Origin of the sequence: Ahrensia marina (assembly GCF_042140245.1) — a bacterium.
Classification (GTDB): Bacteria; Pseudomonadota; Alphaproteobacteria; order Rhizobiales; family MH13; genus MH13.
The window spans coordinates 851,846-967,188 of record NZ_CP159483.1 but is presented as its reverse complement, the minus strand read 5'-3'; the positions used below and the strand labels follow the sequence as shown (position 1 = coordinate 967,188).

The window sequence follows — 115,343 nt, the reverse complement described above, 5'->3', positions numbered from 1 at the left end:
GCACCGGCAAGCGCAGCAATCAGCCCTTTGCAGGCCAAAGATGAGTTTCAGGGGCATTGTTTAGCGCTCGAGAACATAGCGTTTGGACGGCTTCTTGGCCGTATCGCGCGCAGGGGTGATGCATTCGCCGTCACCAACGTAAACGAAACCGTTCTTGATCAGCACGCGCTGGGACGCCTCATTGCCGGCCACTGTTTGCGCATTGATGGAACCGGTCACCCCCAGATCATCAAGCAACGCGACAAACGCGCCAACGGCGGCGCTCGCAATGCCCTTGCCCCAATGGGGTTTGCCAACCCAATAGCCAATCTCTTCCGCTCCGCCAGGGCGCGGGCCAAGCCCAACGCCGCCGACAAGCACGTCATCCAGCGTAATGGCACGGCTGACTTTGCGGCCAGATTCATTGCGCACATCGGACAGAAAGGCTTCAGCGTCCGAGCGCGCATAGGGGAAGGGAACCGACGACGTCATCGCGGTCACATCCGGGTCGTTCAAAAGCAAGGCCAGCCGATCAGCATCATCCAGCTGATAGCGCCGCAGTTGAACATCAGGGTTGGAGCGAGCAGACATGGTGAAGACCTATAACGGAAGATCACGTGTTTGGCGCGCTTCGCTCTAAGCGGTTATCGCTTGCGACGGAGACTGAGCGCAAAGAAAAAGGGAGGCTTGCGCCTCCCTTTGAACCTGCTTGCGGCATCCTCAAGGGGAGGCCGCACCCGTTTCGAGGCAGCCTATTCGGCAGCTTCAGCCAACGGGAGCACGGAAACATAGGTGTTGCCGTCACGCTTCTTGGCGAACGACACCGTGCCATCGGTCAATGCAAACAAGGTATGGTCCTTGCCCATACCCATGTTTTCACCTGGATGCCATTTGGTACCGCGCTGACGGATGACGATGTTGCCAGCAACAACAACTTCGCCACCGAACTTTTTCACGCCAAGACGGCGACCAGCTGTATCGCGACCGTTGCGGGATGAACCGCCTGCTTTCTTATGTGCCATGGATCAAATCTCCTCTTATTCGCCTTTGGCGAATTCAGCGGCCTGTTCCAGCCAATTATCACGTTCAATGCGGCCTTTGAAGGACAGCGCATCATCAACCTTGGCGATGTCTTCCGGTGTGAAAGCTGCAACCTGCGCAAAGGTGGTGATGCCCAGCGCGTTCAGTTTTTTCTCAAGCACGGGACCAACGCCGGAGATCTTTTTCAGATCATCCGCTGGACCTTCAGGAGCGGCGAACAGCGCACCCTCTGGCAAATCACCGGTCGAAGCGGCAGGTGCTTCTTTCTTCGGTGCAGCTTTTTTCGCGGCAGGCTTCTTCTCAGCAGCCGGTTTGGTCTCTGCTGCCTTGGTAGGCGCCTCATCAGCTTTTTTGGCTTCAGCCTTTTTCGGCGCCGCTTTTTTGGCCGCCTTCGGCTTCGCGCCACCGGTCAGAATGTCGGTGATCTTCACCACCGAATACTCTTGGCGATGGCCGTTTTTGCGGCGGGAGTTCTGGCGGCGGCGTTTCTTGAAGATGATGATCTTCTTACCGCGCTTGTTCTCTACCAACTCACCAACGACGCTTGCGCCCTCAACCAGCGGCGCACCGACGGTCACATCGGCATCATTGCCGACCATCAGCACCTTGTTGAAAACCACTTGGCTATCAGCATCCTGGCCAAGTTTCTCAATTTGAATAACGTCATCAGCGGCAACTTTGTACTGTTTGCCGCCCGTTTTGATGACTGCGAACATCGTCTTTTCCTTCGTGTTCAGTGCTGTTGAGTCCCGTTCGCAAAGTCATGCGAACCAGCCCAAAGCTTCTTGTCAGTCTTGGGTGGAATCTTAAGACCAGCCAAATGGGGGGAGGCCTGTCTCAAGACGAAAAAAGGCGCGGGAACTGGCCCACGCTTTGATTTCGAGGGCTATAAGCGCAAATCGGAGCGCATTGTCAAGCATATCAGGCTATTGCGTGCTTGCCTTTTGCGCTGGCTTTTGTCTATGGGTAGCGCCGCTTTGGCGAGACCACCCGTCAGAGCAATGCGGAGAGATGCCGGAGTGGTCGAACGGGGCGGTCTCGAAAACCGTTGTGCGCTTTGCGTACCCAGGGTTCGAATCCCTGTCTCTCCGCCATAGCCAATCGCTTGGTGAAACCGCGAAACAAGCACCAGGCCCCTTGCTCAATCACAAGAAAAATGCCCTGACAGCTCTTTGGGTTGGCACGGGTTGCGGCGTTCAGCACAAAATGACCTACCGACGTTCCCGGCACACACTTTCAAAAACGACCCATGCCAAAACCCAAGACAATCGCCATCGCCGGATTTGGTTTGGTTGGTCGCCGTCATGCCGAAGCGATCAACCAAAGCAGCGACGGCACCCTTTCTGCCATCATTGACCCCAATCCAGCATCCCGAGCGGACGCCGCCGCACTCGGTGTTCCTGTCTATTGCGATCTGGCTACGCTCTTTGATGAAGGCGCCGCAGATGGTGTTATTTTGGCAACGCCCAACAATCTGCATGTCGAGCAAGGCCTTCTTTGCCTGGAGAAAGGCGTACCGGTCCTTGTCGAAAAACCGATCGCAGCCCGTGCGATAGATGCGATACAATTGGTCCAGCGTTCTGAGCAAACAGGTGTGCCAGTGTTGGTGGGCCACCATCGGCGGCACAACCCGTTGATCCACGCTGCTAAGGCGACGCTCGGCGCAGGGCATATCGGAACAGTACGCGCGGTTCATGCGCAGTGCTGGCTCTACAAACCTGACAGCTACTTCGATGAGGCGGAATGGCGAAAGAAGCCCGGTGCTGGTCCGATAGCCGTCAATCTGGTCCACGATATCGACCTGCTGCGCTACTTATGCGGAGAGATTCGCACAGTCCGTGCGGTCGCAAGCCCAGCGCTGCGCGGCTACGAGAACGAAGACCTTGCCAGCGCTCTTCTCGAATTCGAGAACGGTGCCATCGGCACGCTGTCGGTGTCTGATAGCATCGTCGCTCCCTGGAGCTGGGAGCTTACGGCGAAGGAAAACCCCGCCTACCCGGTGACGTCCCAGAGTTGCTACACCATTGGCGGGTCGCACGGATCGCTATCGCTACCCGATCTGCGGGTGTGGACAAATGGCAAAGCAGAGCGACACTGGTGGTCGCCGATGGAAGTCCAGCAGCTGTCGCACGCGCCAACCGATCCGCTGGTCAATCAAATCGATCATTTTGCCAGCGTCATAGCCGGTGAGGCTGCACCTCTCGTCTCCGCTCGCGAGGGCCTGCGAAGCCTGCAGGTGGTCGAGGCTATTCAGATGGCGGTTTCGACCAAGGACGTCGTAGAGCTTGAGAGCATCTGAAAAGACAACAGAAATTTGTCTGATCCTTGCCCAAGCCTGTTGCGTCAAAGCGAAAGTCGCGCAAAGTTCGACAGGTAAACAAACAAAAAATACCTCTGGGAGGAAAATATGAGCTTCATGATCACACGCCGCGCGGCTTTGTCCGTCGCGGTGGCAGCATCTGTTGTGGCCGGTGGCGCGGTTTCGGCCTTCGCCCAAGATCGCATGACTTTCACATTGGCAACGGCCGGTTCTGAGACAGATCAACGCTCTGTCGCCATGGCGGAGGTCTTTGCTCCCATGGTAGCCGAGTTCGCCGACTATCAGCCCGGTTACAACGCGACCCTCTTCGCTCAAGGCACTGAGCTTGAAGCCATCAGCCGTGGCAATCTGACAATGTCTATCGCCTCGGCCCAAGAGCTGGCCCAGTTCTTCCCCGAGTTCTCCATTTTCGCCACTGGCTATGTGCACCAAGATGCTGCGCACCAAGTCCGGGTGTTCAACGACGCTCTGATGGACCCGTTCAAGCAAACCGTCGAGGAAGAGCTCGGCGTCAAGCTCCTGTCGGTTATGTATCTGGGTCGCCGTCACGTGAACCTGCGTCAAACGCGTGATGAACTGGATGTGCAAACACCGGCTGATCTGGCCGGTGTGAACTTGCGCATGCCTGGTACGGATGCGTGGCAATTCCTCGGCTCGGCCCTTGGGGCATCACCAACGCCAATGGCCTTCACCGAAGTTTACACCGCTCTCTCGACCGGTGCCGTGGACGGCCAGGACAACCCGTTGCCAACGGTTGTCGACGCAAAGTTCTATGAAGTAACCAACCAGATCGCGCTGACATCACACTTGGTGGACCTCAACTACATCGCATTCTCGCTGGAGACGTGGAACAGCCTCACACCCGAACAGCAGATCACCGTCCAGCGCGCCGCAGATGCCGCAGCCTCTGTCGGTCGTTTGCGTCAGCTTGATCTTGAAAACAGCTTGGCTGATCGCATTCGCAGTGAAGGCGTAGAGATTTACACCCCAGACCTGGAAGCGTTCCGCACGCACGTGCAGGCGCAGTATGTCGGTAGCGAGTTCGCCGAGAGCTGGCCCGAAGGCGTTCTGGAGCGCATCAACGCACTGGGCAACTAGAGCTTCTCCAGGGCCAGTTTGCCCATGTTGAAGCGGGCCTCACGCTGGGCCATTCATGTCACAGAGTTCATCGCCGCCGGTCTTCTGGCGGCGATGTTTGTCACATTCCTATTGCAGATCTTTTCTCGTTACGTTTTGCAAACCCCGTTCGGCTGGACCCTTGAGTTTTGCCTGATCCTATGGGTTTGGATCGTTTTCTTTGGCTGTGCCTTTTTGGTTCGGGAAAAAGATCACGTCACCTTTGATATCTTCTACCTGGCTGCCCCGGCACGTGTCCGTCAGGTGCTCGCCTTGGTGGCGGCAGCCTCAATCACAGTGGGCATGCTGTGGGCGTTCCTGCCGACGTGGGACTACATCGATTTCCTGAAAATTCGGCGCACATCAACGGTCCGCGAGCCGTTCTCGGGCGACAAGATCCCGCTGCGCACCATCTTCTCCATCTACGCGGTCTTCATGCTTGTCGTTGCCGCGCGCTACGCATGGCGTTTCATTGATGTCCTGCGCAACGGACCACCTGAACGATGACGTCGACCTGTGTTTGCCTTCTGCCCGCAAAGGCTGAAGCGCAATGAGCCTTGAACTTGCTCTTTGCCTGATCGTGTTGTTTGGCCTGGCTGGTATCGGCACGCCGATCGGTTACGCGATCATGCTTGCCTCGCTGGTCTATTTGGCAAGTGGTGGCATGGACCTGGCGTTGACGGGCGAGAAGATCCTGCAAGGCCTTTATGGCAGCTTCGTCTTGCTTGCCGTGCCGCTGTTCATCGTCGCGGCGAACATCATGAACGCCGGCACGATCTCAGAACGCTTGCTCAATTTTTGTATCGCCATTGTTGGACGGTTTCGCGGCGGGCTTGGGCACGTCAATGTGGTTGCGTCCCTGATCTTCTCCGGCATGTCCGGCTCGGCCGTCGCCGATGCAGCGGGCATTGGCAAGATCATCATCCAGATGATGACCAAGGAGGGCCGCTATTCCGGCGGATACGCTGCCGCCATCACGGCCGCGTCGGCCACCATAGGGCCGATCATTCCGCCATCCATTCCGATGGTTCTTTATGCTTTGGTGTCCAACGCATCCATCGGCTCCCTGTTCCTTGCAGGCATTGTGCCCGGGTTCCTAATGGGCGGGCTTTTGATGATGATGAATGCGATCATAGCGCGCCGACGCAATTTCGCGCTCGAAGAGCCTGTTCCCGTGCGCGAGCTTCCTGCGATAACCGGCAAAGCGTTTCCGGCGCTGCTGATGCCCGTCATTTTGCTCTACGGTATCTATGGGGGCGTCACGACACCCACAGAGGCAGCCGCGGTTGCAGCTCTTTATGCGCTGATCCTGGCTGGCTTCTTTTACCGCGCTTTGAGCGTGAAGAGCCTCTACCAAATCTTTGTCGAAAGCGCCCGCTCGTCCGCTGCTGTCGGTGTGGTGATCGGTGGGGCCCTCATCCTCAACTTCATCGTGGTTTCAGAGAACATCCCCGGCATGATGTCGGACTTTCTGACCGGCATCGACATGCATCCCCTGCTGTTTCTTTTGCTGGTCAACATCCTGGTCCTGCTGCTCGGCTGCGTCTTGGATGCGACAACGATCATCCTGGTGATCGTTCCGCTTTTTATTCCGGCCTGCAATGCGCTGGGCATCGACCTTGTCCATTTCGGCGTTCTCGTGGTGGTCAACTCCATGATCGGGCTGATCACACCACCTTATGGAATCCTCCTTTTCGTCATCAACGCGGTAACTGGAATCCCATTGCGCGATATCATCCGCGAGGTTTGGCTGTTCCTCGGCGTACTGCTCATTGGCCTCTTGGTGATGATACTCTTCCCAGACCTGGTCCTATTCCTGCCACGTGTTTTTGGATACGGCGGGTAAGCACCCACAATTACGCGCAGATTGATAGGTTTTTGCAGCCCGTTATCCGGCGTCGAATTCGCTACGCAGGCCAGCCACTGCATTTGCCAAGAGGACAAGGTCAACGCCTACCGCTGTGAAGAGCGAACCCATGGTCATGTAGCTCTTTGCCGTGGCTGGCTCCAAGGCCATGACCCCGCCAGGCTTTCCGACAGCCGCCAACCGAGCAAAGCCCGCTTTGATGGTCTCAACCACCTCTGGATGGTCGAACTGCCCCGGGTTGCCCATGCTTGCGCTCAAATCCGCTGGCCCAAAGAAGACCGCATCGACGCCATCGACAGCAGCAATCTCCTCAAGGGCCTCAAACCCGGCAACTGACTCCACCTGCACAATCAGACAGAGTTCTTCTTCAGCCTTGGTGAAATAGTCGTCTACCCTACCGTAACGCGTCGCGCGGGTCATACCGGCCATACCGCGAACGCCACGGGGGCCGTAACGCATAGCATGAACCGCCGCTTCCGCTTCAGCGGCGGACTCCACAAAGGGTAGCATGAGCGTTTGCGCACCCATATCGAGCAAACGCTTGATAAGAACAGAATCATGTCCAGCAGCTCTCACCGCAGCAGAAACCCCTGGCGTCCCAGCAATCGCTTGAAGACAGGTTTGCACCTCCACTGTTTCGATGGCTGAGTGTTCGCAGTCCACAAGCACCCAATCAAAGCCGGCGCCACCCAAGAGTTCAGAAACGGTGTTGCCGCCGACTGTGTTCCAGATACCAAGTTGGTGCTGACCTGCGCTGATCGCGGACTTAAACAGGTTCTTTGGATTCTTCATGCGCGGGTCATTCCCTAAGTTCAGAATTGGATTCAATCGCAGGACCATGACCTTTTTCAGTGGTCTTGGCCACTGATGGTCACCACCGCATTGAAGACGCTGGACAAGATCCAACGGTCAGCATCTAAGTCGGAGCAATGAAACAGATCGATATCCTTGCAATCGGCGAGCCATTGATCGAGATGATCCGCCGCGATGGTGTCACTCACGGTCCCGCAACCTATACCAGTGATGTGGGTGGTGATGTGCTCAACGCTCTCGTTGCGGCTGCGCGGCAAGGAGCCAGCACCGGGCTGATCTCAGCGGTCGGTGACGACCCCTTTGGCCAACACATCAAGGCGTTCTGCGCAACCGAAGGCATTGATACATCGATGCTGAGAGTGTCACCGGAACACAGCACTGGCTTGTGTTTCATCGATCCCGATCCATCGGATAGAAACTTCACCTATGTGCGCCGGGGATCGGCCGCCAGCAGCTACGGCGCTGACGCTTTGCAACACGACATGATTGCCAAGGCTCAAGCCCTGCATGTCACAGGGGTCAGCCAAGCCATTGGTTGCACAATGCGGCGCGCCGTTCGCGTCGCAGCAGAGATAGCGAAGGCCAATGGAACGCTCGTGTCCTACGACCTGAATCTGAGGCTAAAGCTTTGGCCTCTTGAAGAAGCCCGAGGGTGCATTGACGATTTTCTGCCGTTTGCCGATATCGTCCTGCCATCCGAAGACGAGGCCAAGCTCCTCCTCGGCAGCGACACTATTGATGCGATCCTCGATTATTTTGCGCAGCACGACGCGGAGATCATCGTGCTCAAACGCGCTGAACGAGGCGTGATCGTGAGGACGGCGAGCAAACAGGTCTCAATAGAAGCGCCGACGGTCAAAGCTGTCGACAGTTCAGGGGCGGGCGACAGCTTTGCCGGTGCGTTTCTGGCTTATCTGCTTGAAACCAATGACCCCATCGAAGCCGCCCGACGAGCTGTCCGCGTCGCTGCCATCACTGTGACAGGACACGGCGCCACCCCCGCCATTCCGAGGCGTGAGAGCATTGTGAGTGCTTAGGTCTCCCTGAAGGCGCGTTGCATGGAGTCGGTAATCGGTTTGAACAGATACTCTAGCAAAGTGCGGCTCTCGACCGGGATGACAACTTCGGTGGGCATGCCGGGATAGATCCGGCTGACATCAATTTCGGAAGGCAGCGCACCTGCAATGGCCATACGGGCAGCAAAATACTCCTGCCCGGTGACATCGTCACGCAATCGATCAGCAGAAACATAGTCAATCCGAGCTGTGATGTGCGGCGTTGCGCGCATATTGAGTGCGACCAGCCGCAATTGCGCCTCCTGTCCTTCGCGGACAACGTCGATATCGCCCGGATTCAGCCGCGTCTCGACTACAAGGTCTGATCCCGTCGGCAGCAGCTCGGCCACGATGGCTTCGGCACCGATGACATTCCCTTCCATGGCGTGAGGAAGATGCAAAACAACACCATCGACCGGCGCGGTGACAATCAAACGCTCGATCCGATGTTGCTCGGCGATGATATGCTCTTCCAGACGCGCTTGCTCGATGCTCAGATCGCTAAGTTCGGCTGTAACCTGGGTCAGGCGATCTATTTCCGGACGGACAAGTTCTTCTTGCGCCTCGACAATGCCCAGGCGGGCTCGTTCGATCGACGCGTTGAGCGAGCCGATCTCCCCCACCAACTCAGCCAATGTGCGCATCAGTGCCGTGTATTCACCGCGAGTCGCCAGACCCTGGGTTAATAGGCCATGCTTACGTTCTGCCTCGTCGGCAATCAGGTCTCTTTGAGCCGATAGCGCCTCCAACTGGCTTTCATAGCCAACCAAGCTTTGTTGGATAGCAGCAACCCGTTGCTCCAAAATGGCCCTGTCGGTTTCATGGATTGACAGTTCAGCGTCAAACTCGTCGCGCTGCTCCTCCAACAGATGGACCAAACCATGGTTTTCCGCCTGGGTTTGAAGCTCATCATCAAAGACAACATCGCTGCGGCGATCACGGTGTGCCATCAGGCGCGCCCGACGGGCCAAAAGCCCAACCCACTGATTGATATGGGAGTTCAGTCTTGCACGAGCGGCAGTACCGTCCAGCGTCAGCAGCGGCGTTCCAGCAAGAACAGCATCTCCCTCGGCCACATGCATGACGTCAATAAGACCGCCTTCAAGATGCTGGATCTCAACGTTGCTGCCTGCGGCCTGCACCACGCCAGGCGCGATGACGGCACTTGCAAGAGGCACAGTCACGGACCAGACGCCAAACCCGCCAAGAAACAGGGCGATCATGCCATAACCAAGCAGAGAGATCGTGCGCGTTCCGGTGTGCAGTCCCTCACTCCAAGGGTGCGATTGTGGAGAAGTTTTCTTGCTCATCAGATCTTGCCCGGTGCTGCCACCGCTCCTCTTGTTGTGGCTGTCTGCGTTGTCACGCCGCTTTTCGAGGCGCGCAGATCTTGCCGTACTGATCTTTGATGTGAGCGTTCTCCGGGCTTGATTTGCCGTAGTGGAACAGCAACGCCATCGGGCAAAGATCGTTGCGCCTGGCGACTGAGGACTTGGTCGCGTGGCCCAAAGTCGTCAATGCATCCATCTTTGAGCACAAGCAGGTGCTCAACCTGTCGGACGATCGACTTGCGTTGTGTCACGATAAGAACAGTCGTTCCTGAACGGCGAGCCTCATCCAGTGCGCGAGCCAACGCCTCATCGCCGGAATCATCCAGATGCGCATTCGGTTCGTCGAGAACCAACAGGCATGGATTGCCAAAGAAGGCACGAGCCAGTCCGATACGTTGACGGTGCCCCCCAGACAGCAGACGCGAACCCGGTCCGATCACCGTGTTGTATCCATCCGGCAAGTTCTGAATCAGAGCGTGAACCTGCGCCCGCTGAGCTGCCTCTACGATGGAAGCATCTGAGGCATCCGGGCAGAAGCGGGCTATGTTTTGGGCAACTGTCCCAGGCAGCAACTCCAAGTCTTGGGGAAGATAGCCCAAGTGACGCCCCAGCGTGTCCGAAGGCCAGTGAGCTAGGTCGGCTCCGTCAAGGCGAACGCTGCCCATGGTGGGCGCCATCGCTCCAACAATCAATCGAGCCAAAGTCGACTTGCCCGCTCCGCTTGCTCCAATGACCGCAACGCTTCCGCCTTCGGCAACATCGAATGTGATCCGCTTGAGAACAGCAGCGGCAGCCCCTTTGGTGGGGTCTGGTGCATAGCTGACATTCTCAAGGCGCAAACATCCGCTTGGTTCAGGCAGCTCGACCATGTGTTGCGATGTCGGGATTTTGGAGCTCGCTTGACGGAACCTTCGCCATGCGTTGTAGGCGTCGGCATATTGGCGCCAGCCACCAATCAATTGATCGACCGGTTGCAGTGCGCGCGCTGAGATGATCGACGAGGCAAAGATCATTCCCGCAGTCATTTCACCGCGCAACACAAGGTGTGCACCCAAACCGAGGATCGCAATCTGAAGCGAGACACGAAGGAACCGTGACACGCCTGAGAACATCGCGTTCAACTGTGAAACGCGATCGGCGTGAGCCAGGGACACAACATGTTTCTGACCGAAGGCCTCCATCGCATTCTTGATCATGCCCATCGAGCGCACGGTCTCAGCGTTGCGAACAAAAGACTGTACGGCCGCCAGGGCAGTAAGATCCCCTTCCGTGCTGCGCTGAATTCGCTTGGCCGCAACAAGTTGGTTGGTGAGCGCTAGGCCGGCGAGCAACAACGCGCCAGTGGCCGTGAGCGCAAAAAGCACCGGGTGAACAAACCACAGTAGAAGGATGAACAAGGGCACGTAAGGCAGATCAAACAGCGCAAATGCGGCCCGAGAACTTAGAAAACCGCGCACGGCAGAAAGGTCACGCAGTGCTTGGATATCCCCCAGTGGCGCTCGGGGCGATGCTATAACGGATTGAAAAGCAGTGTGCGTGTTGGAGATGTCGAGCCGATTTGCAAATCGAACAGCATAGATGCTTCGCACGACATCAAGACAGGCCATCAAGGCAAGACCAGTGATTGCCATGACAGACAGAAAAATCAGAGTCTCACGGCTGGAAGACGGCAGAACACGGTCATAGACCTGCAGCATGTAGATCGGCAGGACCAACATCAGAGCGTTGATAAACAGAGAAAAGAAGCCGATCTCGCAGATGGCGGGCAAGAGCCTGCCAGACCCGTCAGCCGACGCTAACACGGAGTTTGCGGAACCGTTGTCGGTTTTCTCCGGCAAACGTGATGAGCGTGTTGAACCAAATGAAGCTGCCATTTCAATACCTCCGACCAGCCTTTCACTGTCTGGTACACGTCTCATCTCGTGTTTTGGGGAGTGCATCGGGATGGCCGACTACGCCATAGGTTACCGGCCCTGCGGAATGATCAGACGCCCACAACCGAGCGAGGCTCGGAACAACCAAATGCTAGTCGTTTGAATAGAGGTTCAAAGAGTGGAAACGCCCAGTTTGTCGGACTGCACATTTCATTCACCTGGGCCCGACTATACTTTCAGGTAGTCAGCTATTCCAATGCGTTCACACCGCCAACCCTTTAGCCGGTATGCGCAATTTGGACGATGATGGAGGTGGTGTTGAAGGTTTGGGTGAAGAGCGCAAAATCCGCAGAAGACCTAGCTGGAGTGTTGGAGCCCGGCTCCTACGATTTTGCTTCCGTTCACAACAACTGTTTGGTTGATCCAGCTGCCCTTCAAGACCTGAACCATCTTTCCACACTGCATGGATCCACCTCATGCCTTGGTGCCATGACGCAGGATGGCATGACCTCGGGCATTTCTGTCTTTGCGATATCGGACCCAGCAGGGGCCTATGGAACGGCACTGGCACATTTTGACACTGATCCGCGGACAGCGGCCAAGGAGGCAACCAATCAGGCCCTTGTGAATGCGAGCCGGATTGGGGAACGCCCCGAGCTTGTCTGGGTATCAGCAACGCCAGGTGCGGAAGAGGACGTTCTCCAAGGTATTGAAGATGTCACTGGATCGGATGTTCCCATTATCGGTGGAAGCGCTGCCGATAACAGTGTGAATGGGGATTGGTACGTTTTCGATCAAACGCTCAGAAGCAACCAAGGTGTGGTGGTTTCTGTTCTTTTTCCGTCCAGCCCAATCTCCTTTGCCTACCAGAATGGCTATTCGCCTTCGCCCCATTTTGGCGTTGTCACCAGCGCGACTGGCCGTACCATCCATAAAATCGACGGCAAGCCTGCGCTGACAGTCTACAGTGGCTGGACAGGCGGTGAAGTTGCCCTTGATGAAGCAGCCGATGATGGACAAACCATTCTTTCAGCCAGCACACTTTGGCCACTCGGTCGTGAACTCAGTTGGTCAGGTCAGGTGCCGTCGTACCTTCTTGCACATCCCGCTTACGCTCATAAAAATGGTGACATTGAACTGTTTGCGAAAGTGAATGAGGGCGAACAGGTGACACTGATGAACGGGACTGTTCCAAGTTTGGTGGACCGTGCAGGACGCGTTGCCAAACTTGCCCGAGCGAGCGGACAGGCCACAGATCGAGCCATACAGGGAGCCCTTATGATCTATTGCGGTGGGTGCATGTTGAGCGTTCAAGATCACATGCCCCAAGTCGTTTCCGGAGTGAATGAGGCACTCGATGGCGCTCCGTATCTCGGCGCCTTCACCTTTGGTGAACAAGGAAGCTTGCTGCAGGCCGGCAACCGACATGGCAACCTGATGATTTCTTGCATAGTTTTCGGATAGCGAGGGCAAGTCCAGGCTATGGGAGAAGACGAACGACTACGTGAAGCGCTTCTCGAGCTGCAAATCCTGGGTGATCGAGAAGCGCGTGCACTCGAAGAAACCCAGACACTGTTGGCATGTTTGGAGGCCTACACAAGCGCGACCAGTCCCTCAGCAGCGCTAGCATCCATTTTTGTCTCTCTGGAAAACGCCATCGATGCGTCAGTTTCCATGGTGGTTCGCGCAACGCCTGAAGGCCAGCTGACGATACAAGCCAGCAACGATCCAGAGTTGGTTGGCGGTGAACTTCAGGCACCGATCGATATCTTCTCACGTTCTCGCAATATCATGGACCTCAACCTGGTTGGCAGCTGGGCCGGTCGGTTGCGATGCAATGCCTATTCTGGCCTTCTGGTGGCACCAGCCGCAGACCAAACAGCTCTCCTATGCTTTCGCAAAGCGCCAAAGGGTTTTGGCAAGGAAAGTCTCAAACTGGTCACCCGGTTGAGCGGGCTGGCAAGCCAAGCCCTGCGCAACAGCGAAATTGCGTCCGAAAACAACCTTTTGGCCGCAACGATTGCCGGATCATCCTCCGGCTTCGCGATCGCAGACGCAACGAATGACGATCTACCGCTCATTTATGTGAACGCGGCTTTTGAGCAGCTATCGGGCTACAAGGCGGAGGATGTGCTTGGACAGAACTGCCGATTTTTGACGGCTGAGGCACCAGATGCACCGGAACGCACGCGACTACGCGAAGCGGTCAACCGCCGGGCTGGTGGTACCTTTCTATTGCGCAACAGGCGACGGACCGGCGAGCTGTTTTGGAATGAGCTCACGCTCTTTCCCGTGTACGGCAGCGATGGTGATGTGTGCCATCTGGTCGCCACTCAAACCGATGTCAGCGAACGCGTGGACGCTGCAAATGAGAGGGATCAAGCACGGGCGCGCATGGAGCGGGCCTTAGCTGCGACCGACGATGCTTTTCTTGTCGTCGAGCCCGACGGACAGATATCGTTCGCCAATGACGCGATCAATGACTTGCTGTCAGCACCAGGAGTGAGCTGGACAAAAGGATCGCGGTTTTCGGACAATTGGGCTGCATACTTGGAAAGCGTTCCGTTTCCACCGTTTCATATGTCCGGTGATCTGGACGAAGCCTATTTTTCCGAGCTTGCCGCCCTCCAACAACCGCAAGAAGTTGAGCTTCCAAACGGTCGCAACATTTTGCTGCGTGTGGCAGGCCTCGACGATGGGGGGCTGGTCATATCGGCCACCGACATTACGCCGATGAAATCGGCGCAACGATTGCTCGCGCAGCGTTTGGCGGCCATTGAGGCCGCCTCCGATGGCATTGCCATTACCAATGACGATGGGCGCTTGACCTATCTGAACTCCGCAGCCAGTCGATTGCTTGGTTTTGGACGTCCAGAAGATGGATTGGGTCGCCGTTGGTATCGGCAATACACAGAGGCGACCCCCGTCCCAAGTGACAAGCCCTTTGAGACAACCCTCCTAAGAACCGAAGAGTCCCAGACCGTTACCCATGAGATCACAGGATCGCCGCTCGAGAATGGCGGTTCAGTGATCGTGGTGCGAGACATCACAGAAAGTCTAGAGACCGAGGCCCGCGAAGAGGAGTTGATGCAGGACCTTATTCGGCTCCAGAGACAAGAGGCTATCGCTCAGTTGACAGCCGGTGTTGCCCACGACTTCAACAACCTACTCTCAGCGATCAATGGATCTGCAGCCCTGATAGGTATGTTGGAGGATTTGCCCGATGCAGTTCAGCCCCATCTTGATCGTATAACATCGGCAGGTTCCCAGTCCGCCAAGCTTCTCAACCGCCTTTTGGACATTGGCTCCGGTTCTGAAGTTGACGGCGCATTCGATCTCTCATCGATATTGGCAGACCTAAGCCAGATCATGCAGCCCAGCCTACCAACAGGCATCACGTTCGATGTCATTGCCCCCAAGTCGGGAGTTGCGTTGCGCGGCAATGCCGGTGCGCTGAGTCAGGTTCTCATCAATTTGTGCATGAACGCGCGTGACGCGATCCAAACGGATCACGGAGAAATCAAACTGAGCGTTTCTTTGGTCAAAGGAGCTGACGTTCTTTCCACGACCGTGGGTCATCTCAACGAAGCCGGGCGATACACTTCACTGACAGTTAGCGATACCGGTGCGGGTATGGATGCTGAAACGTCCGCCAGCATGTTTCAGCCCTATTTTTCGACCAAAGGGCGAATGGGAACAGGCCTTGGATTGGCGATTGTCGCCATGCACACGAAAAGTGTCGGCGGAGCCATCAAGGTGGCCTCTAAGCCTGGAGAGGGGACAGAGGTTTCGATCTACTGGCCCATGGCCTCCCTTGGAACCAATTCTGACGGTGTGCTGGAAGCCAAAACATCTGACCTATCGGACATGACGGTCATTGTGGTCGACGACGATCCCAATGTTGGCCATGTGATTTCCAAATATCTCGAAGCTGTCGGTGCCGAAGTCGCGACATGTGAGGACCCACGTGATGCATTGGATGCCATTGCTGACGATCCTGAAAGCTGGTCGGCATTAATCACTGATTACGACATGCCACATATGAATGGTGGTGAGTTATCGGCGCGCGCGCGTCAGATCGCACCTGATTTGCCAGTTATTGTCGTTACGGCACTTGCCAGACGACTAACGGATCCACGCCTTACAGACGGGCAAGTTGCTGCGATCTTGTCCAAGCCAGTCGACTTAGATCAATTGTGTTCTACACTAGAGCAACACCGGAAGTGACCGACCATCGAGGCGACTATGCGACTGTTGTTAGCTGACGATCATGCGCTCGTTCTTGAAACGCTGAGTGCTTTTCTAACCGTCCAGGGCGAGTTTGAAGTTGAAACCTGTGAAACACTTGATGCTGCTTTGGACAAAATGGCCAATGACATCGTCTACGACTTGGTCCTGCTCGACTACTCAATGCCGGGTATGAATGGGCTGAACGGCTTGGCCAGAGCGTTGGAAACGTCTTTCGGTCGGCCTGTCGCTATCATGTCAGGAACAGCAAACAAGTCGATCGCTCAGGAAGCCATCGATGCTGGGGCGATTGGCTTCTTGCCCAAGACCATGGCGGCGAAGTCCCTGGTGAACGCCGTCAGGTTTATGGCGATGGGCGAAACATATGTGCCACTTGAGTTCCTGAATGCAGAAGATGCTGGACCATCTGCACCGCTCGCAAAGCAGCTTTCTGAGCGCGAGATGCAGGTGCTCAAAGGGCTGTGTCGTGGGCTTTCAAACAAAGAGATCGCCCGCGAACTCGATCTGCAGGAAGTCACGATCAAGCTGCACGTCAAAACGCTCAGCCGCAAACTGGAAGCTAAGAACCGCACGCATGCAGCCATGATAGCCAAAGAGGCCGCAATCGTTTGATTGCAACCTCCTTTGCCTGGTTGACCCAAGTATCCCTGCTTGGCGGCAATCACCAACCGATGCCGCGATACTCTTGAAAGTCTGGCAGGTCTTCAAACAGCCGGACCACATCAATAACCGGCTTCTGGCCATGTTCCATCGCCCAACTGGCGAGTGTCGCATAAAGCGGATTGCGTTGTGTGACGATGATGGCTTCGGCCTGTTCGGCCACATCACCAGCATTCTCAACCAACAAACGCGGTAACTCCTCGGCGAGTGTTGCACTGGTATGTTTCAGATAGGCCAGCTGCCCCTCAAGGCATGTGTCAGCCGTAATGGCAGGGTCATGTGCGATGATCTCAATGCCATCCGCCCGCAGTGCAGCCATGACCTCTAGGATCGGGCTCTCGCGTATATCGTCGGTTCCAGGTTTGAATGCCACGCCAAGAACGCCAACACGTTTGGCACCAGTGGCGCGCACCATCTGAATGGCTTCCTCAATCTGCGTTCTGTTGGACACACCAAGGCTGTCAATCATAGGGATATCAACGCCAGCCATCTTCGCAATATGTGTGACAGCGCGCACCTCCTTAGGAAGGCAAGAACCGCCATACGCGAAGCCCGGTTTGAGATAGTATGGGGACGAGATTCAGTTTGTGATCCTGGCAGAAGACATCCATCACATCATGACTGTCGATGCCCAATGATTTGGCCAGTCGGCCTACCTCGTTGGCAAAGCAGACCTTGGTCGCGTGCCAGACATTGTCAACATATTTGACCATCTCTGCCGTTTCGATTGACGTTACAAAAGGCGTCTCATCAATGGGCGCGTAGATTTGCTTCAGCACATAAGCGGTCCGATCACACGTTGCGCCGATCACGGTTTTTGGTGGTGCGTAGAAGTCATCGACAGCAACACCCTCACGCAAGAATTCCGGGTTGAAGGCAACACCAAAGTCCTCGCCAAGCTTCCGACCGGAGACAGCTTCAATAATCGGAGTCATGACGCTCATGGTCGTGCCGGGGGGAATCGAGCAGCGCATGACAAAGTAATGAAAACTGGACTTGCGCGCCAAACCTTCCGCCATAGCCTGGGCAGCGGCCTGGATGTAGCGATAGTCACAGCTTCCATCTGATGCTGTTGGCGTTCCAACGGAAACGAAGGTCACATCGGTGTCTTCGACCGCTGCGGCTAGATCATCTGTTGTGGTGATAAGCCCACCTTCGACACCTTTGGAAAGAAGGCGCTCCAAGCCTGCCTCATGAATGGGTGATCGGCCAGCAGCAATATCGGCAGTCTTCAAAGGGTCGACATCAACACCGACAACATGATGACCAAGGCTGGACAGGCAAGCCGTAGAGACAGCGCCGACATAACCCAAGCCAACCACTGAGATTGCAGGCTTGGCGATAACACTGTGCAGAGGAATCGGCAGGGCATTGGCAGTTGAGATGGGGGCAAGGTGGGTCATAGTGTGTCCTTCAGAGCAAGTTCCCGTCGTGGACAGATGTCTAACACCCTGAAAATCATAATATTTTTTCTGAACGGCTATGACGGAGGAGCAAATGGCGTCCTCGCCTGATCAAAAGGATAGGCTGTGATCCGAACGCGTGGATCTGGAAACGAAAGTGCCCGCGCAAAGGCTAGCCTTTGCGCGGGCGGCGTATGTGCTCACAGGCAGCGGCGGGCTGGTTGATCCCGGTTGCCTACTCAGACAACCAGATCATGCGGCGATCTGCGGCACACGCGCATAGTCATCTTCGTATCGAACAATATCGTCCTCACCGAGATAGGAACCGGACTGCACTTCGATCAGCGTCAGCGGCACATCCTCCTTGTTTTCAAGGCGGTGAACTGCACCGAGTGGAATGTAGGTCGATTGGTTCTCGACCAGCGTCATGACGGTATCATCCCGGGTTACGGTCGCGATGCCCTCAACAACCACCCAGTGCTCTGCACGATATTTGTGGCTCTGCAGGCTTAGTCGACCGCCTGGTTTGACGGTGATCCGCTTGACTTGGAAACGAGACCCGAGCGTGAGTTGCTCGTAATGGCCCCATGGCCGCTGACATTTGCGGAACTCCTCAGCTTGTGGCGCCTTTTGCAGCTTAAGCTCGCCGACGGCCTCTTTAACCCGCTCACTGTCGTCCATGTTGGCAATCAAGATACCGTCATCGGTGGCAATGGCAGCGATATTCTCCAAACCCACTCCAACGATCTTTGTGTCCGGGTTTTCCGAGCGCAACAGACTGTTTGAACAGTCGATCTGCATGGCAGCGCCCCACATGGCGTTGCCTTTGCCATCTTGGAAACAGTTCTCGTGAACAGACCGCCAAGACCCCAGGTCTGACCAACCACAGTTAACTGGCACAACATGAAGGTCATCTGCGGCCTCCATGATCGCATAATCCACTGAGATGTTTTCGCACCGTGAATAGGCGGCGGCATTCAGGCTCATAAAGCCCGTTTCGTAGCTGGCCGTCTTAACAGCCGCCCGAGTCGCCATGGCAAGATGCGGCACCAACTGCTCAAACAGTTTGATGATGGTGTCGACACGGAACATGAAGATGCCCGCATTCCACAAATATCGTCCATCGGCGATCATCGCCTCAGCCATCTCAAGCTCTGGTTTCTCAACGAAACGGCGGAGCGATTGTGATTGGCCGATGACAGGTGGTTCCGTCAGCTCCAGATACCCATACCCGGTCTCAGGCCCTGATGGTGAAATACCAAACGTGACGATTTTACCCGCAGTTGCTGCGGCTGCCCCGGTGTCAATGGCTTCAGCAAACGCATGTTGGTCCAAAATCTTGTGATCGGATGGGGTGACCAGCAAGATCGCGTCAGGCTTTGCCTCATGACGCAAGGCAGCGGCCAAGATCGCTGGCGCTGTGTTGCGCGCCTCTGGTTCAAGAAGGACATCGTGCGTCTCCGCACTGATGGCCTCCAACTGCTCAGCGACAACAAAGCGGAAGTCAGTTCCCGTTACAATTGAGGGTGCGGAGAACCGAGGACCGGTAAGCCGCATAACGCTCTCTTGAAACAAGCTCAGATTGCTGGACAGTTTCGTGAATTGCTTAGGGTAGCTCTTGCGTGAAACCGGCCATAGGCGCGTACCTGAACCACCAGCCAAGATAACAGGTATAATCATCGAAAGTACTCCATTTGATAGACAGGAATACTTTCTACCGTTCGCAGGCTCCGACTTCTTCTACCTGACAGAGGGAGAAAAGCGCGCTTCCGGATGGACATCTATCCCAACGGATAGGTGTTGCATGATCCTCAGAAGGGGCTCGGCAACAGGCCGATATAGATCGCAAGGATTGTCACAAAACCAGATACCGACACGACCAATTGTGTCTTGGCCATCGCATTCTGCAAAGTGGCGACCCAACCCTGATCATTGCCAGCAGTTTGGTTGCCGCGGTTGGACCATTTCTGCTTGGACAGATGGAACACCATGAAAATCTTCACCGACGCGTTGATGACCTGATTGAGATACAAAATAAAGGGCCACGACAGATCGACCTGGCGACTGTAACGGAAAAGAAAAAGACAAAGAACCAGACGGCTGAAGGCCACCCAGATTAGACAAGACCAAAGGTAAGCGGGCTCTTGAAATGTCGCCAGGAGAGCCAGCGTGGGGGACACCATCATGGTCCACATGGCGATGCGTTGATCAACCAAGCACCACCAAATGAAAGGCTTCACAGTTTTCGGGCCAAGGGCAATGGCGCGACTGCCGTTGCGGAGCATGTTGCCGGACCATCGCCGGAAGTTTTGAACCATACGTCCAAGGCCATTTTCCTTAATAACCTCAATCGTATAGACGGTAGCATCAGGTACATAGGTCATTTTGGCGCCGCGGGTGAGCAGGTGGTACCAGGATGACTTGTCATCGCCGGACAGAAACCGGAAGCGGCCCCATAACCAATGATCCAGATGGTCGGCCTCGATGGTTCGAATGAACCGCTCTGCAAGAATGTGGTTGGCGCGGAAAACCGACATACGGCCCGTCAAGGTCAAGACCTTGTCTGAGAGTGCATGGCTTTGCATTGCAAGGCGACGCTGCGCAAACCGCATCGAAAGCCAGGCGCTGATCCACTCAGGCCCGTAGCATATGACTTCCTCGTCAGTCGTCAGTGCTTGCAGTTCAGGGTCGGCACCAAACATCGACAATGTCTTTTCCAAGACATTGGTCCCAAACAATGCGTCGCCATCCATGAAAATGATCAGATCATTAGGATCAACATCGCTTCGGCTGATCGACCGAAGGATCATGCCGATCGCCATCCGCTTGCCTGGTTGATTTTGACGAAGAAACACAAGCTCCGCCAAGTCGCTGGGGATGTCCTGAGCGTGTTTCTCGACAAAAGAACGAATGATCATCTCATCATAGGCCGAGCCGGTGCCTATATAGAGCGTTGTTGGAATGCGCTCCCGACGGATCTGGCCAAGTATGGAGCCTATGACACGCTCGGTGATGGATGGCTCTTCAAAGTATGTGGTCATCTGAATGTGCAAACGGCGCGGTCGCCAACCGCTGTTCCACACTTGGTCAGCACGTTGGCGCATGTCTGGCCAATGAACGCGTCGATAGATCTCCGCCCGAACAGCATGGGTGAACCACCACCCAAATCGCCAAAGCCCCAACACCCCAAGAATGATCGTGATTTGCAGCGTATCAGGCTGAAAGAAGCGGTTGTGTGTGTTCACCAGAAGCCAGCCAATCGCTGTGACCAGCAAAAGGAAAACCGCCAACTGAAGAGGCCGCCATTTTGCCAGGCCACGCTTTGCGGGCGTCGTGAGATGATGCAATCGTGCCGTTAGGCTCTTGCGAAAGGCATAGTCCGATTCAGGCAGGGACATCGTACCAGTCCTCTACCCATAGTCTGACTCGAACTTGGTAGTGCCGTACACGCTGAGCCCATGGGCGTGATGCCTCAATATGGACAGGCATAAGATGTGGTAGCTCCGTCCGTGACTGCTCCGGTGTTAGGTCGGTGAACACCACGGAAATCAGCATACCGAAGTCTGGCGACAGATCGGGGTCGATACCAGCTTCAAGCTCGACAATTTCCCCGGAAAGGTGCTGCAAACCAAGTTGAGTGTTGGCCGTCACCGTGATCGCCATGCCGGTATAAAGCGCAGCACTCATTGACTGGTCCACCCACCCGCGGGCCACGCGAGATGACACATTCTCCATCAGCAGCACGGCACCGCCGCGCGCAACAAACTGACCGTCAAGCACGTGGATATCCGTTACCGTACCATCGTGCGGTGCCATGACATGGAGCGCATCAGCTGCGCTGCGCAATCGACCGCGCTCGCGCCGTAGCCTGCGAAGCTCGTCGTCGGTGTCCTCTATCTCTTTTTCAACGTTGGTCAGAACATCGAAAAGCGCTTGATGGTCGGCAGCATAACGCCCGTCAAACGCGTTGAGGGCCATAAGGTTCGCCGCCCGGTCTTGCGGTCTACTGGTGTTTAGAGCGTCGACCAGTGACAATCGAACGGCGGCAAGCGTGTTCGCATAACCCTCTGCGCGTTGTCGCAGGCGTTCGATCCGGTCTTCTAGCAATGAAATACGACTGCGAACCTCTGCCAGATTCGCTTCACCTTCGGGCGTTTCGACACGCACCAAAACCTGACCCGCACGCACGTCATCGCCAGGTTCAACAAGGATTTCATCGACATAGCCGCCTTGCGCCGCCAGCAGTGGAGTAAGGGGCGCTTCGATACGCGCGTTTTCAACCGAGATGGTGGCAACGCGCGCATATATACCCTTTCCAAGGGTAGAAAACACGATCACTGCAACGACAAAGTAGATCAGTGACATCGCTAGAATGCGCGCTGGACGTGGGACAGTGTTGGCCGTCGCCGCTGCCTTTTCTTCCTCGGTTTCTTCCATCGGGACGAGGTCGACCGGCGTGTCCAGACTGGTGATCACATCGTTGGTAGACGCCATCCGGCCTGACAATATGGAATGGTAAAAAACCGCAAGCGTCTCTCGCTGCCGACCGGACAAGCCGTCAAAACATAAGAAGCGAGAGCCTTTTTCGGCAACAAGACGCACAGGAAAACGGATATCCACGCCCTGAAATGGGATAGATAGGATGGCCTCTTTCGGCATGATGTCGCTGTCGCCAGGAAACTCGAACCCGCGTAACGACCAGTTTTTGATATCGATCCTTTCACCCCGGGCCAGTTCAAGACCCAAAGGGGCGCAGACTTGAAACGACAAGTCGGACAAAGGCCGTTCGTGACGTATCTTCAAAACTCGCTCTCCTCTCGGTTCCCATAGTCTTTAGGCCCAAGCGGGACGGAAAGGGTGGGAGGATAGGAGTAGCAGTTGTCGCAAACGTATAGTCACACCCCCAGAAGGCAGGTTTGGACTTGGGCGCCGGGTTCTATTCCAAAAGGTACGAGCCTGTACTTTTGAGGCTCTCGCTAGCCGGATGTGATCCTAGTGCCGCGGAGAGCGCCGTATCATGAATACGAGCAACCGGGCTGTGAACCCGACCAGATGAGCAACCCGGCCTAGCTGGGGTGGGGCGTTCGCCTCTGAAGCTTGTACCCATGCACTCTGTTAGCGGGAGAACCGACAATGGCCCACCAACCACGCTTCTTTCTTATAGTTCTGGCGGCCTTAGCAATTTGCTCTGTGGGTGCACCGTCCGTTCGCAGTGCGAACGCCGACAGCGCCTTGGTCCCCGTGGTTGAAGAAAACACCTGCACCCCTCAGGCGGCCGAAAACACAACGGACTCACCAAATGCCTCTCCTCAGCAAGCCGACATTGGCGCGCTTGTCGAACAAGCCGAGGCCGGCGATGTCCGTTCTCAAGTCCGGATAGCGCGTCTCTACGAAAAAGGCATTGGTATCGAGAGTGATATGACCTTGGCCGTCCGCTATTGGAGAATGGCTGAAAGCGCAGGTCACGCAGGGGCTCGTTACAAACTGGCGCGTGCGCTTTTGAGCGGCACGGGTATCGCCTCCGACCCAGTGGAAGCGCGGCGCCTGCTTCGCTTGGGTGTGGATCAAGGTCACACATCCTCAATAGCAACTCTGGCACGAGCGCTGGAAAGCGATGCCGTCAGTCCTGCTGATTTTGCAGAAGTCATGGACTTGTATGAGACTGCAGTGGAGGCCGGACATGCTTATGCGCGGTATCGGCTTGCCCTACTGCTGGCGGATCCAGAAAGCGTAGCGCCTGATATTGTCCGAGCAGTTGCTCTTTTGCGTCAGTCCGAGGCAGAGGGACACACCAGCGCACGATATAGGCTTGCAAGAATGCTGCTGGACGGGACGGTCGTTGACGCTGATCCAGCCGAAGCTCTTCAGCTTCTTTGCCTTGGCGTTGAATCCGGTCACATCTCATCGGCAATAGCTCTAGCGCGGGCTATCGACACCGGTCGGATTGTGTCCGCTGATACGGGGGTCACCTTGGAGCTTCTTGAGTTTGCGGCGGCATCAGGCCATCAGTCAGCGCGCTATCGCCTGGCTCGATTGCTGGCCGACAGCGATAGTGTTGCCCCTAACCGACCGCGCGCTCGCCTGTTGTTGGAAGACCTTATTCAGGAAGGCTACAGCCGGGCTTCATTCACCCTGGCAGACCATCTGATGGCCGTTCGTCCATCCCCGCAGGATCGGGCTCAAGCCCTTACAATTTGGACGTCTGAAGCAGAACAAGGGAACGGCCGCGCCTTGGCTCGTCTGGCTCGTCACTTCCCCAATGATTATGTGCGCTTGCTTCAATCCGAGTTGGCTCATCGCGGCTATTATCGTCAAAGGCAGTCCGGATACCTTACTCTGGCAACGATAGAGGCGATAACAGCCTTTTGTCTGGACACAGACATTTCAGACACATGTCGTCTCGGCCCTATGCGGTCTGCGACGGCCAGGGCTTTGGCTGGCGCAATGGGGCCTCTTGGTATCTAAAGCCGCCGCGGGCATGAACGTAACAATGCCCGCATCAGTGCGATCGAGGCCGTCTCCCAGACGCGGAACTGTTTGCTCAATGATGATCAAGCAGTCGGTTTAAACCAGTACCCAGTGCAAGGGGCTAATGTTCAATCACAGGTCCTTGCCGGTGCGAGACGGCAAATCTGGCTGCGATACACCTACCCTCCCCATTGAAAGCGGGCGTTCCGCGCCACTGCCTATCTGTCAAACCAACAGGATCAGCAGCACCGGACTCTCTTGGTAGGGGGTCCGGTGACTCGTGTCGGGTCACCATGGCAAAGGAAGTAGTTACAAGGCCCACCACAGTTGTGCGCCTTGGCCGCGAACAGCGGCAAACCGACATCAGCATCACATGCATGGATGACATCATCTCGGGGTCATCAGGATCAGGCAATCTTGCAGGCAGGCATGCGAGGTTCGCCCGTTGCTCGCTCCTGGTTCAGGGCTAAGCTGCAGACCCGCTGTGGCAAAGCATCGCTTTGACCAACGGGTCTGTTGCACCTTCGGTCAAGGCAAGGAAGCCACTGCCACATCAGCGCGCTGTTCCTTGCTCGAGCTTAGATCCTCTTTGAGCCTGCTCTGCCAGAGAAACAGCGTGAGGTTTTAGAGATGGAGCGTGACGCAGGAGATCTACTGAGCACGCAAAGAGCTTCAGCCCGCCAAGCCGATACGCAAGATCTGCTGATCGGACGGTCAGCAAAAGCAAAGCAAGAAAAAGGGCACCCGGAAACCCCGGGTGCCCTTAACAATTGGCGTTGAAAGGCCGCGGTTTCCAAGAACCACGGCCTTATTGATGGGGAACCTTAGATCAGAAGACCATCAAGAATCTCGTCCCGGAAATCATCTTGATAACCAGAGCTTCCCTGGTGGGCAGCAAACCGAATGGACGTGCCATCATCGAGATTGAGCACAATGTCACCATTGTCTTCATTGGAAAGCTGTTGCGCAATCCAATCGAAGGCATCGTCGTGACTGTCTTGCAGCTTCAAATCGCGCAAGTCCAATTGATCAGACTCCTGGGCGTTTCGGGCAAAGTCTGAAATCCGGTTCTCAGAGCCATCCATGTCATTGGTTTTCAGGATGAAGGTATCGTTGCCCGAACCACCGAAGGCAGTATCTGTGCCCTTGCCGAAGAGAATCTTGTCGTTCCCTTGGCCGCCATAGAGCACGTCGTTGCCATTGTACCCGTGAAGGTAGTCATGATCGTCGTCGCCGTACAAAACATCGTTGTCCGACCCGCCGTTCAGCTTGTCCTTACCGGCACCACCATGGAGCACATCGTCACCATGGCCACCCTTGAGATGATCGCGACCGTCGTCACCTTTGAGGGTATCAGCTCCTGATCCACCAGAAAGGAGGTCGTTGTCACTTCCGCCTGAAAGCGTGTCATCACCAGAGCCACCGGTCAGCGTGTCGGCACCTGCATCGCCAAACAGCATGTCGTCCTGCGACCCACCGTTCAATGAATCAGCGCCCTTGCCTCCATGGAGGTGATCTTCGCCCGAACCACCCAAAAGGGTGTCTGCGCCCGAGTCGCCCCGCAGAGTGTCCGCGCCAGAACCGCCTTCCAGTCGGTCGTCACCGTCACCGCCGGACAGGATATCATTCTCTCGGCCGCCGTTGAGCTGGTCATTGCCTTCATCGCCGAACAGAGTGTCATGCCCAGTTCCGCCTTGAAGGGTGTCATCTCCCAGGCCTCCACGGAGGGTGTCGTGCCCCGCAGAACCGTCTAGAAGATCGTTGCCGACGCCACCGAAAAGCACGTCATCATCTTCCGGCAGAAGATTGCCGAACTGATCGTAGCGAAGCCCTTGGTCGTCATAGAAGGAGATCAGGCTGGTTTCGTAGCCTGGCCCTGCGCCGCCATACAGCTCATCGTCGCCCACGTCACCGTGAAGTTCGTCGCCCAATGAACTGCCGACAACCTTATCATCACCATAGCCGCCGTAGGTCAGATCCTTGTCGGCTCCAGCATGAATGTCATCGTTATAGCTTTCAGATGGATCCTCTGCCTCATAGAGCTCCGGGCCACGGATCAGCACGACCGCTGAGGGATCAAACTCAGTGAAGGGGTCCATTGATCGCGGATCAACAGCACCGTCATTGCTGTAGGCGCGTGGCGCGTCGCTGACGAGTTCAAGATAGGCGTTTCCATCGTCCGTCTTGTTGATGCGATAGATCCCGCCACTGATGCCAGTGCTGTCGTTCATGTCATGATCGCCACCATTGCCACCGGCATAGAGGTTACCATCGCCGTCAATGATAAACGCACCGAACGTGATATCAGGGACGCCATCAAGCATCTCGCCATCAACCTTGGTGCTGACCACGGGGATGCTCGTCATTGCAGGCTGGCCGCCCGCTTCAACATCTGAGATATCGATCTGAATCAGTTTGGTCGCCTTGCCCTCAGCAGAGGGGCGTACAAGGCCGAAGAAGCTTTTTGCTTCGGCATCATAGGCAACATCCCAGAGCTTGTCCGTCACCAGATCGCTGGGGAACTTAAAGGTCGTCGAGACAGGATTGCCGTCCGCGTCCTTCTGGTCCACGTCAATCATCGTGATACGATCAAGATCAGACTCGAAGGCCCAAAGATTGCCGTTCTCATCGAAATCGCCCGTCCAAGAGCGATAAGGCGTTTCACCCACGCGGTAGGCATGACCCTCGGCATCGTACATCACCAGGTCAGTTTGCGACACGGCGTTGCCGAGCGCGTCAGTCCCGTTTCTCACAGCGATGCCATAGATCAGATCATCTTGCTGATTGAAGCCAATAGCATTGACAACGACCGTCGCCGCAGCGCCAGCAGGTGTGTAGGTCGCTGTCTCAGGGTTAAAGATGTTCAGCTCACCATCGAGAACCTGGTATATGTTGGTCTGCCCTTCGGCAAAGGCTTTAACCTCGACCTGCTGGCCCTGAACGTCGACGCTTTTTTCGTACCAGAAAACCGGACCGTCGGTGTTGACCTCAGGACCACCGGTTTCATCACTGGGGAGGGCGCGGAAGGTCAATTCACCTTCTCCACCTGTGCCAGTGAAATTCAAAACAGCATCGGCGAATACGCCGCTTGAAGTGTCAAACGTTCCAACAACATCGTTGTTCCACAGCACTTCGACGCGGCCCGAAACCATCCCGGCCGCGTGGTTGGCGGCAACCTCAAAAGCGATTTCATATTCAGCGCCTTCGATGGTTGTCACCGTTTGTGACATCTGCGCGTTGCCAGCTTCGTCCTGACTGAGTGCCCATTGGCCGCTCGCGCCATACTGGTCAAAGCTGATGGCGTTATCGGTCGCCTGCAGCAGGTTCTCGCCGATGAAATCGCCATAGATGGTATCGGCGCCTTTTCCGGCTTCTACAGTATCATCACCAGCGAGCCCGATGATCAGATCAGGCTGGTTGGAGCCATCAATGATGTCGTTTTGGCCAGTGCCGGCCAACGGGGCCGGATCGTTGTTGTTAGACATGGTGTTTCCTTTTCAAAGTCTGAAAAAGTGCATTGGCCAATCGGTTGAGGCCTGCACCAAGGTCGGACGCTGCACGTCTGTGAGGTGCTGAGCGATGGCGACCGTCGGCATGTATTACGTCAAACCTTGAGGGGCGCGGCGGCGGATGGGGATAGGTGCTGTCTCGAAAGGATAGTTGCTTCGATTTCAGTCTTTTACGGCAGGACAGCTCGACCTTAGAGGCGTCGCCTATACCCCTGCATAGCGCCGCTGTGCCATTGCCGTGCCCACGCCGTCGATCCGCTGGTTTAGATCCTTCGCAAACCGAAAGGATCACCCGATGACGCGGACATGCGGCCTACTTTTATGTGCAATGCTTGTTGCTTTTGTCTCGCCTGCACGGGCGGAGATTGAAGATGGGCTCTATGGCGCAGCCGTACCCAACGACGCATTGTTTGTGCGCCGGATCGGGATTGTTGATGCCTCTGTAGACCTCTTTGGGCGGTCCTTCTCAGCCGGTGAACTGCCTGAGGAGACCTATGTGGCAATCTCTGCCGCACAGCTGGATGGCGCACAAGCAGGTGGTCACTACACGATTTTGAGTGATGGTGCTGACCCCTTCATTCTTCAGGAGCCCGTCCGAACTGAACCATCCAAAGTCCACCTCTTCCTTCTAAATGCAGACTCCGCCTCAGCACGTCTGGTGGTGGCAGATGGTGGTCCGGTCGTGATTGACACCACGACAGATGGCCAAATCTCTCAAAGAGCAGTGAACCCCGTCTCAGTCACGTTGACCGTTGAAGCAAACGGGCTGTCTGAGAACTTCGATCTGGTTTTGCGTCGGGGCGTCAACCTGACTTTCCTCGTAGCCGACGGCGATGTGCGCCTGATCGAGAACCGCTATGGCCCAGTGATCGAGGCCCGTTAAGCCATGATCTTTGCGTCCCACATCTTCATCTTTGGGTTTCTGCCGCTGTTTCTGGCAGCCTATTACCTGGTGCCCGCGCGTTTTCGCTCGCTGCTCATTCTGCTGGCGAGCTACGCCTTCTACGGCTGGTGGCGGGTGGACTATTTGGCACTCGTTATCGCTATCTCGCTGATCAGCTACGTAAGCGCCACTATTGCAGCCACGGCCGTTGACCAAAAGCGCAAGGCGCTTGCTGTGAGGAGCGGAATAACGCTCATCCTCTGTGCTCTGGGCTACTTCAAGTATGCGCACTTCATTGTTGGGATGACCAACGGCCTCACTGAAAGCTTCGGTGCCGCGGCTTTCACGATGAACACCATCATTCTGCCCATTGGCATTTCATTTCTCAGCTTCCAGTCGATCAGCTACATCATTGACGTTGCTCGTAAGGATGCGCCACCTGCGAGGAGTCTTGTCGACTTCCTTGCCTTTGTGGCGCTCTTCCCGCAGCTCATCGCCGGTCCCGTCCTGCGCTACAAGGATCTTGCAGCTCAGTTCCTTGAACGTACCCATAGCGTTGAGAAGTTCACTTTTGGGGTCCAGCGCTTTGTCACAGGGCTCGCGATGAAGCTTCTGGTCGCAGATACCGTTGCCCCTTTGTCAGATCGTGTTTTTGCCCTGGCTGAACCGTCATTGGCCGAGGCGTGGCTCGGGGCAACTGCTTATGCTGTCCAACTCTTTTTCGATTTTGCCGGCTACTCAGCGATGGCGATCGGACTGGGACTTATGATTGGGTTCAAGTTCGTTGAGAACTTTGACCAGCCTTACGCGAGCCAATCGGTCACCGAGTTTTGGAGGCGTTGGCATATCAGTCTCTCGAACTGGTTGCGAGACTATCTCTATGTACCCTTGGGCGGCAATCGCAACGGCACACTCAAGACCTATCGCAACCTTATTCTGACGATGGTTCTTGGTGGGCTATGGCACGGTGCAAACTGGACCTTCATCCTATGGGGCGGTTGGCACGGGACTGCACTTGCACTGGAGCGCCTTGCGGGGATGAAGCCGGGAGGCCGCCAACTGCCCTTTCGCCTTGGCTGGCCCGTCACAATGATGATCGTGCTGATTGGTTGGGTGATGTTTCGCGCACCGAACGTCGGTCAGGCCTTCGACATCTACGGCGGAATGATCGGCCTCAATGGCTGGGCCCTGTCCTCGCAGTTTCAATACGCAACACAGTCTGTCGAACTTCTCGCGCTCTGCGTTGGTGGATGTCTTTCGACGCTCGACCTAAAGAACCGAGTTCTTTTTGACCGACTGACACCGCCGCGATCAGCGACAACGGTGGCCCTCTTTCTGGTGTCGAGCCTCGCGCTGAGTGCTCGGACACACACTCCATTTCTCTATTTTCAGTTCTGAGGGTTGAACGATGCCGACCAACAAACGTTCGTTTCCTGTTGCCATGATGTTTCTGCTGGGGGTCAGTCTGCCCGGCGCCATTGGCCTGTCGACGACAGAATCACCAAGGCTTGATAGCGGTGTTCTTTCAGGCAGTTATCAGCGCATTTATGAGTCCGAGTTCACGCAGAATATGCCGCTGCGAAACTGGGCCGGAGCAACTTACAGGGCGTTGACATTCGCACTCTTCAACGAAGCCGGTCCTGAGATTGTGATCGGCGATAGTGACTGGCTTTTTACAATCGAAGAGTTTGGGAACCCAGCTGAAGAAGTCGCTTTTGCCTCATTGGTTACAGCGGTTCGCAATGAGCTTGATAGCCATGGCATCACGCTGATCCCGGTCGTCCTCCCAGACAAAACACGCATCTATGCTGATCGCCTACCGCGGCCACGAAGTGTGGCCATCGAAACGCGCTATGCAGATGTCCTGAACACTCTGCGGGCTTTAGGGTTCCAAGCAGCCGACCTGAGCGATGCGCTGGCAATTGAGCAAGCCGGTGGCGACACATTCATGCGCACCGATACGCATTGGAGTCCGCTTGGTGCCCGACTAGCGGCAGAAGCCATCGCTGACGAGGCGGGCATTGCAGGCACCGGATTTGTTCAGTTTGAGACAACATATGACACAGAGACCACCTTCAATGGTGACCTGTTGCCATTTGTTGAAACTGGTCTTTGGAGCGACTGGGTTGGTGTTGACCGCGAGACGCTATCGCGACCGGTCACCGTCACAAACTCTTCCGACTCCGACCTGTTTGGCGATCAAGAGATTGGGATTGCACTTGTTGGAACAAGTTTCTCTGCCCGATCGGAATTCAACTTTGCTGGCTACCTACAAGAGGCGACCGGCCTTGATCTGATCAACCTTGCCGTCGAGGGGCGCGGCCCATTCGCACCCATGCAAGAAGCGCTCGAGAACGGTGCAATCAATCAAATCGCCCCCCGTTTTGTCATCTGGGAAATCCCAGAACGATACATCCACACAAGGAATCTCCCATGAGCATCGTACCTCTTATCACCGGGATCATTGCTGTCTCAGCCGTGGCAACATCAGCGCTGGCAGAGCCTTACTGTCCCGAAATGCTGAACCGAGACGAACTTGAGCCCCGGTATCAACGCCTTGCGCCGATTTACAACTCTGCAGAAACCGGCTGGATATTTGGAAGTGACCAACTGGACTATCGCTATGTGTTGACGAACACGGAGCAAACTTTGCTGGCCGATCTCGTCTCTGAGCTCGCATCGCGCGGCACTCAGCTTTCTATGTTGATTGCTCCTCCCCGCCCAGTCGTCGCCGGACAAGAGGTTGTTGATGAAACAACCGGCCAGCCAGGCAGTTATGACATGGCGGCTCAAGCCAATGCGTTTCATCACATGATCGGCCAGTTGAAGGAGGCCGGAGCCGTAGCACCGGATCTTTTGGCACTGGCGCAATCGCAACCATCTTTGGCCAACACCTACTATTTTCAACGCGACACGCATTGGACCAACTTGAGCGCAGCCTACAGCGCACTGGCATTGGCCAGCGAGTTGTCAGGTGACCCTGAGCCAGCGTTCGACCCTTCGTCACTAGCGCAAATTGAATTGGTGGAAGAACCGGGGTCTCTCAGCGAGATCGTATCAGTCGTATGCGATACAACGCCAGGCTCAGAATTCAGCGCACTCTTGGACTATTCTCCGCATTTGCCTCAGGCGGGGGGTCTCCTTGAAACTCCCACGGACGCTGGCGATGCGGCCATTCTGTTGGGCACCAGTTTTTCTGACCGGAACAGACGAGACCAGTACCAAACCGCCGACGCGCTAGCCGCTGCCCTGCAACGCCCCATCCAGAACCGCTCGGTTTCTGGTGGTGGGTTGGTTGGTCCATTCGAGACCTACATTCTGACCGGTGGTTTCGCTGAGGATCGACCTGATCTTGTCATTTGGGAGTTTCCATACACCTACGAGCTTCGTGAAAGAGAGTTGCGCCGTTTGCTCGGCGCGCTGCGGGCTGACGAGGGCGTTGCGCACACCCAGTCCTTTGCCATTGGGGGAGATACCACTCAGATCGACATGCCGAACAATGCGGTCAGTAGAACACTTCTTGGACTGCGCATGACCGATGGCTCTGCCCGCGACATGATATTGCACCTGCATTTCGATGATGGCAGCGATGCGCAATTTCGGTTGCGCCGTAAGACAAGGATGGACGAGGTCGCCATCCTCGATACGTGGTGGATTGATCTTCATGATTTTCCCGCACCACTTGCATCCATAACCCTAGAATTGCGTGGCAACTCTGACCTGAGGGAGCTCCAGCTGCTAACGGCTGATGCCTCCAGTTAGGTACCAATGCGACACGCAAAGGGCTGCGATCTCCGCCACCGCGCACTGATCCATTCTTCCATCTGTTCTTGAGATTTGACCCGTTCAGCGAGGCCTTCCCCATGAAAACCCTATATCGTTCTGAAAAGCCTGCGTTGTTGGCGCTGACTGGGCTAACTGGCCTTAATGAGGTTTCTCAAGAGGCCGTTGAGGCAGCAAATCCTTCAACAACCTGGCGCTGTTTCTCCAGCTTCCAAGACGCTGAAAAGACATGGCGTTCCTTGGAGCAGGATGCCACCGGATCGGTCTATCAGCGCTACGATTGGTGTAAGTGCTGGTTTGATGTGTTCTCGACATATCGCGCCATCAAACCATTGATTGTTGTTGCCAGTGTGGGGACGAAAGTCAGCTTGCTTTTGCCTCTCTACATCCAGTCTGGTGGTGCGGGTGTGAAAGTCGCTAGATTCATGGGCGATGATCACGCAAACCTGCGTGTGCCGCTTCTAACCAATCGTGGCTTGGAACGCTCGTACATCCTGCGTTTGGCCAAACAGCGCGAACTTTTCACGGCATTAAGCCAGGTTCTGCGGAACCAAAGAGACGTGGATTTCGTGGATCTTTCTTCGATGCCCGCCCAGTTGGATGGCAACGTCAATCCACTCGCGCATATTTCAGCAAAATCCAGTGAGATCCTGTTCTTCAGCGGAAGACTTGATCCTGACTTTGAACGCCTCAAAGCAGCTCGTCGCCCCACAAAATCGCAACGCAAAACACGCAGAAACATCAAACAGTTGGAACGTCATGGAGCACTCTCCTTTGAACAGGTCCATGATCCTTCTGCTCTGAATGCCATACTCGATCTCTTCTTTGAGCAGAAAAGTGGTCGACTAACCAAGGCAGGGGTACGCAGCGCGTTTGAATTAGAAGCAAACCAGACCTTCCTGCGGCAGTTGGCCAGTGCGTCTCTTGTCCAAGACAATCAAACCTTGGAACTCTACGTGCTTAAAGTTGGCGACCAACCCGTGGCTATTGCTGGAGGCGGTAGGTTCAACGATCGTTTTTCGATGGGGATCAACTCAATGACAGCCAACCGAGCCTACGCGATGCATGGACCAGGCCGCATCTCGGTAGACACAGCGGTGGAATGGTTTTGCAGGCAGGGCGTGGCCTCGTTCGATCTCGGCTTGGGAGAAAACGAATACAAGCATGTTTGGTGCGACCCGGTTCCGTTGGTCGATGTTGTTTTCCATGTGACGGGCAGAGGGTTGGTGTATCGGTGCCTTGCTGCAACGAAGCGTGCCGCGATCAGGACCGTCAGGAAATCTCCGCCGTTGCTTCAACTGGCTCAACGTGTCCGGCTAGAGTTGCAACGCGTTCGTGCCTAGCGGTCGCGATGCGCACGATCACGGATGACCGCTGTATGCGCATCGCATCTGTTTGGTTTTTGGATGGGGGCTAGCGCGCCAAATAGGCATTGGTGAACCAGCTGGAAACATCAGGCATCGTTTCCAAGGGCTGGCCGTCCTGCCCACGCAAAATGCCCGCTTCAAACAAGAACCCAGTGATGTTGGCGATCATCTCCTCGTCGATCAGCCCGACAGGTTCGCCATCATCCTGCAAATAGCCGCCCTCGACCAAGGCCTGCATGGAGGCACGCACCAGCTCCGGATTGGTCAACATGCCGGCGGTTTCTTCGATCAAAATATCGGCGGCCTCTTCAGGATTTTGCGCAGCAAACGCATAGCCACGCTGGGCGGCTTGAACAAAGGCTTCCGCTAGGTCCGGATTGTCCATCAGCCAGGTGCCATTGCCACCCAGAAACGTTGTGTGCTGATCGGGCACGCCATAATCGGCGTAGCGGAAGGCGCGCTGTGGACGGTTGAGCAGCACCGAGTTCACACCTTCCCATGTGCTCACTTCCAGCGTGAAATCCACGCTGCCATTGGCCAGCGCTTCATAGGCTGAGGTACCAAGCGTGACGGTATCGAACGTTCCCTCACCGCCATCATTGGCGATGATGGTGGAAATCAGCGCCTCCTCCCACGCGCTGCCGAAACCGGCATAGGTCATGCCATCAAGGTCCGCGGGGCGCTGAATGTCGTCACGCTCGCCATTGAAAACCAAACGTCCAGTTTCATGCTGAACAATGGCCATGACGACCGTCATATCCGCACCAGTAGCCCGCTGGCTGTGGAACCCGACCGCGCTCAAGATGCCAAACTCTGCCACCCCGGAAGCAACCAAAGTGCCAGAGGATGTATCGGTGTAAGGCAGGATATCGACGTCTAACCCCACCTCCTCAAACCAGCCTTTGGCCTGTGCCACGTAAAGGCCGACATGGTTCGTGTTGGGCGTCCAGTCGAGGGCAACACTCACCTGATCCTGCGCTGATGCGGGAAGTGCCGTGCAGAGAAAAGCGGCGGCCAAAAGATGCTTGGTGAACGTCATGAGATGTCTCCAGTTTGGTTGATCAAAATGTCGGTGAGCTCTGCCTCCAACGCATGGGCGTCTGGCGTTGTTGGGCTGCCGAGGCGAGGACGGGACGCTGGCACGACAAGCTCGGCAATCACGCGCGCGGGACGAGCGGAAAAAACGTAAATCCGGTCGGACAAAGCGACCGCTTCGCGCACATCATGGGTGACAAGCAGCGTCGTCCAACGCGCCTTGCGCCAACGCGTCTCAAACCAACTTTGCATCTGGGTGCGGGTAAGCGCGTCCAGCGCGCCAAAGGGTTCATCCAGCAACTGAATGGATCGCCCTTGCGCCACGGTGCGCAGAAGCGCCGCTCGCTGGCGCATGCCACCCGACAGCTGTCCGGGGTAATGGCGTTCAAAACCCGCAAGACCGAAATCATCGAGCAGTGGCATCACCTGCTCGCGGGCTTGGCGGCGTGCTGCACCCTGCACCTCAAGGCCCAGCGTCAGATTGTCGATGATACGTCGCCAGGGCATGAGCGCATCACACTGCGGCATGAAAGCAAAACCGTGCTGGTGCACATCAAGTGGATGACCATCCACGGCAATCGTTCCACTTTGGAGCCGGACAGCCCCAGTCAGCAGACGGAAGAGCGTCGATTTGCCAGACCCCGAGGGTCCTAAGATCGAAACAAACTCGCCAGGCTCCACATGGAGAGAGATGTCATCAAGCACGTGCGTATCGCCCAACGTGACACTGACTCGGTCCACCGCCAACGCGCGCATCTGTTGTTGAGGCGCTAGGTCGCTCAAGGCCCACCTCCATAGGTGCGCCAGCGCAGAACCACGCGTTGAACCAGCGCCATGATGGCAAACAACACCAGCGTGAGCAGGGAGCTAATCACCACGGCGGCCAACACCAGATCGGGTCGAAAGCTGTTTTTGGCATTCAAAATCACAATGCCGAGGCCAGCGCGCGCGCCGACATATTCGGCAAAGATCGCCGCGACCACCGCATAGGTGATCGAGATGCGTAGGCCCGCAAAAAAGTAGGGCATTGCCGATGGGAGCCGCGCGGCCAGGAACACCCGGCGGCGGGTGGCACCCATAGAGCCCAGCAAATCCTCGATTTCTGGATCGGTGGCTTCATAGCCATCGACCAACGCGACAAGCATCGGGAAGAAGGTGACGAGCGCGACGATGAGCACTTTGGGTGTCAGCTCAAAACCGAACCAGAGCACCACCAAAGGGGCGATGGCCACCAGCGGTAGGGTCTGGCTGACCACAAAGATAGGGAACAGCGCGCGCCGCACCCTGGGCATGAAATCAAGAACGACCGAAAGCAGAAAAGCCACGCTCACTGACAGAGCAAAGCCCATCAACGTGGCGCGGATGGTGGGCAGCGTGTTGGCCCACAACAGCTCGCGATTCAATGCCATCTGTTCCAGCACGCGCGAGGGTGCAGGCAACATGAGCGGGGAGATACCCGACAGATGCACGTAAAGTTCCCAGAGGGCGAAGGCGCTGATCAGACTAAGGGCAGCGGGCAACCCACCGATCAACCCTCCGCCCTTGGGGTTCAACCCAGGGCGAGGGAGCGAACGCATCGGATCAGCGCTTGGACGGGCTGTTGGCCGAAACGGTCAGGTCGATGGTGACGTGCCCATTGGGCGGCCCAAACCGGCAAAACGCTTCTTGTAAGGTCGCAAAGACCGGCCCGGCATCGCCTGTCAGGCGGGTGCAGAAGTTTTTCGAGCGATCAAAGGTCCCGCTGCTTCTCAAAAAGTCGATGCAGCCCGTTATCTCGGCCATGTGGTCACCTGCGCCCATCACATAGAGCGAGAACTGCGCATCGGCGATCTGGCCGGTGTCGGGCGCTGATTTCAGCGCATCCAACGCCGCCTGCTGACGCGAGGCCAAGGGCTCAAACGGATTGGCAAGGGCCGACGTCTGGCAAATGGGGTCATCCGGCTCGCCAGGGCAACCGCGCGAAAGCGTTGCCCGCAACACCACGTGGTGACCCTTAGAGGCGGCCGACGCATAGAGATCGCGCAGCGCCGGGAACAGCACCTCCGGCGGACCAACCACCAGTGTAGAGATGTCATCGGTCTCAATGCGCAACCGATCACGCCATGGATCAAGGGCATCGAGAGAGGAAAGAATGACGTCCACGAATGTGTCGGTCATCGGATAGAGGGATAGTTGTGCGCCTGCGAACATCGCTGTCCTCCTTGCTACGCTGGCATTACCCAGATCAGCTTCGAGGGTCCTGGGCTTGGCGCCCAAATCTCAGCCGCGGCTCTACGCGGCACCCCTGTGGTGAGGGTGTGATGGCAGGTCTATGAGGTGATGGCAAGAGACCTAGGGTTGAGACCCTAGGTGAACGAACGCAAATGATTGTCCCAGCTCAGATCAGCCCGCGCCTCGCCGGTTCCAATGACGTAGCCCTGGCCGGTTGAGAACGCAAAATCGGGGCCTTGAGGCGCAACACCGCATACATCACCAAGTGTGTGAACACGAAGAACAGCTTGGCTTTGCGCACCCAACAGAATGGCAAGCCCGCCGCGCGGACTGGTCAGCGCAATCTGTTCACCGTCAGCGCTTGCTTTGATGGAGCCCACATAGTGTCGCAGCGCCGCGCGCTCAGCCTCTGGCAGCGTGACAAGGCCAATCTCCCGGCCTCGCTGATGGCGACCGACAAGCGCCACCGCGTCGGTCGGAGCACCTTCATACTGTCCACCAAACCACACTGATCCATCACCTGCTTGGGTCATGTGACGGATCGAAAGCTGGTGCAGGCTCGCAGGCAAAGCGACCTGTTCAAGCAGATCGCCAGTTGAACGGTCCAAATAGCTGATCGATGGTGCCATAGATGCAAGGTTGAGCTTCTGGCGGGGAAAATCCGGGTGAGTGAGGATGCCGCCATTGGCAACGGCGATTGTCGAGCCATCATCAAGCAGCAGCGCTTCGTGAGGCCCCATACCATGGGTCTGGAATGCACCGATACGACGGTACCCATCAGTGGTGTCGTAGATACCAAGGAGGCCGCGTTCGCCATCATAGTCATTCTCGGTGGCGTAGAGCAGTTGCCCATCGGGCGAGAAAAACCCGTGACCATAAAAGTGGCGGCCCGGCGCGGCTTCAAAGGCAAAAGCTGGCGCCCGCCGAAGCAAATCCATCACCAACGCGAAACGCCCTGGCCTGCGCGCAAAGGTGACCGCCCAACGTTGGTCAGGCGAAACCACCGTGTCGTGGCCCCTGGCGGGTAAGGCCTCGGTGAAGAGAACAGCGCCAGCTTCATCAAGCGCAGCGACACCAAAGGTTCCAGCAGGGTCGCGATAGGCTGACAAGAAAGCCGGTGCGCCGGAAGCGCTGGTGAGCAGTGAAAGTGGTGTGACCCCAAGCCCAGCGCAGACAGCAACGAAGTGACGACGCGTGAGGTCCAAGCTAGTCGCCGTCCAGGGAGTTGAACCCCATCGTCAAGCCCAACTCAGCCGGATAGACCTCGCCCACCACCCGCATGGCCCCTGCCAAAGGCAGCGCCACACTGGCAATCCTGCCATGCGTATCTTCGCTGGTGACGAGCGTTTCCAAGCTATCACCGCTTTCGATAAGAGCATCCAATCGGCTTACAATTTGGCCAAGCTCAAACCGCACGGTGCCCGCATAGCGCTGCGCCTGCTCCGGCAAGAGATCGGCAAACCGACCAGCCTCGTTCAGGCTTAGCATCGCCTCAGCATTGACCAGGATCGAGGGCAAGGTTTGACCTGATCGCCAGAAAGGCGCGCGGCGATAGCGCGCCTCACTCGGTGAGGTTCCAACCACACGCACAAGCTTGGCATCGTGGATGATCTGCAACTGTTCAGCCATGGCGCGCAGCAGCTCCTGCAACGCTTCACCTTCGGTTCTGTAGACCGCATTGTCTGGCCCAGGCGAGAGCATCAAAGCGCCATAGCCCTCATGACCGCTCCATCCTTCAAAGAGGTCAGATGATGTGTCGGCGATGGCGCCTGCAATAGCCTGCGCGTAAGCGCAGCGATGCATATCGCCCTCTGCCAGAGCCTCAAAACCTGTACCAAAGAGCGCGTAATCCAGTGCCAGAAGCCCTTGCAGTGCAACGCTTTTTCCCTGCAGGCTTTCCACGCTGGTAACGCTCTCATCTTGCGTTGCAAGCACGCCTTGCACCTGGTTGAGGCCACGACCGTTGCGGTCTGGCCAGAAGAACAAGCGCTCAAGGGCATTGTCGTCACGGGCCGGTCCAAAGCGGATGAACTCCACAGCAGACCACGCCTCCACCAGATCAGCAAACCCAGCTTGCGCGGCCTCCAAAGCCTCCGTTGACGGCGCGGCACACATCTGCTCGGTGATGACAACTTGCTGATCGGCCACGCCCATCAATGTCGCGTGGGCGGGCAGAATATGCCCCTCGATCATGCCACGTGTGATGGCCCCAAGATCGCTTTGCGCGGATGCGGGCAACGCCATCAAGGTCAAGCAAGTCGCAGCAATAAGGTGACGCATCTAAAGACTCTCCAAAAAGGCGATCAGCGCACCGCGATCTTGGGTGCCAAGTTCAACAACGGAATCGCGCGCATCTTCAGCTTCGCCGCCGTGCCAAAGAATAGCCTCCAGCAGTGAGCGCGCACGCCCATCGTGCAAAAACTGGGTGTGTCCATTCACCGTTTCGGTCAACCCAATGCCCCAAAGGGGCGGGGTTTTCCATTCGCTGCCCGATGCGTCGCCCACAGGGCGATTGTCGGCCAGGCCCTCGCCCATGTCATGCAACAGAAAATCAGAGTACGGCCAGATGAGCTGGAATTGATGCGCATCGGTCGCAGCATCGCGGCTGGTCACATAATTGGGTTGGTGACAGGAAGGACAGCCCAGATCGTGGAAAAGCGCTTTGCCGCGCAAAACCTCAGGATCATCGACATTGCGGCGCATCGGAACCGCAAGATTGGCGGCGTAAAACGTTACAAAATCGAGCACGGGATCAGGCGCTTCGGTGTCGCCGAGGCGCGCTTGAACACCAGTTGGCATCGCCAAGCAATCGGGTTGATTCTCGGTGCAATCGCCATGCGCCGCGGGAACGCTTGGGGTTGAAATACCTATATCGCCTGAGAAGGCACCCGCTGATTGTTGGCGCACGGTGGGATTGGAAGCTTTCCAACCGAAAAGACCCAGCGCCAGCTCGCCTGATTGCTCCTCCAGCACCCAGCTAGGGCGACCGGATATCCCATCGCCATCTTCATCATCAGGGTCGGCAAGCGCTAAAATATCATCAGGATGGATCGCCTCGATCAGCCCCAAGCCAATCATGGGTGGGGCGACGCGCGGGGAAAGCATGACCTCTGGATCCATCTCACCATAGCCAAGATCAGCCACGGAATAGGTGGGACGGCGCAGGTTCACCACCTCGCCATCGGCCAACACAACTTCTTCCTCGTCATAGGTGATCACCATGCGGCCTTCGGCCTGCAAACCAGGCACAGCAAGATCCTGGAACTGCCCGCCATAGGTTGGCTCGGGAATGCGCAACAAAGCCCGGCTCTCCAGCGCGGCGAATTCCTCGGGCGTCCGTGGTGGAACCGAGAGGCGCAGAAACATGGAGATCGCGCTGTCATTGGCATCGACCGGCGGATGGCCACGTCCATCCTTCAAATGGCAGCTCTGGCAAGAGCGCGCATTGAACAGCGGACCCAGCCCATCAGAGGCTTGCGTGGATGAAGGCGACGACACCCAAAGCTTGGTGAACAGCGAGTCGCCGATGTTGAAATCAGCCTCCTGCTCGAAGGATAGGTTCTGCGAAAAACGCGAAAACGCGTTGCCATCAGGCGTGCCGGTAAAAGTGGCCGCACCGCCAGACATGGCCTCAAAAGGCTGCGCCGTCTCAAAGCTTTCAGGCCTGGCAAGAACAGATGCCACGCGCACCCGGTCAGCAGCGCTTAGATCGGTTCGGTGGGGCAGCGGATCATCGCTGCTCGCCCAAAGGCCGCTGGCATCGGCCAGCAGCAAACCAAAAGCGACGAGGCAGGTGGTTGCACCACCCGCCCCGATCCATTTTGCATTGAAGGAAAGTGCCATGCACCGCCCTACTGGAAAACAGCCGTTGGGTTGTCCAGGCTGTCGGAGCCTTCAAACTCAATGGCATCCAAATCAAGCAGAGCCACAACACGCTCCACGGAACGGGTCTGATCGATCAAACCATCAATAGCAGCTTGCACGGTGGCATTGCCCTCTTCATTGCCCTCACCAATCATCTGGTCGTAGGCCTCGATGCTTTCAGCACGCGCACGCATGATGGCCATCGCCGTCACAGTGGCATCGAGCTTGCCACGCACTTCAGCGTCCAGCGCCGGGTCAGTGGCAGCCACCAGATCCGAGACGGACGGCCCGGAAACCACGGATCCATCGATCCGGCGATAGGTGCCGGTATAGGCATTGCGGATGCCGATCTGATCGAAATAGTGCGAGTTGTGCGTGTTGTCGGCAAAGCAATCATGCTCTTCCTCAGGGTCGTTGAGCAGCAGGCCAAGCTTCATGCGCTCGCCAGCCATCTCGCCGTAGGACAATGACCCAATACCGGTGAGGATCGCGGTGATCCCGGCATCTTCGTCCTCCATCAAAGTGGTGCGCGCTGCACCATCTTCGGTCCAGTTGCCCACCATCTCTTCAAGATCGGCGACCAGAAGGTCAGAGGCGGCAACAAGAAACTCAATGCGACGCTCGCACGATCCGCCTGTGCAATTGCTGACATCAAAGTCGGTGTAAGGGCGGTTGCCAGCGCCTGGGCCGGTACCGTTCAAATCCTGACCCCACAGCATGAATTCAATGGCGTGGTAGCCAGTCGCCACGTTGGCTTCCACTTCACCGGCCTCGTGCAGCGTGTTCTGCAAAAAGTCAGGTGTGATCGAGGCGGCAACAACTTCCGCACCATTGATCATCAGCGTTTCGTTGGCGATGATGTTGGCGGTGAAAAGATCGTTCTCGTCGCTTTCCACACCATAATAACCAGCGTCGACATAGTCGATCAGGCCTTCATCGAGTGGCCAGGCGTTCACACGGCCTTCCCAATCATCCACAATCGCATTGCCAAAGCGGTAAACCTCCGTCTGCTGGTACGGCACGCGCGCTGCAATCCAGGCAGCTTTGGCAGCGTTCAGCGTTGCTTCGCTTGGATCGGCAACCAATGCATCAATGGCAGCATCAAGCGCCACAGCGGTGGTGTGCGAGTCGGTGTAAGCGGCCAGCGCGATGTCGGCATAGGTGTCCAGCACAGCCGATGGCGTGGCATCCATAGTCAAGGCAGGCGAGGCCATAACGGCCAGCGCGCTTGTTGCCAGCAACAGGCGGCGTGTTGATGTTTTCAGTGACGTAGATGATGACATGGGTGTTTCCCTTGCGTTGTGGGGGCACACCTTGCGGTTCAGCAACCCCATCGAGATTTCGTGCAAAGGATCAGGCGGTTTTTGAGTTTTAAATTAGAACAACTCTAAAACTGCAATCCATTTGCAACTTATGTTGCAGGGAGCAAGCCGAAGCGCAATTGCGCATAAGTGCGTAGAGACCTAAGGCCGACGCGACCACCAGATTCGGCAGAGATCATCACGTGCGGGCGGCCTCAAAACGCGCCCAAGCCTCTTCCAGTCGATGGATATCAAAGCCAGGCTCGCGCGCCGGGCCAAGCACAATAGCTTCATTGGCGATCACGGTGTTGATGGCCTCTTCAAGACCGTCAAGAACATCGGGCGGAACAACCAAAGCACCATGCCGGTCTGCATGCACAAGGTCACCCTGGTGCACCGTCAGATCGAAAATGGTCACAGGCTCGCCAATGCTGCGCACGTGCACGAACCCATGGCTTACCCCTACTGAACCGGCCAGCACCGGAAAGCCCTCATCGAGAACATCAAGATCGCGCATCACACCATTGGTGAGCGCGCCGACCATGTCCAGGCCCTTGTGCACGGCCACATTCACCTCGCCCCACCATCCAGCGATGCAATGGGGGAAGTCTGTGTCTTCGATAACCGCCACAGAAGGGTTCGGTCCGGCCGCCATGGACCGGAAATAGTCCATCCGACGCGCCTTGATCATGTCAGCCGGTTCACTTGGTGGTTCCAGCCCTGCAATCGTGGCGGTCCGAGCAAAGCCGACCATCGGTGGATCCCCCGGCTTGGAATGGACCATTGTGCCCTTCGTAAACCGGTCAAAACCCCGCTTGCCCTGCGCCACCTCAATGGCATTGCAAACCGTTGGCGTATCGACAGAGCGCAACAGCACAAGCAAGCTTTCGGGGATCATTCTGTCAGCCATTTGCGCAACATCTCATTGGTAGCGGCGGGTTGTTCAAGCGTTGGCAGATGGCCAGCGCCTTTGATGACGCTGAGCGTGGAACCAGGCACAAGCTCATGCATCAGTGTGTGGCGCTCAAGCGGACACAAGCGATCATCTTCGCCACACAGGATCAATGTTGGCACCGTCACACCGCGCAAGGTCTCGCACTGGTCTGGCCGGGCTTTAAGAGCCAAGGATTGATCGGCAAACACCTGGGGCCCGAGGGTTTCCGCCATCGCCATGCAAAGATCGAGGATCGCTTGTCGATCAGGCCCGTCGGCCAGATAGTTGGGCTTCATTTCATCGCGCATCACCATTCGAAGCTCACCTGCAAGCGCGCGGCGCACCTGGTCATCACGCACCGGCGCCAAGTGAGGCGCATCCGGCAAAGCGTTGGTATCGAGCAACGCAAGCCGTGTCACACGCTGAGGGGCTTGCCTGACAATCTCCATCGCACAGATGCCGCCCATGGAAAGGCCCGCCAGAGCAAAGCTAGGTGGCGCATTGGCCAGAATGAGATCGGCCAAACCTTCGATTGTGTTGACACCGGTCAGCGCGCCAACCGTCACCATCCGTTCATCAGAGAATGCATGGAGCTGCGGGGTAAAAAGCCGCCCATCACACATCATGCCGGGAAGCAGCAGCAGGGGCTCTTCCATTACCTCTCCACATCCTACGTTCTGTCAGCGCCTCTTCTCATAACGACAAAGACGATGCCGCCAAAAACAAAAAGCACCCGCCATCTCAGCGGGTGCATCTAGCACGATCGCGATTAGGCGTAAGGCGTACCGTCCTTGTGGGTGAACACCCAAACGCCATCCACCAGCACGGCCTTCAAATCGTCTTCGGGGTAAGATCCTTCATCACCCGGCGTGCGGTCGCCAATCTCCAGATACACCACCGGTGCACCAGTGCGATTGACCAGCTGATGGGCCACACCACCGGCACGAAACCCGGCGCACATGCCAGGGGTCAGAACCTCCTCGCCTGTATCGGTGCGCAATGTCGGATAGCCCCGTAGAATGTAGATCATCTCATCCTGCTTACTGTGATTATGGAGCAGAGCCAACTCGCCACCGGGCGGCAGTTCTGTGAGGTTCACACCGAAATTGGATAGCCCAAAGACATCGCCCAGCTGCCGCTTGACGCGACCAGAAACCCTGGAGGCAAAAGGTTCAGGATAGTTGGATGGCTTGGTGCGCGGTGCAACCTCATTGGCCATCACGGCCAAGGCAGATGTTGAACGTGTCATGGGCTTCCTCCGTCTTCCTCAAATAGGTCAGTATTACTGACATAGTAGAGGAAGAGATCGGAAAAGGCCCTTACCCATCCGTCTTAGGCGACCATGTCGCCCCACGCGGGCCTCTAGCAGTAGGAAAGTCGTAGGTCGGCACGCAAAAGATCAAGCGGTCGGTTCAACGCCTTGGACTCCATACGACCCACGATTTTTCGAACATCACGATCCAATGGCACGGTCATAAGCGCCATGATCAGCCAGCCGAACAGGTGAGATCGCGGCGTGACAGACCACCAAATGTCCACAAGGGCGCCATCGGCAGCAGGAAGCACAGTCCATCCGCCAACCATCGTATCGAACGGAAAAGGAAAGTCAGGTTCTTCGGTGCGAAACCGCAAGACCAGTGCGCGCGCCTCGGGTCGCCACGCGGTGACCTCTTCTTGCCAGCTTTGGCCTTGATGATCCGTGCAGCGGCGCACCGACCCGTTCGTGACCTCATCACCCGTTAGAATATCCGAGGCCGAAAGCCCTGCACTGTAGTGACGGATCGCACCGAGGTCAGCCACCACGCGCCACATGGCATCGGCACTGGCTGTAACCGGAACCCGCACGCAGTGGCGATAGTGCCCGGGTCCGCCGGCCCGATCCTTCAAAGCATGGCGGATACCGAACAGCTGAGCGAGCGCCAAAAGCCCGACACAAGCGGCAACAACCAGCGTTGCGCCTTCACCCCAAGGCGTCAGCAACCCAGACACCCAAACCAGGGGCACCGTTCCGATAACCCAACCAAGATCGAGCACACTGATCAGCAGCGCCCAACCGATCCGAAGCCGTGCCAGGGCATAGGCGATGAGACCGACAAACCCCAAAAGCCCAACGCCAAGGGCCTGAAGCAGCCAGACGGGAATGGTGCCAAGCCGCACGCTAAGCACCTCCGCCCCCACCAGAAAAACTGCCGCAGAGGCCAAAGAGAACAACAGATTGGCGGTAAACGCAGTTCGTAAAACCGAGAATGCACCTGCTGGCGGCACATGATCATACGGCGTGTGATCGTGAGGCATTTGATCTCCGGGCATGTCAGGCTCCATCGCTGATTATCTAGGTTTTAATTTTGAACTCAGCTAGATCTGACCTATCTGAGTTCATATGTCAAACTCAGATAACAACCCTCCTGTCAGACACCGTGCACCGGTGCCCATCGATCAGTGCCCTATGGCCGCTGCGGTTGAGCTTCTTGGAGATCGCTGGTCGCTGCTGATTTTGCGCGAGGCGTTTTACGGCGTGGTGCGCCATGCTGATTTTCGCGACGATCTCAACGTGCCACGTTCGGTGCTAACCGATCGCCTGGGCAAGCTGGTACGCGACGGGTTGCTGGAAAAAACCGAGTATCGCGAACAAGGCGCCCGCGCGCGCCATGCCTATGGCCTTACAAAGAAGGGGCGCGACCTTGCCATCACTTTGATTGCCATGACCGAATGGGGCGTTGAGCACTGTTTGGATGGGCACTCGCCTGTCGACATCGTGGACCGCAAGTCCGGGCAGTCGCTTCGCGTGGCGCTGGTTGACGAGGAGGGCAAGGAGCAGCCGCTCACGCGCGTCGCCCTCAAAGTTAAGGGTCAATACTAGCGTTCGCCCTCATCAACCACCAAAAGCTCACGGACCAGCGGGTTGGGGAAAGTGCGCTCCATGGTGACCGCGTAAAACGTCTCAGCCAGATCCGGCAGAGGCGTGGCTTCCACCAACATGCCAGCTGCCAACTCATCCTGCACCGCGATCAGCGGCAGCACGGCCAGTCCCACACCTTCACGGGCGAGCAGACGCATCATCGCCATATCATCCACTTCGGCCGCGATCTGCGGACGCAGATCAAGCCGTTCCATCCAAGCATCAAACCCGGTGCGCACGCTGCTTTCAGCGGTCGGAAGAACAACCGGATGAGTCGCAAGCAACACCTCAACAGTTTCACCGGCAATCCGCTCTGGCGTGCCCACAAGGCTGACGACCTGCTCATCGAGCCGATGCGCCACAAAGGTGGAGAGGGCATCGCGTGGCGGTGGTTGGTTCATCAACACCACGTCAAGGTTGAGTGTTTCCAAGCCACGCAAAAGGTCCTCAGCGCCACCAGAGCGCAGGATGAGATCGACGTCAGCCCGACCCAACAACGGCTTCAAAAAACTCAGCTGAAAGTTCCGCGACAGCGTCGCCAGCGACCCCACCCGCACTGCCCGCCGCGCCTGCCCCTCTTGGCGCAAGGTCGAAAGCAGCTCATCACCGGTCGCAAAAATCGTATCGGCATGGTCCAGCGTTAGACGCCCAGCTTCAGTAAGGTGCAGCGCTCGCCCACGCCTCTCAAAGAGCTGATGACCAAGCTGTTCTTCCAAACGCTTGATCTGCACGGACAAAGCCGACTGTGACACGTTGAGCTGTTCGGCCGTGCGCGTCAGGTTGCCGGTGTGCGCAACGGCGCGGAAATAGCGCAAATGATTGTAATTGAGCGGAGCCATTCGTTCGTTTTAAGTGAACATTATGCGCTAAACAATGTATTTTTATTGAGAGTACGTACGGGGTAATCCCCACCAGCTTTGAACATCGGCTGGAGACCTTCCCGTGTATGCCCTTCTTGCCTTCCTCGCGCCGCTCGCGCTGATTGCCGCCTCCATCTTTGCCTTTCGTGGCCCGTCCTTTCGCCCCACCGCAACAGTGAAGCTGGCCGAGACCGCAGCGCTTGCTGCCTTTGCAGTCTCCGCATTGGTCGGCGTGCTGTTGCTGGTGAACGGCGCCGCGACCTCGCCAACACTGGGCATTTCCAGCTTCGGCCTGGGCACCCGCGTCGATGCCCTGTCGGTCATCATGATGCTGCTGGTGTCATTCGTCGGCTGGGTGGTGCTGCGCTTTTCAGGCACCTATCTCGATGGCGAAGCCAAGCAGGGCCCGTTCACCGGCTGGATGCTGCTGACCTTGGCGTCGGTCCTGCTGCTCGTGCAGTCGGGCACGCTGGTGCAGCTTGTGATTGCCTGGATCGGCACCAGCCTCTTCCTGCACCAACTTCTTCTCTTCTATCCAGAGCGGGTGGAAGCCCAGCGGGCGGCGAAGAAAAAATGGATCGTCTCGCGCGCCGGTGACGTCGCGCTGCTCGCCGCTGCGCTCATCCTGATGGTGAGCTATGGCACGGGCGACATCGCCTCCATTCTGGCCGAGGCATCCGATGGCCAAGCGACAGCCAGCACCCTTTGGGTTGCAGGTCTGCTGGCACTGGCGGCCCTGCTCAAATCCGCGCAGTTCCCCACCCATGGCTGGCTCACCGAGGTGATGGAAACCCCAACTCCGGTTTCCGCGCTGCTGCACGCCGGTGTGATCAATGCCGGTGGCTTCCTGCTCATCCGCTTCGCCGACGTTATGCTGCTCGCCCCTGGGGTTCTGGCCGTTCTGGTGATGATCGGCGGCTTCACCGCCCTGTTCGGCGGTCTGGTGATGCTCACCCAGTCAGCGGTGAAAACCTCGCTCGCCTGGTCCACGGTCGCGCAGATGGGCTTCATGATCTTGCAATGCGGTCTGGCGCTTTTCCCGCTGGCATTGCTGCACATCGTCGCTCACTCGCTCTACAAGGCGCACGCCTTCTTGGCCTCCGGTGGCACGGTCGATCTGGTGGCCTCTATCCGCCGCCCCGGCCCCGTGGCGGTGCCAAGCCCCAGCGCGGTCGGCAAAGCCTTTTTGATCGCGCTCGCCATCTATGCTGTGGTTGCGACGCTGTTTGCCTTCATCGTCGGCTTTGACAGCAAATCACCGCAGGCACTCGCGCTCGGCGCGATCCTGATATTCGGCGTCGCCTATCTGCTCGCCCAAGGTCTTGCCGACAAAGCGCCCTGGGTGCTCACCTTGCGTACCTCGCAATATGCACTTGCCACCGCGCTTGCTTATTTCGCCCTGCAAACCGGCGCCGACTGGATCATGGCCGGCACACTACCTGCCACCCCGGCACCTGGACCGTTGGAATGGGCACTGATTGTGCTCTCCATTGTCAGCTTCGGTGTGGTCGCCGTGGCGCAGGCGCTCTTCCCGCTCTGGGCCTACCACCCAGCGGCGGCGGGCCTGCGGGTTCACCTCGCCAACGGTCTCTACGCCAACGCCGTCTTTGATCGCCTGATCAAAGGTCACACGCTGAAATCTTCATCCTAAGGTTCGGGAGCACCTCCAATGACCACGTCTCATCTCAAAGCTGCCGACCAAGCCGTTCGGGCCATTCCACCCGTCTGGCCTCTGGCGTCCTCTGTCGCCGTGAACCCCTATCTCGGCCAGTCCCACATGTCGCTGGCCGAAACCGGCGCGCTGCTCGCCCGGGTCTCCGGTGTGGTCATGACCATGCCGCGCGAATGGTATGGCGAGAAAATCGCCAAGGGCGAAATCACCGACGCTGATATCACAGCCGCCATCGCCAATGCGCCTGAAGCTCTGCGCCCGGCTGATGCGCAGGCCGTGCACGATGCACTCGCCAAGCCTCAACAGATCACCGAAGCCGAGGCCCAACGCCTGCCGACTGTGGCGAGCCTTGCCGCCAACGTCACGGGCATCGACTGGCCGAGCATCATTTCCTATCGGATTGGGGTCTGGGCTGCTGGCTATTTCGACCAAGGACAAGCGCTGTGGGCTGCACCAAAGGGCCGCAACGCCTATGCCGCTTGGCGGGAAACCGCGACCCACGACCTGACACCGGAAATTGCTGGTCTGAAAGGCTTTGCGCAGCATGTGGTGGACGCGCCGGACAATGCGCCGGACGCGATCCTGCGGGCTGTTGAAACGCTAAACCTGCCCGAAGCGGCGTGGCCAACCTTTTTCCACGGTCAGCTCACCTCTCTGGGAGGCTGGAGCCAGGTCGCCCGCTACAAGCTGTGGCAGGCCGAACTTGCTGGTGAAACCGACACGACCGGCATCGAGTTCCTCGCGATCCGCCTGGTTTGGGCCGAGGCGCTCTATCTGCACGCCAAAGATACGATTGAAGAAAGCTGGCGCGAAGCGGCTGCCAAATATGCCGAGCCGGTTGAGCCAACCGCAGATCTGGTCCTTGACCAGGTGCTGCAGGAAGCCGCCGAACGGGCCGCCCAGCGGGACTTGGCCGACATGTTCGCCAAGCCTGCGCCGCAAGCATCTGAGAAGCGCAAGACATTGCAAGCCGCCTTCTGCATCGATGTGCGCTCAGAAGTCTTCCGGCGTTCGCTGGAAGCGGTCGATCCAGCCATCGAAACCCTTGGCTTTGCTGGTTTCTTCGGCATCACCGCCTCACACAAGGGCTTTGCCTCGGATGTCGCCGAACACCGGCTGCCGGTGCTTCTCAACGCCGGCTTGCACTCGGTGTCGGGTGATGCGGACGACGAGAAGAAGGATCAGGCAACGCGGTTCTCCAAGCGGGCCAGCCGCGCCTGGGGCCGGTTCAAGCTCGCCGCCGTGTCGTCCTTTGCCTTCGTGGAGGCAACCGGCCCGGTCTATGTCGGTAAACTCGTCCGCGATGCGCTGGGCAAGACCAAGACAGAAGCGCCGAATGAGCCCGCACCTCGGCTCGACCCATCGCTTTCATTGGACGACCAGATCGAAGCGTCGAACACGGTGCTGCGAGCCATGTCATTGATCGACGACTTCGCCAAAATTGTTCTGCTCGCCGGTCACGGCGCCAGCGTCACCAACAACCCCCACAAAAGCGCGCTGCATTGCGGTGCCTGCGGTGGATATTCCGGCGAAGTGAACGCACGGCTTCTCGCCGCTGTGCTCAACAGCGCAGACGTTCGCAAGGGCTTGGTAAAAAAAGGTATCAACATCCCCGAGGACACGCTGTTCCTTGCCGGGCTGCACGACACAACCACCGATGCGATCACGCTCTACGAGGGCGACCAACCGGTGACCAGCCATACGGCGGAGCTGAAAACCATCAAGACCTGGTTTGAGGCTGCCGGCAAAGTGACACGGGCCGAACGCGCGCTGCGCTTGCCACGGGCCGAGGGTGAAAACCACATCGCACCCCGCAGCCAGGATTGGGCGGAGACCCGGCCTGAATGGGCGCTCGCCGGCTGCAAGGCCTTCATCGCCGCCCCGCGGTCGCGCACTTCTGGCAAGTCACTAGAGGGCCGCGCGTTCCTGCATACCTATGACTGGCGAAAAGACGCTGAAAACGGCTTTGGCGTGCTGGAACTCATCATGACCGCACCGGTGGTCGTCGCCAGCTGGATATCGCTGCAATATTACGGCTCATCCGTCGCACCGCAGGCGTTCGGCGGCGGCAACAAGCTCATCCACAATGTGGTCGGCGGCATCGGCGTGGTGGAAGGCAATGGCGGCAGCCTCTGCCCTGGGCTGCCCTGGCAGTCAGTGCATGATGGAGAAAAGCTTGCCCACGATCCGCTGCGGCTTTCGGTCTGCATCGAAGCGCCGACCGATGCAATGAGCGAGATCCTCTCCCGACATGAGGGCGTGCGCGATCTGTTCGACAACAACTGGCTGCACCTCTTTGCCCTCGACGCAGAAGGGAAAATGGCCATGCGCTATGTCGGCGACCTGAAATGGGAAGCTGTTTCAACGCCTGTTAAATCAGCAGCCGCAGCCTAAATCTCGACAGCCTGGCCGGTACGGGCCAACTCCTGCGCTGCCATGCCCATCTGCACCGCCATAGCGCCGTCGGCCAGTGACACTGCTGGCTGGCGGCCCTGGCGGATCGCCTCTAGAAATAGTTGGTGCTGGTAGAAGGTCGCACCATTGTGGTCGCCCGCTTCCAGCAGATCCTCGTCCACCGGAATGTCCAGCTCCATCGGCCCTTTTGGATCGCGTGGTGAGACGATCACCTTGGCCACCGGCGGCACGCCAAGCTGAGCCGGCCAAAAGCGGGTTGGTCCTGGCACGAACGCTTCGATCTTACCTTTAGACCCAACGGCGCAAATCTCTTCCTGATAACGGCTGCCATCGGCGAACATGCACAGCTCCAACATGCCACGTGCCCCGTTCTCAAAGTCCACAATCACATAGCCATGGTCCCAAATGTCAGGGACTTCGCCATCATAGGCCTCATCCAGATGGTTCACTGCCTGCCCGGCTGAGGCCATCACCCGCACCGGCTCGCTCTGCATGGCAAGGCGCATCAAGTCGAAGAAATGGCAGCATTTCTCAACCATGGTCCCACCGGTGTTGCGCGCAAACCGGTTCCAATCGCCCACCTTTCCCAGAAACGGAAAACGGTGCTCTTTGATAGACAACATCCTGATGCCCCCAGTCTCTTCATGCACGCGGCTCAGAAACGAGGCGATGGGTGGCATATAGCGATACTCCATCGCCACCCAGACCAGCGCCGGATAGCGCGCAGCGAACTCCGCCAGTTGAGCCGTGTGCAATGGATCGGTATAAACAGGTTTCTCCACGAGCAGGGGAAGCGCACGACGACCGGCGATCTCCAGCATCTGGCCAACGTGCAAATGGTTGGGGGAAGCGATCACCAGCGCGTCGATCCCGTCCAAGTGCAAAAGCGCATCCAAACTGTCCACGGCGGTGGCATCTGGCGCTAGAAAGCTCGCTTCTTTGCGCATGCCCTCATCAGGTTCGGCCAGCGCCACAACCTCAGCATTGTCCAAGAACGCGATGTTGCGGATGTGCTCCTGACCCATCATGCCCGTGCCAATGATGCCATAGCGCGTGGGCGGCTCATCGCTGAGGTTGGGGTGAAAGGCGTGATCGCTAAAGGGTTCTTGTGTCATGTGATCCATGATTCTTTGTTCTCATTTCATGCGGGTGACATAGCGCGCTTTGTCGGCGTCGAACCAGTTGCGCGAAAACTCAGCAACCGTTCCATCTTTGGAAAAGCTTAGGCGTTCCACCAGTCCAGTGGGCGCACCAACAGGCTGGCCAAAAGCCGAGGGCGCCCAGTTGGGTACAGAGCCAACACCCACTCGGTCTTCCACGCGGGTGATCCAAAGGTTCAGCGCCTGGCGGTAATATAGGTAGAGCGATTCTGAGATCGCATCGCGGTTCAGATGCCCCACATAGCTTCCATCAAGCCAGATCTCTTCCACCGCCGCGGGCTGACCACCCAAGGAACGCAGACGGCGAATGCGGTGACCTTCCGGTGATGCACCAAAGGCGGGCAGATCATCGGGCTTAGGCAACCGTTCAATATCGAGCACGTCGGCTGTCGGCAGACCGCCACCTTCCATCAGTTCCAGGCGAAAGAAAGCGTACACACCGCTCGGGTTGCCGCTGGCGCGCACATAGTTGCCCGAGCCGTGCACGCGCTCCAAAAGGCTCTGCTTTTCCAACTCACCAAGGGATTTGCGCAGTGTGCCCACGGAAATCGAGAGCGAGGCCGCCATCTCCCGCTCAGGCGGCAGGCGCTCTCCGTCGCGCAGACGGCCAGACCCGATGTCACGGATCAGCATTTCGCTGATCTGCAAATAGACGGGCAAAGATCCGGAGGTGTTGGTGCGCGGCAAAAGAAGCTCAAAAACAAAATTGATACAGCATTGATCTACATCAACTGCAATGCTATGCAAGAGAAAAATGAGGTGCGTTCAAACCGCACACCACTGGAAATGGAAATGCCTCCTCAATGACGATTGTCCCAGTTACCTCCGCTGATCTCGATGCCGCCGAAGTCTCCTGGTTCTCCGCGCTGTGCTCGGACGACTATGAGTTTTTGGGCGTGCCGGATGGGGCTTTGCGCTCCAGCTGGGAGCACTGCTCGGACATTTTGAAAGAAGCCGAGGCCCAGGGCTTCCGCAACATTCTCTGCCCCTCCTCCTATCAGGTCGGCCAGGACACGCTGAGCTTCGTGGCGGGCGGCGCGCCGATCACGAAAGACATCAACTTTCTGGCCGCCATTCGCTGCGGTGAGATGCAGCCGATCATGCTGGCACGCACCGTCGCGACGCTGGACCATATGCTGCGCGGCCGCCTGACGCTGAACGTGATTTCCTCCGATTTCCCTGGCCAGCGCGAGGACAGCGCCTATCGCTATCAGCGCAGCCACGAGGTGGTGGAGATCCTGAAGCAAGCCTGGACGCAGGACGAGATCACCTATGACGGTGAGATCTACCAGTTCGACAAGGTGCCCACCGGCCCGGCCAAACCCTATCAGACCGGCGGCCCGCTGCTCTATTTCGGCGGCTACTCGCCCCCCGCGCTGGAGCTATGCGGCAAGCATTGCGACGTCTATCTCATGTGGCCCGAACCCAAGGACCAGCTTGCTGAACGCATGAAAGCGGTGAATGCCGTGGCCGAGCAGCACAATCGCACGCTGGACTATGGCCTCCGCGTTCACGTGATCGTCCGCGACACCGAACAAGAGGCACGCGAATACGCTGATCATCTCGTCTCCAAGTTGGACGATGAATACGGGAAGCTGATCCGCGACCGCGCCCACAATTCTATCTCGCTCGGCGTTGCCCATCAGGCCAAAGCGCGGGAGCTGGCCGACAAATACGGCTATGTCGAACCGCATCTTTGGACTGGTGTTGGCCGAGCACGTTCCGGCTGCGGCGCGGCGCTAGTTGGCTCCGCCGATCAGGTGCTCTCAGAGCTTGAGAGCTATCAGAAGATGGGCATGCGTGCCTTCATCCTGTCGGGCTACCCGCATATCGATGAGTGCAAGAGCTTTGGCCAGCGCGTTCTGCCGCAGATGAAAACCGTCTCCCTGCCGCACGCGTATGGCCGAGTCCCGGCCGAGCTTCCCGCGACGCCGCTAGCAGCGGGCGCTCGAGTCTGATGAAACGCGTATCTCTAAACCCTGATCTTGAGCTCTCGCGCATCGTCTACGGCATGTGGCGGATCGGCGATGACACCGACACCTCGCCATCCCATGTTCAGGCCAAGATCGAAGCCTGCTTGGCCCAAGGCATCACCACCATGGACCAAGCCGACATTTATGGCGGCTACACGGCCGAAGCCATTCTGGGTGCGGCGTTCCAGGCCTCACCAGGTCTGCGCGATAAGGTTGAGCTGGTCACAAAATGCGACATCGTTGCCCCGATGGGCCGCTACCAATCGGCCCGTGTGAAACACTACAACACCTCGCGCACCCACATTCTGGCCTCGGTCGAGCACTCGCTTCAGGATATGAAGACCGACCGGATCGACCTTTTGCTCATCCACCGGCCTGACCCCTTCATGGACCATCACGAAACCGGTAAGGCGCTCGATGAACTGGTGGCCTCTGGCAAGGTGCGCGCGGTGGGGGTGTCCAACTTCAAGCTGAACGACTGGACACTTCTGCAAAGCGCCATGTCCACCAAGCTTTGCACCAACCAGGTGGAGCTGTCGGTGCTCAACCACGCGCCCTTTATCGAAGGCGAGGTTCAGTGGATGCAGGAACGCGGCATCCACCCGATGGCCTGGTCACCGCTTGGCGGCGGCGGCTTGTTTGGCACTGGGGGCGAGGCTGTCCGCAGCGTGCTGAAACGCATGGCATCCGACCAGGGTGTCGATGTTGCGGCTGTGGCCGTTGCCTGGCTGCTCGCCCATCCCGCCAAGATCCTCCCCGTGATGGGCACCAACACGCTCGATCGCATTCAAACCTTTGACCAGGCCACAGGCGTCAAAATGGACCGCCAGGACTGGTTTGAGATTCTAACCGCTGCACAAGGCCACGAAGTACCTTAAAGGTACGAAGAGAGGTTCCATGAACATGCATGCCCCGATTTCCAGTTTCGTGCCGGCAGCGAACAACTCAAAGGAGTTGCGCAGCGCCTTCTCCCGCTTTGCCACAGGCGTCACCGTGGTCACAGCTATGACCGAAGCCGGCCCCATAGGCATGACCGTAAACAGCTTTTCTTCCGTGTCTCTGGAACCGCCGCTGACGCTTTGGTCCATCGACCGCAAATCAAGCCGCTATGAAGCATTTGCAAACGCCTGGGACACCGCCATCCACGTGCTCTCGCACGATCAGGAAGCGCTGTGCCTAGCGTTCGCGAAAAAGCCCGATGCGTTCGACCAGACGGTTTGGAACGAAGGGCCGAACGGCGTGCCGCTCATCGATGGTTGCCTGGCCCGCTTCGAATGCCGCCGCTTCGGCAAGCATGATGCGGGTGATCACACCATTCTGGTGGATCAAGTGATGCATGCCACCATGCAGACCGGCGAGAAAACAGGCGATCCTCTGGTTTTCTTCCAAGGACAGTTCAGCGGATTGGGTGACTGATACGCCATCATGATGTCCCGTAAGACCCGCCAAGAGGTCATTCAGGAACTTGAAGATCTCCTCGGGAGCAGCCTCACAGAGGCAGCGTTTGCCGCTCCACGCCTGGTGGATCGGCAGAGCCATGAGGGCTGGAACCTCGATACGCTACATTTTAAAGGCGCTGAGGATGAAACAGTCCCAGCGCTTTTTCTGCATCCCGCCGATCCCGATATGCCGGTGCCAGCCGTGCTTTGCTGCCACGCCCATGGCAATCGCTTTGAGGCTGGTATGGCCGAGTTGATGGAAGGGCGCGGCAGCCTGCAGGGGGCCTACGGTCCAGCGCTGCAAGCCTTGGGCATCGCAAGCCTCTGCCTAGAAATGCCTGCCTTCGGCGCCCGGCAAAGTCGCACGGAAAGCGAACGCGCCAAAAAACATCTCTGGAACGGCACCACCCTGTTCGGCCAAATGCTCGAAGAGTTGGCCGCCGGAATCAGTTTTCTAGCAGACCATGCCGATGTGGATGAAACCCACATCGGGGCACTGGGTTTCTCCATGGGCTCAACCCACGCCTGGTGGATGGCCGCGCTGGATGAACGGGTGAAAGCATCGGTCGCGCTTTGCTCCTTCGCAGATCTGGATTGCCTTACCAAAACCCCAGCGCACGATGGCCATGGCATCTACATGAATGTGCCGGGCCTTTTGAAAACCTTCTCCACCGGTCAGATAGCGGGCCTCGCCGCCCCGCGCGCGCTGATGATCGGCGTTGGTCTGCAAGACTGGTCAACGCCAGAACCCTGCTTTGAAAAGGCACGCAAAGAACTTGACGCTGCGTATTCCGATGCGCCGGAGGCCTTGCACTTTCACATTGAACCAGACATGGGCCATGTCGAAACGCCTGCCATGCGGCAGGTCTCACTCGACTTTCTGGAGGCTCATCTGTGTCAGTAACTCAGGCAAAAAACTGCGCTCTCATCGGAACCGGCATGGTGGCCGGAACCCATGTCGCCGCGATCAAAGCATCGGACAAGGTTGTCCTGAAAGGGGTCACCGCTCGTCGCCCGGAAAGCGCGCAATCCTTTGCCAACGAACATGGCGTGGATGCTTACCCCGATGTTGCAGCCATCGCCGCTGATCCTGCCATCGACTTCGCGATCATCGTCACGCCACCGAATGCACGAACCGAGCTGATCGAACCGCTAGCCAATGCCGGCAAGCCGATCCTTTTGGAGAAGCCCGTCGCCCGCGATTACAAAGAAGCCGAGCAAGTGGTCAGGCTCTGCGAGGACGCCAGCGTGAAGCTTGGCATCGTCTTCCAGCACCGCATGCGTGAAGCCTCAAAGAAAGCCACTGAGCTCGTTGCTTCCGGCAAACTTGGCGCGTTGGGCGTCGCAGACATCAATGTGCCCTGGTGGCGCGAGCAAGCCTATTATGATGAGCCGGGGCGCGGCACCTATACCCGTGATGGTGGCGGCGTGCTGATCAGCCAAGCGATCCATACCCTCGATTTGGCGCTTTCTCTCACCGGCCCAGTGGCAAGCGTGCAAGCGATGACGGCCACCAGCCGCTTCCACACGATGGAAGCCGAAGACTTCGCGACGGCGGGTCTGCGCTTTACGAACGGCGCCATCGGTTCACTGGTCGCCTCATCAGCAAGCTTTCCAGGTGGGGCAGAAACCATCACCCTGCATTTCGCCAAAGCCAGCCTGCATCTGGGTTCAGGCGTGCTCACCGTGTCGTGGCGCAACGGCGAAACGGAAACGTTCGGCGCCTCAGCCACCACCGGCGGCGGCGCGGACCCTATGGCCTTCACCCATGAATGGCACCAGGGCATCATCGAAGACTTCTGTGATGCCATCACCGAAGGTCGCGATCCTGTTGTCACAGGGCGTAAAGCGCTTGCAGCCCACCTGTTGATTGACGCGATCGAGCACTCCTCCAAAATCTGCCAGATGGTGGCTATCGCGCAATGACATTGACCTTTGCAGCCCTCGGCATCGATCACCGCCACATTTTTGGCATGGCGGGTAACATGCAGGATGTTGGGGCCACGTTCAAAAGCTGGTGGACGGAAGGGACGCCTGGCACCGAGGACGGGTTCGTCAAACGCTTTCCAGACGTGCCCAAGGCCAGCAGAGACGATATTCTGGTCGACCCAGAGATAGACCTCATCCTCATCTCCGCCATTCCCCGTGACCGAGCAGCGCTCGCCATCGCGGCCATGGAAGCCGGCAAGGACGTGATGGTCGATAAGCCCGGCTGCACGACGCTGGAACAGCTGGATGCCATCAAGGACTGCCAGACACGGACCGGTCGTATCTGGTCAGTGGATTTTTCCGAGCGCTTCGAGGTGCCCTCGGTCACCAAGGCCACCGAACTGGTTCAAGCCGGTGCCATCGGCAAAGTGGTGCAAACTCTCGGCCAAGGCCCACATCGCCTCAACCGCGGCACCCGGCCGGATTGGTTCTTTGAACGCGACGCCTATGGCGGCATTCTGGTGGATATTGCCAGCCACCAGATCGATCAGTTCCTGTTTTTCACCGGCTCGACGGACGCTGAGATCACGCTGGCGCAGGTCGGCAACTTCGCCAATCCTGATGACAAAGGCCTGCAGGATTTTGGCGAAATCGCCCTGAAAAGCGATCAGGGCCACGGCTACATCCGCGTGGATTGGTACACGCCCGATGCACTGCCCAATTGGGGCGATGGCCGCCTGACGATCCTCGGGACTGAGGGCTATATTGAGCTGCGCAAATATGTCGATGTCGGTGGGCCTGAGGGCACCGACTTCCTGGTGCTGGTCAATGGCGACAAATGCGAGAAAATCCACTGCGCCGATGCAGGCCTGCCCTACTTCCAAAACCTGGCGAACGACATTGCAAACCGCACCGAAACAGCGATGCCGCAAGCCCACGCCTTCAAGGTGATGGAGCTTGGGATCAAGGCCCAGATGATGGCAGAAGGGCAGTCGTAGCATGCGCAATGTGGCCATCATCGGCGCTGGCATCGGAGAGCAGCATCTGGCGGGCTACCGGCAACTGCCCGACCAATTTGCCGTGAAAGCCATTTGCGACCTCAACCAAGATCGCGCGCGGGTGATCACGGGCGGTGACAACAGCATCGCTATTCATACCGACAGCCATGCAGTTCTAAACGATGATGCCATCGACATCGTCGATATCTGCCTGCCACCGCACCTGCATTTCGACATGACGCTGGCTGGCCTCAAAGCTGGCAAGCATGTGATCTGCGAAAAGCCGCTGGTGCGCTCCGTGCGCGAAGTGGACGCGCTCATCGAGGCTGCAACCGAGGCGAAATGCAAGGTCTTCCCGGTTTTCCAATATCGCTATGGCCACGGCTTGCATCAGCTCCAAGCGCTCATCCATGCAGGGCTTGCTGGCAAGCCTTATGCGGCGAGCCTTGAAACCCATTGGAACCGCGATTCAGAGTATTACGCTGTTGCCTGGCGCGGCACATGGACCGGCGAGTCGGGCGGCGCGGTGCTCGGCCATGCGATCCACAATCACGATTTGCTCACCTATGTGATGGGTCCGATCCGCTCGCTCTCAGCGATCACCACAACGCGGGTGAATCCGATTGAGGTCGAAGACTGCGCAGCGATCAGCTTTGAGATGGAATCCGGCGCGCTTGCCACCTCTTCCATTTCGCTGGGCGCCGGTGATGATACCAGCCGTTTGCGGTTCCTTTTTGAAGGTCTGACCGCAACCTCAGGCACCGAACCCTATGCGCCGGGCGAAGGCACCTGGACCTTCACTGCTCGCAACCCCACCAAACAAGCACAAATCGATGCCGTTTTGGCCAATTTGACCCCCGTCCCTCAAGGATATGCCGGATTCTTCCAGGCAATCGCATATTCACTTGACGGGCACCCCGGTCGTGACGTCACATTGGCTGATGGACGCCGGTCAATCGAACTTGTCACGGCGGTCTATCAGGCTGCACGGACAGGAAAGCGCGTGGCCCTACCGCTCGGAAAGGAGAACGCGCTCTACGCCGGATGGCAGCCTGAAAGGCCTCATCCACCTCAGCCCCAGACGCATTAAGAAAAACCAGTTTGGGCAGGCTATTTTAGACCTCTTGGGAGAGAAACAAATGAAAAAGACCCTCCTTACCACGTCCGCGCTGGCGGCAATGATGGCAGGCACCGCTTTGGTTCCGGCTACGGCTTCAGCGCAGGAAATCCGCTTCATGTGCTATTCCGATGGCAATGAATGCGAAGTCTATGATGATGTGATCGACCGCTTCGAAGAGGCCAACCCTGGCGTCACCGTCGCTGTCGATGTGGTGCCTTACCAGGCCATCCTTGAGAACCTGCCTGTCCAGCTGGCTGCTGGCGAAGGCCCCGACCTTGCCAAAGTCACCGACCTTGGCGGCCTCAACGAGTACTATCTCGACCTGGAACCCTATGTGGACGCAGGCTACTGGGATGAAAGCTTTGGCGGCACGCTCGACTGGTACCGTGGCGGCGAAGACCGTCAGGGCATCTACGGCATGCACTCACAGCTGACCGTGACAGGCGCGTTCGTCAACGCAACGCTCTTCGAGCAGGCTGGCGTTGACCTTCCTGGCGAAGGTGCAACTTGGGAAGACTGGGCTGACGCCTCACGCCAGGTCGCTGAAGCAACCGGCGCACCATTCCCAATGGCGATTGACCGGTCCGGCCACCGCGTCGCAGGTCCAGCGATCTCTTACGGCGCGGCTCTGTTCGATGAGAATGGCGATGCCATCCTGGTCGACGATGGTTTCACGGCCTTCGTTCAGCAGTTCGTGGATTGGCACGAAGACGGCACCATCGCCCGCGATGTGTGGGCTGGCCAGGGCGGTCAGACCTATCAGGATGCCGCGCAGGAGTTCATCAATGGTGACCTCGTCTTCTACTATTCCGGCAGCTGGCAGGTTGGCCGCATGGACGAGCAGGTTGGCGACTTCTTCGATTGGCAAGTTGTCGGTTCGCCATGTGGTCCAGCTGGCGCATGCTCTGGTATGCCAGGTGGCGCAGGCATCGTCGGTTTCGCTGAAACCGAGCACCCAGAAGAGGTGGCCGCTTTGATCGACTTCCTGGCACAGGAAGATGTGTATGGCGAAGTGGCCGCCCGCACCCGCAACATCCCGGCCCACCTTGGCGTGGCCGCAGCTGGTGTTGAGTTCCAGGACGCTTCGGATGGCGCCAAAGCAGCGCTGAACGGCTTTGCCGGTTCGCTGCCCGACATCCACCCAGCTGCCTTCGCCTATCAAGGCTATGCGGGCAACCGCGCCATGTTCGGCATCACGGTTGAACGCGTCAGCCAAGCCATTGTTGGCGAGCTGACAGTTGAGGAAGCCATGGAGCGCGCGGCCTCTGACCTCGCCGAAGCCATGGCTGAGACCAACTAGGCCGGGCCTGACCGATGGTCACCAACACGGAGGTGGGCGATAACACATCGCCCGCCTCACCCGAACCTTCCCCACAGCGGCCATCGCGGGCTGCACCGGTGAAGGGAGATGGGATCGCCCTTACCCTTCTCTCACCGCTTATGCGGGTGATCGAGATACCCTTCTTGGCGCTGCAAAGGCTTCTAGGCGTCAACCGGCTTGCTTGGGTTTTCCTTCTGCCCAACCTGCTTCTGTTCGGCCTGTTTGCCTTTTTGCCGATCATCTTGAACGTCTTTTACGCCATGACCGGCGGTGACAATGTTCTGCTGGAAAACCGCCCCTATGTCGGCGGTCAGAACTTCGCCACGCTGTCGGACTGCTCAAACTTTCTTGATCCCAATTCCTGCCTTCAGGACAAATTCTGGCGCGCGGTGTGGAACACCACTTGGTTCGTCACCTTGCAGGTCGGCATCATGGTCGGCTTTTCGTTGCTGACCGCCATCATCTTGAACCGTGACATCCGCGCCCGCGGCTTCTTCCGCTCCGTTTTCTTCTTCCCCGTGCTTCTGTCGCCGGTTGTTGTCGCGCTGATCTGGAAATGGATCTTGCAGCGCGAGGGCCTGCTGAACGCCTTCCTCGACTGGACAGGCATTGGCGGCACAAACTGGCTGATTGATGCGCAATGGGCCTTCACCTGGACCGTCTTCCTATCTGTCTGGGCGCATATGGGCTTCTACACGCTCATCCTGCTGGCCGGATTACAAGCGATCCCACGCGACGTCTATGAAGCCGCCACCATGGACCGCGCCTCACCCTGGCGTACGTTCACCAAAATAACGCTGCCACTGCTCTCACCCACCATGCTTGTGGTGCTCGTGTTGGCACTGATCAAGGGCGTGCAAACCTTTGATGAAGTCTTCGCCTTCACCGGCGGTGGACCGGGCACAGCCACCACCTTCATCATCCAGTACATCTATGAAGAAGGCTTTGCCGGGGCACCGCGTCTGTTTGGCCTCGCCGCCGCGGCCTCGCTGATGGTGGCGGGCGTTTTGGTGTTGTTGACGCTGGTGCAGCTGTGGATCAACCGGAGGAATGTCGATGGCTAACTCCGTTAGTGGGAAGATGACCCTCTGGCAGATGCTCACTGCCACCCGTGGCAAGAACGGCAAGCTGCATTGGACGGATTGGGTATCCTACGGCTACCTGATCCTCGGCGTCTTCTTGATGTTTTTCCCGGTGGTCTGGCTGCTCATGTCGAGCTTCAAAACCGAGGCTGATCTGCAACGCTACCCACCCACCTTTTTGCCCTATCAGCAGACCACGGTGGAGTTGCCCGGGATGGACGGGCAATTCCCGCTGTTTGAGATCACCGGCGGCGACCATGAAGGTCGCACGTTAGCGCAGTTGCGCCGCGTGGGCCTGGTGGCGCAGATGGTTGATCCAGCAAACCCGGACGAGCGGTTGCGCGTCGATATCTCAGACCGGCAACCGGTTCAGGAGGTGCGGCTGGCGGTGGAAAACTACACCGGCCTGTTTGAGCGCTTCAATTTCATGCGCTTCTTCTTCAACTCCACCTTCATCACGGTGACGGCGACACTGATCATGCTGCTGGTCAACGCCATGGCGGCCTTCGCGCTCTCAAAATACCAGTTCCGAGGGCGAACGGCGGTGCTCTTACTGGTCATCGGAACGTTGATGATCCCGCAAACGGTGGTGCTGGTGCCGCTGTTCCTGATCGTCACCGAGATGGGCATGTTAAACTCGCTCTGGGGCGTGATCATACCTGGCGCGGCCACGCCCACCGGGGTGTTTCTCTTACGCCAATACATGATCACCATACCCGACGAGATTTTGGACGCTGCGCGCATGGACAAGGCGTCGGAGTGGAAGATTTTCTGGCGGATCATCATCCCGCTCTCGGCACCCGCGATTGCGGTGCTGGCGATCCTTGCGATCATGTGGCGCTGGAACGACTTCCTTTGGCCGCTGATCGTACTGACGGAAAGCCAGAACTTCACGCTGCAATTGGCGCTGAACTCTTTCCAGGGTGAGCTTCAAACCGAATGGTCGAGCCTGCTCGCCATGACGGTGTTGACGCTGCTGCCCATCGCGCTGGTGTTCATGTTCCTGCAGAAGTACATCGCCACGGGGATTGCCTCGACCGGGGGTAAATAAAGCGACGCGGTTGTTCCGAAGGAACAGAGCGAAGCGCATTGGAAACAAACGGCGTGATTGGGTCAAAGGCTCGCGCCGAGGAGAGAAGAATGATCGGCAAACCGATCACGGGGGAACACAATGGCCAGCGTTGAGCTGAAAAACCTGAAAAAAGCCTATGGCGAGACCGAGGTAATCCGCGGCATCGACATGCAGATCGAGTATGGCGAGTTCTGCGTGTTTGTTGGTCCGTCCGGCTGCGGAAAATCCACACTCCTGCGGATGATTTCCGGTCTTGAGCCGATCACCTCCGGCGATATTGAGATCGAAGGCTCGGTGGTCAACACAATCCCGGCAGCCGACCGCGGGCTGGCCATGGTCTTCCAGTCCTACGCGCTTTATCCGCACATGACGGTGCGGCAAAACCTTTCTTTCGGCCTTGAAAACATCAATACGCCGAAGGCTGAGATCGCCGAAAAAATCCAATCGGTCGCTGCCATGCTGCAGATCGACATGCTGCTGGATCGACGCCCGAAAGATCTATCGGGCGGACAACGCCAGCGCGTCGCCATCGGCCGTGCCGTTGTCCGCGAACCGAAGGTGTTTCTGTTCGATGAACCGCTATCGAACCTGGATGCCGAACTGCGCGTTGATATGCGCGGCGAGATTTCCGCGCTCCACAAGCGCCTTGGGAACACCATGATCTATGTGACCCACGATCAGGTGGAGGCCATGACGATGGCCGATAAAATCGCTGTGCTGCGCCTTGGCGTTCTGGAGCAATTCGGCCGTCCGCTCGATCTCTACAATTCGCCGGCCAACCTGTTCGTGGCGGGCTTTATCGGCTCGCCGAAGATGAACTTTCTAACCGGCGAAATCGACACCTCTGACCGGACGTTGCTTACCCTTGATACGGGGGAGAAAATCCATCTGCCGTCGAACGGGTTCCGCCACCAAGTCGGCCAAAAAGTTACACTAGGCGTGCGCCCCAATGAGCTGCGTCCCGACCCCATCGGCGTGATGGATATGCAAGTCGCCGCGGTGGAACAACTCGGCAGCGACAGCTATCTTTACGGCGCCCTGAAGGATGGCACCAAGCTGACGGTCCACAACCCAGGTCAAACCAAGGTGGAGGCAGGCGAGACGGTCAGCCTTGGTGCAGAACCCTCCACATTTCACCTGTTTGACACAGCCTCGACACTCTCCTTGCGCGAGGCCTGATCCACCCGTATGCGATCACCATGCTAAGACAGACTTGGCGCTGGTTCGGTCCAGCGGACACCATCTCAATTCCTGAAATCCGCCAAACAGGTGCCGAAGGCATCGTGTCAGCACTGCACCACATCGCTCCTGGCGATGTGTGGACACCTGAGGAAATCGCCGAGCGCAAAGAGCAAATCGAGCAAGCGGTCGTGCCGCAGGCACGGAGCGGCGAGACAAGAACACCTTCCGGCCTCACCTGGGATGTGGTCGAAAGCGTGCCGGTGTCGGAGGCCATCAAGACCCAAACCGGACCGGTAACGGACCATTACGAAGCCTACCGGCAATCCCTGCGCAACCTTGCCGATCAGGGCCTTCAGACAGTCTGCTACAACTTCATGCCGATCCTTGATTGGACGCGCACCGATTTGGCCGCTCAGATGCCCGACGGCGCGACGGCCATGCGCTTCGACATGCTGGAGTTTTGCATTTTTGATGCGCTCTTGTTGGATCGTCCTGGCGCTGAACACGACTATCCTGGCGAGATGTTAGAGAACGCGCGCGCGCGCCATGTGAGCATGAGCGATACCGACAAGCAGGGCTTGGTGAACAACATCGTGGCCGGACTGCCCGGCGCCAATGACAGTTGGACGCTGGATGATGTCCGCGAACAGCTCGCCACCTACGCCGACATCAACGCGGATAGGCTGCGCCAGAACCTGATCGACTTTTTGGGCGAAGTGGTGCCAATAGCAGAAGAGGTCGGCATTCGGCTTTGCTGCCATCCGGACGATCCGCCCTTTTCCCTGCTCGGCCTACCGCGCGTCATGTCGACAACGGACGACTACGCGGCGGTGCTTGATACCGTCGACAGTCCGGCCAATGGCGCAACGCTCTGCACGGGGTCGCTAGGCGTGCGCGAGGATTTCGATCCGGTGGAATTTGTGGACCGACTTGGCCCAAAGATCCATTTCATCCATCTGCGCAACACTCAACGGACGGAACCTTCAGCGGGCCTGAAATCCAGCTTCTATGAGAGCGAGCATCTAGGCGGCGACACCGATATGGTCGCCACCATCGGCGCACTGCTCGCCGAACAAAAACGCCGGAAAGCCGAAGGCCGCGCCGATTGGCAAATCCCCATGCGCCCCGATCATGGCCAGGCGATGCTGGATGATCTTTCCAGCAACTCCATGCCCGGCTACCCGCTGATTGGGCGGATGCGAGGGCTGGCCGAACTGCGCGGGATCATGCAGGCGTTGGGGTAAGCGGCAAGAACCATCATCCATTTGCTGTTGCGATGGCACCCAACTTGGCACTGAGCACGTTTCATTCTTGAGAACATAAAACGTGTTTTAGCCGAGTACATCGATGCCTGACTTGGACTAATTTCGAGGTTTTGTTCGAAGAGAGGGATCAATCATCCAATCATTGATCCGATCACCTTTTGGCTCCAAACCCACATCGGCACGCAGGCGATCTGTCAGTTCCTCCAACTGCCTTTTTGCGCGTTTATCAGTTCGTTCCGAGTTGAGTTTCCTAAGCATCTTTCGCATCGCTAGCTCCTTCACATTCATTTGCTGATGCGATGGATATGCTTCGTGCGGTGACATGTCGCTTGAAGGCTGCATGATGACTATCTGATAAATCGCAGAAGTGTTTTTGGCCACCATGCGATGTGCTACGTTTCAGCATGACCTTTCGTTTCAACGAGTTTGAACTCGACCCCGATCGCATTGAACTGCGTCAGCAAGGGGTCGTTGTTCCCATGGAACCAAAGAATTTTGAGCTGCTGGAGTACCTAATCCGAAACAGAGACAGGGTGCAGTCGAAAGACGAAATCTTCGACCAAATCTGGCCTGGTGTGTTTGTGACCGAAGCCTCACTGTCAGGCGCTATCAAGAACATCAGGAAGGCACTTGGAGATGACGGGGTAACGCAGAAGTTTGTCAAAACAGTAAGGGGGCACGGATTTAGGTTCATTGCGGACTTGGATTCAGTGGCACCTGCGGAGCCAACTGAAAACACTGCCGTGACAGAAGAGCACCATCGTCAGGGTCCCCCAGTTATTGCAGTTCTACCATTCTCAAGCCATGGGATTGATCGTCAACACTCAGCAATCGCTGAAGGTATTCCAGCTGAGTTGATTGCAGCTTTGTCCAGAGTTGGGTCGATGCGTGTTTTAGCACGGGGTTCGACTTTTCAGCTTAAGACAGGTGTGCACGATTTCCATGACATAAGACTCCGTTTACGTGCTCAGTATGTCTTGTCTGGGTCTGTGTCCCAATCAGGTCGGCAAATATCGGTTGTTGTGGAGCTGGTCGATACAGCGACGGAACACGTCATTTGGTCTGAAGATTTTCGCAACGAGGCGGACGATCTTCATTCGATCAAGCAATCTATCGTGGGCTCTGTGGTCAACGCGCTCGAGCACCGTATTCCTCACAATGAAGCGAGCTCGCTACTGCCCATATCATCCGAGAACTTGGATGCGTGGGGAAACTACCATCTTGGGGTTCGTCACTTGTACCGCTTCAATGCGCCTGACAACGCCATTGCCGCGAACTACTTTGAGAAAGCCATCAGCCAAGAACCCAACTTTGCCCGCGCGGTTGCCGGACTCTCTTACACAGAACTTGAAAATTACAATCTTGGATACGGGTCGGAAAAAGCGAACCATCTTCGTAAGACCAAAGACTTTGCGGAGCTGGCCGTAGATCTCGACCCATTCGACCCGTTCTGCAATCTGGTGCTGGCGCGTGCCCACTGGGCATACTCCGACCTCGATGGAGCGATCAGCTGGGCAAACCGTGCGGTGGAGCTCAACCCAAACTACGCCTTCGCGCTTTACAATCTTGGCAAATTCAATGCCATCGATTGCGCCTCTGACGACGCACACAACAGTCTACAAAATGCCATGTCGCTGAGCCCACTGGATCCTCACATGCAATCCATGTTGAGCGCGCGTGCCTTAGCAGCCTTCGCAAACGATGACGCGGCAAGCGCGACGCACTTTACAGGCCTTTCGTTGCGGGCGCCCAATCCACACCTCTATGTTTGCCTTTTTGCTGCTGCAATATCGGCAGTCTACCAGGATGGGCGAAACCTTGATCGTGCGATCAGTCAGATAGTTGCTTTGGGTGGAGTGTTCGACAGAGATCATTTCGTGTCCCTGTTCACTCTGTCTGAGGAACCGCGCGCACGCGACCTGATGTCGGCCATCGACGCTCTGGCCCTTTAGGGCTCAGAACGCCCCCTACCTTTCCAACTCACTCACCCTGAGCGTCACTTGCGGGAAATCCCCCAAGGCATCAGGGCTCTCATAGGTCCCCACCCAGATGTCGTACTGGCCACCAAGCGGGTTGGAGAAATAGATTTCCGGGTTGAGGTCGCCCTCCACCCGGTCATCATTGCAAAGCCAGGATCCATCAGGCTGATTGATCAGAAGCGTGGTGTCGGCGGAGCCTTCCACAAACACCCGTAGCGGATACTGGTCGCCCGCCTCATAGGTGATGCGCACGTCCGGCGCCTCAGCAACAAAGCCGACACAGCTGCTGTCCACATCACCAGCCCAAAGATAGCCACCTGCCTGAAGCGGATAGTCGATCGGGTCCGGCGTGAAGCCCGTTACGATCTGCTCATCAAAAAACGTCGCAGCCAGCGAGAAATCGGGGTAGACGCGCAAATCCGCGACTTCGGTTTCGCCCGCCATGGTCGCGCGGATCCAGTCTTCATAGGCTGAGACCCGCGTGTAGGTGGAAAAGCGCTCGCCCTCATCCACGCACAGCGTGCCGCCTGATACCAAGCCAACCTGCACATAGCCATCACGCGTGGACACCATCAGCGGACCACCGCTATCACCAGCGCAGGCATCAATGGGTGTGTTGCGAAAGCCAGCGCAGATCGCTTCGGGATCGCCGCGCTCATCGCAGCGAGCATTGTCCACCACCGGCACTTCAGCACCAAGCAAAAGTGGTGAGGTCTCAAACACGTCGAAGGTTTGCACAACCGTCTCACCGCCTTTGCCGCCCACCGTTCCGGAAAGATCACGTTGGCCAGGGGTGTTGCCCCACCCAATCACGATGGCATCGGAGCCGATGCGCTCAATATCACGCGCCTCCACATCCATAGAAAGCGTGACCGGCGGAACCGAGATGGGGTTGCGCAACTCAAGCAGCGCAATGTCATCAGACCCCACACCACGATAGTCTGGATGGGCATAGATGGTCTGCACATCGGCGATCTGACCGCCCTCCTCCAAACTCGTGGAGCCGAAAAACACCGCCATCGGGCTCGGGTCGGTGGGCAGAAAATCTTCAATACAGTGCGCAGCGGTCAGCACCCAGCGGTCAGCAATCACCGAACCGCCGCAAAAATGGCTGCCAAGCTGAGAGCCACCGCCGGTACGAAACAGCGAAACCTGCCAGGGAAACTCATCAATGCTCGTCACGCATCCGCCCATCACCCGGCCGTCATCGCAAAAGGCCTCAGCAGGGGTCGTCATCGCACCCAAACCCAGCCAAAGACCCGCGGAGAAGAGACTGGTGGTCAGCGCGCTGGACATCAAAACGCGCGAAGAAAGTGCTGTCATGCTCAAAACATCCCAATGCAAATCAAATCAGTGAAACGTAAACGTCTGGCATCACCATGGCACAGCGACCAGATCGGCAAAAGTGCGCTATCGCGCGACCAGGTGCACAGGGCCAACATCACCATAGCTGCGCACCATCCACGGCGTTTGCGCACCATCACTTTGAGCGTGCAGATGACTGGCGACGCGCCGAAAAAGCACCTCTAGAGGTTCCTGTGGTGTTTCCAGCGCATGCAAAAGGGCTGCGGTGAACGGGCTGTTGGCACCCTCACCGTCAGCGGCGATCTGACCAGGCGCGGCGGCATAGATAAGGCTCGTGGAGCCAGTTGAACTGGTGACCAGATCGCCTGTACCGCCTGCGCCAGGACCATCACCACGCAGACCATTGGCACGGCACGCATCCACCAGCACAACGCTATGAACGCCTGGCCGCGCAGCCAAGCGTGCGGTAAGCGAGCGCAGCGCCACAGCATGGTCGGTGAGATCAGCGCGGGTCTGCAGGGCCGCGTCGTCAGATGGAACGAGATAGGTGTCACCGCCCTCCGAGAGCCCGTGCCCAGCCAGAAAAACCACCGCCGTTGCACCCTCCGGCACATCAGCCGCAAAAGCGCGCATCAAAGCCAGCATCCCAATGCGATCAGGGTTCAGATGCGCCGACCCGCCATGGAGCACATACCCCAAAGTTTGCAAGCGTTCAGCCAAAGCCTCAGCATCATGCGCCGGGTTGCGCAGGTCGCGGGCACGCTCAAACTGATCCACCGCGATCACCAACGCGTGGCGCTCGCCTGCATGGACGGCCGCCACAAACGGAGCATGAAGGGCATAGACCAAAAGGATAAGTCCTAAAGTCCGTAAACCGTGCGACAGTTTATAACTTGCCATTGAATTCCAACAATGATGATATGGCTGAGCTAGGTCAAAGCCATCGGGGATCGATATAGGTTTTGATCCTAGCTGCAAATTAATGTCACTTGCATGCGATACATGCACACGACATGTCGTTTGAGAGACTTTCGGGGCCCGCATGATCGTTTGCCATTGCAACGTTCTGACCAAAGACATGATCTCCGAGGCCATCAACGACCTCGTGGATGACGACCCGTATCGTCTGATCACGCCAGGTGTGGTCTATCGCGAGCTTGGCAAACGCGGCAAATGCTGCGGATGCTTCCCACAGGTCGTACAATTGATCGTCCAGCGGTTGGAAGAACTGCAAACCATCTACCCCACCTGTATCTTGGAGCAGAGCTTCAACGGCGCCGCCACAGCATCCTTGCGCGCTGGTGGTGCGGGCGGTGCGCGCTTGGCCCTCCAACGCGATTGATCACCATCGATAAAGAGGGTGAAAGCTTGGTGATTTCAGGCACAAACTCCCACTAGAATCAAAAAAATAGCTTTAAATCAATGTGATAAGGCGCTGATCATGGTCAGCGCCTGCTTTTGTACGCCTATTGACTTTTGCGTACAAACATTAGAAATGTTCCAAACTAGCGATCCAAGACACACCTCTGCTCGTAGAGATGCGGTGTTGGAAAGCACAGTCAAACGCCCGGACAAGCGGCACTCCCGCCACATATTGCGACCACGCCAGCTCGGTTATGCGAGACAGCGAAAAATCAAAGGAAAGCTCCCATGAAGGGCTCAGAAAAAGTCATCGAACGCCTCAACGAAGCTCTGTTTTTGGAGCTTGGCGCCATCAACCAATACTGGCTACACTACCGCCTGCTCGATGACTGGGGCTATGCGAAACTGGCCGCCAAAGAGCGTGCTGAGTCCATTGAAGAGATGGAGCATGCCGACAAGCTGGTGGAGCGCATCCTTTTCCTTGAAGGTCACCCCAACATGCAAACCGTTGCGCCATTGCGCATTGGTCAGACCATCAAAGAAGTGCTCGAAGCCGACCTGGCCGGTGAGTATGACGCCCGCGCGGCCTACTCCAAATCGTACGATATCTGCGATGAAGAGGGCGATTATGTTTCCAAGAAGCTGTTTGAGGACCTTTTGAACGACGAAGAAGGTCATATCGACTTCCTGGAAACGCAGCTTCAACTTCTCGAAACCATCGGCGAAGAACGCTATGGCCAGCTGAACGCTGTGCCTGCAGATTCTGAGTAGCATCCCGCGCTTAAGTGTTTGTTCCAAAAGAACAAAACGCCTTGAGATAAGCACCTAAGCGACCGTCACGTGCGACGGAGTGCGGTGCGCAAAACACTTACTCGGCAGCTATGGCTGCCGGGTTTTTTTGTGTCTTTGTGTCACCAGATGCGAGCCACATGTCCAAGAACGTATCCAACCAGGCATCGACAGCAGCATCGTAGCGCAGGCGCCCCTCAATATGCGCTTTGCGTGGCTGCGCACCGGGTGCGGCCATGCGATGGGCACCCTTAACGGTCCAACGATAGGTCATGGCGAAGGTCAGTTCAGGATGAAACTGGAGGCCAAATGCTGCAGGTCCCACCTGAAACGCTTGCTCAGGAAAGGGCCCATCTGCACCCGCCAACCGGATGGCACCTGGTGGCAGTGCAAACCCATCCTGATGCCATTGGTAGACCATCTGTGGCCAATGGATCAGCGCCTCGCCTTCAGGGGTCGCAGAGATAGGGTAATAGCCCACCTCCACCTGACCATCAGGGTCTGGCTTCACCTCTGCGCCCAGATGCTTGGCCATCAGCTGCGCGCCCAGGCAAAGTCCAAGAAACGGCTTTTCCTCGCGCAGTGGCACACCGATCCAATCGGTTTCCGTTTTCAAAAACGGCTCGTCATCATAGGCCGACATGGGTCCGCCAAACATGATTGCCCCTGCATGATGCTCCAGCGTTTCGGGCAAAGCGCATCCAAGCGGCGGTCGCCTGATATCAAGTGTGTAACCACGCTCACGCAGCTTCATGCCCACACGGCCAGGCGTGGAATGCTCCTGGTGCAAAACAATGAGAATGGGACGATCAGCGGACATGAAGCGTTTTCAGCAAGAAAAACCGGTTGGCGCGGCACAAGACCACGAGCGATGATGCTCCACACCAAACCTGCGCTGCTCCCCAATGTCCAGCGACGGCATGTGCAAATCCGGGCGTAAAATGCCACAAAATCGTGAAGTGTCGGGCAATAGGGCTTGGTGTTGGGGCTAAGAGGCCGCTTCGCCCGCCACGCGCTTGCGCAAGATCATGCGATCACGGCTTGAAACACCCAGAAGCTCGGCAGTCCGCCAAACCATATTGTCTTCCAACTCATTGACGACGCCATCGGCAAACACAGCTCGCCAGAGAAGTTCAATCACCTCAATACGCTCTTCTTCGGACAGCTTGACCTTCAAGGTTGAGGTGAAGCTGTAGAGATCAACCGCCTCATCATCACGCCGCTGCGCCTCCGCCATCACCTCGTCCAGATCATCGCCGGAAAGGCCGAATTGGGTGTCGAGTGCGGTGCGAATGGTGGCGGTTTCATCCTCCGTCACCACCCCGTCAATGCGGATCATATGCACCAGGAGCGCAGCGACAGCGACCCGCGCATCGTCCGGCGCAAAGGCGGCAGAGGTATCACCGCTGGGTTCTGGGTCGGCAAATAGGGCTTTAAGGCGGTCGAGCATGGAGACGGCTTTCGCTTCAACAAGGTGGTTGGAGAATAGGGTGTGTGCGCCGCGAAGCAAGAAAGATGTCTAAAGTGTAACCTGATGCTCGCGCTGGCCTGTTGCCTGGACAGGTGCGCCAAACGTTTGTCCTGCCTGGGCAAAGCCAGGGTCGGAGGCATCCAGATGCTCCTGCGCGGTGGTGATAAACAGCCTCTGCAGGTCTTCACCGCCAAAAGCAGGGCATGATGTGTGCGGCGTCGGCGCGGTGACCCCGCAAAGCACCGATCCATCTGGCGCGTAGCACGCCACACGTGATGATCCCCACTCGGCCAGCCAGAGCCGGCCATCGGCATCGAAGACAGCGCCATCAGGGTTACGCCCCTCAGACGTTAAATCAAGAAACACCTCCGGTTGGCCAACGGGCGCACCGGTGGTGGCATCCAGCGCAACGCGCATCACCTGGCCGGTCACGGTGTCAGCAAAACTGGCAAAGCTATTGTCCGGCGCAAACGCGATCGCATTGGGAATGGTGATTGAGGGGAACAGCGTCGTCACTTGACCGCGATAGAAGCGGTGGATACCGCCAGCGCCCTTCTCCGCACCCTTGCCCATCGTGCCGATCCAAAACCCACCCCACGGATCGACGCGACCATCATTGGAGCGGGTGGTGGGATTGTCCGCATCCAAGGGCAGGTGTTTCACGTGTGTGCCGGTTTCGATATCAAACCGCCAAAACGCCGTTTCACCCCCGATCAACAAGGTGTCGCGATCAACCCAACCCGCGGCGGAGACAATCTCCGGAAACAGCCATTGGCGAAACACGGTCTGCGAGCGCATGAAGAGCTTCTGGCCAAGAACATCAAACCAGAACAAAGCTTTGCGCTCTGGGTGCCAAAGTGGGCCCTCGCCCAACTCGCAGCGGGTGGCGTCAAACAGCTTAGCTTCCACTGACGTAAAGGTCATGAAGCACCTGCATCAAAGGCAGCAACAATCGCTTTTGCCTTCTCCGCAACATCCTGCGCGCTATCGCCAGGCTTATAAAGCGACGATCCAAGACCAAATCCATGGGCGCCAGCAGCCAACCAATCGGGCACATTCGCAGCGCTCACACCGCCCACGGCATACGTCGTCGCGGTTGTTGGCAACACGGCTTTGAGTGCCTTCAGCCCGACCGGACCGATCAAATCGCCAGGAAAGAACTTCAGCCCATCTGCCCCGGCATCGAGTGCCGCAAAACACTCGGTGGCCGTGAAAACACCCGGCAACGAAATCATGCCCTTGGCTTTGGTAAGGCGGATCACATCCTGGTTCATATTGGGCGACACGATCAGCCGTGCGCCCGTCGCAGCGACCTCTTCGACCTGCTGCTGGGTAAGCACTGTACCAGCGCCGATAACCGCGCGATCCCCAAGCTTGGCAACCAAGCGGATGATCGATTGCAATGGGTCGGGTGAGTTCAGCGGCACCTCAATCCAGGTGATCCCAGCCTGGAACAACGCCTCACCAATGTCGCCCACCTCGTTGGGCGTCACACCACGCAAAATGGCCACCAAGGGCCGTGCTCCCACACTCACATGTCACCTCGTTTGGTTGCTCCCCGCCTGACGGCAAGGATCACGCTGAAATCGCTCGCCGTTCGACCAGTTGCGCATGGATATCGCTCAAACCGCGCAAAACCATGGCTTCACCATCAAGCAGCGCCGCATCCAGTCCCAGTGCGGCCAGAGCCTCACTGTAGGCGACGCATAGCTTTGGTGCGCCAATCAAGGTCACCGGTTCACCGGGTTCAAGCTTTGCGCCAGCAAGCTCAGCGCCCACCAACAAGCCAGAAACCCGGCCGCGCGCTCGCACTCCATCTTCTCCAGCAAGCAAGCCCTCTGCACGCACGGAGAACAGCGCTTCGGTCAAGCACGCTGGATCATGATAGGCGGCCAGTACGGAATCACGAAACGCTTCGGAATCCAGTGCATCATCGCTCACCGAATGCGCCAAAATGGAGTGCTCGGTTATGAGATCAAAAAGCTCTCCGGTCATCGCGGTGGAAAAATGGATCACCGCACCGCTTTCAACCCGCGCCCATTTGGCATGGGTGCCTGGCAAGCACACCCGACCGGATACGGTGCTGTTCGCACCGGACGCCTGTGAAACATAGCCCGCCAATTGCGTCTCTTCACCGCGCATCACGTCATACGGATCGGTCTGGCTGATGCCAGGGACAATGAAGGGCGTGAGCCGTTGATCCTTTGCTGGCACCTCCGCCAGCGCCTCGCAAAGGTTAAAAAGGCTTTGTGGAACAGGAAGATAGCCCGCTTCACACCACCCTTGGCGCGAGCCCACCATCCCGCACATTATCAGGGCAACAGGCCGATCAGAGAGCCAGGGCTCCACAGCACCTAACAGGGCTGCTTCAAAATTTGCTTGTCGTGACGCACCCGCGTCTCCGGCGGACAAGGCACCCATGCCAAGGCCATGACCACGTGCCAACACCCCGCCTTGGCCGTCCATGGCATAGGCGCGCAAATGGGTTGTTCCCCAATCCACGGCAATCCAGTGCGGGCGTACGGCCTCATCCATCAAGCGGGAACCACCACACCGCCATCAATCACCATGCATTGACCGGTCATCATGCGACTTGCATTGGAGGCGAGAAACAAGGTGCCGCCAACAATGTCTTCCGGCACCAACTCCTCTTGCAAGCACTGTCGATCGAGATGCTCGGCCAGATTCTCAGGCGTCACCCACAGATCACGCTGTTTCTGAGTCATCACCCAGCCGGGAGCGAGAGCGTTCACACGGATATTGTCAGGCCCAAACTCACGCGCCATCGTGTGGGACATGGAGGTGATGCCAGCATTGGAGCTGGTGTAGATCGGCATACCAGCAGCGCCGATCATGTAGCTGATGGAGGAGAAATTGACGATGGCCCCACCACCAGCCTGTCGCAGCAGAGGCACCGCCGCCTTGCAAGCAAAGAAATAGGCTTTGAGATTGATCGCCACCGCCCAATCGAAAAAGTCTTCGTCAACCTCCAGCGTGTTGTGACGCTTGTCGTTGGCGGCATTGTTGACCAGAACATTGAGCCCGCCATGGCGCTCGGCACCCTCATCAATGCACGCTTTCAGGCGATCAAGATCGGTGATGTCGCATTGCATGTAGTGCGGGCGGTTGCCGTGTTTCTCCGCCATTTCGTCAGCAAAGGCTGACGCATCAGACCGTTGGACGAACGCAACCTTCGCCCCCTGCATCAAAAAGCCCTCGGTCAGCGATGCGCCAATGCCCGAGCCGCCGCCGGTGATGAAGACGCTGGCGTCCTTGAGATCAGAATAGTTGGCAATGAGGTCCATCATCGGACTCCCGTTGTTGAAAAGTGGGTCGGACATGCCGACAAAAATCTTAAGCGCATCTCTGCGGCTCGACAGTGCGCAACAACAAACCTCATGACAGCTTGCGCCCCTCAATCACCCACATGGTTTCCGGATAGGACCAGGGCAGTGTCAGACCATGATGCAAAAGATAACTGCCCGATACCACGATTGGCCCATCTTTCAACGCCGGCATTCCACGCGAGAGCACGGGGGCTGTGTGGCGGTTGATAAGAGTGACCTCGTAGCGGGCCTCTGGATCAAGGCGTGTGAGCCGCAACGGACGCGGTGCGATTTGCGCACTGGTGGTCGCTTTACCAACGAAAGCAACGAACCGACTGCCATCTTCGGCCAATTGCTGCTCAGCGAGCACTGTAGGGTCCGGGCTGTCTAGGCGCAAGATATCCGCGCGCGTCATCCAAGCCCGATTCTGCTTCCACCATGTGGTGACCTCTCGAAGGACCTTCACCTCCTCGTCGGTCAGCTCACGTGGGTCCATCTCAAACCCCATGTGCCGCTGCGCCGCCACCCAAGCGCGGAACGCAATATCGAGAACACGGCCGGAGGTGTGACAGTGCCGCGGACCAACATGCGATCCGGTCACAGCAAGCGGCAGGAACAGCGCCGCATTGTGCTGCATCTTCAGTCGCTCCAGCGCGTCGTTGCTGTCAGAGAGCCAAACACGCTGGGTACGGCTCAAGATCCCAAAATCGATGCGGCCACCACCTGAGGCGCAGCTCTCAATCTCGACATCGGGAAAAGCAGCCCGCAACCGGTCGATCAGCGCATAGGAGCCTCGCGTTTGCGCAGCGTCAGGCATGGGCAACACGCGGTTGTGGTCCCATTTGATGTAGTCGATGGGATATTTGGAAAGGATCGCCGCCATGCGCTCGTAGATAAAATCGCGCACTTCCCCAAGCGCCATGTTGAGCGCCTTTTGCTGGCGTCCCAACGTTTGATCCTCTGATCCGAGCGCCCATTCTGGATGCGCCCGGTGCAGATCACTCTCGGGGTTGATCATCTCCGGCTCAAACCAGATGCCAAACGACATATCGAGCCCATGAACATGGTCGATCAGGGGACCAAGTCCGTCGGGATATTTGCGCGGATCCACCTCCCAATCCGACAGGGACGTGGTGTCATCATCGCGCTGGCCAAACCAGCCATCATCCAGAACAAAGCGCTCCGCCCCCAACGCGGCAGCCCGGTCGGCAATCTCTTTGAGAACCGGCAGTTTGTGATTGAAGTAGACCGCTTCCCAGCAATTGTAGTGAACAGGCCGCGGGCGATCGGGCATGCCCTCTTTTTTGGGCCACGTCACGATCTCATCGCGCAGGTGTCGCTGAAACGCCACCGCGCAGCCATTCAGGCCGTCGCGTGAATAGGTTATGTAGAGCGGCGCCGTCTCAAAAGCGGTGTCAGCATCATGTTCCATGCGTGCGGCATGACCGAACTGAATTTGCCGCCGTCCGTCGGGCAATTCTTCAGCAACCATCCGGTGCCCACCTGACCAGCCATAGTGAAAAGCATAGGCATGGCCCTGCGTGTTGGTGGCCCCACGCTCGGGCAGAATGAGGCCCGGAAAATGCTCATGGCCTGTGCGTCCGGTACGGTTTTCACGGTAGCGCATGCCTGGCGACCAAGCGGTCGTGTTCATCTGGAACTCGCCACACCAACGCCCAGCAAAATCAATCATCTCATCGCTTTGCTGCGATCCCGGTAAAACCGGCGCGGCTAACCAATGCAAATGAACCGGTTTGGCTGCTTCAAGACGGGCTGACGTGGTGATGATATGGGTGCGCGGATTGATGGTGAACCGCGCAATGTAGGTCAGCAGGCTGGTGGTATCTTCATAAACCAGCGCCAGCGCATCATCGCATTGCTCAGCATGTTTGAAGCAAAATTTCGGTAGCAATGGTGTCCCATCGCCATCACGCAGAATCATCCCCGGCTGACCGGGAAAACTGCGCGTCGCTTCGGGGCAAATGGAAAGATCAGGGTTGGCATCCAGCATGCCCCCCGTAACATCCAATCCATTGGCAGCGTGCAAAAGGTCCAGTTCCTCATCCGCAGGCAGAGGTGCGCCCCAATAGACGACCTCTGGCAACCGATCACGGTCGGCTGCAAGGACAAGAGACTGGCGACCGTCATCCAGACGCCAGCTTCGTATCAACTCATCACTCCGATTACTTAGTGGCACCAATCATTTTACGGCACCCAGTGTCAGGCCTGCGATGAAGTGCTTCTGCATGAGGAAAAACATCAGGACTGGTGGCAGAGCAGCGACAATCGAACCGGCACTCATCAGATGATAGGCGGCACGGAACTGTGAGTTGAAGCTGGTGATACCCGCCGTAACCGGCTGTGCATCCGGTCCCTGGGTCAACACGACCGCCCAGAAATAATCATTCCAGATGAAGGTGAAGATCAACACCGCCAAGGCGGCCAAGGCTGGCTTCATGAGGGGCAGAACGACGTACCAGAAAATGCGCCATTCGGCGACACCTTCAACCCTCGCAGCCTCCACCAACTCAAAGGGCAGCTGGCGAATAAAGTTGCGCATAAACAATGTGCAGAACCCAGTCTGGAACGCGATGTGAAAAAGGATCAACCCGGTCTTGGTGTCGTAAAGGTTCATCGACACGGTGAGATCGCGCACTGGCACCATCAGGATCTGGAACGGCACGAAATTGCCGGCAATGAACATGAAGAAGATCAAAAGGTTGCCATTGAACTTGTAAACGCCCAGCGCAAACCCTGTCAGCGAAGACAATGCGATGGCACCAATCACTGTTGGAACAGTGATCAGGAACGAGTTCAGCATGTAGCGCGGCATGTCAGATTCAAAGAACACGCGGCCATAGTTGGTGAAGAATTCGAAGCTGGAGGGCAGCCCCCAATAGTTGCCGTTGGTGAAATCAGCATCCGGCTTCACCGAGAACACAGCCACTGCGATCAGCGGCAACAGCCAAAGGATGAGCACCAGAGGCAAGAAGGCCTGGTAGCCGATCTGCGTCGCGCGGGAGGATTTTTCTATCGGTTTGGGAAACATTACCGCGCCCCCTTCTCGTCGCGCCACATGGAATAGAGGAAGTAGACGATGAAGAAGAGCATCAGGAAGAACAGCACCACGGCAATGGCTGCGCCATAGCCCATGCGGAAGCCGAACTCTGAGAGCGATTCTTCAAACATGTAGAAGCTCAGAACGCGGGTGGAACCGAATGGCCCGCCATTCGTCATCACCGAGATAAGATCGAAGGAACGCAGTGCGCCAATAATCGTCACCACGAAGGCGATAAAGGTGGCTGGCTTCAGCTGAGGCAACACGACGTACCAGAGCATCTTAAGTCCCTTCGCGCCATCCAACCGACCGGCCTCGATCTGCTCGGGGTTCACCGCATTAAGGCCTGTCAGATAGAGGATCATGCAATAAGCCGTTTGCGGCCAAAGCCCAGCGGCGATGATGCCATAGGTGGCCAGCGCAGGATCGCCCAAAATGTTCACCGGCTCCATGCCGAAGAAGGTCAAAATGGCGTTCAACAGGCCTTCGCGCGGCAGGTAGAACCAGGAAAACACCAGGCCCACAACCACCTGACTGATGACGAAGGGAAAGAAGAACATCGACTTATAGAGCCGAATACCCCGCACCGTTTGGTTCAAGAACAAGGCGATGAACAGGCCCGCCGGAATGGCCAGCAAATACAGGAACAACCAGCGCACATTGTTCCAGAAGGACACGTCAAACTTGCGATCATCGGTCAGCAGCCGCTCATAGTTCGCCGTGCCGACCCAGGTCATTTCACCCAGACCGTCCCACTCATGAAAGCTGATCCACACCGACTGGAAGATCGGAATGATCACATAAACGGAAAAGAACAGAATGCCCGGGATGAGAAACAGCCACGGCGTCGCAGCAATCTCATTGCGCTTGTACCAGCTGCGCTGTGGCCGAGCGGTCGGCGCGGCGGCGCTTGCAGTTGCCATTGGTCGTCCCCCTTGCGGAAATCACCTCATGCCAAAACCGACCGTACCCAGCGAAGGCCCATCAGTTTGAGAATGAGAGCGTGTGGCAAAAACCCCGCCCTGATTGCTCAGGGCGGGGCGAAGCTTTTGGATTATTCGTAGATGCGCCCGCGCGCATCCTCTAGGCGCTCAAGGATGTCGTCCAGATTGTCTGGAAACACCATGAACTCCTGCAAGCCTTCCATGCCGACCGAGGCCATCTCAGCGGGGAAGTCGCGGTCGAAGAACTGTGCGACGCCGCCTTGGGCATTGCCCGACAGCATCTCAAAGCCCTGCTCCAGGAACTCATCAGCATCAACGCTGGAATTGGCGTTCACAGGCAGCTGGCCAAGATTTTCGCCATTGTTGATGCGTGTCTGCACATCAGCGGAGGTCACGAACTGAAGAAACGCACGCGCTGCTTCTTTGTTCTCTGCGCCTGAGGGAATGTGGAAGGTGTCCGTTGGAGCATCTTCACCCTGAGCCAAACCTTCGGTGATGATCGGGAACTGGTAGAAGTCGATCTGATCATCGCCAAGACCGGCATCACGCATTGGCGCAACAGCGAAGTTGCCCATCAGATAGGCTGTCGCTTCACCATCGGTGAAGAAGGTCAGCGCTTCCTGCCAGCTGTAGGACTGGTGGTCATCGATAAACGCGCCCATGTCGATCAGACGACGCCAATTGGCGAAGGTTTCACGCACACCTTCATCTTCAGTCCAGGACAGTTCACCACGCGCAAGCTGCATGTGATGGTCAAAGCCGTTGGTGCGCATGTTCAGATAATCGAACCAGCCGCCTGCGGTCCAAAGGAACTTGGTGCCGATGGCGTAGCATTTGCGCCCTGAATCCAGGATCACTTGGCAGTTGGCGATCTCTTCTTCAAACGTTGCCGGCTCTGAGAGGCCAAGCTCGTTGAAGATGTCTTCGCGGTAGTAAACACCCCACTGATAGTAGGTGTAGGGCACGCCCCACTGGCGATCATTGAGCGTCATCGCGCCACGAACGGCATCGAGCCCTGGCAGCGAACCATCATCCCACATATCGGTGATGTCTTCGAACAGACCAGCATCGACATACGGCGCCATGCGATTGGCAGCGTACCAGTTGATCACGTCGGGTGGATTGGCCGAAAGCGCGTTACGAATCTGGGTTTTCCAGGCTTCGCGATCAACGATTTCCAACTCAATGTTGAGGTCTGGGTGCATCTCGCCGAACTCAGCGGCAAGGCTTTCCATCACCGCGCGCGGCGCGGGGTTGGACATATCGGAAATGATGCGCAGGTCGCCGGACAGTTCGGCAAGCGCAGTCGATGTCAGCAGGCCAAGGCCAGCCAACCCAAGCACGGATGCTTTGAGGGTGCGGTTCATTCTAGTCCTCCCATGCGGACCGTTGGTGGGTGCAACCACCAAAAGGGCGTGTCCGCTGTGTTTCTCCCATACGTTCACGCCTTTTGCGGCTTGTCGCCTGACCTTTGAAAGATCGGGCGCGAACGCGATTGGTTGCACCGTCACAAACCCATTTTTTGAACTCAGATGAGTCTCATTCAATGGAACTTTGTTTTGGTGGTTGAAATGTTACGCATCTTTGCCTACCGTCTGTCAAGGCGCCAAACCGCAAACATGCGTGACCCGATCAATGAGGTCAGGGTGCCAAAGGCTGGTCTTCCAGCCTGATAGGGGAGCGAAACACGATGCCACGCCTGGAGCCTTCCAGCGCGGTGCCCAATGCGGCACCCAGTGGACCGTCAGCAGGGACGGTAGAGCCGACCAACGCGCCGATAGACGATGCGCGCGCGGCCCTTGCACGCGCCTCCAATCCCGCCGCCTCGTCCGCTTCTGGCAGCGATCCCGTCCGCACACCTGGCGATGGGCCGGTGACCAAGTCTTTGATGCTGCTTGATGCGTTTGCAGAGGCCGAGCAGCCCTTACGCTTCTCCGAACTCAAAGAACGCCTACCCTTTCCCAAGGCCACGCTTCACCGGATGCTGAAGAGCTTGGTGGACGAGCGCATGCTCACCCACAATGAGAGCAATGGCAGCTACCAGCTTGGCCCACGGTTGATCCGCCTCGCTCACGCCGCATGGGCTCATGGTTCGCTCTCGGATGCCGCGCGTCCTGTACTCGACAGTCTACACGCGGAGCTTGGCAAGACCATTCACCTGGCGCAGCTGGACAATGGCCAGGTGCTCTATCTCGACAAACGCATCGGCAATCGTGGGCTGGCGATGTTTTCACGGCCCGGCAAGGTGGGACCGGCCTATTGCACCGGCGTTGGCAAGGCGATGATGGCCTATTTGCCGGACGATGCACTGGAAGACTGTCTGCACCGCCAAACACTGGCTCGCTTCACGCCAACCACGCTCACAAGCCGTCAAGCTTTGCTGGATGAACTGGAAGCCATCCGCCAGCGTGGCCATGCCTATGACCGAGAAGAGCATGAACCCGGCATCGTCTGCATTGCCGTGCCCATTCTTTCCACCGATGGCGCTTTGTTTGGCGGCTTGTCTGCCACCAACCCTGGCTCCGTCAACGACATTAAGACCCTAGAAGACCTGGCCCCAACGCTGAAGGAGGCCGCGCGCATCATCGCCGCGGACGCCACCATGCGCATGGCCCCGACTCTAACGTAAGGACGACACAAATGGCTGGACTAACCCTTCGCGACGTCAAGAAAAGCTACGGTCCGGTGGACGTGATCCATGGCGTGGATCTGGACATTGAGGATGGCGAGTTCGTTGTTTTCGTTGGCCCATCCGGCTGCGGTAAGTCCACACTTTTGCGAATGATCGCCGGTCTTGAAGAGATCACCGGCGGCGATGTCTCCATCGGCGATCGCCAAGTTAACGATGTGGACCCAGCCGAACGCGGCGTGGCGATGGTGTTCCAGACCTACGCGCTCTATCCGCACATGACGGTGGAGGAGAACATGTCATTCGGCTTGCGCATGAATGGCCATCCGAAAGCGGAGATCGACAAGGCGGTGAAGAATGCGGCCGACATTCTTCAGCTTGATGCGCTGCTGAAGCGCAAGCCTGCCGCCCTTTCCGGTGGTCAGCGCCAGCGTGTTGCAATCGGGCGTGCCATCGTTCGCAACCCTGATGTGTTTCTGTTCGATGAGCCGCTTTCCAACCTGGATGCTGAGCTTCGCGTGGCGATGCGGGTCGAGATTTCCCGCCTGCACAACGAGCTTTCAGGCTCCACCATGATTTATGTGACGCACGATCAAACGGAAGCCATGACCCTGGCCGACAAGATCGTTGTGCTGCGCGGCGGCAATATTGAGCAGGTTGGCGCGCCACTACACCTTTACGATGATCCCGACAACGCTTTTGTGGCCGGCTTTATCGGCTCACCGCGTATGAATTTTCTGGATGCTGAAGTGACCGGCAAAGACGGCGGCGTGACGGTGAAGCTCACTAAGCAAAACGATACCACCATTACACTGCCAGTCGCGGGTGACAGCCTTTCAGTCGGCGATGCCTGCCAGCTCGGTATTCGCCCTGAACATATGTCGGTGAGCGATGGCGCCATGCTGACGCTGAAAGTGGATGTCGCCGAGCATTTGGGGTCCGACAGCTACATCTATGCTGGCTCAACCCAAGGTAAGTCGCTGACCATCGAAACCAATGAAGGCCGCAATGCCCGTCATGGCACTGAATTTCAGATTGGCATTCCGCCCGAAAAAGCGTTTCTGTTCTCCGCAGATGGTTTGCGCGCGCGCTGACCTCCCTGCAGAACGAAAGGCGAGCCCATGATCGATCAAACAACGTTGATTACTTACATTCTGATCGTTTTGGGTTTTGTGTTTATTCCAGGTCCAGCCACCGTGCTCACGGTTGCCCGGGCGACCACATCGGGCACTCGTGTCGGCGTGGCGACCGGGCTTGGGATCGCGGTTGGCGACATCATTCACACAGCATTGGCCGTGATCGGCCTATCGGCGATCATCTTGGCTTCAGCCTTTCTGTTCAGCCTGATCAAATATCTGGGCGCGGCCTATCTGGTCTATCTCGGTCTGCGGGCTCTTTTTGCCAAAGCCCCTGATCCAACCAGCCAAACCACTGTGCCCTTGTCGCCGTCTGCGGCCTTTCGTCAGGCCATTCTGGCAGAGGTCCTGAACCCGAAGACCGCGCTCTTCTTCCTGGCGTTCCTGCCGCAGTTCGTAAAACCGGAAAACGGCTTTGTGCTCGGCCAGCTTGCAATCCTGGGCGTGATCATGGTGGCGCTGGGATTGTTCAGCACACTGATTTTCGCCCTCGCCGCTGGTAAGATCAGCAACTTCCTACGCACCAACAGGACAGTGCTGCGCTGGCAAGGCAAAGTGGTGGGCAGCATTTACTGCGCACTCGGCCTGAGGCTGGCGCTTCAAGAGCGATAAACACATTTAGGATCACCTTCATGACGTCCCCCCCTGCGTCTTGCACCTCTCGCGCGCTGCTCAACACCGGGTGGATTTTTCGCGAAGGGTTTGATCCCGCCTGGATCACGTTGCCCTTACCTGGAGGCACCGTGCGCCTGCCGCACAATGCGGTGGACCTGCCTTGGAACTATGGTGATGAAACCGCCCACCAGAAGCCCTTCACCTACCAACGGATTTTCCACTGGGAGGACCGCTTCGCAGGCCAGGAGGTTGCGCTTTGCTTTGAAGGGGCAATGGCGGCCACAAAGATCTGGGTCAACGGCCATCTTGTTGCCGATCACCCTGATGGCTACACGCCGTTTGAAGCGCGCTTAACCGACCATCTGATCGAGGGCGAAAACCTCATCACCATCGCCATTGATGGCGCCGAAAACAGCGATATCCCACCCTTTGGTGGGCGCATCGATTATCTCACCTATGCCGGTATTTATCGCGATGTCTGGCTGGATGTGCGCCCCGCGATCACCATCGAGAATGTGAAGATCGAGATCCTCGATCCAATGGCCGACACCATCACCGCGAAGGTGAAGGTCTGGCTTTCCAACCCGCAGGGCAAACCGGTGGCGGGTGCCATTCTTTTGGACCGGCTCGACAAGCATGGTGATCCCATAGGTGATCCGGTGGGTTTCCCGCTGATCAGCGATGAAGGCGAAGCCGAACTGGTGCTCGGTGCTGGATTTCAGCGCTGGTCACCCAACAATCCGGTGCTGCACACGTACCAGGTGACCTACAAAGCCGAAGACGGTGAGGACAGCCTGACACTACGCCTTGGCATTCGTAAAGCCGAGTTCCGCCCCGACGGTTTTTTCTTGAACGAACAGCCGCTCAAAATCATGGGGCTGAACCGCCACCAAAGCTTCCCTCATGTTGGCTACGCGCTTGGGCCGGAAGCGCAAGCGCAGGACGCAGACGTCCTGAAGTTCGAGCTCGGCTGCAATCTGGTGCGCACCTCGCACTATCCCCAGTCGAAAGCGTTTCTGGATCGCTGCGATGAGATTGGCCTCCTGGTCTTTGAGGAGATACCCGGCTGGCAACACATTGGCGGCGAGGCGTTCAAAGATCAGAGCGTGAAAAATGTCGAGGCGATGATCCGCCGCGACTGGAACCATCCCTCGATAGTGCTTTGGGGCGTGCGCATTAACGAGTCACCCGATGACAACGCCTTCTACGAACGAACCAACGCGATGGCGCGCGCGCTCGACCCAACCCGGCAAACCGGCGGCGTGCGCTGCATCACCGACTCCCAGCTCTTAGAAGACGTCTACACGATGAACGATTTCGTGCTCGGCGAAGAGCATCTGCCGGAATTTCTGCAATCGCGCATCAACCGCCCACGGACACCCTTGCGCGACCAACGCGAGGTAACCGGCCTCACCGAGATCGTTCCCTACCTCGTCACCGAGTACAATGGGCACATGTACCCGACCAAGATCTTTGATGGCGAGGAACGCCAGGAAGAGCATGTGCTACGCCATCTGGAAGTGCTCGATGCCGCCCACGCTGACCCGCATATCGCAGGCTCCATCGGCTGGTGCATGGTGGACTACAACACCCATGCCGACTTCGGCTCCGGCGACCGCATCTGCTACCACGGCGTGATGACAATGGGTCGTGCACCCAAGTTCGCCGCCATGGCCTATGCCAGCCAGGGGTTCTCGGCCAGTGAGCGCCCGATTTTGGAGCCCGCCACGCACTGGTCCTTCGGTGACCGCAAGGTTGGCGGCGTGTTTCCGCTGGTGATCCTCACCAACTGCGATGCGGTCACCTTCCACTATGGTCACGACGAGCCTCTGACCTTCTTGCCGGCCTTCAGCCGTTTCCCGCATCTGCCGCATCCGCCGGTGATCATCGAGGCGACCGACATCCCTGAGGACAAACGCATTGTCTGGGGTCAGAGCTGGCGCGATGGGTTGTTCACCGGGTTGGTAAGTGGGCAGACGGTGATTGAGCGGCGCTTCGTGGCGGATCCCGTACCCACAGCGCTGGAAATCGATGTCGCGCCGCTGATCCGCACCCAAGACGCCTATCAAGATCGGATGATCCGCCTGACCGCCCGTGACCAAGCGGGCAACCGCCTTCCCTTCTTGATGGATCAAATCGCCATCACCGTGGACGGCCCAGCCATCCTGCAAGGCCCTTCAACGATCCCCATGATTGGCGGTGTTGCGGCCTTTTGGGTGCGCGTGCTGGGTGATGAAGCGGTGACGGTGGACATGCAAACGGCCTCAGGCGTTTTTACACCCCAAAAAGTCTCCTTGAATGGCTGAATCTCTTAAAGAGCTGATCAACACCATCGCCAAACACGGGCGCGTGGAGTGGATCGGCTTGCGACCAGCCCGCCGTGAGGCAATGCAGGAGGTGGAAACGGTCGAGGTCAGCGAAGACGGTCTCGTCGGCGATCATGGCCGCCCCGGCAAACGCGCCATCACGCTGATTCAGCACGAACATCTGGCGGTGATCGGTGCGCTCCTGGAATTGCCACCTGTCGATCCGGCCCTGCTTCGGCGCAACCTGGTTGTCTCCGGCATCAACCTTTTGGCGCTCAAAGGCCGAACCATCCAAATCGGCACGGCCACCTTGGCAGTCACCGGCCCCTGCGCACCGTGCAGCCGTATGGAAGAGGCTTTTGGTACCGGTGGATATTCTGCTGTTCGAGGCCATGGCGGTGTCACCGCCAGCGTGGTAGCGCCGGGTGTGATACAGCGCACAGATCGTGTTGAGCCTATCAACTAGGGCCAACCGTCGCCTCGCACGTTGCTGCTAAAGGGTTTCTATGGATTCCGTTGTTATTCTCGGCATTGGCCTTGTTGTTGGTGTCATCCTTGGTGCCCTACTGGGTTTCATCGCCTTTTTCGGTCTGCGCACACTGCGCCGAAATCACGAACGCCTGCAGCAAGATGTTGCCGTCCTCCAGCTTGATGTGAAGAACCTGACTGCGCGGCTGGCCGATACGCCAAGCGTCGCAACGCCTTCAATCGAGACCGAAGCTGACAAGGAACAGGTGACGCCTGAACCCACCGAGGCAGAAGAGGTTACGGAGACATCCGCAGCACCTCCGCCTTTGCCGCCACAATTGCCTGAAGAGGCAGAAGACGCCTCGCAACGGGCCTACGCAGCACAGACGGTGCAAGAGGCGCCAGAGCAGAAACAGTCGCTGGATGCGGAAAGCACCATTGGCGGGAAAATCACCATCTGGGTGGGTGGTTTGGCCCTCGCCTTTGGAGGGCTTTTTCTGGTGCGCTACGCCATCGAAAACGCCGTTCTCAGCCCGGCCGCTCGTGTCACGCTTGGCTTTGCGTTCGGTGCACTGGTCGCAGCGCTTGGCGAATGGATCCGTCGTCGCCCCAACCAATACGCATTGCCAGGCTTTGAGCGCGCCAACATCCCGGCCATCCTCACCAGCGTCGGCATCTTCATCATGTTTGCTGCCGTCTACGCCGCACACGGTCTTTATGAGCTGATCGGCCCAATGGTCGCCTTCGTGGCACTGGCGGTGCTGGCACTGGGCGTCATGGCGCTATCCCTCGTGCACGGTCCCTCCCTTGGCGGGTTGGGACTGATCGTCTCTTACGCCGTGCCCTTCCTGATCTCGACAGAAACCGACAGCATTTTGGGTCTGGCCATCTATGTGCTGGCCGTCTCAGCAGCAGCGCTCGCCGTGGCTCGCATTCGTGGCTGGTTATGGCTGGCTCTCAGCGCCATCGGAGCGATGTTCGCCTTCGCCGTTCTGTTCCAAGTCGCAGTGCCCTTCAGCGAACCGGTCATCGTCAGTCTCTTTTTGGCAGCCGCCTTTGCTTTGGCGTTCTCAACCTTTGTGCTCTCAATCCATGACCGATCTGTGGATCCTGAGGGCGGCATTGATTGGCTAGCAACCGCGGTCCTTTCACTGCTCACTCTGCCCATCGTGCTCCACTTCCATGAAAGCCAGGACTTGCCGATCCAAGTGATCGAAATGGCGGTGCTTTTCGCGGTGCCGATGGCAATTGCCTACCTCTACCCAGCGATGCGCTATGTGGTCTTTGTTCCAGCACTGATGGCCTGCACGCGCTATCTCACCATGAGTGTTCCAGCGACTGAGGCATCCGCTGAACAGTTGCTCAGCCCAAGCCTGCTCACCATCGAAATACTGGCCAGCGTGCCGACCTATGCGAGCATCGGCGCCATCGCGTCGGCCGGTCTGCTTGCCTGGTCAAGCTGGGCGGCACTGCGCTCACCGGCCCGTGCGCCCATGGTGGCCACAGCTGCGGCAAGCGCTTTGCTCTTGCTGTTCATTGCCTATGGCCGGATCACGCAGTTCCTCAGCACAGCCGAGTTCACCGGTGCAGCGCTGGTGCTCTTCGTGCTGTTCCACATCCAGGCGAGCCTCTTGAACGCCCGCATTGCAAACGGTGCCCCGGGCCGTGACCAATCGATCGCCAGCGCGCTGATCGGCTCACTCGTCGCGATCGCCTTTGCCGCCGCGGTCGCATTGGAGGGAGCCGGGCTCACCATCGCGCTTGGCCTGATCGCCGGCGCAACAGTGATCACTTATCTCCGCTACCCGTTGGTGGAGCTGCGCGCCTTCGCCGTTTTGGCCGTGCTGCCCTATGCCGCGCGGCTGATGTGGGAACCTTTCATCGACCCCACCGCGCTCATCTCGGCTCCGCCGGTCTTCAACATCCTTCTCTGGGGCTACGGCATTCCGACCGCTGGCTTCATCGCCTCGGCGGTTGTGCTGACCCGCACCAAAAACGATCTCTGGGCGCAGCTGATGCAAGCGGCGGCCATTGTCGCATCGGTGATAACCGTTGCCCTGCTCGCCTTGCATGCCATCGATCCGTTCTTCCGCTTCTTCGGTCGCACCGATGCGCTGGCAGCGGCCGCAACACTGGTGATGGTGGGTGGGGCCTTCTCGCTGGGTCTGACGCGACTTGATACGCTCAGCAAATCGCCGGTTCTTTCGCGCGGCGCCGATATCTTAAGCGGCCTCGGTATTCTGGGAGGGGCCGTGTCGCTGTTCCTGCTTTTCAACCCTCTGCTTGGGCCTGTCGGCCTACGCTACGGCAGCATCCGCGTTGGGGAGAGTCTGCTCTTCAACCTTATCGGCTACGCTTACGCGCTTCCGGCGCTTCTGTTTGCGCTGGTCGTGCGTCAAGGTTGGGAGAAGAAGCACAGGGCCTACATCAATCTGGCGCTTGGTTTTACAGCGCTTCTCGCCTTTGCCTGGATCAATCTCACCATCCGCCAGGTTTTCAGCCCCAACAACCTGACCCTTGAACCCGTGCTGGAAGCGGAGCTCTACACCTATTCGGTGGTCTGGCTGCTGATCGGCATCGCGATGCTGGCGGCGGGGATCTATTGGCGCAATCTCAAACTGCGGGCCGCCTCCGGTTTGGTGTTGGTTGTGGTGGTTCTAAAAGTCTTCCTTCTCGACCTCAGCAACCTTGATGGCATCTTGCGCGCGATCTCGTTTATTGGGCTGGGCGCGGTGCTTCTCGGCATCGGTGTGGTCTATCAGCGCGCCTTGCGGAAAATGGCGGCGCCAACGCCGGAATCTGATCCGGTGGGCTGAACAAAAAACCTGTCATCATCCACAGACCTGACACAATGGCCTTGCGGTGCGCCCCAAGCGGTGATCATTTAGCAGCGCCGACAAAAGCGCTTGAGAACAAGCCAGTAGAGGCACCACCCGTTTGTCACATAAGTGTCATGCAGCGTGGATACCGCTTTGCGGGAACGTAACCAGGGAGAACACAATGAAAACCCTCACCATTACCACTGCACTCGCTGCCCTTATGCTGGTGGCGCCCGCACACGCCGAATTCATGCTTGGCGATCGCTATGTCGACAATGATGGCGACCTGATCGCAGACATCCCAACCGACCCATCAGAGCTGATCGATCCAGGCACACTGATCTTCGCTTACACCCCAGTTGAAGACCCAGCCGTCTATGCTGAAGTTTGGCAGGGCTTCTTGGATCACGTGGCAGAAGCAACCGGCAAAAACGTTCAGTTCTTCCCCGTTCAGTCAAACGCTGCCCAGATCGAAGCGATGCGCGCTGGCCGCCTCCATATCGCTGGCTTCAACACCGGTTCCAATCCGCTGGCCGTGGCCTGCGCTGGCTATCGCCCCTTCGCTATGATGGCAGGCAATGACGGTTCGTTTGGCTATGAAATGGAGATCCTGACCTACCCGGACTCAGGTATCAGCGAAATTGAAGACATTCGCGGTGGCGAGCTGGCCTTCACCTCCGAAACCTCCAACTCAGGCTTCAAAGCCCCATCGGCCATCCTGCAATCAGAGTTTGGCATGGCAGCTGGTGATGACTTCACGCCCGTCTTTTCCGGCGCTCACGACAGCTCCATTTTGGGTGTCGCCAACCAGGACTATCCAGCTGCAGCCATCGCCAACTCGGTGCTGGCGCGCATGATTGACCGTGACGTGGTCAGCGAAGACCAGTTGGTCTCGATCTACCAGTCGCAAACCTTCCCAACCACAAGCTATGGCGTTGCCCACAATCTAACGCCAGAACTGCAGGAAACCATCCAGGAAGCCTTCTTCAGCTACGATTGGGAAGGCTCTCCACTCGCCGAAGAGTTTAACCGCAACGGCGAAGAGCAGTTCATTCCGATCACCTTCCAAAACGAGTGGTCAGTCATCCGCGCCATAGATGAAGCCAACGGCGTCACCTACGACTGCAACTGATTTCGTTAGAATACTACCAAAAATGGGCGGCGCAATGCCGCCCATTTCAGCGTTTGTGAGGGGCGTTGCATGCTGCATCTTGAAGGTCTGTCGAAGACGTACAAAACCGGCGACGCCGCGCTTAGCGATGCCACACTTGATGTGCCCAAGGGCCAGATCATCGGATTGATCGGCCCATCTGGCGCTGGCAAATCAACGCTCATTCGCTGCATCAACCGCTTGGTTGAACCCACCGCCGGCAAGATCATGCTCGGCGATGTTGATCTGGTGAAACTCGGCAAAACCGAGCTGCGTCATCAGAGACGCCGCATCGGCATGATCTTTCAAGAGTATGCGCTGGTGGAACGCCTGACGGTGATGGAGAACGTGCTCTCCGGTCGTTTGGGCTACGTGCCTTTCTGGCGCAGCTTTTTGCGCAAATACCCACCCCAAGACATTCAAAACGCCTACCGCTTGCTTGATCGGGTGGGCCTTATGCATCAGGCCGATAAGCGTGCTGACGCCCTGTCAGGTGGCCAGCGTCAACGCGTCGGCATTGCACGCGCGCTCGCCCAGGAGCCGGAACTGCTGCTGGTTGATGAGCCAACCGCAAGCCTTGACCCAAAAACCTCTCGCCAGATCATGCGCCTTCTCACCGAAATCTGTGAGGAGCGCGGTCTGCCAGCCATCGTCAACATTCACGATGTGCCGCTCGCCCAGCAGTTCATGCAACGCATCATTGGCCTCAATTCCGGGCGCATCGTTTTCGATGGGTCGCCGGAAGAGCTCAGCGATGATGTGCTCACCACCATTTACGGTGCGGAAGACTGGCACGCCATGCGCAAGGGTGATGAGGAGCAGACGCAGGCTGAAGCTGACGCCCGTGACCGCATGGCGGCGCTTGCCCGATGACCGCGACGTCTCAGACAACCTATCCGTCCACATGGCGACGCCCGCCGCAGATCGTCAAAGATCGGCGCTGGCGCCTCATCCTTCAGATCGGCATTCTGGCCTATCTCGTTGTGGCCATGGGCTCAGTGGAAGTGGATTGGGCGCGCGTTTCCATCGGGCTTGAACGTGGCCAGCGCTTCATCATGGGGTTCTTGCAACCCGATTTCACCAGTCGCTGGAACGACATCTATCGCGGGCTGATTGAAAGCCTCACCATGACGCTGACCTCAACGGTCGTCGGCGTTCTCATCTCGGTCCCCATCGGCATTGGCGCAGCCCGAAACCTCGCGCCAGCATGGATCTACTACATCTGCCGATCAATCATTGCGGTCAGCCGCGCGCTGCAAGAGATCATCATCGCGATTTTTCTCGTGGCGATGTTTGGGTTCGGCCCTTTCGCAGGCTTCCTCACGCTGTCCTTCGCCACCATTGGCTTCATCGCGAAGCTGTTGGCCGATGATATTGAAGAGATTGATGAAACCCAGGCCGAGGCTGTTCGTGCCACCGGCGCCTCCTGGTCGCAGCTGGTCAATTACGCCGTACAGCCGCAAGTGATGCCGCGCCTCATTGGCCTGTCACTTTATCGACTGGATATCAATTTCCGTGAGAGCGCGGTGATTGGCATTGTGGGCGCAGGCGGTATCGGCGCAACGCTGAACACCGCCATCGATCGCTACGAGTATGACAGCGCAGGCGCGATCCTGCTCGTCATCATCGCCATTGTCATGGTGGCCGAATACGGCTCCAGCTACCTGCGAAAGTTCCTGCAATGAGCGAGATCACGCATTACAGCCAAGTCTGGCGCCACCGCACACCGCGCGGACGCTTGGCCCTGTGGTTCGGCTGGTTGGCCCTTGTTGCCCTGTTTGTCTGGTGCTGGGGCATCATGACAGAAAACACGATCTGGGCCTTCGTCGCTGACGCGCCGCGCCAAGCTGCTGATATCGGCGCGCGCATGATGCCACCGCGCCTGTCTTATGTCCCTGAATTGCTGGTGCCCTTGTGGGACACACTCACCATCGCAACACTGGGCACGATCGGCGGTGTGATTCTTGCCGTACCTGTCGCGTTTTTGGCCGCCCGCAACACATCACCGTCGACGAAAATCCTGCGACCCATCGCGCTTTTCATCATTGTTGCCTCGCGCTCCATCAACTCGCTGATCTGGGCGCTGTTGTTGGTGGCGATCATCGGTCCAGGAATTCTGGCCGGTATCGTCGCGATTGCCCTTCGTTCCATCGGCTTCATCGGCAAGCTTCTCTATGAAGCCATCGAAGAGACCGACGCCAAACAGATCGAAGCGGTCCAGGCCACAGGCGCAACTTCAGCCCAAACGCTCAACTACGCAATTGTTCCGCAAATCATGCCCGCCTTCTGGGGCATTTCAGTGTTCCGCTGGGACATCAACATCCGCGAGAGCACCATTCTCGGTTTGGTCGGCGCCGGCGGGATCGGCCTGAAACTGCAAGCCTCGCTTAATGTGCTCGCCTGGCCGCAGGTGACGATGATCTTGATTTTGATCCTGGCCACCGTGGTCCTTAGCGAATGGGTCTCCGCCAAAGTGCGTCACGCGATTATTTAGGCGAATGCGGTCGTTCGGAAGGAACGGAGGCAATCAAGAATGGTGGGCAGTGTGCGCTCTCGGCATTTGCTTCGCAAACGCCTGCCAGGCGCGGTTGTTTTCATAGAAAACAACTGTGGTGCCGCTTACGTGACTCGAACACGTGACCCCATCATTACGAATGATGTGCTCTACCAACTGAGCTAAAGCGGCGTTGCGGCAGGGCTGTTCAAGCCCTTGCGCGAATGGAGCGGACCGGTAGCCCAATCACCTCTGTTTGGCAAGACGCGTTGCATAAGAGCGCACACGCCTTTGCCCATCAAAACAAGCGGAACCGTCGCCGTTCGCTTGGTGTCTCATCCTCGCTCTCATCCGGCGTGCCTGGATCATCAGGCGCATGGCCACCCGGCAGGCCGCTGAACTCAGCTTTCTCTTCAGCTTCTGGATCATCAGCAGCAACCGGCAACGGTGTCACGGTCGAGCTTTCATCCGCAGAGTCGGCGTCCACAGCTGCCTCATCGACCTTCGGAGATGGCTCGCTGTCCTGCGCCTCCGCGCTCTCGGACTCAGTCACGGGAGGGCCGTCATCATTGGCGATGATCGGGGTATCATCAGCCTTGGTCTCTGGCTCGGATGTTGCAGTGATATCGTCCGGTTCGCTGGGAGACACCTCAACGACCGCCGTGTCCTTTGTCTCAGCAGGCGCAGTCTCATCCGACTCTGGCTCGTCTTCGGGGGACGCATCGACAATCAGCTCAGCATCCTCAGCCTCTTCTTTGGCCTGATCGTCCAAAGCCTCAGCCACCCCACCCGCGCCGACTGCGGCAGCAACACCTGGCAGGCGCGCAGGCAGCATCACCTGGCCATCATTGTTCATCGCATCATCGGGGATCGCCACCGGCTCATGGGCTGAGAAACGTTCCACCGGCACCTTCCACTCAAAAGCATCGACACGGCCAGAGAGCGGTGAAACCGGCTCCCAGGTTGAGGAGATGTAACCATCAGCTACCCAGGCCGGATCCCGCTTGGCACGCAAAGCTCGGGCCATCCAGCCACGCACAGCTGCTGTGTCGCCACCCTGCTTTTCCTCGATTTCGGCCATCAGCAAGCACACGCGCTGCGTCGCCTCAGGACCAGTGTGCGGGTCAAGCGTTTGGCGCGCCTCATCAAGCTTGCCAGCCTCCATCAGCGCGCGCGCCAGCGCCAACTCGCCTTCCAGCTCGTGAGCACACAGTTGCACCAACTTGCGCGCACGTTTCACACGGTCGGCCACCGCATCACCGGGGCGCACATAGAGATAAACCTCGGCAAGCTCGGGGTGCTGAGATTTGCGCCATGTGGCTTCGATCACCTTGCTTGCCTGGGTCATTTTGCCAGCGCGGATCAGCAAACGCCCAGCAACGGCAGCAGCCGGCACCAGGTCGGGCGCCAGCTTGTGCGCTTCTTGCGCCAGGGGCCGCGCGGACTCCGGCTCGCCTTCTTCTCGATCAATGGCCTCAGCCGTCAAAAGCACCGCGCGCAGCCGGTTGCGCTCGGTTTTGGTGACAATGCGCGACTGCAAGTTGCGCTCCAAAGCGGCGCGGGCAGCGGGCCAATCACCACGCTGCACTTGATCCTCGAACTGCGCTTGACCAGCCCAAGGCAAAGATGGGGCCAACGCGGCAGCTTGACTGGCGTAGTGGCGGGCGGCCTCTTCATCCTCGGCACCAACAGCATCAACATAGAGGCCACGCAGGCCCAGAAGTTGCGTTTTCGGATCATCCAGCATTTGCCGATAGGCAAGACGCTTGGCGTCAGCGTCGCCAGAAAGGTCAGCGCTCGACGCGCTCAAAACACGGGTCAGGGGCGCATCCGGAGCCAGCTTCTTGGCTTGGCCTGCATAGCGCTCGGCCGCACGGCTGTCGCCGGAACCAGCAGCAATAAGACCGCTCGACAGGGCTTCGTAGCCCTTGTCACGGCGACGAGCGGAGAAATAGCCGCCCATGATCTGCGGTGAACGAAGGATCACCTTCAGCACCCACCAGACCGCCATAATCACGATGATCAGCACCAACAGACCAACCATCGCGAGCATCGCTGAGAGTTCGATCTGATAGCCCATCCAGTCGATGGCCACCGTGCCGGGGCGATCGGCCAGCCAGGCAAAACCGAACGCAAAAGCCAGAACCAGAGCTAGAAAGAGGATAACGCGTAGCACGGGGTATATCTCCTAACTTACTGGCTGTTGGTGCCGGACGAGTCGGTCGGTGTTGCACTGGTTTGAGGAGCAGCCTCTGGCGCTTGCAAAGCACGCACCAACGCTTGGCGGGTGTTCGCAATCGCCTCATCAAGCGCGACTCGGGCGTGCAACGTGCCAATCAGGTCACCACTTGCCTGTTGCACTGCCGCAGGCAGGCGCGTGGCAAGCGTGACAGCATCTCCAAAGCGTTGATCGGCAACCAGCTGCCCAAGCGCATCCAGCTGATCCAAGGGGTTATTACCGCTGCTTAAAACAGCTGACCCTTCGGGCGCGCGGATGGTCACCATCTGACGCGCACGATCTTCCAAAGCGCCTAGCAGACCGCCACCTTCGCTCTCTGGGGCCGCCGCGCGCATGGCGTCATAGGCGCTCTCATAAGCACCAAGCAATGAGCCACCATCCAGCGCACCCGACACCTGACCGCCCGAAACCGGGGCCAGCGCATCACTCAGTGCATCATCCACGGACGCAGCGGCGTGCGCAGCCGCCAACGGGGCGGCCACATCTAGCCCGCTGTCGCGGGCGGCGACCAACGCATTCAGCGCAACGCCAAGCCGAGCCAGATGATCTGGCGTTTGAGCCACCGGCGCCTCGGCCAACGCTGTAATGTCGGATGCCAGGGCACCGAGACGCACATCGACTGTATCACGCACCGTCTGAACATCTGCAGACAGCGCTGCAAACTCGTCGCCAAGGGCGGAAAGCTGCGCGCCCACATTGGCGATCAAGCCGTCCAACGCGTCAAGTCGAGCGCCCGTTTCTGGCGCAACCGTCGTCTGCTCAGATGCCATCGCGGCCAATTGGTCCTGCGTGCCCTCAAGGTCACCGCGAACCGCATCAAGTGCCGAACTTAGCGCATCAACCGATGCGGCCAGAGCCGGATCAGCCGTCACGATAGCAGGCGATCCACTGTCCTCGGCGGTCGAAAGGGCTGCAATGGTTGATTGCAACTGATCTTCGACAGTGCTCAGGCGACCATCCAGTGGTGCCAAAGCCTCGCCCAGGGCTCCATCAAAATCGATCGGTGTCTCCCCATCGCTGACAGGCGCCTGCAGAACAGCATCAAGTTGGGAGCGAAGGGTAGCTAGGTCGCTCTCCAAAGGTTCCAGAACAGCGGGGTCAAAGGCTTCTGCAGCGACGTCCTGCGAAGCAGCTTGTGTTTCAACGGCGCGTACGCGTGTTTCCAGCGCAGCTAAGGCGGCCGCCTGATCGTCCACGCGACCGTCTGACAGGCTGAAGAGACCAACAACCGAGGCCAGGAACATCAGCACCATCGCCAACAGAGCGCCGATCAAGCCAGCGGCAAAAAGAAAAAACGGGCTCGGTTCACGGCCGCCAGATGGAGCGTTGGATGGCGCTTTGACGGCATCATCATCGGATGCCGACCCATCTGATGAGTTGGCGGGATTTTCGGCGGCAGGCGTGGTCGTTTTACCCTCAGATGGTGTTGAAGGGTCGGCGGACAGTCCGGCGGCCTGCGCGGTTGCCTCATCCAGTCCGCTTGAAGCTGTTTGGGTCGTGTCCGATGAAGCCGTTTCAGCCGATGAGGTTTTGGCCGCTTTGTCCGCCTCCACGTCAATGATCAATGGCTTAGATGTCGTGCGCTTGCGTGCACCCGATCCACCAGACCGCCCACTGGATGATGCGCGTTTGCGTGTTGACCCCGATTTTGCCCCTGAACCTGTTGCCACTCTTCGCTCCGCGATTTTCCAACACCGGTCTCGGCAACGCCATAGCGCGTGCTGACAGTGCATGCCTTGATCTTATACGCCCTGCCCGCGCCCGTCTCACTTTTTGCCATAGCCAATGGACGCAGGGAGCCACTGGATAGAACCTAGTCATCCAGCGGGATGAACAGGGTGTTAAAAATCTGCGCCGTCCACATGTTGCAAATATGACGGACGCCAATTTGAGAACGCTTAGTCTCTATGTGTTTGTGTCAGCGTGCGCAGAAGCGCGTCTTGCGTTGGCGTGTCTGCAAGATGCACGGTGGCATAGGGCGGCGCTTGGCCGGCCACATCCTCTGATAGGCAAAGCCAGCGCATGTGTTTCATGTCGGCCTGTAAAGCGGCATCTTCAATGGCTTGCGACAGCAACAGCGCTCCCCGGCCTGAGTAAACCAATGCAAAGGCTGGTGGTTCCACTGATAGTTGACGACGCGCCTCAGCTGAGAAGCCACCAAGCGCCCTGGCTTCGTAAACTGGGATCGCACGCATGGCAGGAAAGGCCACCTCAAGTGTTGGTTTGCGATCAAGGCCCGCAACATAGGTGAGAGGTTCGTGAGAGCCCTTTAGACCGTCGATCAAGCTGGCCACATCGTGAGCTGGTGGCAACGCCAGCGTTGCGCCCAACCCCATCAACTGATCAGCAGCCCGATTGCCGACAACAGCCCAACGCTGCTTGCCAGCCCAAACACCAAGCCCGGCAGCTGTGAGCACGTCGACGGCACGAGCGCTTGTGGCCACGATGATGCCGTCGACACAATCGCCAAGCGCGCCAAGCGCTTGTACGTCGTCGTCCAGGGCTACCGTTTGCGTAAGAGGAAAGATAAGAGGGTCAAAGCCCAGCGCCACAACGCGTTCAGCAGTAGCATCAGCTTGCGGCTGCGCCCGTGTGATGAGCACCCGCGCCATCTTGGGAACCTAGACCCAGTGGGGCAGAAAGCCCGGGCCAGCCTTGGCCTTCAATGCGGCGCCAGCCTCCGCACCCAATCTCACACCGTCACCACGACTTCCCTTAACGTTAGTGGAATGATGTTGGGTACCGTCTTCTGTCAGCACCAAACCAGAGAGCATGATATCATCGCCATGCACCGTCGCATGGCCAGCGATGGGTGTTTTGCAGGATCCGTCCAGCGCTTTCAAAAACGCGCGCTCGCACGCCACAGCATCTCCGGTGTCGACGTGATGAATGGGTGCAAGCAGATCAAGCACACGTGTGTCATCGCTGCGGGTTTCAATACCAATAGCTCCCTGCGCCAAGGCCGGCGGAAAGTCAGCAGGCGGCAAAATGCTCATATGGTCTGGCTCAAGCTTCAGCCGTGAAAGCCCTGCCAATGCCAGAAGCGTGGCATCCACCACCCCATCGGCAAGCTTTTGCAGCCGGGTTTGCACATTGCCGCGAATCGACTCGGTTTGAAGGTCAGGGCGTAGGCGCTTCATCAGCGCTGCCCGCCGTAAACTGGCGGTCCCGACCACGCTACCGGGCGGTAGCGTTTCCAGCGTTGCGCCATCGCGCGAAATGAAAACATCACGAGCATCTTCGCGCGGCAAAAACACGTCCAGCGCCAAGCCTTCGGGCAGATCGGTCGGCATGTCTTTGGACGAATGCACCGCGATATCGATGCGACCATCAGAAAGCGCCGCTTCAATCTCTTCGGTGAAAAGGCCCTTGCCACCAATCTCCGCCAGAGGTTGATCCAGGATTTCATCGCCCTTGGTTGAAAACACTTGCACCACAATGTCATCCGGTGCGCACCCATGCGCCTCAACCAGCCGCGTGCGGGTTTCATAGGCTTGAGCCAGTGCCAACGCGCTGCCGCGGGTTCCGATGGTAAGTAGAGACAAAGAACGGGCTCCAAACAGAGAGGCTGTCAAACGATGCGTGCGATGCTATGGGCTGGCGCACGTCACACCATACTGGCCCACACCAGGCCAATAACCGAACCGGCCATCGTTCGCCAGACCGATCAACTGCCTATGCCAACCTCCACAAAGACCCTTTATGCGCGCTCTCGGTATTGAAACCAGCTGTGATGAAACCGCCGTGGCGATTGTCCGCCGCGATGCCAACGGTCACGCGGTGATTGAGGCGGAGACTGTTCTCAGCCAGATCGACGATCACGCACCCTTTGGCGGCGTGGTACCAGAAATCGCTGCCCGTGCTCATGTGGATCATCTCGATCACTTGATCACCGCAACATTGAACGAGGCGAAACTTTCACCGCAGGACCTTGATTGCATCGCCGCCACCGCCGGACCGGGGCTGATCGGCGGAGTGTTGGTGGGCCTGGTCACCGGTCGTGCGATGGCAAGCGCCATTGGGGTTCCGTTCATCCCCGTGAACCATTTGGAGGGTCATGCGCTTTCCCCTCGCCTCAGTGAGCATGTCCCGTTTCCCTATCTGCTGTTTCTGGTATCCGGCGGTCATACGCAAATCCTCTGTGTCGAAGGCGTCGGGCAATATGAGCGCTGGGGAACAACGCTGGATGATGCCTTGGGCGAGGCATTTGATAAGACGGCAAAGTTATTAGAGTTGGGTTTCCCTGGCGGACCAGCGGTCGAACGCATGGCCGAGTCTGGTGATGCTGACCGCTTCCAACTGCCGCTGCCGCTGAAAGGCAAACAAGGGTGTGACTTCTCGTTTGCCGGATTGAAAACAGCGCTTCGCCTGACAGCTGAGAAGCACGCGCCGTTGAGTGATCAAACCGTTGCCGATCTGTGCGCAAGTTTTCAGCGTTCCGTAGGCGAAACAATCAAAGATCGCATGGCATCGGCACTCACGCGCTTTTCCGATCGCTATACAAGCCCACCTGTGCTTGTGGCGGCCGGTGGCGTGGCGGCCAACAAAGCCATTCGCGCGGTTTTGGATGATCTGATTAGCGCCCGCCAGGGACGTTTGGTGATACCCCCCGCTCACCACTGCACCGACAATGCTGCAATGATCGCCTGGGCTGCACTGGAACGTGAAGCGGCCCATTTGCCGCGCTTTGAACCCAGTGCGCGACCACGTTGGCCCTTGGATGCACAGGCAACACCAAAGCTTGGATCTGGCAAGAAAGGTGCCCGTGCATGACGGCTGAGAACACCCCTGAACCGGTGAACTATACGGTTGTTGGTGCCGGTGCTTGGGGCACAGCGCTTGCAGTCATGCTGTCAAGGATGGGTCGTGACGTAGCTCTGATTGCACGATCAGAGAAGAAAGCACAGTCATTACAAAGTCTTAGGGAGAACAAAGAGGTTCTTCCATCTATCCGCTTTCCAGAGAGTCTTCAAACGCATTCCTTAGAGCGGGACTCTGGTTGGCGCGACTCCGTTCAACAGGCACCCCACGCCGTCATCATTCTGGCCACGCCTACTCAAGCGACCCGGCAAGCGGTCCGTAACCTCCAGCAGCAGCTCCATAAGGGCCACGATCTGGTGATTACGGCCAAAGGCCTGGAACGTGAGACCCAAAAACGTCTGACCGATGTCGTGCGAGAGGAAGCATCGGAGCCAAACCTTGCCGTTTTGTCTGGCCCGTCCTTTGCGCATGATGTGGCCCATGGTCTTCCAACAGCCGTTACCCTTGCCGCACCGACGTTGGATGCGGCTGACCGGCTGTGCACCTTGATCCAAGGGCAACATTTCCGGCCCTATGCCAGCGACGACCTGACTGGCGTGCAACTGGGTGGTGCCCTGAAAAATGTTCTGGCGATCGCTGCAGGCGTGGTCGAAGGCAAAGGGTTGGGGGAGAGTGCCAAAGCAGCGCTCATCACCCGCGGCTTCGCAGAGCTTAGCCGACTAGCTATTTCACAGGGCGCCCGATCAGAAACACTGGCTGGCCTGTCGGGTTTGGGCGACTTGGTGCTCACCTGCTCGACGGCCGGATCAAGAAACTTTCGTTTCGGATACGAATTGGGCAAAGGAAAGAAGACGGCTCATCTTTTAGCCTCTGGCCAACCTCTGGCCGAAGGCGCCAAAACCGCCGCTGCCGCTTTGGCATTGGGCAAAGCCAATGGCATTGACATGCCCATCACCGAAACGGTTGCCCAAGTGGTGGAGCATGATATGTCGATCGACGATGCAATTGACGCCCTCATGACCCGCCCGTTGACGCGAGAATGACCATCTTTTTCTGGCAAATCAAGCAGACTGGCAGCGGACGAGAAGCGGACGGTCTGCAGACGAGGCCTCATTTGAGCGGACTAGGAGCGGAATTCCGGCGGAATTCATGCAGACCGTCCGCCGCCCAAGCAGACCAACACCAGACCAAATCACCATTGAAGGACCGCGCCTATGCTCTTCGCCATCATTTGCACTGACAAGCCAGACCATCTTCAGGTGCGTATGGATAACCGTCCGGCGCATGTTGAGTATCTCAAAAGCTTGGGCGCCGATCTGAAGGGCGCTGGACCATTTCTTGATGCCGATAAGAAACCCAACGGCTCGCTCGTCATCATCAACGCTGCGGACATGGCAGCAGCCAAGGCCTTTGCCGATGACGACCCTTATGCCAAGGCTGGGCTGTTCCAGACCGTCGAGATCCGCCCCTGGTCCTGGCTGCTCAACAACCCTGAAACCGCCGCTTAAGGAGCGATATGATGCGCTATTGGCTGTTCAAATCTGAACCCTTCAAATGGTCCTGGGAGCAACAAAAAGCCAAAGGCGACGCTGGAGAAGAATGGGACGGTATCCGCAACTATCAGGCTCGCAATTTTATGCGCGAGATGAAGCTGGGCGACCGGGCTTTTTTCTACCACTCCAATGAAGGCCTTGAAATTGTTGGCATTGCCGAGGTCAGCGCTGAAATCCATTCGGACTCCACCACGGATGATGAACGCTGGGAATGCGTTGATATCCGCGCTCTGGCCGATATGCCCAACCCGGTAAGCCTGAAGCAGGTGAAAGCCACCAAAAGCTTGGCCGACATGAGCCTGGTCACCTCCATGCGGCTCTCCGTACAGCCGGTGAAGGATGAGGAATGGAAGATCGTTTGCGCGATGGGCAGTATCGATCCCGATACGCTGAAGCCCGCTTAAAGCCACCGGGTTCCCCTCTTCTAGAGCCCAGGTGCAAAGCCATGCAGCAGGCGAGACGGGCCTCTCACGCTGGTGATCCCTCCAGTTCAACCATGAGTTGAGTTGGAAGATTTATACCTGTTTTGGTTGGTAAAACTATCCGTACTATCGAGAACATAACCGTTCACTTAAGCAACCACCGCGCGATATCCTCCACGTTACTACCTAGCGTTAACGTCCAGTTATGCGTTTGCCCCTACTTTTACGGTCTTAATTTTAAGAACGTTGAGCAATTGGCATTTTTTGCCGCATACGGGGGGTGCCTTCGATGAAGTTTTTCAATTTTATTCCCAGCCTTTCTTTGACAGCCAAAATAACCGCAACAACCATTTGCATGGTGGCGCTAACCGGCGCTTTGGTGCTGGCCATCACAGGCTATCAGCTGTCGGTTTTCAGTACTGAGGATGCACAGTCCAAACAGCATGTGAGCCTGAACGCGGCAGCCGCCGTGTTTGCCCGTGATATGCCGGGTTTCTCCGTTAACTGGTCATCCGATGGCGGTGTGCAGCGTTTGACCATGAGCGAGCCCATCCCTGAAAGCTTCAACTCTCACGCCATGATCGACACCGTTGGTGCAATCACCGGCGAGACGGCAACACTCTTCGCGTTTGACGAAGAAAGCGGCGACTTCTGGCGTCGCACCACCAACATCATCAAACCGGATGGTGAGCGGGCGGTCGGAACGCCCCTCGGAATCAACGGCGCCGTTTTCCCGGTGCTTCGTGGCGGCGACACCTTTGTCGGTGAAGCGCTCATCTTGGGCAAAGACTACTTCACCATCTACGAGCCCGTTTTTGATAGCGGCGGTTCTGTGATTGGCATCCTTTATGTGGGTGTTGAAAAGGCCGCCATTGTTGGCCGCCGCAACGACGCTCTCACACAGCTCGGTATGGCAAGCCTTCTGGCGCTCCTCATCGCAGGCTTGGTGAGCACCCTTGTGGTCCGCCGACTGACCAAACCGATCCCAACGATCACGCAAAAAGTCGATGCCATCGCCAATGGTGATTTGGAGGGCCGTGTCGCCTTCTCAGAACGCAGTGATGAGCTGGGCACATTGGCCAAAGCGGTCGAGGTTCTGCGCGACCAATCCATGGAACGGCTTCGCCTGGAAGATGAAACACGCAGCACACGAGAGGCTGCTCTTGATCGCCAAACAACCCTCGACGGAATGATTGGCGATTTCCGTGAGACGGCCACAGACGTGCTCAACAAGATTGGGCAAAGCGCTGTGAACATGAGCGACGTTGCGCAAAGGCTCACCACGGTTTCTGGTGACACCGAAGCTGGCGTTTCCTCGGCCAGCACGTCCTCGCAAGAAGCCTCCAACAACGTGCAAACTGTTGCGGCGGCCGCAGAAGAGCTGTCTGCGTCCATTGGCGAAATCTCCCGCCAAGTGGCCGAAACCAACGACATTGTCGAAGGCGCTACGCAAAGCGTTCGTGATGCCAATGGCAAGGTTGAAAGCCTATCGAGCGCCGCCCAGAAAATTGGTGATGTGGTCAAGCTGATCTCTGAGATCGCCGAACAAACCAACCTGCTGGCGCTCAATGCGACCATTGAGGCCGCCCGTGCTGGCGAAGCCGGCAAAGGCTTCGCGGTGGTGGCCAGCGAGGTGAAAACACTCGCCTCGCAAACCGCCAAGGCAACAGAGGAAATTGGCGCGCAGATCAAGTCCATTCAGGGCTCGACGGACGAAGCTGTGGAGGCCATCCGCACCATCGGAAGCACCATGGAAGACGTGAACCGAACAACCTCGGCCATCGCCGCATCGGTGGAACAGCAGGGCTCTGCCACCGAAGAGATCTCACGCAATGTTAGTGAGGCCGCGCACGGCACGAGCACAGTCGTGCAAAACGTGCTGCAGGTGCAGGAATCAGCGGCAGAAACCAACCAGTCCGCCGAGGCCGTCCAGGGCGCGGTTGCTGACCTTCGTGCCAGCTCCGATGATCTGCGCCAAGAAATCGACGGGTTCTTGAACCGTGTGAAAGCGGCCTAACGCCTTTATTCCCTCCCCCCGCCTAAACGCCGCGTCTTACAAAAGGCGCGGCGTTTTTTGTGGGCACATGGGTCATGGCTCGCCAGATACAGTGATCGATGACCCTCTGCCGACCAAGGCGAAAAGACGCGCCTGGTCGCTCAACAGTTGACGGCCCGACCACCGCATCGCTAGGCCTTGGAAGACAAAGGCTCTTGAAGCCAACGCGATTCGACAAAGGAAACTCCGCCATGAACTTTCGCATGGACGCTGGCAAAGACGACGACAAAGAGAAGCAATCCGGCCTCGGACGTCGCATGGAAGACGCGTTTAGTGACGCTCGCTTCGTGCTGATCACCGGCGAGATCAACGACAAGGTCGCGCGCGATGCCACAAGCCGCCTGCTGGCGCTGGCGCAAATGAGCGATGACCCGATCAATGTGATGATCTCCTCGCCCGGCGGCCATGTGGAATCCGGCGACATGATCCATGACGTCATCCGTTTCATTCGGCCCAAAGTGAACGCCATCGGCTCAGGTTGGGTTGCCTCTGCGGGCGCACTCATTTTCGTCGCCGTGCCCAAAGAGCGGCGGTTCTGCCTGCCTAAAACCCGGTTTTTGCTCCACGAACCGCGCGGCGGCGTCGGCGGCCAGGCTTCTGATATCGAGATTCAGGCTAACGAAATCCGCAAAATGCGCGAGCGCTTCTATGAGATTTTCTCCGAAGCCACAGGCCAATCGATTGAGCGATTGCAGCAGGATATGGACCGCGATTTCTGGCTGAACACCGATGAGGCCATCGATTATGGCCTACTCGGCAAAGTCATCACGTCGGTCAATGAGCTGAACTAGCAGGCGCCACGAAGTACTGCTGGTCATCCTCGATAGCGACAGACGGACAAGGCCGCCTGTCGTCGGTGCCACTGGCCTAGACGTTCAGATCAATTTCGTTGTCACCAAGAGGACGATCCCGCCGACAAGGGCAAAACCTATCGGAAGTGCTGTCCGCGTCGCGGTGTCGGACGTGTAGTCGTCTTCGCGCACTTTGCGCCGAAGGCGCCCTGTGATCATGCCGTGTAAGCCTGATAAGACGAGAACCAGCAAGATTTTGCCCGCAAGCCAAAAGCCGCTTCCAGAAAACCATCCGCCCTGCACGCCGAGATAAAGGCCGAATGCCCATGTGAGCAACATGGCCGGCGTGGTTACCCGTCGGTCAAAGGTCTGGATCGCAGGCAGCGTGTCTGCGCTCGGGTTGCGTAAGAACAGCGCAACAACCGCCATACCGGAGATGAACACGATCACCGAGATGATGTGTGCGACTTTGGTGAGTTCGTAGAGCATTAGCCCACCTCTTGAGGAAGCTGTCGGCGCAGCCACCTTTCATTGATAAAACCGCCAAAGGGGATCATGGCCCCGACCAGCAAGCGCCCGACGCCAAGACCATTGATGAGGCCTTCAGCCCAGGATCGGATCACGATCCACACGAAGAACAGAAACATCGCACCGTGGATGGGTCCCAGGATTGCGGTTGCAGCGGGAAGGTCGGCGAGGCGTTTGAGCGGCATGGCAAAGCACACCAAAACGGCCAACGTCACCGCTTCAACAAAGGCTGCGTAGCGAAGCTCCTGCTCGCTCGTCACTCGACTTCCTTAAGCAGGGCTTCCATATGTGCGACGCGCTTTTCTAACGCGACGATTTTCTGATCGGTTTCGGTGCTTTTCGCAGCCTGTGAGCGATCGCGGACATATTGGGCTCCATACTTCATGGCGAAAATCGCCAGGATGAAGAGCAAAATGATGATCGTCATCGAGACGGGGACAATGGGGTTCACGCTAGGTATCCTTTGTTCCTTTTTTGCCGTTTGCCAGCGATAGGGGCTCGGGGTTTGTGGCGGCGATCATGTCGGGGCTGAGGGGTAAGTCGAACGCGGTGACCTGAAAGAAATGCGCTGACTTTCCATTGTCTGCGGTCCCGACTTCGCACGACACGAGCTCAGCATCTTCAAGTCTGCGCAGGTGCATTTTGAGAAGGGGGCGGCTGATGCCCGCTGAACGCGCCAGTTCGCTGACATATTGCGGGCCTTTGCGATGCAGCTCGCAGATGATCCAAAGCCGAACGGGGTTCGCCAGGGCTTGAAGTTGGAAGTTAAGCGTTTCTGCGGGGTTCATACTGGCTCACATATTGCGTATAAAAATTCTTACATGAAAGAAAAATCTTACGCAATAGACTGTATCGCGTTCTTTGACGCGGATTGTGATGGGTGCCCATCAAACGTCTGCTGACATCAAGACCGTCGATCTCTATGGTTCACCTCAACAAGTGGCGGCGGGCGGCGTCGGCCGTTCCAAAGCGATCATCGTCGTTTTCCGGTAGGTGTTGCTGCCCGCACCTTGACCTTTCGGACCGAAAGGCCGAGGGGCAGCGGGCCATGACCGACATCGTACCGCCCAGTGAAACCAACACTTCTCCGTCTGCCGGTGGCAGTCGGCGTGCGCTGGCATTTATCCTGATCACGGTCGGCATCGACGTGGTGGGCTTGGGCATCATCATTCCTGTGCTGCCTGAGCTGATCCGAGAAATCTCCGAATCCAATGGCGTTGGCCTGATTACCTTGGGCGATGCCGCGCTGGTCGGCGGCTGGCTGCTGTTCGTCTATGCGTTCATGCAGTTCTTTTCAGCTCCAGTCCTTGGCGGACTGTCAGATCGATTTGGTCGCCGCCCAGTTCTGCTGCTTAGCCTGTTCGCACTGGCCATCGACTATGTGATCATGGCGTTGGCCCCAACATTGCTCTGGCTGTTTGTGGGCCGCATTCTTTCTGGCATGGCAGGTGCGAGCTACGTCACAGCCTATGCCTACATCGCCGACATCTCGCCCAAGGAGAAACGTGCTGCCAATTTCGGCCTTGTTGGTATGGCCTTTGGTGTCGGGTTGGTTATAGGGCCCGCCATTGGCGGCTTGCTCGGCACGCTGGATCCGCGCCTACCATTTTGGGCAGCAGCAGCGTTCTGCCTGCTTGGCGTTGTCTTTGGCATGTTTGTCTTGCCTGAAAGTCTGGCACCGGAAAAACGCCGCCGTTTTGAAATCAAACGGGCGAACCCAATCGGCACTCTGCGACACTTCTGGGGGCTAAAACCCGTTCTTATGCTCATTGTCGCTGGCGCGATCTTGGAATTGGCCATGCAGGTCTACCCGTCTGTCTGGCCCTATTACACACCAGTGCAATTTGGCTGGTCGACAGCACAAGTGGGCATTTCATTGGCTGTCTTTGGCATCGTGATCGCCATTGGCGAGGGCCTGATTTTACGCGTCGTTCTTGCGCGCTACGGCGAGCACCGCGTGATCATCGGCTCTACTTTGCTATCGATTGCCTGCTTCGCAGCCTTCGCCATCGCACCCAACGGAACGGTTGGCTACATGATCATGGTGCTGACAGCTGTCTCGGGATTCGGCAATTCCGGGCTTCAGGGACTGGCGTCAAACGCGGTCGGGGAAAGCGAACAAGGCGAGCTCAACGGCGCCGTTATGAGCGCCACCGCCATCGTTGCGTTTATCGCGCCACCTGTGATGACTGGGCTGTTCGCCTGGTTCACGCGTGATGATGCACCTCTCTATCTGCCCGGCGCACCGTTTGTTCTGGCAGCGATCATCTGTGCGCTGACATTTTGGCCCTATGCCCGCGCTCGGCAGCTTGGGATTAGGGACGCCGCAGGCCTTGGAGACTAACGATCAATCGATCTCTTTGGCCCGAGCTTCCGACCAGCCCGTCCTGAGCACCTCTTGCCAGGCGGCCTTGTCAGCCTCTCTCAGCTTGTCGAGAGCGAACTTGGCATCGGAGCGCAACCGGTCTCGATGATCGGCCTTCACCGTCTCGACTCCCTCGTAGATCTCGTCGATCGCAGGCAGCGGTCGCCCAGTCTCGTCAGAAAGCTCTCGCAGGGCTTCAACAATCTTCCCAAGTTGTTTGCCGAAGCTTGCCACCTCGGACTCAATCTTGAATTCAATCTCACGGTTGCCCTTAATCTCAGGCGAAAACACACGCGGTGCGATTTCTTGGGTCACATCACCGGAAAACGGTGCGCGGAAGATAGGGGCCCAAACGTCAAGTGGGTTAATCAAGACAAATCCTTCCTATACTGAAGTCAGGCAAGGATTCACGACACAGCCAAAAAGTTTCAATACGCAAGACTACTTCAAAAGCGTCAACAACATGCTGTATTATTGGGCAACGGGTAACCGCTGGGTGTCAGCTGGCGCCGGAGAGATCTTGGGCCAACATCAGGGCGTTGCCATCCAGATCATAGAAGGTGGCCGTGCTGACCATGCCTTCAATGGTCTCGGTTTCGCCGTCAAACCGCACACCATCGGCTTCCAAGGCACCGCGAGCCACGGCGATATCCGCCACACCAAAAACAGGAACCGAGTTGCCGGGCGCAGGTTCTGCCTGCTCGCCCAGTCCCAGCGTCACACCCTCCGTCTTGGTCCTCAACTCGCTCCAGCCGGCATTATCCATGTGATAGAGCAGCTCAAATCCAAGCTTATCCTTGTACCACGCAGCGCTGGCGTGCCGATCCCGAACGGAGATCGCAAGCGTGATGGTGTTGTCCAAAGAGACCAGCGGCATCGGGCTTTCCCATAATCTAAAAGTAGAGTAACTATACTTTATGGACATAAAAATGCTTGTCAAGCTCACGTCTCGAGCCTGGTCGCTGAACATCCTGGCTCTGCTGGATGCCGGAGTGCCTGGTCGACAGGCGCCTCTTCTTGCAGAAACGCAGGCCAGCCGGACGTCCTTTGCTGCTAGCCTCGAGCACCTTGTTGACCTCGACCTGCTGGAGCGGAACCCTGGCCACGGTCATCCGCTACGTCCGGAGTTCCGGCTAACCTCAGATGGCGTGGTCCTTGCTAAAACCGCCAGTCGAGTTGTGAAAGCCGTTCCTGACGACAATGAATTCGCGCTGCTACGCAAAAGCTGGACGGTGCCTATACTGGCGCTGACCGACGAGCCTCAGCGCTTTTCGGCCATCAAGTCGAACTTAACAACCATCACCGACCGGGCGCTCTCGACATCTCTGCATCGGTTGGAGGGCCGCGCCTGGCTGAAGCGTGACATTGATGTATCACAGCGAGTGCCGTTCCCAACCTATCGAGCCGTCAGCAAAGGCCTTGCGATCAACCAAGCCGTTGATCTGACCGCGTAAGCGAACGCGACCGCTAAACCCCATTCAGCATCCAGCCAATCACCACTACCTGTGGCACGGTAAGAAGGGGCAGAAGCAGCGCGGCTTTCAGGCGCCCGGTCACCTCTTTGAGCACCAGGATCTCGGTGTAGTCGGTCGCCGCACCGGCCATCAAAAACGTGAACGCGTTACCCGGTGCAGCGGCACGGGTCATCAGGTCTGCGGCGATGGGCACGGAGCCTTCTGAGCACACTTCAATGATGGTGGCCGCCAGAAGCGTGGTCAAAAGCCCGAGGAAAGTTGCGCCGAACCAGGTGGCGAAAATCTCCGTCGGAACGGTCACCTGAATGAGCGCGGCAAGCACCACTCCAAAGAACAGCCAACGCAGCACCATCTTGCTGGCTGTCACCGATCGGCGGGCGACATCCTTCACAAAAGCCCAATCGTAGCGCGTGGCTCTGATCCCGAGCTTCGCCTCATACCAGAGATGGAAATCCTCAGGCAGATCAATACGGTTGGCATTGGGTTTCACCTTGCCGGCCCGCTCCAACGCTTCAACGATCAACCCGGTGACAAAGGCGATCACAAGGGACGCCAGGATAAACATCACCATCCAGCCCCAGCCCATCATCAGACCGATAATGATCGTCAGCGACAGTGAGTTCCAGGGCGAAGCGATGAGAAATGCAAATACCTGACCCAGGCTAGCGCCACGCTCATAGAGCTTCGCGCCAACCATCAGAACACCGTGATTGCAGAGATCGAGAAAGAACCCAGCAAGTACGGCACGGCCAAGGCTCTTGGCGCCCTGATCACGTCCGATGATGCCAATGACAAATTCGCGCGGCACCCGGTCGATCAGGCCGACAGCCACCATGCCAATCAAGATACCCCACCACATGAGATTCATCATGTCCCGAATGGAGTGCGTGAAGTGGCCGAGACCCCAAAGATCACCATGGTCAAGGAAGAAGGAGGCGAAGTAGGCGATAAGAATCGTGACACCCGAACCCCAAAGCAACCAATCGCGCTTGCGTTTGGCTGCTTTTGCCTCGCTAGCGGTTTCAGCACTCTTACAGCAGCTCGGCGTAGTTTTCGCGGCCGGGGACGGCTCACACAAGATGGGGTCGTTCTGCACCAACACGCCCTGACTACCGCAGCAGGAGCCAGCCTTTTCAAATGCAGATGATGGGTGGTCAGATCGTTCCATGGCCCAGACATAGGGCTTCCAGTGACTGGAAGGTCAAGAGTGATTGCTTTGCCTCTGAAGCAGGGCAGAGGTGGAGGAGCGACCTCTTAGACCATGGTCGTGCTTTGACTGGAATCAACGCTGAAAAACCGCATATCGCGTCTTTCCACCCAACCAAAGGGCAACGTCGATCGTCTTGCTGCACTGCGGTACTTGGCAGTAGAAACAAACCATCGAGATCGGAGAAGCCTCCACAAAGAGAGGCAGATTGAACCAAAGAGACCATCATCAGCGGGTCGGCCGAACCAAGGCACATGACCTGTCTGAGGGGAACGCACAAAGGGACCACAAGTTATGAGTGAAGTTTATCCAGTGCCAGATGCTGTTGCGTCGGCAGCCCTGATCGACAACGCCAGATATTTGGAAATGTACGAAGCTTCGGTCAACGATCCAGAGGCTTTCTGGGGTGAGCACGGCAAGCGGCTCGATTGGATCAAACCCTACAGCAAGGTGAAGAACACCAGCTACGATCCCCACAATGTGGACATCAAATGGTTCGAAGACGGCACGCTGAATGTTGCCGCCAACTGTGTGGACCGGCATATCGCCACACGCGGCGACCAGGTGGCCATCATCTGGGAAGGTGACGACCCCTCAGAGCACCTTGAAATCACGTATAAAGAACTCGGCCAGCACGTGAACACCATGGCCGGTGTTCTGCGCAATGCCGGTGTGAAAAAGGGCGATCGCGTCACCCTCTACCTGCCGATGATCCCAGAGGCAGCCTACGCGATGCTCGCCTGCGCGCGGTTGGGCGCGGTGCATTCCATTGTCTTTGGTGGCTTCTCACCAAACTCGCTCGCCCAACGTATTTCCGGCTGTGACTCGAAAGTTGTCATCACCGCCGATGAAGGTTTGCGCGGCGGGCGCAAGGTGCCGCTGAAAGCCAATGTCGACAAAGCTGTCGAGACGGCGCCTGTTGATGCGGTTGTCGTGGTCAAACGCACCGGCGGCGACATCGCCATGCAGGATGGCCGTGATATTTGGTACCATGAAGCGGCTGCCAACGCGCCGGACTTCATCGAGCCCGAAGAGATGAACGCAGAAGATCCGCTGTTCATTCTCTACACCTCTGGTTCCACCGGCCAGCCAAAGGGCGTGCTGCACACCACGGGCGGCTACCTCACCTATGCCTCGATGACGCACCAATATGTGTTCGATTATCAGGATGGCGATGTCTACTGGTGTACCGCCGATGTGGGCTGGGTGACCGGCCACAGCTACATCGTTTACGGGCCGCTGGCGAACGGCGCGACCACGCTGATGTTTGAAGGCGTGCCGACCTATCCGTCCCCATCCCGGTTCTGGGATGTGGTCGACAAGCACAAGGTCTCGATCTTCTACACAGCACCCACCGCCATCCGCTCATTGATGGGTGCTGGCGAGGAGCATGTGAAAAAGACCAGCCGCTCCACACTGCGTATTCTCGGGTCAGTGGGTGAGCCGATCAACCCAGAAGCCTGGAACTGGTACTACAATGTGGTCGGCGAAGGACGCTGCCCCATCGTCGACACTTGGTGGCAGACCGAAACCGGTGGCATTCTCATCACCCCGCTGCCTGGCGCCACGGCTCTGAAACCTGGCTCAGCGACACGCCCCTTCTTCGGTGTGCAACCGGCTCTGGTTGATGCTGAAGGGCAGATCTTGGACGGTGCAACCGAGGGCAACCTCGTGATCCTCAACTCCTGGCCTGGCCAGATGCGCACGGTTTATGGCGACCATGAGCGCTTCGTGCAGACCTATTTCTCCACCTACAAAGGCATGTACTTCACCGGCGATGGCTGTCGCCGCGATGAGGACGGCTATTACTGGATCACCGGTCGCGTGGACGACGTCATCAACGTGTCCGGTCACCGTATGGGCACCGCCGAAGTGGAGTCGGCGCTGGTGGCACACCCGAAAGTCTCTGAGGCCGCTGTTGTTGGCTATCCACACGACCTCAAAGGCCAGGGCATCTATGTCTATGTGACACTGATGGAGGGCGAAGACCCATCTGATGATCTGCGCAAGGAGCTGGTCAAATGGGTGCGTCAGGAGATCGGTCCAATTGCCTCGCCAGACCTCATCCAGTTCGCCCCAGGCCTACCTAAGACCCGCTCAGGCAAGATCATGCGCCGTATTTTGCGCAAGATCGCCGAGGACTCGTTCGACAATCTTGGTGATACCTCAACACTGGCCGACCCAAGCGTGGTTACCGACCTGATCGACAACCGGCAGAACAAGAGCTAGCGGTCGTTCCGCAGGAACGGAGCCGAACAGGAAATCCTGTCAAGGCACGATAGCGAAAGGCGGCCCATGGGTCGCCTTTTCTGTTTGGGGGGACGAAGCGAAAGGCGGCTAGGCAGCTTGGTTCGTGCGGCTCCAAACGGGGAACGGATCGGGTAGGTCAAGAAACGCGTCTGGTCCCGGCGCCACATCCTGAGGCACTAAGCAAGCATCAAGGCGCGCGCGCAGATGCGGCCAATCAATACCCGCCCCGATGAAGACAATCTCTTGGCGTCGATCACCCCATGGTTCAACCCATCGTTCGGCGAGGTAGGAGCGCGCACTTTCATGGTCCGGCCAGCGCTCCTTGGGCACCGATGCCCACCAGGTGCCCAAGGGTTTGACCGAAGAAAGGGCACCAGCGAGAGAGAACTCCGCCACCACATCGGGTTGGGTTGCGATCCAAAAATGTCCTTTGGCGCGGATGACGCCAGGCATAGAGCTGTTGAGAAGCGCATGAATGGCTGACGGATCAAATGGGCTTCGCGCCCGATAAACATAGGACGCAACGCCATACTCTTCGGTTTCTGGCACATGGTCTGCAAACCCGTAGAGCTCTTTGGCCCACATCGGGTGCTCATGCGCGGCCTGGAAATCAAAGAGCCCCGTATCAAGGATCGCATCGCTGGAGACATCGGAATGGTTGGTTTCGATGATCTTCGCATCGGCATTCAGACTGCGAATGATCTTGCGCGCAGCATCCGTGCGGTCTGGTCCGGCATCCTTGGTTTTGTTGAGCACAACGACATCAGCAAACTCGATCTGATCGGTAAGCAGATGGACGAGCGTCCGCTCATCCTCTTCACCCAGCGTTTCGCCGCGGTCGCTCAGAAAATCATGACTTGAATAGTCATTGAGCAGGTTCACCGCATCGACAACGGTGACCATCGTATCCAGGCGCGCAACATCCGCCAGGCTCTCACCATCCTCGTCACGGAAGTCGAACGTTGCAGCAACAGGCAGCGGCTCGGAAACACCCGTGCTTTCTATCAGCAGGTAGTCAAACCGCCCTTCAGCTGCGAGCCTGCGAACCTCTGCCAGAAGATCGTCTCGCAATGTGCAGCAGATACACCCGTTGGACATCTCCACCATGGTTTCTTCGGTCCGCGACAATTCAGTGTCAGCGCGCACCAGATCAGCATCAATGTTCACCTCGGACATGTCGTTGACGATCACCGCCACACGCCGCCCTTCGCGGTTGTTCAAAACGCGATTGAGAAGCGTGGTCTTGCCGGCACCCAAAAAGCCAGAAAGCACCGTTACGGGGAGGCGAGTATCGGTCATGCGCTAAGCCTGCAATGTTATAAAGTAACATCAACATTAAACCGAAGGTGTTAACGACCGCAAGGGTGATAGGTGTTTTGCAGTGTGGGTTGGCCCACTTACCCTGGCTTAACGACCATCAGCCACGTCGCCGCAACCAGCGGCACCGTACTGATCAGTCCCCAGACCAACCAGCGCCGCGACAAAGCGCGATAGTCAGCTTGAACGCCGTGCTCGGGGAAGGTTTTGGCAAGCCGCGCTTGCCGGATCTGGATCGGTAAAATCGCCAGCAGCCACATCATTCCAGACGTCACAAAGAGAACTTGGCTCCACAACAGCCAGCCCTCCAGAAGGTTGTATCCCGCTGAAAACGCCATGAAGTAGCCACTGCTCATGATGAGCACCACACCCCAAACGGTCATCGACCAGTCGGTGTAGGTGACAAGCTTCTGCGCGAATCCGAGCACCTCTGGTCGACCATCACCATCGGCAAAAAACTTCCAGATGGCTGTGACCGTGATGTTGCCCATCAACATGGCAACGCCGGTGACATGGAGAAATTTGGCAATATCATAGAGCATGCCTGCTCTATAGCATCGCTGTGGAACCAGCGAAGAAGGTCAAAACACTAACACAGGCGTGGTAGCTCAAACATGGCAGGGACCAGACCATGAAACCGACCGCACATGGCTATTCCGGCAAGCCACTTTTTCAGAAGTTGGGATTAAAGCCGGGTATGCGCTGCTTGGCGCTTAATGCTCCCGATCACTATGATGATCTGATCGCCGGAGCAGAGGGCGTGACGTTCTTGGCGGAAGCTGAAGAAGCTGACCTGGTTCATCTGTTTTGCGCTGAGCGTTCGGTGCTTCTCAGCCAGCACGAACAAGCGTTCAGACGTGTCGCTCCAGGCGGAATGGTCTGGGTATCCTGGCCGAAAAAATCATCCAAGCTCTATGTAGACTTAACCGAAGACACGCTGCGGGAGGTTTTGCTGCCAACAGGTTGGGTTGATGTGAAGGTTTGCGCTGTCGACCAAGACTGGTCAGGTCTCAAATTCATGCGTCGCAAAACTTAGCGCCCGAATCTCAGCCTCACCTCACACTTTTCCGAACCCATGT

The 115,343-nt window shown here is 57.6% G+C and carries 105 protein-coding genes, 2 tRNA genes, 1 pseudogene and 1 riboswitch (1 of these 109 cut by a window edge); of the genes and pseudogenes, 54 read left to right on the top strand and 54 right to left on the bottom strand.

The window, feature by feature from the left end:
* Positions 1–60: 60 nt before the first annotated feature.
* The 3 genes from ABWH92_RS04715 to ABWH92_RS04705 all read right to left on the bottom strand — a co-directional run bounded on the left by ABWH92_RS04715 (position 61) and on the right by ABWH92_RS04705 (position 1,736).
* Positions 61–570, bottom strand: coding sequence for a GNAT family N-acetyltransferase (locus ABWH92_RS04715; RefSeq protein WP_375572604.1), 510 nt, complete (start codon positions 568–570; stop codon positions 61–63).
* A gap of 161 nt (positions 571–731) precedes the next feature.
* Positions 732–1,001 carry a 50S ribosomal protein L27 gene (gene rpmA / locus ABWH92_RS04710; protein WP_375572602.1) on the bottom strand — a complete coding sequence of 90 codons (270 nt, stop codon included), beginning with the start codon at positions 999–1,001 and terminating at the stop codon, positions 732–734.
* 15 nt (positions 1,002–1,016) lie between these two features.
* Positions 1,017–1,736 carry a 50S ribosomal protein L21 gene (locus ABWH92_RS04705; protein WP_375572600.1) on the bottom strand — a complete coding sequence of 240 codons (720 nt, stop codon included), beginning with the start codon at positions 1,734–1,736 and terminating at the stop codon, positions 1,017–1,019.
* A 289-nt stretch (positions 1,737–2,025) separates the two neighbouring features.
* On the opposite strand from ABWH92_RS04705, the gene ABWH92_RS04700 reads away from it, so the two are divergent.
* The 5 genes from ABWH92_RS04700 to ABWH92_RS04680 all read left to right on the top strand — a co-directional run bounded on the left by ABWH92_RS04700 (position 2,026) and on the right by ABWH92_RS04680 (position 6,302).
* Positions 2,026–2,114, top strand: a tRNA-Ser gene (locus ABWH92_RS04700).
* Between the two features lie 155 nt (positions 2,115–2,269).
* On the top strand, positions 2,270–3,319 hold the full coding sequence (locus ABWH92_RS04695) for a Gfo/Idh/MocA family protein (RefSeq protein ID WP_375572598.1): 1,050 nt from the start codon (positions 2,270–2,272) through the stop codon (positions 3,317–3,319).
* Between the two features lie 108 nt (positions 3,320–3,427).
* Positions 3,428–4,438, top strand: coding sequence for a TRAP transporter substrate-binding protein DctP (dctP, locus tag ABWH92_RS04690; RefSeq protein ID WP_375572596.1), 1,011 nt, complete (start codon positions 3,428–3,430; stop codon positions 4,436–4,438).
* 24 nt (positions 4,439–4,462) lie between these two features.
* A complete protein-coding gene (locus ABWH92_RS04685) occupies positions 4,463–4,963 on the top strand; it encodes a TRAP transporter small permease (protein ID WP_375572594.1) in 501 nt (166 codons plus the stop codon).
* Positions 4,964–5,006: 43 nt separating this feature from the next.
* Positions 5,007–6,302: a TRAP transporter large permease gene (locus ABWH92_RS04680; protein ID WP_375572592.1), complete on the top strand. Its 1,296-nt coding sequence runs from the start codon at positions 5,007–5,009 to the stop codon at positions 6,300–6,302.
* Positions 6,303–6,344: 42 nt separating this feature from the next.
* On the opposite strand, the gene ABWH92_RS04675 is transcribed toward ABWH92_RS04680, so the two are convergent.
* Complete coding sequence (locus ABWH92_RS04675) at positions 6,345–7,115, bottom strand: HpcH/HpaI aldolase/citrate lyase family protein (protein ID WP_375572590.1); 771 nt, start codon at positions 7,113–7,115, stop codon at positions 6,345–6,347.
* Between the two features lie 137 nt (positions 7,116–7,252).
* Here ABWH92_RS04675 and ABWH92_RS04670 point away from each other — a divergent pair, with 137 nt between their 5' ends.
* On the top strand, positions 7,253–8,173 hold the full coding sequence (locus tag ABWH92_RS04670; RefSeq protein ID WP_375572588.1) for a sugar kinase: 921 nt from the start codon (positions 7,253–7,255) through the stop codon (positions 8,171–8,173).
* Here the strand turns inward: ABWH92_RS04670 and ABWH92_RS04665 are convergent.
* A complete protein-coding gene (locus ABWH92_RS04665; protein ID WP_375572586.1) occupies positions 8,170–9,501 on the bottom strand; it encodes an HlyD family type I secretion periplasmic adaptor subunit in 1,332 nt (443 codons plus the stop codon). The two genes, ABWH92_RS04670 and ABWH92_RS04665, sit on opposite strands and share 4 nt — an antisense overlap.
* On the bottom strand, positions 9,501–11,396 hold the full coding sequence (locus ABWH92_RS04660) for a type I secretion system permease/ATPase (RefSeq protein ID WP_375572584.1): 1,896 nt from the start codon (positions 11,394–11,396) through the stop codon (positions 9,501–9,503). Before ABWH92_RS04660 ends, ABWH92_RS04665 begins: the two co-directional genes overlap by 1 nt.
* Positions 11,397–11,714: 318 nt before the next feature.
* Between ABWH92_RS04660 and ABWH92_RS04655 the strand changes: the two genes are divergently transcribed.
* Genes ABWH92_RS04655 through ABWH92_RS04645 form a run of 3 tightly spaced genes read left to right on the top strand, consistent with a single transcriptional unit; the run spans position 11,715 to position 16,256 of the window.
* Positions 11,715–12,860: an FIST signal transduction protein gene (locus ABWH92_RS04655; RefSeq protein ID WP_375572582.1), complete on the top strand. Its 1,146-nt coding sequence runs from the start codon at positions 11,715–11,717 to the stop codon at positions 12,858–12,860.
* A gap of 18 nt (positions 12,861–12,878) precedes the next feature.
* Positions 12,879–15,623, top strand: a complete 2,745-nt coding sequence (locus ABWH92_RS04650; RefSeq protein WP_375572580.1) for a PAS domain-containing protein — start codon at positions 12,879–12,881, stop codon at positions 15,621–15,623.
* An 18-nt stretch (positions 15,624–15,641) separates the two neighbouring features.
* The gene (locus ABWH92_RS04645) at positions 15,642–16,256 is read left to right on the top strand and encodes a response regulator transcription factor (protein WP_375572578.1); all 615 of its coding nucleotides are present in this window, start codon (positions 15,642–15,644) and stop codon (positions 16,254–16,256) included.
* Positions 16,257–16,305: 49 nt separating this feature from the next.
* Here the strand turns inward: ABWH92_RS04645 and ABWH92_RS04640 are convergent, their stop codons facing one another.
* The 5 genes from ABWH92_RS04640 to ABWH92_RS04620 form a co-directional block, all read right to left on the bottom strand.
* Positions 16,306–16,773 (bottom strand): UDP binding domain-containing protein, encoded by a 468-nt coding sequence (locus tag ABWH92_RS04640; protein ID WP_375574186.1) that lies wholly within the window; start codon positions 16,771–16,773, stop codon positions 16,306–16,308.
* A gap of 52 nt (positions 16,774–16,825) precedes the next feature.
* On the bottom strand, positions 16,826–17,707 hold the full coding sequence (locus ABWH92_RS04635) for a nucleotide sugar dehydrogenase (RefSeq protein WP_375572576.1): 882 nt from the start codon (positions 17,705–17,707) through the stop codon (positions 16,826–16,828).
* Between the two features lie 252 nt (positions 17,708–17,959).
* The gene (locus ABWH92_RS04630) at positions 17,960–19,387 is read right to left on the bottom strand and encodes a mannose-1-phosphate guanylyltransferase/mannose-6-phosphate isomerase (protein ID WP_375572574.1); all 1,428 of its coding nucleotides are present in this window, start codon (positions 19,385–19,387) and stop codon (positions 17,960–17,962) included.
* Positions 19,388–19,518: 131 nt separating this feature from the next.
* Positions 19,519–21,105 (bottom strand): glycosyltransferase, encoded by a 1,587-nt coding sequence (locus ABWH92_RS04625; protein WP_375572572.1) that lies wholly within the window; start codon positions 21,103–21,105, stop codon positions 19,519–19,521.
* Positions 21,092–22,510, bottom strand: coding sequence for an HlyD family secretion protein (locus ABWH92_RS04620; protein WP_375572570.1), 1,419 nt, complete (start codon positions 22,508–22,510; stop codon positions 21,092–21,094). The genes ABWH92_RS04625 and ABWH92_RS04620 overlap by 14 nt, the downstream gene beginning before the upstream one ends.
* Positions 22,511–22,840: 330 nt before the next feature.
* On the opposite strand from ABWH92_RS04620, the gene ABWH92_RS04615 reads away from it, so the two are divergent.
* A complete protein-coding gene (locus ABWH92_RS04615; RefSeq protein WP_375572569.1) occupies positions 22,841–24,172 on the top strand; it encodes an SEL1-like repeat protein in 1,332 nt (443 codons plus the stop codon).
* A gap of 827 nt (positions 24,173–24,999) precedes the next feature.
* On the opposite strand, the gene ABWH92_RS04610 is transcribed toward ABWH92_RS04615, so the two are convergent.
* Positions 25,000–27,660, bottom strand: coding sequence for a calcium-binding protein (locus tag ABWH92_RS04610; RefSeq protein ID WP_375572567.1), 2,661 nt, complete (start codon positions 27,658–27,660; stop codon positions 25,000–25,002).
* A 319-nt stretch (positions 27,661–27,979) separates the two neighbouring features.
* Between ABWH92_RS04610 and ABWH92_RS04605 the strand changes: the two genes are divergently transcribed.
* From ABWH92_RS04605 to ABWH92_RS04585, 5 genes are all read left to right on the top strand, one after another.
* Positions 27,980–28,567 (top strand): hypothetical protein, encoded by a 588-nt coding sequence (locus tag ABWH92_RS04605; RefSeq protein WP_375572565.1) that lies wholly within the window; start codon positions 27,980–27,982, stop codon positions 28,565–28,567.
* Positions 28,568–28,570: 3 nt separating this feature from the next.
* Positions 28,571–29,965: an MBOAT family O-acyltransferase gene (locus tag ABWH92_RS04600; protein ID WP_375572563.1), complete on the top strand. Its 1,395-nt coding sequence runs from the start codon at positions 28,571–28,573 to the stop codon at positions 29,963–29,965.
* Positions 29,966–29,975: 10 nt separating this feature from the next.
* Positions 29,976–31,004, top strand: coding sequence for a hypothetical protein (locus ABWH92_RS04595; protein ID WP_375572561.1), 1,029 nt, complete (start codon positions 29,976–29,978; stop codon positions 31,002–31,004).
* The gene (locus ABWH92_RS04590) at positions 31,001–32,329 is read left to right on the top strand and encodes a hypothetical protein (protein ID WP_375572559.1); all 1,329 of its coding nucleotides are present in this window, start codon (positions 31,001–31,003) and stop codon (positions 32,327–32,329) included. The genes ABWH92_RS04595 and ABWH92_RS04590 overlap by 4 nt, the downstream gene beginning before the upstream one ends.
* Positions 32,330–32,430: 101 nt before the next feature.
* Positions 32,431–33,693: a GNAT family N-acetyltransferase gene (locus ABWH92_RS04585; protein WP_375572557.1), complete on the top strand. Its 1,263-nt coding sequence runs from the start codon at positions 32,431–32,433 to the stop codon at positions 33,691–33,693.
* Positions 33,694–33,763: 70 nt separating this feature from the next.
* On the opposite strand, the gene ABWH92_RS04580 is transcribed toward ABWH92_RS04585, so the two are convergent.
* The 12 genes from ABWH92_RS04580 to ABWH92_RS04525 form a co-directional block, all read right to left on the bottom strand.
* The gene (locus tag ABWH92_RS04580) at positions 33,764–34,756 is read right to left on the bottom strand and encodes an ABC transporter substrate-binding protein (RefSeq protein WP_375572555.1); all 993 of its coding nucleotides are present in this window, start codon (positions 34,754–34,756) and stop codon (positions 33,764–33,766) included.
* The gene (locus ABWH92_RS04575) at positions 34,753–35,508 is read right to left on the bottom strand and encodes an ABC transporter ATP-binding protein (protein WP_375574185.1); all 756 of its coding nucleotides are present in this window, start codon (positions 35,506–35,508) and stop codon (positions 34,753–34,755) included. The genes ABWH92_RS04580 and ABWH92_RS04575 overlap by 4 nt, the downstream gene beginning before the upstream one ends.
* 23 nt (positions 35,509–35,531) lie before the next feature.
* Positions 35,532–36,329, bottom strand: a complete 798-nt coding sequence (locus tag ABWH92_RS04570) for an ABC transporter permease (protein WP_375572553.1) — start codon at positions 36,327–36,329, stop codon at positions 35,532–35,534.
* A gap of 4 nt (positions 36,330–36,333) precedes the next feature.
* Positions 36,334–36,942 carry a YkoF family thiamine/hydroxymethylpyrimidine-binding protein gene (locus ABWH92_RS04565; protein ID WP_375572551.1) on the bottom strand — a complete coding sequence of 203 codons (609 nt, stop codon included), beginning with the start codon at positions 36,940–36,942 and terminating at the stop codon, positions 36,334–36,336.
* A riboswitch (TPP riboswitch) is annotated at positions 36,936–37,048 on the bottom strand. Its footprint overlaps the gene before it by 7 nt.
* A 49-nt stretch (positions 37,049–37,097) precedes the next feature.
* Positions 37,098–38,168, bottom strand: a complete 1,071-nt coding sequence (locus ABWH92_RS04560; RefSeq protein WP_375572549.1) for a DUF1513 domain-containing protein — start codon at positions 38,166–38,168, stop codon at positions 37,098–37,100.
* Between the two features lies 1 nt (position 38,169).
* Positions 38,170–39,243: an imelysin family protein gene (locus ABWH92_RS04555; protein ID WP_375572547.1), complete on the bottom strand. Its 1,074-nt coding sequence runs from the start codon at positions 39,241–39,243 to the stop codon at positions 38,170–38,172.
* Complete coding sequence (locus ABWH92_RS04550; protein ID WP_375572545.1) at positions 39,244–40,806, bottom strand: di-heme oxidoredictase family protein; 1,563 nt, start codon at positions 40,804–40,806, stop codon at positions 39,244–39,246.
* 8 nt (positions 40,807–40,814) lie between these two features.
* On the bottom strand, positions 40,815–42,110 hold the full coding sequence (locus ABWH92_RS04545) for an imelysin family protein (protein ID WP_375572543.1): 1,296 nt from the start codon (positions 42,108–42,110) through the stop codon (positions 40,815–40,817).
* A 217-nt stretch (positions 42,111–42,327) separates the two neighbouring features.
* Complete coding sequence (locus ABWH92_RS04540; RefSeq protein ID WP_375572541.1) at positions 42,328–43,038, bottom strand: RraA family protein; 711 nt, start codon at positions 43,036–43,038, stop codon at positions 42,328–42,330.
* Positions 43,023–43,718 (bottom strand): alpha/beta fold hydrolase, encoded by a 696-nt coding sequence (locus ABWH92_RS04535; protein WP_375572539.1) that lies wholly within the window; start codon positions 43,716–43,718, stop codon positions 43,023–43,025. The genes ABWH92_RS04540 and ABWH92_RS04535 overlap by 16 nt, the downstream gene beginning before the upstream one ends.
* A gap of 113 nt (positions 43,719–43,831) precedes the next feature.
* The gene (locus ABWH92_RS04530; protein WP_375572537.1) at positions 43,832–44,311 is read right to left on the bottom strand and encodes a cupin domain-containing protein; all 480 of its coding nucleotides are present in this window, start codon (positions 44,309–44,311) and stop codon (positions 43,832–43,834) included.
* Between the two features lie 113 nt (positions 44,312–44,424).
* A complete protein-coding gene (locus ABWH92_RS04525) occupies positions 44,425–45,372 on the bottom strand; it encodes an SRPBCC family protein (protein WP_375572535.1) in 948 nt (315 codons plus the stop codon).
* A gap of 136 nt (positions 45,373–45,508) precedes the next feature.
* Between ABWH92_RS04525 and ABWH92_RS04520 the strand changes: the two genes are divergently transcribed.
* The gene (locus tag ABWH92_RS04520; RefSeq protein ID WP_375572533.1) at positions 45,509–45,922 is read left to right on the top strand and encodes a winged helix-turn-helix transcriptional regulator; all 414 of its coding nucleotides are present in this window, start codon (positions 45,509–45,511) and stop codon (positions 45,920–45,922) included.
* Here the strand turns inward: ABWH92_RS04520 and ABWH92_RS04515 are convergent.
* Positions 45,919–46,800: a LysR family transcriptional regulator gene (locus ABWH92_RS04515; RefSeq protein ID WP_375572531.1), complete on the bottom strand. Its 882-nt coding sequence runs from the start codon at positions 46,798–46,800 to the stop codon at positions 45,919–45,921. The genes ABWH92_RS04520 and ABWH92_RS04515 overlap by 4 nt on opposite strands.
* A 103-nt stretch (positions 46,801–46,903) precedes the next feature.
* On the opposite strand from ABWH92_RS04515, the gene ABWH92_RS04510 reads away from it, so the two are divergent.
* Together ABWH92_RS04510 and ABWH92_RS04505 are read left to right on the top strand one after the other, a co-directional pair.
* Positions 46,904–48,472 carry a proton-conducting transporter membrane subunit gene (locus ABWH92_RS04510; protein WP_375572529.1) on the top strand — a complete coding sequence of 523 codons (1,569 nt, stop codon included), beginning with the start codon at positions 46,904–46,906 and terminating at the stop codon, positions 48,470–48,472.
* An 18-nt stretch (positions 48,473–48,490) separates the two neighbouring features.
* Positions 48,491–50,887 carry a YbcC family protein gene (locus ABWH92_RS04505; RefSeq protein ID WP_375572527.1) on the top strand — a complete coding sequence of 799 codons (2,397 nt, stop codon included), beginning with the start codon at positions 48,491–48,493 and terminating at the stop codon, positions 50,885–50,887.
* Here ABWH92_RS04505 and ABWH92_RS04500 read toward each other — a convergent pair.
* Together ABWH92_RS04500 and ABWH92_RS04495 are read right to left on the bottom strand one after the other, a co-directional pair.
* A complete protein-coding gene (locus tag ABWH92_RS04500) occupies positions 50,884–52,023 on the bottom strand; it encodes a Gfo/Idh/MocA family protein (protein WP_375572525.1) in 1,140 nt (379 codons plus the stop codon). The two genes, ABWH92_RS04505 and ABWH92_RS04500, sit on opposite strands and share 4 nt — an antisense overlap.
* 21 nt (positions 52,024–52,044) lie before the next feature.
* Positions 52,045–52,755 (bottom strand): GntR family transcriptional regulator, encoded by a 711-nt coding sequence (locus ABWH92_RS04495; protein ID WP_375572523.1) that lies wholly within the window; start codon positions 52,753–52,755, stop codon positions 52,045–52,047.
* A gap of 116 nt (positions 52,756–52,871) precedes the next feature.
* Between ABWH92_RS04495 and ABWH92_RS04490 the strand changes: the two genes are divergently transcribed.
* The 14 genes and pseudogenes from ABWH92_RS04490 to ABWH92_RS04425 all read left to right on the top strand — a co-directional run bounded on the left by ABWH92_RS04490 (position 52,872) and on the right by ABWH92_RS04425 (position 67,401).
* Positions 52,872–54,026, top strand: a complete 1,155-nt coding sequence (locus tag ABWH92_RS04490) for an LLM class flavin-dependent oxidoreductase (protein WP_375572521.1) — start codon at positions 52,872–52,874, stop codon at positions 54,024–54,026.
* Positions 54,026–54,919 (top strand): aldo/keto reductase family oxidoreductase, encoded by an 894-nt coding sequence (locus tag ABWH92_RS04485; RefSeq protein WP_375572519.1) that lies wholly within the window; start codon positions 54,026–54,028, stop codon positions 54,917–54,919. The genes ABWH92_RS04490 and ABWH92_RS04485 overlap by 1 nt, the downstream gene beginning before the upstream one ends.
* 19 nt (positions 54,920–54,938) lie before the next feature.
* A complete protein-coding gene (locus tag ABWH92_RS04480; RefSeq protein WP_375572517.1) occupies positions 54,939–55,457 on the top strand; it encodes a flavin reductase family protein in 519 nt (172 codons plus the stop codon).
* A 9-nt stretch (positions 55,458–55,466) separates the two neighbouring features.
* Complete coding sequence (locus tag ABWH92_RS04475) at positions 55,467–56,384, top strand: alpha/beta hydrolase family protein (protein ID WP_375572515.1); 918 nt, start codon at positions 55,467–55,469, stop codon at positions 56,382–56,384.
* A gap of 35 nt (positions 56,385–56,419) precedes the next feature.
* Positions 56,420–57,406 (top strand): Gfo/Idh/MocA family protein, encoded by a 987-nt coding sequence (locus tag ABWH92_RS04470; protein WP_375574184.1) that lies wholly within the window; start codon positions 56,420–56,422, stop codon positions 57,404–57,406.
* Positions 57,403–58,407, top strand: a complete 1,005-nt coding sequence (locus ABWH92_RS04465) for a Gfo/Idh/MocA family protein (protein WP_375572513.1) — start codon at positions 57,403–57,405, stop codon at positions 58,405–58,407. Before ABWH92_RS04470 ends, ABWH92_RS04465 begins: the two co-directional genes overlap by 4 nt.
* A gap of 1 nt (position 58,408) precedes the next feature.
* Positions 58,409–59,497, top strand: coding sequence for a Gfo/Idh/MocA family protein (locus tag ABWH92_RS04460; protein WP_375572511.1), 1,089 nt, complete (start codon positions 58,409–58,411; stop codon positions 59,495–59,497).
* Between the two features lie 49 nt (positions 59,498–59,546).
* Positions 59,547–60,827, top strand: coding sequence for an ABC transporter substrate-binding protein (locus ABWH92_RS04455; RefSeq protein WP_375572509.1), 1,281 nt, complete (start codon positions 59,547–59,549; stop codon positions 60,825–60,827).
* A 140-nt stretch (positions 60,828–60,967) separates the two neighbouring features.
* Complete coding sequence (locus ABWH92_RS04450; RefSeq protein WP_375574183.1) at positions 60,968–61,912, top strand: carbohydrate ABC transporter permease; 945 nt, start codon at positions 60,968–60,970, stop codon at positions 61,910–61,912.
* Positions 61,913–61,928: 16 nt separating this feature from the next.
* A complete protein-coding gene (locus ABWH92_RS04445; protein ID WP_375574182.1) occupies positions 61,929–62,981 on the top strand; it encodes a carbohydrate ABC transporter permease in 1,053 nt (350 codons plus the stop codon).
* Positions 62,982–63,101: 120 nt separating this feature from the next.
* Entirely contained in the window at positions 63,102–64,181 is a 1,080-nt protein-coding gene (locus ABWH92_RS04440; RefSeq protein WP_375572508.1) for an ABC transporter ATP-binding protein, read from the top strand.
* A 20-nt stretch (positions 64,182–64,201) separates the two neighbouring features.
* Positions 64,202–65,428 carry a mannonate dehydratase gene (gene uxuA, locus ABWH92_RS04435; RefSeq protein WP_375572506.1) on the top strand — a complete coding sequence of 409 codons (1,227 nt, stop codon included), beginning with the start codon at positions 64,202–64,204 and terminating at the stop codon, positions 65,426–65,428.
* A 425-nt stretch (positions 65,429–65,853) separates the two neighbouring features.
* Positions 65,854–66,129: pseudogene (locus ABWH92_RS04430) on the top strand (transcriptional regulator); the annotation flags it as partial.
* A gap of 309 nt (positions 66,130–66,438) precedes the next feature.
* Entirely contained in the window at positions 66,439–67,401 is a 963-nt protein-coding gene (locus tag ABWH92_RS04425) for a hypothetical protein (protein ID WP_375574309.1), read from the top strand.
* A gap of 15 nt (positions 67,402–67,416) precedes the next feature.
* Here ABWH92_RS04425 and ABWH92_RS04420 read toward each other — a convergent pair whose 3' ends face one another.
* Complete coding sequence (locus ABWH92_RS04420; protein WP_375572504.1) at positions 67,417–68,751, bottom strand: trypsin-like serine protease; 1,335 nt, start codon at positions 68,749–68,751, stop codon at positions 67,417–67,419.
* An 87-nt stretch (positions 68,752–68,838) separates the two neighbouring features.
* Positions 68,839–69,633 carry a caspase domain-containing protein gene (locus ABWH92_RS04415; RefSeq protein ID WP_375572503.1) on the bottom strand — a complete coding sequence of 265 codons (795 nt, stop codon included), beginning with the start codon at positions 69,631–69,633 and terminating at the stop codon, positions 68,839–68,841.
* A gap of 142 nt (positions 69,634–69,775) precedes the next feature.
* Here ABWH92_RS04415 and ABWH92_RS04410 point away from each other — a divergent pair, with 142 nt between their 5' ends.
* Both ABWH92_RS04410 and bfr read left to right on the top strand, forming a co-directional pair.
* A complete protein-coding gene (locus ABWH92_RS04410) occupies positions 69,776–70,075 on the top strand; it encodes a bacterioferritin-associated ferredoxin (protein ID WP_375572501.1) in 300 nt (99 codons plus the stop codon).
* Positions 70,076–70,383: 308 nt separating this feature from the next.
* Complete coding sequence (gene bfr / locus ABWH92_RS04405) at positions 70,384–70,866, top strand: bacterioferritin (protein ID WP_375572499.1); 483 nt, start codon at positions 70,384–70,386, stop codon at positions 70,864–70,866.
* Between the two features lie 97 nt (positions 70,867–70,963).
* On the opposite strand, the gene ABWH92_RS04400 is transcribed toward bfr, so the two are convergent.
* The 10 genes from ABWH92_RS04400 to ABWH92_RS04355 form a co-directional block, all read right to left on the bottom strand.
* Positions 70,964–71,704, bottom strand: coding sequence for a glutamine amidotransferase (locus ABWH92_RS04400; RefSeq protein WP_375572498.1), 741 nt, complete (start codon positions 71,702–71,704; stop codon positions 70,964–70,966).
* A gap of 168 nt (positions 71,705–71,872) precedes the next feature.
* Positions 71,873–72,334 carry a TerB family tellurite resistance protein gene (locus tag ABWH92_RS04395; protein WP_375572496.1) on the bottom strand — a complete coding sequence of 154 codons (462 nt, stop codon included), beginning with the start codon at positions 72,332–72,334 and terminating at the stop codon, positions 71,873–71,875.
* 69 nt (positions 72,335–72,403) lie between these two features.
* Positions 72,404–73,279, bottom strand: coding sequence for an SMP-30/gluconolactonase/LRE family protein (locus tag ABWH92_RS04390; protein ID WP_375572494.1), 876 nt, complete (start codon positions 73,277–73,279; stop codon positions 72,404–72,406).
* Positions 73,276–73,890 carry a 2-dehydro-3-deoxy-6-phosphogalactonate aldolase gene (locus tag ABWH92_RS04385; RefSeq protein ID WP_375572493.1) on the bottom strand — a complete coding sequence of 205 codons (615 nt, stop codon included), beginning with the start codon at positions 73,888–73,890 and terminating at the stop codon, positions 73,276–73,278. Before ABWH92_RS04385 ends, ABWH92_RS04390 begins: the two co-directional genes overlap by 4 nt.
* Positions 73,891–73,930: 40 nt before the next feature.
* Positions 73,931–74,890, bottom strand: a complete 960-nt coding sequence (locus tag ABWH92_RS04380) for a 2-dehydro-3-deoxygalactonokinase (RefSeq protein WP_375572491.1) — start codon at positions 74,888–74,890, stop codon at positions 73,931–73,933.
* On the bottom strand, positions 74,890–75,696 hold the full coding sequence (locus tag ABWH92_RS04375) for an SDR family NAD(P)-dependent oxidoreductase (protein ID WP_375572489.1): 807 nt from the start codon (positions 75,694–75,696) through the stop codon (positions 74,890–74,892). The genes ABWH92_RS04380 and ABWH92_RS04375 overlap by 1 nt, the downstream gene beginning before the upstream one ends.
* Before the next feature lie 55 nt (positions 75,697–75,751).
* Positions 75,752–77,851, bottom strand: coding sequence for an alpha-galactosidase (locus tag ABWH92_RS04370; RefSeq protein WP_375572487.1), 2,100 nt, complete (start codon positions 77,849–77,851; stop codon positions 75,752–75,754).
* A gap of 30 nt (positions 77,852–77,881) precedes the next feature.
* Positions 77,882–78,730: a carbohydrate ABC transporter permease gene (locus ABWH92_RS04365; protein ID WP_375572485.1), complete on the bottom strand. Its 849-nt coding sequence runs from the start codon at positions 78,728–78,730 to the stop codon at positions 77,882–77,884.
* Entirely contained in the window at positions 78,730–79,662 is a 933-nt protein-coding gene (locus tag ABWH92_RS04360) for a carbohydrate ABC transporter permease (protein ID WP_375572484.1), read from the bottom strand. Before ABWH92_RS04360 ends, ABWH92_RS04365 begins: the two co-directional genes overlap by 1 nt.
* A 131-nt stretch (positions 79,663–79,793) precedes the next feature.
* A complete protein-coding gene (locus tag ABWH92_RS04355; RefSeq protein WP_375572482.1) occupies positions 79,794–81,050 on the bottom strand; it encodes an ABC transporter substrate-binding protein in 1,257 nt (418 codons plus the stop codon).
* 323 nt (positions 81,051–81,373) lie between these two features.
* Between ABWH92_RS04355 and ABWH92_RS04350 the strand changes: the two genes are divergently transcribed.
* The 10 genes from ABWH92_RS04350 (at position 81,374) to phnE (ABWH92_RS04305) (ending at position 93,300) form a co-directional block, all read left to right on the top strand.
* Entirely contained in the window at positions 81,374–82,312 is a 939-nt protein-coding gene (locus ABWH92_RS04350; RefSeq protein ID WP_375572480.1) for an IclR family transcriptional regulator, read from the top strand.
* Between the two features lie 11 nt (positions 82,313–82,323).
* Positions 82,324–83,406, top strand: a complete 1,083-nt coding sequence (locus ABWH92_RS04345) for an ABC transporter ATP-binding protein (RefSeq protein WP_375572478.1) — start codon at positions 82,324–82,326, stop codon at positions 83,404–83,406.
* Between the two features lie 27 nt (positions 83,407–83,433).
* The gene (locus ABWH92_RS04340; protein WP_375572476.1) at positions 83,434–84,060 is read left to right on the top strand and encodes a LysE family translocator; all 627 of its coding nucleotides are present in this window, start codon (positions 83,434–83,436) and stop codon (positions 84,058–84,060) included.
* A 20-nt stretch (positions 84,061–84,080) separates the two neighbouring features.
* On the top strand, positions 84,081–86,369 hold the full coding sequence (locus ABWH92_RS04335) for a glycoside hydrolase family 2 protein (RefSeq protein WP_375572474.1): 2,289 nt from the start codon (positions 84,081–84,083) through the stop codon (positions 86,367–86,369).
* Positions 86,362–86,835 (top strand): MOSC domain-containing protein, encoded by a 474-nt coding sequence (locus ABWH92_RS04330; RefSeq protein WP_375572472.1) that lies wholly within the window; start codon positions 86,362–86,364, stop codon positions 86,833–86,835. Before ABWH92_RS04335 ends, ABWH92_RS04330 begins: the two co-directional genes overlap by 8 nt.
* 40 nt (positions 86,836–86,875) lie before the next feature.
* Entirely contained in the window at positions 86,876–89,653 is a 2,778-nt protein-coding gene (locus ABWH92_RS04325) for a DUF2339 domain-containing protein (RefSeq protein ID WP_375572470.1), read from the top strand.
* 184 nt (positions 89,654–89,837) lie between these two features.
* Entirely contained in the window at positions 89,838–90,788 is a 951-nt protein-coding gene (gene phnD / locus ABWH92_RS04320; protein WP_375572468.1) for a phosphate/phosphite/phosphonate ABC transporter substrate-binding protein, read from the top strand.
* A gap of 69 nt (positions 90,789–90,857) precedes the next feature.
* On the top strand, positions 90,858–91,679 hold the full coding sequence (gene phnC, locus ABWH92_RS04315; RefSeq protein WP_375572466.1) for a phosphonate ABC transporter ATP-binding protein: 822 nt from the start codon (positions 90,858–90,860) through the stop codon (positions 91,677–91,679).
* A complete protein-coding gene (gene phnE / locus ABWH92_RS04310) occupies positions 91,676–92,491 on the top strand; it encodes a phosphonate ABC transporter, permease protein PhnE (RefSeq protein WP_375572464.1) in 816 nt (271 codons plus the stop codon). Before phnC ends, phnE (ABWH92_RS04310) begins: the two co-directional genes overlap by 4 nt.
* Complete coding sequence (gene phnE / locus ABWH92_RS04305; protein WP_375572463.1) at positions 92,488–93,300, top strand: phosphonate ABC transporter, permease protein PhnE; 813 nt, start codon at positions 92,488–92,490, stop codon at positions 93,298–93,300. Before phnE (ABWH92_RS04310) ends, phnE (ABWH92_RS04305) begins: the two co-directional genes overlap by 4 nt.
* A 116-nt stretch (positions 93,301–93,416) precedes the next feature.
* On the opposite strand, the gene ABWH92_RS04300 is transcribed toward phnE (ABWH92_RS04305), so the two are convergent.
* From ABWH92_RS04300 to hemC, 5 genes are all read right to left on the bottom strand, one after another.
* A tRNA-Thr gene (locus ABWH92_RS04300) sits at positions 93,417–93,492 on the bottom strand.
* Positions 93,493–93,598: 106 nt separating this feature from the next.
* Positions 93,599–95,476 carry a heme biosynthesis HemY N-terminal domain-containing protein gene (locus tag ABWH92_RS04295; RefSeq protein WP_375572461.1) on the bottom strand — a complete coding sequence of 626 codons (1,878 nt, stop codon included), beginning with the start codon at positions 95,474–95,476 and terminating at the stop codon, positions 93,599–93,601.
* A gap of 17 nt (positions 95,477–95,493) precedes the next feature.
* The gene (locus tag ABWH92_RS04290; protein ID WP_375572460.1) at positions 95,494–97,209 is read right to left on the bottom strand and encodes a hypothetical protein; all 1,716 of its coding nucleotides are present in this window, start codon (positions 97,207–97,209) and stop codon (positions 95,494–95,496) included.
* Between the two features lie 228 nt (positions 97,210–97,437).
* Positions 97,438–98,151: a uroporphyrinogen-III synthase gene (locus ABWH92_RS04285; protein WP_375572458.1), complete on the bottom strand. Its 714-nt coding sequence runs from the start codon at positions 98,149–98,151 to the stop codon at positions 97,438–97,440.
* Positions 98,152–98,160: 9 nt separating this feature from the next.
* Positions 98,161–99,084 (bottom strand): hydroxymethylbilane synthase, encoded by a 924-nt coding sequence (gene hemC, locus ABWH92_RS04280; protein ID WP_375572456.1) that lies wholly within the window; start codon positions 99,082–99,084, stop codon positions 98,161–98,163.
* 157 nt (positions 99,085–99,241) lie between these two features.
* Between hemC and tsaD the strand changes: the two genes are divergently transcribed.
* The 6 genes from tsaD to ABWH92_RS04250 all read left to right on the top strand — a co-directional run bounded on the left by tsaD (position 99,242) and on the right by ABWH92_RS04250 (position 105,122).
* Positions 99,242–100,312, top strand: coding sequence for a tRNA (adenosine(37)-N6)-threonylcarbamoyltransferase complex transferase subunit TsaD (tsaD, locus tag ABWH92_RS04275; protein ID WP_375572454.1), 1,071 nt, complete (start codon positions 99,242–99,244; stop codon positions 100,310–100,312).
* Positions 100,309–101,343: an NAD(P)H-dependent glycerol-3-phosphate dehydrogenase gene (locus tag ABWH92_RS04270; RefSeq protein ID WP_375572452.1), complete on the top strand. Its 1,035-nt coding sequence runs from the start codon at positions 100,309–100,311 to the stop codon at positions 101,341–101,343. Before tsaD ends, ABWH92_RS04270 begins: the two co-directional genes overlap by 4 nt.
* Positions 101,344–101,514: 171 nt before the next feature.
* Positions 101,515–101,808, top strand: a complete 294-nt coding sequence (locus ABWH92_RS04265) for a YciI-like protein (RefSeq protein WP_375572451.1) — start codon at positions 101,515–101,517, stop codon at positions 101,806–101,808.
* A gap of 11 nt (positions 101,809–101,819) precedes the next feature.
* Positions 101,820–102,257 carry an EVE domain-containing protein gene (locus ABWH92_RS04260; protein WP_375574181.1) on the top strand — a complete coding sequence of 146 codons (438 nt, stop codon included), beginning with the start codon at positions 101,820–101,822 and terminating at the stop codon, positions 102,255–102,257.
* A 307-nt stretch (positions 102,258–102,564) separates the two neighbouring features.
* Entirely contained in the window at positions 102,565–104,292 is a 1,728-nt protein-coding gene (locus ABWH92_RS04255; protein WP_375572449.1) for a methyl-accepting chemotaxis protein, read from the top strand.
* Positions 104,293–104,522: 230 nt separating this feature from the next.
* Entirely contained in the window at positions 104,523–105,122 is a 600-nt protein-coding gene (locus ABWH92_RS04250) for an ATP-dependent Clp protease proteolytic subunit (protein ID WP_375572447.1), read from the top strand.
* Positions 105,123–105,206: 84 nt separating this feature from the next.
* On the opposite strand, the gene ABWH92_RS04245 is transcribed toward ABWH92_RS04250, so the two are convergent.
* Genes ABWH92_RS04245 through ABWH92_RS04230 form a run of 4 tightly spaced genes read right to left on the bottom strand, consistent with a single transcriptional unit; the run spans position 105,207 to position 106,438 of the window.
* The gene (locus ABWH92_RS04245) at positions 105,207–105,611 is read right to left on the bottom strand and encodes a CopD family protein (protein WP_375572446.1); all 405 of its coding nucleotides are present in this window, start codon (positions 105,609–105,611) and stop codon (positions 105,207–105,209) included.
* The gene (locus ABWH92_RS04240; RefSeq protein ID WP_375572444.1) at positions 105,611–105,910 is read right to left on the bottom strand and encodes a DUF3817 domain-containing protein; all 300 of its coding nucleotides are present in this window, start codon (positions 105,908–105,910) and stop codon (positions 105,611–105,613) included. Before ABWH92_RS04240 ends, ABWH92_RS04245 begins: the two co-directional genes overlap by 1 nt.
* A complete protein-coding gene (locus tag ABWH92_RS04235) occupies positions 105,907–106,101 on the bottom strand; it encodes a hypothetical protein (protein ID WP_375572443.1) in 195 nt (64 codons plus the stop codon). Before ABWH92_RS04235 ends, ABWH92_RS04240 begins: the two co-directional genes overlap by 4 nt.
* Before the next feature lies 1 nt (position 106,102).
* Positions 106,103–106,438 carry an ArsR/SmtB family transcription factor gene (locus ABWH92_RS04230; protein ID WP_375572441.1) on the bottom strand — a complete coding sequence of 112 codons (336 nt, stop codon included), beginning with the start codon at positions 106,436–106,438 and terminating at the stop codon, positions 106,103–106,105.
* Between the two features lie 260 nt (positions 106,439–106,698).
* Here ABWH92_RS04230 and ABWH92_RS04225 point away from each other — a divergent pair, with 260 nt between their 5' ends.
* Positions 106,699–107,994: a TCR/Tet family MFS transporter gene (locus ABWH92_RS04225; RefSeq protein WP_375572439.1), complete on the top strand. Its 1,296-nt coding sequence runs from the start codon at positions 106,699–106,701 to the stop codon at positions 107,992–107,994.
* A 3-nt stretch (positions 107,995–107,997) separates the two neighbouring features.
* On the opposite strand, the gene ABWH92_RS04220 is transcribed toward ABWH92_RS04225, so the two are convergent.
* The gene (locus ABWH92_RS04220) at positions 107,998–108,387 is read right to left on the bottom strand and encodes a hypothetical protein (protein ID WP_375572438.1); all 390 of its coding nucleotides are present in this window, start codon (positions 108,385–108,387) and stop codon (positions 107,998–108,000) included.
* A 127-nt stretch (positions 108,388–108,514) separates the two neighbouring features.
* Positions 108,515–108,892: a VOC family protein gene (locus ABWH92_RS04215; RefSeq protein ID WP_375572436.1), complete on the bottom strand. Its 378-nt coding sequence runs from the start codon at positions 108,890–108,892 to the stop codon at positions 108,515–108,517.
* A gap of 52 nt (positions 108,893–108,944) precedes the next feature.
* On the opposite strand from ABWH92_RS04215, the gene ABWH92_RS04210 reads away from it, so the two are divergent.
* Positions 108,945–109,469, top strand: coding sequence for a winged helix-turn-helix transcriptional regulator (locus tag ABWH92_RS04210; RefSeq protein WP_375572434.1), 525 nt, complete (start codon positions 108,945–108,947; stop codon positions 109,467–109,469).
* 13 nt (positions 109,470–109,482) lie between these two features.
* Here ABWH92_RS04210 and ABWH92_RS04205 read toward each other — a convergent pair whose 3' ends face one another.
* Positions 109,483–110,658: a permease gene (locus ABWH92_RS04205; RefSeq protein ID WP_375572432.1), complete on the bottom strand. Its 1,176-nt coding sequence runs from the start codon at positions 110,656–110,658 to the stop codon at positions 109,483–109,485.
* 333 nt (positions 110,659–110,991) lie between these two features.
* Here ABWH92_RS04205 and acs point away from each other — a divergent pair, with 333 nt between their 5' ends.
* Complete coding sequence (gene acs, locus ABWH92_RS04200; RefSeq protein WP_375572430.1) at positions 110,992–112,926, top strand: acetate--CoA ligase; 1,935 nt, start codon at positions 110,992–110,994, stop codon at positions 112,924–112,926.
* A 108-nt stretch (positions 112,927–113,034) separates the two neighbouring features.
* Here acs and ABWH92_RS04195 read toward each other — a convergent pair whose 3' ends face one another.
* Together ABWH92_RS04195 and ABWH92_RS04190 are read right to left on the bottom strand one after the other, a co-directional pair.
* The gene (locus ABWH92_RS04195; RefSeq protein ID WP_375572428.1) at positions 113,035–114,246 is read right to left on the bottom strand and encodes a GTP-binding protein; all 1,212 of its coding nucleotides are present in this window, start codon (positions 114,244–114,246) and stop codon (positions 113,035–113,037) included.
* A gap of 98 nt (positions 114,247–114,344) precedes the next feature.
* A complete protein-coding gene (locus tag ABWH92_RS04190; RefSeq protein WP_375572426.1) occupies positions 114,345–114,806 on the bottom strand; it encodes a DUF2269 family protein in 462 nt (153 codons plus the stop codon).
* A gap of 89 nt (positions 114,807–114,895) precedes the next feature.
* On the opposite strand from ABWH92_RS04190, the gene ABWH92_RS04185 reads away from it, so the two are divergent.
* On the top strand, positions 114,896–115,300 hold the full coding sequence (locus tag ABWH92_RS04185) for a hypothetical protein (RefSeq protein WP_375572425.1): 405 nt from the start codon (positions 114,896–114,898) through the stop codon (positions 115,298–115,300).
* Between the two features lie 16 nt (positions 115,301–115,316).
* Here ABWH92_RS04185 and cutA read toward each other — a convergent pair whose 3' ends face one another.
* Positions 115,317–115,343, bottom strand: partial view of a divalent-cation tolerance protein CutA gene (gene cutA, locus ABWH92_RS04180; RefSeq protein WP_375572423.1) — the 3' end only. Its footprint extends 312 nt past the window's final position; 27 of the gene's 339 nt are visible here — the last part of the coding sequence; its start codon lies beyond the right edge, outside the window; it ends in the stop codon at positions 115,317–115,319.

Coding starts and splice junctions, on each gene's coding strand:
- ABWH92_RS04355 (WP_375572482.1), bottom strand. CDS start 81,050: ATGAACCGCACCCTCAAAGCATCCGTGCTTGGGTTGGCTGGCCTTGGC.
- ABWH92_RS04400 (WP_375572498.1), bottom strand. CDS start 71,704: ATGTCCGCTGATCGTCCCATTCTCATTGTTTTGCACCAGGAGCATTCC.
- ABWH92_RS04225 (WP_375572439.1), top strand. CDS start 106,699: ATGACCGACATCGTACCGCCCAGTGAAACCAACACTTCTCCGTCTGCC.
- ABWH92_RS04530 (WP_375572537.1), bottom strand. CDS start 44,311: ATGACACGTTCAACATCTGCCTTGGCCGTGATGGCCAATGAGGTTGCA.
- bfr (WP_375572499.1), top strand. CDS start 70,384: ATGAAGGGCTCAGAAAAAGTCATCGAACGCCTCAACGAAGCTCTGTTT.
- ABWH92_RS04630 (WP_375572574.1), bottom strand. CDS start 19,387: ATGATTATACCTGTTATCTTGGCTGGTGGTTCAGGTACGCGCCTATGG.
- ABWH92_RS04415 (WP_375572503.1), bottom strand. CDS start 69,633: ATGGCAAGTTATAAACTGTCGCACGGTTTACGGACTTTAGGACTTATC.
- ABWH92_RS04570 (WP_375572553.1), bottom strand. CDS start 36,329: ATGCGTTCGCTCCCTCGCCCTGGGTTGAACCCCAAGGGCGGAGGGTTG.
- ABWH92_RS04395 (WP_375572496.1), bottom strand. CDS start 72,334: ATGCTCGACCGCCTTAAAGCCCTATTTGCCGACCCAGAACCCAGCGGT.
- acs (WP_375572430.1), top strand. CDS start 110,992: ATGAGTGAAGTTTATCCAGTGCCAGATGCTGTTGCGTCGGCAGCCCTG.
- ABWH92_RS04190 (WP_375572426.1), bottom strand. CDS start 114,806: ATGCTCTATGATATTGCCAAATTTCTCCATGTCACCGGCGTTGCCATG.
- uxuA (WP_375572506.1), top strand. CDS start 64,202: ATGCTAAGACAGACTTGGCGCTGGTTCGGTCCAGCGGACACCATCTCA.
- ABWH92_RS04645 (WP_375572578.1), top strand. CDS start 15,642: ATGCGACTGTTGTTAGCTGACGATCATGCGCTCGTTCTTGAAACGCTG.
- ABWH92_RS04540 (WP_375572541.1), bottom strand. CDS start 43,038: ATGGCTGACAGAATGATCCCCGAAAGCTTGCTTGTGCTGTTGCGCTCT.
- phnE (WP_375572464.1), top strand. CDS start 91,676: ATGACCGCGACGTCTCAGACAACCTATCCGTCCACATGGCGACGCCCG.
- ABWH92_RS04330 (WP_375572472.1), top strand. CDS start 86,362: ATGGCTGAATCTCTTAAAGAGCTGATCAACACCATCGCCAAACACGGG.
- ABWH92_RS04185 (WP_375572425.1), top strand. CDS start 114,896: ATGAAACCGACCGCACATGGCTATTCCGGCAAGCCACTTTTTCAGAAG.
- ABWH92_RS04670 (WP_375572588.1), top strand. CDS start 7,253: ATGAAACAGATCGATATCCTTGCAATCGGCGAGCCATTGATCGAGATG.
- ABWH92_RS04605 (WP_375572565.1), top strand. CDS start 27,980: ATGACGCGGACATGCGGCCTACTTTTATGTGCAATGCTTGTTGCTTTT.
- ABWH92_RS04440 (WP_375572508.1), top strand. CDS start 63,102: ATGGCCAGCGTTGAGCTGAAAAACCTGAAAAAAGCCTATGGCGAGACC.
- ABWH92_RS04580 (WP_375572555.1), bottom strand. CDS start 34,756: ATGACGTTCACCAAGCATCTTTTGGCCGCCGCTTTTCTCTGCACGGCA.
- ABWH92_RS04535 (WP_375572539.1), bottom strand. CDS start 43,718: ATGGAAGAGCCCCTGCTGCTGCTTCCCGGCATGATGTGTGATGGGCGG.
- ABWH92_RS04450 (WP_375574183.1), top strand. CDS start 60,968: ATGCGGGTGATCGAGATACCCTTCTTGGCGCTGCAAAGGCTTCTAGGC.
- ABWH92_RS04610 (WP_375572567.1), bottom strand. CDS start 27,660: ATGTCTAACAACAACGATCCGGCCCCGTTGGCCGGCACTGGCCAAAAC.
- ABWH92_RS04335 (WP_375572474.1), top strand. CDS start 84,081: ATGACGTCCCCCCCTGCGTCTTGCACCTCTCGCGCGCTGCTCAACACC.
- ABWH92_RS04455 (WP_375572509.1), top strand. CDS start 59,547: ATGAAAAAGACCCTCCTTACCACGTCCGCGCTGGCGGCAATGATGGCA.
- ABWH92_RS04590 (WP_375572559.1), top strand. CDS start 31,001: ATGAGCATCGTACCTCTTATCACCGGGATCATTGCTGTCTCAGCCGTG.
- ABWH92_RS04260 (WP_375574181.1), top strand. CDS start 101,820: ATGCGCTATTGGCTGTTCAAATCTGAACCCTTCAAATGGTCCTGGGAG.
- ABWH92_RS04585 (WP_375572557.1), top strand. CDS start 32,431: ATGAAAACCCTATATCGTTCTGAAAAGCCTGCGTTGTTGGCGCTGACT.
- ABWH92_RS04470 (WP_375574184.1), top strand. CDS start 56,420: ATGGTGGCCGGAACCCATGTCGCCGCGATCAAAGCATCGGACAAGGTT.
- ABWH92_RS04675 (WP_375572590.1), bottom strand. CDS start 7,115: ATGAAGAATCCAAAGAACCTGTTTAAGTCCGCGATCAGCGCAGGTCAG.
- dctP (WP_375572596.1), top strand. CDS start 3,428: ATGAGCTTCATGATCACACGCCGCGCGGCTTTGTCCGTCGCGGTGGCA.
- phnE (WP_375572463.1), top strand. CDS start 92,488: ATGAGCGAGATCACGCATTACAGCCAAGTCTGGCGCCACCGCACACCG.
- ABWH92_RS04445 (WP_375574182.1), top strand. CDS start 61,929: ATGACCCTCTGGCAGATGCTCACTGCCACCCGTGGCAAGAACGGCAAG.
- ABWH92_RS04205 (WP_375572432.1), bottom strand. CDS start 110,658: ATGGAACGATCTGACCACCCATCATCTGCATTTGAAAAGGCTGGCTCC.
- ABWH92_RS04465 (WP_375572513.1), top strand. CDS start 57,403: ATGACATTGACCTTTGCAGCCCTCGGCATCGATCACCGCCACATTTTT.
- ABWH92_RS04665 (WP_375572586.1), bottom strand. CDS start 9,501: ATGAGCAAGAAAACTTCTCCACAATCGCACCCTTGGAGTGAGGGACTG.
- ABWH92_RS04525 (WP_375572535.1), bottom strand. CDS start 45,372: ATGCCCGGAGATCAAATGCCTCACGATCACACGCCGTATGATCATGTG.
- ABWH92_RS04695 (WP_375572598.1), top strand. CDS start 2,270: ATGCCAAAACCCAAGACAATCGCCATCGCCGGATTTGGTTTGGTTGGT.
- ABWH92_RS04285 (WP_375572458.1), bottom strand. CDS start 98,151: ATGGCGCGGGTGCTCATCACACGGGCGCAGCCGCAAGCTGATGCTACT.
- ABWH92_RS04475 (WP_375572515.1), top strand. CDS start 55,467: ATGATGTCCCGTAAGACCCGCCAAGAGGTCATTCAGGAACTTGAAGAT.
- ABWH92_RS04565 (WP_375572551.1), bottom strand. CDS start 36,942: ATGTTCGCAGGCGCACAACTATCCCTCTATCCGATGACCGACACATTC.
- ABWH92_RS04490 (WP_375572521.1), top strand. CDS start 52,872: ATGACGATTGTCCCAGTTACCTCCGCTGATCTCGATGCCGCCGAAGTC.
- ABWH92_RS04635 (WP_375572576.1), bottom strand. CDS start 17,707: ATGACCCACCTTGCCCCCATCTCAACTGCCAATGCCCTGCCGATTCCT.
- ABWH92_RS04600 (WP_375572563.1), top strand. CDS start 28,571: ATGATCTTTGCGTCCCACATCTTCATCTTTGGGTTTCTGCCGCTGTTT.
- tsaD (WP_375572454.1), top strand. CDS start 99,242: ATGCGCGCTCTCGGTATTGAAACCAGCTGTGATGAAACCGCCGTGGCG.
- ABWH92_RS04515 (WP_375572531.1), bottom strand. CDS start 46,800: ATGGCTCCGCTCAATTACAATCATTTGCGCTATTTCCGCGCCGTTGCG.
- ABWH92_RS04250 (WP_375572447.1), top strand. CDS start 104,523: ATGAACTTTCGCATGGACGCTGGCAAAGACGACGACAAAGAGAAGCAA.
- ABWH92_RS04705 (WP_375572600.1), bottom strand. CDS start 1,736: ATGTTCGCAGTCATCAAAACGGGCGGCAAACAGTACAAAGTTGCCGCT.
- ABWH92_RS04265 (WP_375572451.1), top strand. CDS start 101,515: ATGCTCTTCGCCATCATTTGCACTGACAAGCCAGACCATCTTCAGGTG.
- ABWH92_RS04345 (WP_375572478.1), top strand. CDS start 82,324: ATGGCTGGACTAACCCTTCGCGACGTCAAGAAAAGCTACGGTCCGGTG.
- rpmA (WP_375572602.1), bottom strand. CDS start 1,001: ATGGCACATAAGAAAGCAGGCGGTTCATCCCGCAACGGTCGCGATACA.
- ABWH92_RS04375 (WP_375572489.1), bottom strand. CDS start 75,696: ATGTCCGACCCACTTTTCAACAACGGGAGTCCGATGATGGACCTCATT.
- ABWH92_RS04640 (WP_375574186.1), bottom strand. CDS start 16,773: ATGATTGACAGCCTTGGTGTGTCCAACAGAACGCAGATTGAGGAAGCC.
- ABWH92_RS04390 (WP_375572494.1), bottom strand. CDS start 73,279: ATGACCTTTACGTCAGTGGAAGCTAAGCTGTTTGACGCCACCCGCTGC.
- ABWH92_RS04360 (WP_375572484.1), bottom strand. CDS start 79,662: ATGGCAACTGCAAGCGCCGCCGCGCCGACCGCTCGGCCACAGCGCAGC.
- ABWH92_RS04350 (WP_375572480.1), top strand. CDS start 81,374: ATGCCACGCCTGGAGCCTTCCAGCGCGGTGCCCAATGCGGCACCCAGT.
- ABWH92_RS04410 (WP_375572501.1), top strand. CDS start 69,776: ATGATCGTTTGCCATTGCAACGTTCTGACCAAAGACATGATCTCCGAG.
- ABWH92_RS04195 (WP_375572428.1), bottom strand. CDS start 114,246: ATGACCGATACTCGCCTCCCCGTAACGGTGCTTTCTGGCTTTTTGGGT.
- ABWH92_RS04685 (WP_375572594.1), top strand. CDS start 4,463: ATGTTGAAGCGGGCCTCACGCTGGGCCATTCATGTCACAGAGTTCATC.
- ABWH92_RS04505 (WP_375572527.1), top strand. CDS start 48,491: ATGACCACGTCTCATCTCAAAGCTGCCGACCAAGCCGTTCGGGCCATT.
- ABWH92_RS04255 (WP_375572449.1), top strand. CDS start 102,565: ATGAAGTTTTTCAATTTTATTCCCAGCCTTTCTTTGACAGCCAAAATA.
- ABWH92_RS04380 (WP_375572491.1), bottom strand. CDS start 74,890: ATGGATGAGGCCGTACGCCCGCACTGGATTGCCGTGGATTGGGGAACA.
- ABWH92_RS04715 (WP_375572604.1), bottom strand. CDS start 570: ATGTCTGCTCGCTCCAACCCTGATGTTCAACTGCGGCGCTATCAGCTG.
- ABWH92_RS04680 (WP_375572592.1), top strand. CDS start 5,007: ATGAGCCTTGAACTTGCTCTTTGCCTGATCGTGTTGTTTGGCCTGGCT.
- ABWH92_RS04550 (WP_375572545.1), bottom strand. CDS start 40,806: ATGGCACTTTCCTTCAATGCAAAATGGATCGGGGCGGGTGGTGCAACC.
- ABWH92_RS04480 (WP_375572517.1), top strand. CDS start 54,939: ATGAACATGCATGCCCCGATTTCCAGTTTCGTGCCGGCAGCGAACAAC.
- ABWH92_RS04595 (WP_375572561.1), top strand. CDS start 29,976: ATGCCGACCAACAAACGTTCGTTTCCTGTTGCCATGATGTTTCTGCTG.
- ABWH92_RS04575 (WP_375574185.1), bottom strand. CDS start 35,508: ATGCGCGCGTTGGCGGTGGACCGAGTCAGTGTCACGTTGGGCGATACG.
- ABWH92_RS04210 (WP_375572434.1), top strand. CDS start 108,945: ATGCTTGTCAAGCTCACGTCTCGAGCCTGGTCGCTGAACATCCTGGCT.
- ABWH92_RS04340 (WP_375572476.1), top strand. CDS start 83,434: ATGATCGATCAAACAACGTTGATTACTTACATTCTGATCGTTTTGGGT.
- ABWH92_RS04555 (WP_375572547.1), bottom strand. CDS start 39,243: ATGCGTCACCTTATTGCTGCGACTTGCTTGACCTTGATGGCGTTGCCC.
- ABWH92_RS04245 (WP_375572446.1), bottom strand. CDS start 105,611: ATGCTCTACGAACTCACCAAAGTCGCACACATCATCTCGGTGATCGTG.
- phnD (WP_375572468.1), top strand. CDS start 89,838: ATGAAAACCCTCACCATTACCACTGCACTCGCTGCCCTTATGCTGGTG.
- ABWH92_RS04615 (WP_375572569.1), top strand. CDS start 22,841: ATGGCCCACCAACCACGCTTCTTTCTTATAGTTCTGGCGGCCTTAGCA.
- ABWH92_RS04650 (WP_375572580.1), top strand. CDS start 12,879: ATGGGAGAAGACGAACGACTACGTGAAGCGCTTCTCGAGCTGCAAATC.
- ABWH92_RS04420 (WP_375572504.1), bottom strand. CDS start 68,751: ATGACAGCACTTTCTTCGCGCGTTTTGATGTCCAGCGCGCTGACCACC.
- ABWH92_RS04230 (WP_375572441.1), bottom strand. CDS start 106,438: ATGAACCCCGCAGAAACGCTTAACTTCCAACTTCAAGCCCTGGCGAAC.
- phnC (WP_375572466.1), top strand. CDS start 90,858: ATGCTGCATCTTGAAGGTCTGTCGAAGACGTACAAAACCGGCGACGCC.
- ABWH92_RS04215 (WP_375572436.1), bottom strand. CDS start 108,892: ATGCCGCTGGTCTCTTTGGACAACACCATCACGCTTGCGATCTCCGTT.
- ABWH92_RS04660 (WP_375572584.1), bottom strand. CDS start 11,396: ATGGCAGCTTCATTTGGTTCAACACGCTCATCACGTTTGCCGGAGAAA.
- ABWH92_RS04545 (WP_375572543.1), bottom strand. CDS start 42,110: ATGTCATCATCTACGTCACTGAAAACATCAACACGCCGCCTGTTGCTG.
- ABWH92_RS04460 (WP_375572511.1), top strand. CDS start 58,409: ATGCGCAATGTGGCCATCATCGGCGCTGGCATCGGAGAGCAGCATCTG.
- ABWH92_RS04500 (WP_375572525.1), bottom strand. CDS start 52,023: ATGACACAAGAACCCTTTAGCGATCACGCCTTTCACCCCAACCTCAGC.
- ABWH92_RS04325 (WP_375572470.1), top strand. CDS start 86,876: ATGGATTCCGTTGTTATTCTCGGCATTGGCCTTGTTGTTGGTGTCATC.
- ABWH92_RS04625 (WP_375572572.1), bottom strand. CDS start 21,105: ATGTCCCTGCCTGAATCGGACTATGCCTTTCGCAAGAGCCTAACGGCA.
- ABWH92_RS04365 (WP_375572485.1), bottom strand. CDS start 78,730: ATGTTTCCCAAACCGATAGAAAAATCCTCCCGCGCGACGCAGATCGGC.
- ABWH92_RS04485 (WP_375572519.1), top strand. CDS start 54,026: ATGAAACGCGTATCTCTAAACCCTGATCTTGAGCTCTCGCGCATCGTC.
- ABWH92_RS04270 (WP_375572452.1), top strand. CDS start 100,309: ATGACGGCTGAGAACACCCCTGAACCGGTGAACTATACGGTTGTTGGT.
- ABWH92_RS04520 (WP_375572533.1), top strand. CDS start 45,509: ATGGCCGCTGCGGTTGAGCTTCTTGGAGATCGCTGGTCGCTGCTGATT.